Origin of the sequence: Undibacterium sp. JH2W, assembly GCF_049340425.1 — a bacterium.
In the GTDB taxonomy this organism is placed as follows: domain Bacteria; phylum Pseudomonadota; class Gammaproteobacteria; order Burkholderiales; family Burkholderiaceae_D; genus Undibacterium.
In genome coordinates this window covers 1-112,450 of record NZ_JBMPOT010000008.1, presented here as the reverse complement: position 1 = coordinate 112,450, position 112,450 = coordinate 1, and the positions used below count along the sequence as shown (strand labels likewise).

The 112,450-nt window shown below is 49.1% G+C and carries 117 protein-coding genes and 3 tRNA genes (1 of these 120 cut by a window edge); 70 read left to right on the top strand and 50 right to left on the bottom strand.

Annotation, left to right across the window (positions count from 1 at the left end; all coding sequences use genetic code 11):
* Together ACO0LC_RS13465 and ACO0LC_RS13460 are read left to right on the top strand one after the other, a co-directional pair.
* Positions 1-399: the 3' portion of a hypothetical protein gene (locus ACO0LC_RS13465; RefSeq protein ID WP_423003834.1), read on the top strand. Its footprint begins 267 nt before the window's first position; the window shows 399 of its 666 coding nt (coding positions 268-666); the start codon falls outside the window, past its left edge; the stop codon is at positions 397-399.
* Between the two features lie 25 nt (positions 400-424).
* Positions 425-1,672 (top strand): CaiB/BaiF CoA transferase family protein, encoded by a 1,248-nt coding sequence (locus ACO0LC_RS13460; RefSeq protein WP_423003832.1) that lies wholly within the window; start codon positions 425-427, stop codon positions 1,670-1,672.
* Between the two features lie 151 nt (positions 1,673-1,823).
* On the opposite strand, the gene ACO0LC_RS13455 is transcribed toward ACO0LC_RS13460, so the two are convergent.
* Positions 1,824-2,426 carry a MarC family protein gene (locus tag ACO0LC_RS13455; RefSeq protein ID WP_422951297.1) on the bottom strand — a complete coding sequence of 201 codons (603 nt, stop codon included), beginning with the start codon at positions 2,424-2,426 and terminating at the stop codon, positions 1,824-1,826.
* Positions 2,427-2,467: 41 nt separating this feature from the next.
* Positions 2,468-3,118, bottom strand: coding sequence for an isoprenoid biosynthesis glyoxalase ElbB (elbB, locus tag ACO0LC_RS13450; RefSeq protein WP_423003830.1), 651 nt, complete (start codon positions 3,116-3,118; stop codon positions 2,468-2,470).
* Between the two features lie 222 nt (positions 3,119-3,340).
* Between elbB and ACO0LC_RS13445 the strand changes: the two genes are divergently transcribed.
* The 16 genes from ACO0LC_RS13445 to ACO0LC_RS13370 all read left to right on the top strand — a co-directional run bounded on the left by ACO0LC_RS13445 (position 3,341) and on the right by ACO0LC_RS13370 (position 19,253).
* The gene (locus ACO0LC_RS13445) at positions 3,341-3,541 is read left to right on the top strand and encodes a DUF1289 domain-containing protein (protein ID WP_162058702.1); all 201 of its coding nucleotides are present in this window, start codon (positions 3,341-3,343) and stop codon (positions 3,539-3,541) included.
* Between the two features lie 56 nt (positions 3,542-3,597).
* Positions 3,598-5,856 (top strand): molybdopterin cofactor-binding domain-containing protein, encoded by a 2,259-nt coding sequence (locus tag ACO0LC_RS13440; protein WP_423003828.1) that lies wholly within the window; start codon positions 3,598-3,600, stop codon positions 5,854-5,856.
* A gap of 215 nt (positions 5,857-6,071) precedes the next feature.
* Entirely contained in the window at positions 6,072-6,533 is a 462-nt protein-coding gene (gene gspG / locus ACO0LC_RS13435) for a type II secretion system major pseudopilin GspG (protein ID WP_423003826.1), read from the top strand.
* A gap of 9 nt (positions 6,534-6,542) precedes the next feature.
* Positions 6,543-7,007, top strand: coding sequence for a type II secretion system minor pseudopilin GspH (gspH, locus tag ACO0LC_RS13430; RefSeq protein ID WP_423003824.1), 465 nt, complete (start codon positions 6,543-6,545; stop codon positions 7,005-7,007).
* Position 7,008: 1 nt separating this feature from the next.
* Positions 7,009-7,386: a type II secretion system minor pseudopilin GspI gene (gspI, locus tag ACO0LC_RS13425; protein WP_423003822.1), complete on the top strand. Its 378-nt coding sequence runs from the start codon at positions 7,009-7,011 to the stop codon at positions 7,384-7,386.
* Positions 7,376-8,074 carry a PulJ/GspJ family protein gene (locus ACO0LC_RS13420; RefSeq protein ID WP_423003820.1) on the top strand — a complete coding sequence of 233 codons (699 nt, stop codon included), beginning with the start codon at positions 7,376-7,378 and terminating at the stop codon, positions 8,072-8,074. The genes gspI and ACO0LC_RS13420 overlap by 11 nt, the downstream gene beginning before the upstream one ends.
* Positions 8,071-9,078, top strand: a complete 1,008-nt coding sequence (gspK, locus tag ACO0LC_RS13415) for a type II secretion system minor pseudopilin GspK (RefSeq protein ID WP_423003818.1) — start codon at positions 8,071-8,073, stop codon at positions 9,076-9,078. Before ACO0LC_RS13420 ends, gspK begins: the two co-directional genes overlap by 4 nt.
* A 7-nt stretch (positions 9,079-9,085) precedes the next feature.
* Positions 9,086-10,336: a type II secretion system protein GspL gene (gene gspL / locus ACO0LC_RS13410; RefSeq protein WP_423003816.1), complete on the top strand. Its 1,251-nt coding sequence runs from the start codon at positions 9,086-9,088 to the stop codon at positions 10,334-10,336.
* Entirely contained in the window at positions 10,336-10,836 is a 501-nt protein-coding gene (gene gspM, locus ACO0LC_RS13405) for a type II secretion system protein GspM (protein WP_423003814.1), read from the top strand. Before gspL ends, gspM begins: the two co-directional genes overlap by 1 nt.
* Before the next feature lie 15 nt (positions 10,837-10,851).
* A complete protein-coding gene (gene gspN, locus ACO0LC_RS13400; RefSeq protein ID WP_423003812.1) occupies positions 10,852-11,631 on the top strand; it encodes a type II secretion system protein N in 780 nt (259 codons plus the stop codon).
* Positions 11,628-13,799 carry a type II secretion system secretin GspD gene (gene gspD / locus ACO0LC_RS13395; protein WP_423003810.1) on the top strand — a complete coding sequence of 724 codons (2,172 nt, stop codon included), beginning with the start codon at positions 11,628-11,630 and terminating at the stop codon, positions 13,797-13,799. The genes gspN and gspD overlap by 4 nt, the downstream gene beginning before the upstream one ends.
* Before the next feature lie 3 nt (positions 13,800-13,802).
* A complete protein-coding gene (gene gspE / locus ACO0LC_RS13390; RefSeq protein ID WP_423003808.1) occupies positions 13,803-15,233 on the top strand; it encodes a type II secretion system ATPase GspE in 1,431 nt (476 codons plus the stop codon).
* A 4-nt stretch (positions 15,234-15,237) separates the two neighbouring features.
* A complete protein-coding gene (gspF, locus tag ACO0LC_RS13385; RefSeq protein ID WP_423003806.1) occupies positions 15,238-16,458 on the top strand; it encodes a type II secretion system inner membrane protein GspF in 1,221 nt (406 codons plus the stop codon).
* Between the two features lie 11 nt (positions 16,459-16,469).
* Positions 16,470-17,069 (top strand): type II secretion system protein N, encoded by a 600-nt coding sequence (locus ACO0LC_RS13380; protein ID WP_423003804.1) that lies wholly within the window; start codon positions 16,470-16,472, stop codon positions 17,067-17,069.
* On the top strand, positions 17,066-17,902 hold the full coding sequence (locus ACO0LC_RS13375; RefSeq protein ID WP_423003802.1) for a uracil-DNA glycosylase: 837 nt from the start codon (positions 17,066-17,068) through the stop codon (positions 17,900-17,902). Before ACO0LC_RS13380 ends, ACO0LC_RS13375 begins: the two co-directional genes overlap by 4 nt.
* A 97-nt stretch (positions 17,903-17,999) precedes the next feature.
* Positions 18,000-19,253, top strand: a complete 1,254-nt coding sequence (locus ACO0LC_RS13370; protein ID WP_423003800.1) for an HD-GYP domain-containing protein — start codon at positions 18,000-18,002, stop codon at positions 19,251-19,253.
* Between the two features lie 69 nt (positions 19,254-19,322).
* Here ACO0LC_RS13370 and ACO0LC_RS13365 read toward each other — a convergent pair whose 3' ends face one another.
* Positions 19,323-20,303 (bottom strand): NADPH:quinone oxidoreductase family protein, encoded by a 981-nt coding sequence (locus ACO0LC_RS13365; protein WP_423003798.1) that lies wholly within the window; start codon positions 20,301-20,303, stop codon positions 19,323-19,325.
* 105 nt (positions 20,304-20,408) lie between these two features.
* Between ACO0LC_RS13365 and surE the strand changes: the two genes are divergently transcribed.
* From surE to ACO0LC_RS13260, 21 genes are all read left to right on the top strand, one after another.
* Positions 20,409-21,146 carry a 5'/3'-nucleotidase SurE gene (surE, locus tag ACO0LC_RS13360; RefSeq protein WP_423003796.1) on the top strand — a complete coding sequence of 246 codons (738 nt, stop codon included), beginning with the start codon at positions 20,409-20,411 and terminating at the stop codon, positions 21,144-21,146.
* Positions 21,143-22,012 (top strand): protein-L-isoaspartate(D-aspartate) O-methyltransferase, encoded by an 870-nt coding sequence (locus tag ACO0LC_RS13355; RefSeq protein WP_423003794.1) that lies wholly within the window; start codon positions 21,143-21,145, stop codon positions 22,010-22,012. The genes surE and ACO0LC_RS13355 overlap by 4 nt, the downstream gene beginning before the upstream one ends.
* Before the next feature lie 44 nt (positions 22,013-22,056).
* Positions 22,057-22,995, top strand: a complete 939-nt coding sequence (locus tag ACO0LC_RS13350) for a peptidoglycan DD-metalloendopeptidase family protein (protein WP_423003792.1) — start codon at positions 22,057-22,059, stop codon at positions 22,993-22,995.
* A 177-nt stretch (positions 22,996-23,172) separates the two neighbouring features.
* A complete protein-coding gene (gene rpoS / locus ACO0LC_RS13345) occupies positions 23,173-24,246 on the top strand; it encodes an RNA polymerase sigma factor RpoS (RefSeq protein ID WP_423003790.1) in 1,074 nt (357 codons plus the stop codon).
* Positions 24,247-24,365: 119 nt separating this feature from the next.
* Complete coding sequence (gene rlmD / locus ACO0LC_RS13340) at positions 24,366-25,700, top strand: 23S rRNA (uracil(1939)-C(5))-methyltransferase RlmD (protein WP_423003788.1); 1,335 nt, start codon at positions 24,366-24,368, stop codon at positions 25,698-25,700.
* Positions 25,701-25,925: 225 nt separating this feature from the next.
* A complete protein-coding gene (gene ndk, locus ACO0LC_RS13335; RefSeq protein WP_110253161.1) occupies positions 25,926-26,351 on the top strand; it encodes a nucleoside-diphosphate kinase in 426 nt (141 codons plus the stop codon).
* 86 nt (positions 26,352-26,437) lie between these two features.
* Positions 26,438-27,598 (top strand): 23S rRNA (adenine(2503)-C(2))-methyltransferase RlmN, encoded by a 1,161-nt coding sequence (gene rlmN, locus ACO0LC_RS13330; RefSeq protein WP_423004220.1) that lies wholly within the window; start codon positions 26,438-26,440, stop codon positions 27,596-27,598.
* Positions 27,595-28,401 (top strand): type IV pilus biogenesis/stability protein PilW, encoded by an 807-nt coding sequence (gene pilW, locus ACO0LC_RS13325; RefSeq protein WP_423003785.1) that lies wholly within the window; start codon positions 27,595-27,597, stop codon positions 28,399-28,401. Before rlmN ends, pilW begins: the two co-directional genes overlap by 4 nt.
* The gene (locus tag ACO0LC_RS13320) at positions 28,394-29,449 is read left to right on the top strand and encodes a helix-turn-helix domain-containing protein (RefSeq protein ID WP_423003783.1); all 1,056 of its coding nucleotides are present in this window, start codon (positions 28,394-28,396) and stop codon (positions 29,447-29,449) included. Before pilW ends, ACO0LC_RS13320 begins: the two co-directional genes overlap by 8 nt.
* 2 nt (positions 29,450-29,451) lie before the next feature.
* Positions 29,452-30,717: a flavodoxin-dependent (E)-4-hydroxy-3-methylbut-2-enyl-diphosphate synthase gene (gene ispG, locus ACO0LC_RS13315; protein ID WP_423003781.1), complete on the top strand. Its 1,266-nt coding sequence runs from the start codon at positions 29,452-29,454 to the stop codon at positions 30,715-30,717.
* A gap of 25 nt (positions 30,718-30,742) precedes the next feature.
* Entirely contained in the window at positions 30,743-32,101 is a 1,359-nt protein-coding gene (hisS, locus tag ACO0LC_RS13310) for a histidine--tRNA ligase (protein WP_423003779.1), read from the top strand.
* 51 nt (positions 32,102-32,152) lie between these two features.
* Complete coding sequence (locus ACO0LC_RS13305) at positions 32,153-32,809, top strand: YfgM family protein (protein ID WP_423003777.1); 657 nt, start codon at positions 32,153-32,155, stop codon at positions 32,807-32,809.
* Positions 32,810-32,821: 12 nt separating this feature from the next.
* Entirely contained in the window at positions 32,822-33,982 is a 1,161-nt protein-coding gene (gene bamB, locus ACO0LC_RS13300) for an outer membrane protein assembly factor BamB (RefSeq protein ID WP_423003775.1), read from the top strand.
* Between the two features lie 5 nt (positions 33,983-33,987).
* A complete protein-coding gene (gene der / locus ACO0LC_RS13295; protein ID WP_423003773.1) occupies positions 33,988-35,331 on the top strand; it encodes a ribosome biogenesis GTPase Der in 1,344 nt (447 codons plus the stop codon).
* 185 nt (positions 35,332-35,516) lie between these two features.
* A complete protein-coding gene (gene hfq, locus ACO0LC_RS13290; RefSeq protein ID WP_110253169.1) occupies positions 35,517-35,753 on the top strand; it encodes an RNA chaperone Hfq in 237 nt (78 codons plus the stop codon).
* Positions 35,754-35,783: 30 nt separating this feature from the next.
* A complete protein-coding gene (gene hflX / locus ACO0LC_RS13285) occupies positions 35,784-36,911 on the top strand; it encodes a GTPase HflX (RefSeq protein ID WP_423003771.1) in 1,128 nt (375 codons plus the stop codon).
* A 31-nt stretch (positions 36,912-36,942) separates the two neighbouring features.
* On the top strand, positions 36,943-38,214 hold the full coding sequence (gene hflK / locus ACO0LC_RS13280; protein WP_423003769.1) for an FtsH protease activity modulator HflK: 1,272 nt from the start codon (positions 36,943-36,945) through the stop codon (positions 38,212-38,214).
* On the top strand, positions 38,214-39,116 hold the full coding sequence (gene hflC, locus ACO0LC_RS13275) for a protease modulator HflC (protein WP_423003767.1): 903 nt from the start codon (positions 38,214-38,216) through the stop codon (positions 39,114-39,116). Before hflK ends, hflC begins: the two co-directional genes overlap by 1 nt.
* A gap of 120 nt (positions 39,117-39,236) precedes the next feature.
* Entirely contained in the window at positions 39,237-40,388 is a 1,152-nt protein-coding gene (locus ACO0LC_RS13270; protein WP_423003765.1) for an ATP phosphoribosyltransferase regulatory subunit, read from the top strand.
* 3 nt (positions 40,389-40,391) lie between these two features.
* Entirely contained in the window at positions 40,392-41,705 is a 1,314-nt protein-coding gene (locus tag ACO0LC_RS13265) for an adenylosuccinate synthase (protein WP_423003763.1), read from the top strand.
* 23 nt (positions 41,706-41,728) lie between these two features.
* On the top strand, positions 41,729-42,262 hold the full coding sequence (locus ACO0LC_RS13260) for a phosphoribosyltransferase (protein WP_423003761.1): 534 nt from the start codon (positions 41,729-41,731) through the stop codon (positions 42,260-42,262).
* Between the two features lie 238 nt (positions 42,263-42,500).
* On the opposite strand, the gene ACO0LC_RS13255 is transcribed toward ACO0LC_RS13260, so the two are convergent.
* Together ACO0LC_RS13255 and ACO0LC_RS13250 are read right to left on the bottom strand one after the other, a co-directional pair.
* Positions 42,501-42,585 (bottom strand) — tRNA-Leu (locus tag ACO0LC_RS13255).
* A gap of 223 nt (positions 42,586-42,808) precedes the next feature.
* Positions 42,809-42,893 (bottom strand) — tRNA-Leu (locus ACO0LC_RS13250).
* A gap of 159 nt (positions 42,894-43,052) precedes the next feature.
* On the opposite strand from ACO0LC_RS13250, the gene rnr reads away from it, so the two are divergent.
* The 3 genes from rnr (at position 43,053) to cysE (ending at position 47,163) form a co-directional block, all read left to right on the top strand.
* Positions 43,053-45,548, top strand: a complete 2,496-nt coding sequence (rnr, locus tag ACO0LC_RS13245; RefSeq protein WP_423003759.1) for a ribonuclease R — start codon at positions 43,053-43,055, stop codon at positions 45,546-45,548.
* 36 nt (positions 45,549-45,584) lie between these two features.
* Positions 45,585-46,316, top strand: a complete 732-nt coding sequence (gene rlmB, locus ACO0LC_RS13240; protein ID WP_423003757.1) for a 23S rRNA (guanosine(2251)-2'-O)-methyltransferase RlmB — start codon at positions 45,585-45,587, stop codon at positions 46,314-46,316.
* A 100-nt stretch (positions 46,317-46,416) separates the two neighbouring features.
* A complete protein-coding gene (gene cysE / locus ACO0LC_RS13235; RefSeq protein ID WP_423003755.1) occupies positions 46,417-47,163 on the top strand; it encodes a serine O-acetyltransferase in 747 nt (248 codons plus the stop codon).
* Between the two features lie 9 nt (positions 47,164-47,172).
* On the opposite strand, the gene ACO0LC_RS13230 is transcribed toward cysE, so the two are convergent.
* The 14 genes from ACO0LC_RS13230 to fliF all read right to left on the bottom strand — a co-directional run bounded on the left by ACO0LC_RS13230 (position 47,173) and on the right by fliF (position 60,219).
* Entirely contained in the window at positions 47,173-48,708 is a 1,536-nt protein-coding gene (locus ACO0LC_RS13230) for an NAD(P)H-hydrate dehydratase (protein WP_423003753.1), read from the bottom strand.
* A gap of 3 nt (positions 48,709-48,711) precedes the next feature.
* Positions 48,712-49,515 carry a flagellar biosynthetic protein FliR gene (gene fliR / locus ACO0LC_RS13225; RefSeq protein ID WP_423003751.1) on the bottom strand — a complete coding sequence of 268 codons (804 nt, stop codon included), beginning with the start codon at positions 49,513-49,515 and terminating at the stop codon, positions 48,712-48,714.
* Positions 49,516-49,536: 21 nt separating this feature from the next.
* A complete protein-coding gene (fliQ, locus tag ACO0LC_RS13220; RefSeq protein ID WP_423003749.1) occupies positions 49,537-49,806 on the bottom strand; it encodes a flagellar biosynthesis protein FliQ in 270 nt (89 codons plus the stop codon).
* Positions 49,807-49,814: 8 nt separating this feature from the next.
* The gene (gene fliP / locus ACO0LC_RS13215; protein ID WP_423004218.1) at positions 49,815-50,573 is read right to left on the bottom strand and encodes a flagellar type III secretion system pore protein FliP; all 759 of its coding nucleotides are present in this window, start codon (positions 50,571-50,573) and stop codon (positions 49,815-49,817) included.
* Between the two features lie 33 nt (positions 50,574-50,606).
* Positions 50,607-51,011, bottom strand: coding sequence for a flagellar biosynthetic protein FliO (fliO, locus tag ACO0LC_RS13210; RefSeq protein WP_423003747.1), 405 nt, complete (start codon positions 51,009-51,011; stop codon positions 50,607-50,609).
* A gap of 32 nt (positions 51,012-51,043) precedes the next feature.
* The gene (gene fliN, locus ACO0LC_RS13205) at positions 51,044-51,472 is read right to left on the bottom strand and encodes a flagellar motor switch protein FliN (RefSeq protein WP_423003745.1); all 429 of its coding nucleotides are present in this window, start codon (positions 51,470-51,472) and stop codon (positions 51,044-51,046) included.
* On the bottom strand, positions 51,465-52,466 hold the full coding sequence (fliM, locus tag ACO0LC_RS13200; protein WP_110253184.1) for a flagellar motor switch protein FliM: 1,002 nt from the start codon (positions 52,464-52,466) through the stop codon (positions 51,465-51,467). The genes fliN and fliM overlap by 8 nt, the downstream gene beginning before the upstream one ends.
* Before the next feature lie 4 nt (positions 52,467-52,470).
* Positions 52,471-52,977 carry a flagellar basal body-associated protein FliL gene (gene fliL, locus ACO0LC_RS13195; protein WP_423003743.1) on the bottom strand — a complete coding sequence of 169 codons (507 nt, stop codon included), beginning with the start codon at positions 52,975-52,977 and terminating at the stop codon, positions 52,471-52,473.
* 350 nt (positions 52,978-53,327) lie between these two features.
* The gene (locus ACO0LC_RS13190; RefSeq protein ID WP_423003741.1) at positions 53,328-54,947 is read right to left on the bottom strand and encodes a flagellar hook-length control protein FliK; all 1,620 of its coding nucleotides are present in this window, start codon (positions 54,945-54,947) and stop codon (positions 53,328-53,330) included.
* 20 nt (positions 54,948-54,967) lie between these two features.
* Positions 54,968-55,408, bottom strand: a complete 441-nt coding sequence (gene fliJ, locus ACO0LC_RS13185) for a flagellar export protein FliJ (RefSeq protein WP_423003739.1) — start codon at positions 55,406-55,408, stop codon at positions 54,968-54,970.
* A 32-nt stretch (positions 55,409-55,440) separates the two neighbouring features.
* Positions 55,441-56,829 (bottom strand): flagellar protein export ATPase FliI, encoded by a 1,389-nt coding sequence (fliI, locus tag ACO0LC_RS13180; RefSeq protein ID WP_423003737.1) that lies wholly within the window; start codon positions 56,827-56,829, stop codon positions 55,441-55,443.
* Positions 56,830-56,869: 40 nt separating this feature from the next.
* Positions 56,870-57,544: a flagellar assembly protein FliH gene (locus ACO0LC_RS13175; protein WP_423003735.1), complete on the bottom strand. Its 675-nt coding sequence runs from the start codon at positions 57,542-57,544 to the stop codon at positions 56,870-56,872.
* Positions 57,537-58,532, bottom strand: a complete 996-nt coding sequence (gene fliG, locus ACO0LC_RS13170) for a flagellar motor switch protein FliG (protein ID WP_423003733.1) — start codon at positions 58,530-58,532, stop codon at positions 57,537-57,539. The genes ACO0LC_RS13175 and fliG overlap by 8 nt, the downstream gene beginning before the upstream one ends.
* Positions 58,525-60,219 carry a flagellar basal-body MS-ring/collar protein FliF gene (gene fliF / locus ACO0LC_RS13165; RefSeq protein WP_423003731.1) on the bottom strand — a complete coding sequence of 565 codons (1,695 nt, stop codon included), beginning with the start codon at positions 60,217-60,219 and terminating at the stop codon, positions 58,525-58,527. The genes fliG and fliF overlap by 8 nt, the downstream gene beginning before the upstream one ends.
* Before the next feature lie 202 nt (positions 60,220-60,421).
* Between fliF and fliE the strand changes: the two genes are divergently transcribed.
* Positions 60,422-60,778 carry a flagellar hook-basal body complex protein FliE gene (fliE, locus tag ACO0LC_RS13160; RefSeq protein WP_423003729.1) on the top strand — a complete coding sequence of 119 codons (357 nt, stop codon included), beginning with the start codon at positions 60,422-60,424 and terminating at the stop codon, positions 60,776-60,778.
* A 99-nt stretch (positions 60,779-60,877) separates the two neighbouring features.
* On the opposite strand, the gene ACO0LC_RS13155 is transcribed toward fliE, so the two are convergent.
* The 8 genes from ACO0LC_RS13155 to ACO0LC_RS13120 form a co-directional block, all read right to left on the bottom strand.
* Complete coding sequence (locus tag ACO0LC_RS13155; protein ID WP_423003727.1) at positions 60,878-61,639, bottom strand: flagellar brake protein; 762 nt, start codon at positions 61,637-61,639, stop codon at positions 60,878-60,880.
* Between the two features lie 32 nt (positions 61,640-61,671).
* Positions 61,672-61,989: an EscU/YscU/HrcU family type III secretion system export apparatus switch protein gene (locus ACO0LC_RS13150; RefSeq protein WP_423003725.1), complete on the bottom strand. Its 318-nt coding sequence runs from the start codon at positions 61,987-61,989 to the stop codon at positions 61,672-61,674.
* Positions 61,976-63,346 (bottom strand): flagellar hook-length control protein FliK, encoded by a 1,371-nt coding sequence (locus tag ACO0LC_RS13145; RefSeq protein ID WP_423003723.1) that lies wholly within the window; start codon positions 63,344-63,346, stop codon positions 61,976-61,978. Before ACO0LC_RS13145 ends, ACO0LC_RS13150 begins: the two co-directional genes overlap by 14 nt.
* Positions 63,347-63,351: 5 nt before the next feature.
* A complete protein-coding gene (locus ACO0LC_RS13140; protein ID WP_423003721.1) occupies positions 63,352-63,630 on the bottom strand; it encodes a flagellar protein FliT in 279 nt (92 codons plus the stop codon).
* Between the two features lie 63 nt (positions 63,631-63,693).
* Positions 63,694-64,164, bottom strand: coding sequence for a flagellar export chaperone FliS (gene fliS, locus ACO0LC_RS13135; RefSeq protein ID WP_423003719.1), 471 nt, complete (start codon positions 64,162-64,164; stop codon positions 63,694-63,696).
* Positions 64,165-64,219: 55 nt separating this feature from the next.
* Complete coding sequence (gene fliD / locus ACO0LC_RS13130; protein WP_423003717.1) at positions 64,220-66,229, bottom strand: flagellar filament capping protein FliD; 2,010 nt, start codon at positions 66,227-66,229, stop codon at positions 64,220-64,222.
* A 107-nt stretch (positions 66,230-66,336) separates the two neighbouring features.
* Positions 66,337-66,714 (bottom strand): flagellar protein FlaG, encoded by a 378-nt coding sequence (locus ACO0LC_RS13125; protein ID WP_423003715.1) that lies wholly within the window; start codon positions 66,712-66,714, stop codon positions 66,337-66,339.
* Between the two features lie 88 nt (positions 66,715-66,802).
* On the bottom strand, positions 66,803-68,623 hold the full coding sequence (locus ACO0LC_RS13120) for a flagellin (RefSeq protein ID WP_423003713.1): 1,821 nt from the start codon (positions 68,621-68,623) through the stop codon (positions 66,803-66,805).
* A gap of 335 nt (positions 68,624-68,958) precedes the next feature.
* On the opposite strand from ACO0LC_RS13120, the gene ACO0LC_RS13115 reads away from it, so the two are divergent.
* The 4 genes from ACO0LC_RS13115 to ACO0LC_RS13100 all read left to right on the top strand — a co-directional run bounded on the left by ACO0LC_RS13115 (position 68,959) and on the right by ACO0LC_RS13100 (position 74,520).
* Complete coding sequence (locus ACO0LC_RS13115; protein WP_423003711.1) at positions 68,959-71,553, top strand: tetratricopeptide repeat protein; 2,595 nt, start codon at positions 68,959-68,961, stop codon at positions 71,551-71,553.
* Between the two features lie 49 nt (positions 71,554-71,602).
* Positions 71,603-72,721, top strand: coding sequence for a DegT/DnrJ/EryC1/StrS family aminotransferase (locus tag ACO0LC_RS13110; protein WP_423003709.1), 1,119 nt, complete (start codon positions 71,603-71,605; stop codon positions 72,719-72,721).
* A 139-nt stretch (positions 72,722-72,860) separates the two neighbouring features.
* Positions 72,861-73,544 carry a WbqC family protein gene (locus ACO0LC_RS13105; protein ID WP_423003707.1) on the top strand — a complete coding sequence of 228 codons (684 nt, stop codon included), beginning with the start codon at positions 72,861-72,863 and terminating at the stop codon, positions 73,542-73,544.
* A 13-nt stretch (positions 73,545-73,557) separates the two neighbouring features.
* Positions 73,558-74,520 (top strand): hypothetical protein, encoded by a 963-nt coding sequence (locus tag ACO0LC_RS13100; protein ID WP_423003705.1) that lies wholly within the window; start codon positions 73,558-73,560, stop codon positions 74,518-74,520.
* Here ACO0LC_RS13100 and ACO0LC_RS13095 read toward each other — a convergent pair.
* The 3 genes from ACO0LC_RS13095 to ACO0LC_RS13085 are packed head-to-tail and all read right to left on the bottom strand — an operon-like array spanning position 74,509 to position 77,292.
* Positions 74,509-75,618, bottom strand: coding sequence for an FkbM family methyltransferase (locus ACO0LC_RS13095; protein WP_423003703.1), 1,110 nt, complete (start codon positions 75,616-75,618; stop codon positions 74,509-74,511). The genes ACO0LC_RS13100 and ACO0LC_RS13095 overlap by 12 nt on opposite strands.
* Positions 75,615-76,571, bottom strand: coding sequence for a hypothetical protein (locus tag ACO0LC_RS13090; protein ID WP_423003701.1), 957 nt, complete (start codon positions 76,569-76,571; stop codon positions 75,615-75,617). Before ACO0LC_RS13090 ends, ACO0LC_RS13095 begins: the two co-directional genes overlap by 4 nt.
* A gap of 4 nt (positions 76,572-76,575) precedes the next feature.
* Positions 76,576-77,292, bottom strand: coding sequence for a transferase (locus ACO0LC_RS13085; protein ID WP_423003699.1), 717 nt, complete (start codon positions 77,290-77,292; stop codon positions 76,576-76,578).
* Positions 77,293-77,586: 294 nt separating this feature from the next.
* On the opposite strand from ACO0LC_RS13085, the gene ACO0LC_RS13080 reads away from it, so the two are divergent.
* The 9 genes from ACO0LC_RS13080 (at position 77,587) to ACO0LC_RS13040 (ending at position 85,997) form a co-directional block, all read left to right on the top strand.
* Positions 77,587-78,603: a class I SAM-dependent methyltransferase gene (locus tag ACO0LC_RS13080; RefSeq protein WP_423003697.1), complete on the top strand. Its 1,017-nt coding sequence runs from the start codon at positions 77,587-77,589 to the stop codon at positions 78,601-78,603.
* 13 nt (positions 78,604-78,616) lie between these two features.
* The gene (locus ACO0LC_RS13075; protein WP_423003695.1) at positions 78,617-79,702 is read left to right on the top strand and encodes a class I SAM-dependent methyltransferase; all 1,086 of its coding nucleotides are present in this window, start codon (positions 78,617-78,619) and stop codon (positions 79,700-79,702) included.
* Between the two features lie 44 nt (positions 79,703-79,746).
* Positions 79,747-79,974: an acyl carrier protein gene (locus ACO0LC_RS13070; RefSeq protein WP_423003693.1), complete on the top strand. Its 228-nt coding sequence runs from the start codon at positions 79,747-79,749 to the stop codon at positions 79,972-79,974.
* A complete protein-coding gene (locus tag ACO0LC_RS13065; RefSeq protein WP_423003691.1) occupies positions 79,971-80,723 on the top strand; it encodes an SDR family NAD(P)-dependent oxidoreductase in 753 nt (250 codons plus the stop codon). Before ACO0LC_RS13070 ends, ACO0LC_RS13065 begins: the two co-directional genes overlap by 4 nt.
* An 18-nt stretch (positions 80,724-80,741) precedes the next feature.
* Complete coding sequence (locus ACO0LC_RS13060; RefSeq protein WP_423003689.1) at positions 80,742-82,283, top strand: amino acid adenylation domain-containing protein; 1,542 nt, start codon at positions 80,742-80,744, stop codon at positions 82,281-82,283.
* Between the two features lie 75 nt (positions 82,284-82,358).
* Positions 82,359-83,129, top strand: coding sequence for a glucose-1-phosphate cytidylyltransferase (rfbF, locus tag ACO0LC_RS13055; protein ID WP_423003687.1), 771 nt, complete (start codon positions 82,359-82,361; stop codon positions 83,127-83,129).
* Entirely contained in the window at positions 83,123-84,178 is a 1,056-nt protein-coding gene (rfbG, locus tag ACO0LC_RS13050) for a CDP-glucose 4,6-dehydratase (RefSeq protein ID WP_423004216.1), read from the top strand. The genes rfbF and rfbG overlap by 7 nt, the downstream gene beginning before the upstream one ends.
* Positions 84,179-84,210: 32 nt before the next feature.
* Positions 84,211-84,774 carry a dTDP-4-dehydrorhamnose 3,5-epimerase family protein gene (locus ACO0LC_RS13045; RefSeq protein ID WP_423003685.1) on the top strand — a complete coding sequence of 188 codons (564 nt, stop codon included), beginning with the start codon at positions 84,211-84,213 and terminating at the stop codon, positions 84,772-84,774.
* Positions 84,771-85,997 (top strand): methyltransferase domain-containing protein, encoded by a 1,227-nt coding sequence (locus ACO0LC_RS13040; RefSeq protein WP_423003683.1) that lies wholly within the window; start codon positions 84,771-84,773, stop codon positions 85,995-85,997. The genes ACO0LC_RS13045 and ACO0LC_RS13040 overlap by 4 nt, the downstream gene beginning before the upstream one ends.
* Before the next feature lie 12 nt (positions 85,998-86,009).
* Here the strand turns inward: ACO0LC_RS13040 and ACO0LC_RS13035 are convergent, their stop codons facing one another.
* A complete protein-coding gene (locus ACO0LC_RS13035) occupies positions 86,010-87,671 on the bottom strand; it encodes a GGDEF domain-containing protein (RefSeq protein ID WP_423003681.1) in 1,662 nt (553 codons plus the stop codon).
* 58 nt (positions 87,672-87,729) lie between these two features.
* A complete protein-coding gene (locus ACO0LC_RS13030) occupies positions 87,730-88,377 on the bottom strand; it encodes a response regulator (protein WP_423003679.1) in 648 nt (215 codons plus the stop codon).
* A gap of 156 nt (positions 88,378-88,533) precedes the next feature.
* On the opposite strand from ACO0LC_RS13030, the gene greB reads away from it, so the two are divergent.
* Complete coding sequence (greB, locus tag ACO0LC_RS13025; protein WP_423003677.1) at positions 88,534-89,082, top strand: transcription elongation factor GreB; 549 nt, start codon at positions 88,534-88,536, stop codon at positions 89,080-89,082.
* Between the two features lie 26 nt (positions 89,083-89,108).
* The gene (locus ACO0LC_RS13020) at positions 89,109-90,461 is read left to right on the top strand and encodes a DUF3422 family protein (protein WP_423003675.1); all 1,353 of its coding nucleotides are present in this window, start codon (positions 89,109-89,111) and stop codon (positions 90,459-90,461) included.
* Between the two features lie 49 nt (positions 90,462-90,510).
* Here ACO0LC_RS13020 and ACO0LC_RS13015 read toward each other — a convergent pair whose 3' ends face one another.
* The 4 genes from ACO0LC_RS13015 to ACO0LC_RS13000 form a co-directional block, all read right to left on the bottom strand.
* Positions 90,511-92,814: a RelA/SpoT family protein gene (locus ACO0LC_RS13015; protein ID WP_423003673.1), complete on the bottom strand. Its 2,304-nt coding sequence runs from the start codon at positions 92,812-92,814 to the stop codon at positions 90,511-90,513.
* 63 nt (positions 92,815-92,877) lie between these two features.
* On the bottom strand, positions 92,878-93,081 hold the full coding sequence (gene rpoZ / locus ACO0LC_RS13010; RefSeq protein WP_110253221.1) for a DNA-directed RNA polymerase subunit omega: 204 nt from the start codon (positions 93,079-93,081) through the stop codon (positions 92,878-92,880).
* Between the two features lie 45 nt (positions 93,082-93,126).
* Complete coding sequence (gene gmk / locus ACO0LC_RS13005) at positions 93,127-93,771, bottom strand: guanylate kinase (RefSeq protein ID WP_423003671.1); 645 nt, start codon at positions 93,769-93,771, stop codon at positions 93,127-93,129.
* Positions 93,772-93,910: 139 nt separating this feature from the next.
* Positions 93,911-94,828 carry a YicC/YloC family endoribonuclease gene (locus ACO0LC_RS13000; protein WP_423003669.1) on the bottom strand — a complete coding sequence of 306 codons (918 nt, stop codon included), beginning with the start codon at positions 94,826-94,828 and terminating at the stop codon, positions 93,911-93,913.
* Between the two features lie 127 nt (positions 94,829-94,955).
* On the opposite strand from ACO0LC_RS13000, the gene ACO0LC_RS12995 reads away from it, so the two are divergent.
* The 8 genes from ACO0LC_RS12995 (at position 94,956) to ACO0LC_RS12960 (ending at position 103,246) form a co-directional block, all read left to right on the top strand.
* Positions 94,956-95,969, top strand: coding sequence for a serine/threonine protein kinase (locus ACO0LC_RS12995; RefSeq protein ID WP_423003667.1), 1,014 nt, complete (start codon positions 94,956-94,958; stop codon positions 95,967-95,969).
* Between the two features lie 91 nt (positions 95,970-96,060).
* Positions 96,061-96,996, top strand: coding sequence for a PP2C family protein-serine/threonine phosphatase (locus tag ACO0LC_RS12990; protein WP_110253225.1), 936 nt, complete (start codon positions 96,061-96,063; stop codon positions 96,994-96,996).
* 5 nt (positions 96,997-97,001) lie between these two features.
* On the top strand, positions 97,002-97,739 hold the full coding sequence (gene rph / locus ACO0LC_RS12985; protein WP_423003664.1) for a ribonuclease PH: 738 nt from the start codon (positions 97,002-97,004) through the stop codon (positions 97,737-97,739).
* Between the two features lie 26 nt (positions 97,740-97,765).
* A complete protein-coding gene (rdgB, locus tag ACO0LC_RS12980) occupies positions 97,766-98,356 on the top strand; it encodes an RdgB/HAM1 family non-canonical purine NTP pyrophosphatase (protein ID WP_423003662.1) in 591 nt (196 codons plus the stop codon).
* Complete coding sequence (gene hemW / locus ACO0LC_RS12975; RefSeq protein ID WP_423003660.1) at positions 98,353-99,612, top strand: radical SAM family heme chaperone HemW; 1,260 nt, start codon at positions 98,353-98,355, stop codon at positions 99,610-99,612. Before rdgB ends, hemW begins: the two co-directional genes overlap by 4 nt.
* A gap of 330 nt (positions 99,613-99,942) precedes the next feature.
* The gene (locus ACO0LC_RS12970; protein WP_423003658.1) at positions 99,943-101,094 is read left to right on the top strand and encodes an HDOD domain-containing protein; all 1,152 of its coding nucleotides are present in this window, start codon (positions 99,943-99,945) and stop codon (positions 101,092-101,094) included.
* Between the two features lie 2 nt (positions 101,095-101,096).
* The gene (locus ACO0LC_RS12965) at positions 101,097-103,115 is read left to right on the top strand and encodes a putative bifunctional diguanylate cyclase/phosphodiesterase (protein WP_423003656.1); all 2,019 of its coding nucleotides are present in this window, start codon (positions 101,097-101,099) and stop codon (positions 103,113-103,115) included.
* Positions 103,116-103,156: 41 nt separating this feature from the next.
* Positions 103,157-103,246, top strand: a tRNA-Ser gene (locus ACO0LC_RS12960).
* 130 nt (positions 103,247-103,376) lie between these two features.
* Here ACO0LC_RS12960 and ACO0LC_RS12955 read toward each other — a convergent pair.
* The 14 genes from ACO0LC_RS12955 to ACO0LC_RS12890 form a co-directional block, all read right to left on the bottom strand.
* Positions 103,377-104,438 carry a phage integrase gene (locus ACO0LC_RS12955; protein WP_423003654.1) on the bottom strand — a complete coding sequence of 354 codons (1,062 nt, stop codon included), beginning with the start codon at positions 104,436-104,438 and terminating at the stop codon, positions 103,377-103,379.
* Positions 104,439-104,446: 8 nt separating this feature from the next.
* Positions 104,447-104,698 (bottom strand): DUF4224 domain-containing protein, encoded by a 252-nt coding sequence (locus ACO0LC_RS12950; RefSeq protein ID WP_423003652.1) that lies wholly within the window; start codon positions 104,696-104,698, stop codon positions 104,447-104,449.
* Between the two features lie 9 nt (positions 104,699-104,707).
* Positions 104,708-104,920: a DUF7706 family protein gene (locus ACO0LC_RS12945; RefSeq protein WP_423003650.1), complete on the bottom strand. Its 213-nt coding sequence runs from the start codon at positions 104,918-104,920 to the stop codon at positions 104,708-104,710.
* Positions 104,898-105,053, bottom strand: coding sequence for a hypothetical protein (locus ACO0LC_RS12940; protein WP_423003648.1), 156 nt, complete (start codon positions 105,051-105,053; stop codon positions 104,898-104,900). Before ACO0LC_RS12940 ends, ACO0LC_RS12945 begins: the two co-directional genes overlap by 23 nt.
* A complete protein-coding gene (locus ACO0LC_RS12935) occupies positions 105,050-105,196 on the bottom strand; it encodes a hypothetical protein (protein WP_423003646.1) in 147 nt (48 codons plus the stop codon). Before ACO0LC_RS12935 ends, ACO0LC_RS12940 begins: the two co-directional genes overlap by 4 nt.
* A gap of 19 nt (positions 105,197-105,215) precedes the next feature.
* Positions 105,216-107,894, bottom strand: coding sequence for a toprim domain-containing protein (locus ACO0LC_RS12930; protein ID WP_423003644.1), 2,679 nt, complete (start codon positions 107,892-107,894; stop codon positions 105,216-105,218).
* 5 nt (positions 107,895-107,899) lie between these two features.
* Positions 107,900-108,139 (bottom strand): hypothetical protein, encoded by a 240-nt coding sequence (locus tag ACO0LC_RS12925; protein ID WP_423003642.1) that lies wholly within the window; start codon positions 108,137-108,139, stop codon positions 107,900-107,902.
* Between the two features lie 16 nt (positions 108,140-108,155).
* On the bottom strand, positions 108,156-108,347 hold the full coding sequence (locus tag ACO0LC_RS12920) for a hypothetical protein (RefSeq protein WP_423003640.1): 192 nt from the start codon (positions 108,345-108,347) through the stop codon (positions 108,156-108,158).
* Positions 108,334-108,504, bottom strand: a complete 171-nt coding sequence (locus ACO0LC_RS12915) for a hypothetical protein (protein ID WP_423003638.1) — start codon at positions 108,502-108,504, stop codon at positions 108,334-108,336. The genes ACO0LC_RS12920 and ACO0LC_RS12915 overlap by 14 nt, the downstream gene beginning before the upstream one ends.
* A 2-nt stretch (positions 108,505-108,506) precedes the next feature.
* A complete protein-coding gene (locus ACO0LC_RS12910; protein WP_423003636.1) occupies positions 108,507-108,662 on the bottom strand; it encodes a hypothetical protein in 156 nt (51 codons plus the stop codon).
* Between the two features lie 101 nt (positions 108,663-108,763).
* On the bottom strand, positions 108,764-109,009 hold the full coding sequence (locus ACO0LC_RS12905) for an ogr/Delta-like zinc finger family protein (protein ID WP_423003634.1): 246 nt from the start codon (positions 109,007-109,009) through the stop codon (positions 108,764-108,766).
* 11 nt (positions 109,010-109,020) lie between these two features.
* Positions 109,021-109,224 (bottom strand): hypothetical protein, encoded by a 204-nt coding sequence (locus ACO0LC_RS12900; RefSeq protein ID WP_423003632.1) that lies wholly within the window; start codon positions 109,222-109,224, stop codon positions 109,021-109,023.
* Between the two features lie 61 nt (positions 109,225-109,285).
* Entirely contained in the window at positions 109,286-109,474 is a 189-nt protein-coding gene (locus tag ACO0LC_RS12895) for a hypothetical protein (RefSeq protein ID WP_423003630.1), read from the bottom strand.
* A gap of 22 nt (positions 109,475-109,496) precedes the next feature.
* Positions 109,497-109,697, bottom strand: coding sequence for a hypothetical protein (locus ACO0LC_RS12890; protein WP_423003628.1), 201 nt, complete (start codon positions 109,695-109,697; stop codon positions 109,497-109,499).
* 78 nt (positions 109,698-109,775) lie between these two features.
* On the opposite strand from ACO0LC_RS12890, the gene ACO0LC_RS12885 reads away from it, so the two are divergent.
* The 4 genes from ACO0LC_RS12885 (at position 109,776) to ACO0LC_RS12870 (ending at position 112,383) form a co-directional block, all read left to right on the top strand.
* On the top strand, positions 109,776-110,198 hold the full coding sequence (locus ACO0LC_RS12885; protein WP_186957112.1) for a helix-turn-helix domain-containing protein: 423 nt from the start codon (positions 109,776-109,778) through the stop codon (positions 110,196-110,198).
* A gap of 92 nt (positions 110,199-110,290) precedes the next feature.
* The gene (locus ACO0LC_RS12880; RefSeq protein WP_423003626.1) at positions 110,291-110,920 is read left to right on the top strand and encodes a hypothetical protein; all 630 of its coding nucleotides are present in this window, start codon (positions 110,291-110,293) and stop codon (positions 110,918-110,920) included.
* Positions 110,921-111,054: 134 nt separating this feature from the next.
* Entirely contained in the window at positions 111,055-111,708 is a 654-nt protein-coding gene (locus ACO0LC_RS12875) for a hypothetical protein (RefSeq protein WP_423003624.1), read from the top strand.
* A 237-nt stretch (positions 111,709-111,945) separates the two neighbouring features.
* On the top strand, positions 111,946-112,383 hold the full coding sequence (locus ACO0LC_RS12870) for a hypothetical protein (RefSeq protein WP_423003622.1): 438 nt from the start codon (positions 111,946-111,948) through the stop codon (positions 112,381-112,383).
* Positions 112,384-112,450 lie beyond the last annotated feature (67 nt).

The window sequence follows — 112,450 nt, the reverse complement described above, 5'->3', positions numbered from 1 at the left end:
AACAATAATGAATTGAAAAGTGCAGAACTGGCGGGGGAATTGATGATGCGTATGGAAATTAATCCCACCATCATCATGCATGTGCAGCAATGCATACTTGCCACGGCCAGACATGAAGTGGCGGATTTTAAAAATCGCTCTGTCGATATCCCCTTATTTCTTGATATCGCCCTGACTATATTGGGGGCACCTCAGGATATTTATCAGCACTATAGCCGGGCCATACGCAATGAATTCCGCTGGCTGGAAGCGCCTGCTTACAGGGCAGGGCGCTTAAAAGTACTCAAGCGCTTTGCCGGGCGTGAGCAACTCTATTTTCATCCCACAATGGCTGCGCAATTCGATGCCCAGGCACGTACCAATATTGCCTGGGAAATCAAGAAACTGACTTTTTTCTAAAACAATTTCAGAGACACTCTTACTCATGCAGTCACAAGCTAAAGCACACGGCCCTTTGGCGGGCATCAAAGTCCTGGAATTGGGTACGTTGATCGCAGGTCCATTTTGCTCTCGCATGCTGGCTGAGTTCGGTGCCGAAGTGATCAAGGTAGAGTCACCTGACGGTGGTGATCCTTTGCGTCAGTGGCGTGTGCTGAAAGATGGCACTTCGCTGTGGTGGAGTGTGCAGGCACGCAATAAGAAAAGTATTACCCTGAATATGAAGCAGGAGCAGGCGCGTGAAATTGCCAAGCGCCTGGCCCTGGATGCCGACATCATTATAGAAAATTATCGTCCCGGAGTACTGGAAAAATGGGCGCTGGGGTTTGAAGATTTAAAAACGATCAACCCTGCCACCATCATGGTGCGCCTGTCTGGTTACGGCCAGACCGGTCCCTTGAAAGACTTGCCTGGCTTTGGTGCCATCGGTGAATCCATGGGAGGTTTGCGTTATGTCTCTGGCCATGCTGACCGGCCACCTGTGCGTGTAGGCATATCGATAGGCGATTCTGTCGCCGCCTTGCATGGCGTTATCGGTGCCATGATGGCTTTGCGCCACCGTGATGTCACTGGCGGGCGCTGGAATGGCAAGCAAGGTGAGGCTTGTGTTGCTGGTCAGGGGCAAATGGTGGATGTGGCATTGTATGAGTCGGTATTCAACTTGATGGAATCACTGGTGCCAGAATTTGATCATGCCGGTGTCGTGCGTGAACGTACTGGCGGTGCCTTGCCTGGCATAGTGCCATCGAATACCTACACTACGGCTGAAGGTGAAAATATTGTCATTGCAGGTAATGGCGATGCAATCTTCCACAGGCTCATGAGAGCCATAGAGCGGGATGATCTGGCACAAGACCCTGGCCTGGTACGTAATGATGGCCGCGTTCCACGTACGGCAGAAATTGACGCGGCGATCCAGACATGGTGTTCGGGCCGAGATATAGAAACTGCCTTGCAAATACTCAAGGCAGCCGATGTTCCAGTGGGCAAAATCTATTCGGTGCGCGATATGATGAGCGACCCACAATTTCTGGCGCGCCAGATGTTTGAGCAGCATGCATTTGAAGATGGCACGCCAGTCAAGCTGCCTGCCATTGCACCCAAGATGTCAGAAACTCCCGGCCAGACCCAGTGGCTGGGCCCGCGTCTGGGGCAACATAATCAGGAAGTGTTGAGTGCGCTGGGTTATAGTGATGCCGAGATTGCGCAAATGCTTGCGGATAAGATAATTTAAGTGGAATAAGGTAAAGGTCAGCTATGAATCGTCAAATGATTAAACAATTTCTGATCGCTTTAGTCCTGTTCTTGCTAGGCTACTTCACTTTCAATCGCTGATATTCTGGATATGGCTGACCTGATATTTATCCACGGTCAGCCATGCATGATCAGTTCAGGGTTTTCAGATAATCCCTGATCCCCGCCAGCAACATTTCAACTGACATGGCTGTCAGTATCAAACCCATCAGGCGCTCGAATGCAGTCATGGCGCGCACCCCCAGGACCTTTTGCATGCGTTCTGCACTCAATAACACCACCAGCCAGACCACGGCAACAGCAGTCAGCGCTGCCAGATGCACCATCATGTCCTGACGGCTGTCGGATGAAAACAGCAAGACTGTCGCCAGCGCAGACGGACCAGCCAGTGCCGGTATCGCCAGCGGCACGATGAAGGGTTCGTGACCATCTTCCACATCCCCGAAAATGCCGCCTTCCTGAGGGAATACCATGCGCAAGGCAATCAGAAACAGGATCACGCCACCGCCTATGCGCAAAGATACCTCGGTTAATTGCAATGCCGTCAGGAAGTGTTTGCCAAAGAACATGAACAGTAAAAGCAGGCCAAAGGCAATCGCGCACTCGCGGACCACCACACGCCAGCGCCGTTCGGGTGCGACATGGGACAGGGCGCTGACAAAGATGGGGACGTTGCCGAACGGGTCGGTCACCAATATCAGCAACATCAGGGATTGAAAAAAATCTTGAGTCATGAAGACCTTGTTTTAAAAATGATACCTGGAGCTTTGGTGTTTTAGATTAGTGCAAGCGTTGCTTTGACGGCAGCTTCGATTCCAGTCGCTGCTTCAACAATATTTTCCGCCAGCATATAGGCAGGGGTGCTGACAACTTTTCTCTCTTTGTCGACGACAAATTCTTTTACCGGGCAATTGATATGTTGCCCACCCATGGCGGTGACGGCAGTAGCGGTGTCTTCATCCGTTCCTATGGTGACAGCGACGCCAGAGCCATAGATATGTGGCATCATGGCTGGGGCTATGCAGATATAGCAGGCAGGTTTGCCAGCGTCTGCTATGGCTTTGGCAAAGCGCAAGACATCTGCTTGTATCTGGCAGTGAGCCCCTTTGTTGGCAAAGTCAGACAGATTTTTGGCAGCTCCAAAACCACCGGGGAAAAATACGGCGGCATAGTCATTGGCATTTGCTAGCGCGATATCCTTGATTTTGCCACGGGCGATACGGGCGGATTCTACCAGCACATTGCGGCTTTCACCTTCCGCGACCAGACCAGTAAGGTGATTGACAACATGGGCTTGCGGGATATTGGGTGCCAGGAATTCAGGTTCTGCACCGGCTTTGACCAGGGCCAGCATGGTTAGTACACTCTCGTGAATTTCAGCGCCATCAAAGACGCCACAACCGGAAAGAACGACGGCTACTTTCATGATGTACCTTTATATTTGTGGGAGAAGGACAGAAAGTAGCTAATTTTCCCGCCGAAGACTGTAGGCTGTCAACAAAGTCCGCCAGTTTCTGGAAAAATAGAGTCTTGCTACCAGCGCACTAAGCAAAAAAACATTTATTATTAGCCAGAAAAAGGCGAACGCCCGTTTTATTATCTTGGGCCTCGCCCATTCAGGCACAATCCTGAAAACCAAAGTAAGACTATGTCAGTAATAAAGATGGAAGGCAAAGAACGTCCGGACACCCCTTGTGTTGCCGTTTGCTCAACAACATTTGATGATGTTTGTCGTGGCTGTGGCCGCACCGTGGCCGAGGTGGCAGAGTGGGTATTCATGACAGCAGAACAAAAAGAAATCGTCTGGACCAGGATATTGGCAGAAGGTTATCCAAGACGAAACACATAAGCACGCCAAATATATAAGAAATAATATAAAGGCGGCAAAAATATCGGAGACCGTGCATGTCAGAGCAAAAAAAATCAGGACGCCGCCGCTTCATCCTGGGTGGCTTGGGCTTGACGGGGGCGTTGCTGGTGGGGTGGGGTGTCTTGCCGCCGCGCCAGCGCCTGAATACTAGCTTACCCTTACCTGTGTCAAATGGCGAAGTCGCCATGAATGGCTGGATCAAGATTGCGCAAGATGGCACGGTCAGTGTCGCCATGCACAGGAGCGAGATGGGACAAGGCATACATACTGCATTGCAAATGCTGGTGGCCGAAGAGCTGGATGTCCCTATGAGTATGGTCAAACCCATGTATGTGCCCACCGATAAAATCTATGGAAACATGGCGGCCTTGGCTGACGGCCTGCCTTTTCACCCGGATGACCACGGTAGCCTGAAGCGCACTGCCCAATGGGTGACACTCAAATTTGCCCGCGAGCTGGGTTTGCAGATGACAGGAGGCTCTTCCAGCGTCAAGGATGCCTGGCAACCCATGCGTGAAGCCGGGGCCACGGCGCGCGCCATGCTGGTCGCTGCAGCAGCAAAGAAATGGAAGGTGGCTGCGACAGCATGTATGACCAAAGATGGCGTAGTCAGTCATTCATCCGGCAAGCATGCCAGCTATGCTGAGCTGGCTGCCGATGCTGTCAACAGTCAGCCTGGCGAGATACAACTCAAACGTCCGCAAGATTTCAAAATCATAGGCCAGCCGCAGCCACGTACCGATGCTGCGCCCAAGGGCGATGGCAGTGCCCAGTTTGGTATTGATGCACGGCCAGAAGGCATGTTGTATGCCGCGATCAGGCAAAGCCCCACCATAGGCGGGCGTGTTAAATCCTTTGATGCTGCTGTAGTTAAGTCCATGCCGGGTGTCATGCAAGTCATCGATTTTTCCATGGAAGGTGCGGTTGCGGGTATTGCCGTGGTCGCACAATCGTATTGGCAAGCCAGGCAGGCTTTGGACAAATTACCCGTCACCTGGGATGCGGGCGAATATGCGCAACTTTCTACTGAAAGTATTTTCAAGGATTTTGCCAGCAAGCTGGCTACAGAATCAGGTTTTGCTTATTACAAGAATGGTGATGTAGAAAACAAGCTCGCCGCCAAGGAGATAACCAACTCCGTAGAAGCAGAATATCGCGCCCCATTTTTGGCGCATGCGGCAATGGAACCCATCAATTGCACGGCGCAACTCAAGGATGGTAAGCTGCAAATCTGGACCTCTACCCAGGTGCCCGGGGTGGCGGCAGATGTCGCTGCTAAAGTCAGCAAGCTGAAATCAGAAGATGTGATTGTGCACATGGCTTATCTGGGTGGTGGCTTTGGCCGCAGGCTGGAAGTGGACATGGTCGCGCAAGCGGCGCGTATTGCCATGGACACCAAAGGTGCGCCAGTCAAGGTGATCTGGAGTCGCGAAGAAGATACTACCCATGACATGTATCGGCCCGCTGCTCTGGCACGTTTCAAGGCTGGGCTTGATAGTGCCGGTAATTTACTGGCTTACGATAACAAGTCTGTCTCAGGTTCAATTACCCATCAGGTACTCAAACGCACTTTTGGCCTGGCGGGCGCAGGCCCGGATAAAACCACGGCAGAAGGCGAATTTGACATGCCTTATGAAATCCCGCATCAGCGTATTGCGCATGTCATTGTCCCCAGCCCTGTGGCATTGGGTTTTTGGCGCTCGGTCGGTCATTCACATAATGCTTTTTTCAAAGAGAGTTTTATCGATGAAATTGCCCATGCGGCGAAACAGGATGGTGTGAGTTTTCGCCGTAATTTGTTGAAAGCGCATCCACGTCATCTGGCCGTGCTCGATGCGGTCGTGCAAAAGGCGGGCAAGCCTGCGGACGGACGGGCGCATGGCCTGGCCTTGCATGAATCTTTTGGCAGTATCGTCGCCCAGATTGCCGAGGTATCCGTGAACGAAGGGCAGATTCGTGTCCATAAAGTGGTTTGCGCTGTGGATTGTGGCATAGCCGTCAACCCCAATATCATTGCCCAGCAAATGGAGTCTGCCGTGGTTTTTGGTTTAAGCGCTGCCTTGTATGGTGAAATTACCATCAGGGATGGCAAAGTCGTGCAGACTAACTTTCATGACTACCAGGTTTTGCGCATCAATGAGGCACCTGAGGTGGAAACCATCATTATCCCGAGTGCAGAACCGCCCCAGGGCATAGGTGAGCCAGGGGTGCCACCCATTGCGCCAGCAGTGGCAAATGCCGTATTTGCCTTGACTGGCAAGCGTTTGCGCAGTTTGCCCTTGAAATTGAGTTGAAATATACTGGTGGTAGTATGTGAGCATCACGACAGAATTCATACATATTAAATACTTTTTTGTGTAAATATATTGTCTTGATGGCATTTTTTGTTACTATTCGATACAGAATGCAGCCCAAGTGGCATTTGCAGGATTTATACTGCGTCAGCGCGACCTGTCAGTTCGTGTCGCGCTTTTTGCTTTTTAAGTTTTTCATTTTTTAGAGTTTCATTATGTCCAATTTTTCAGTTCCTGTACGTGCGGGCAGGTCTCCAGGATCCGAGCGCGGTTTTACCCTGATAGAAATCATGGTGGTTGTGACTATCATCGCGATTCTGGGCGCTTTTATGGTTCCTAAGCTGACCGGGTTTACCCATGAAGCCAGGGTGGCTGCTGCCAAGCAGGATATCTCTACCATCATGACTTCACTGAAGTTATATCGCTTGCACAACCAGCGTTACCCGACTACGGAGCAGGGTTTGCAGGCACTGGTGGAAAAACCGACATCAGGGCCAGCGGCGAATGCCTGGCAAACCGGTGGCTATCTGGAAAAATTGCGCAATGACCCCTGGGGTAAGCCATATCAATACCTTTCTCCAGGCATCAGGGGTGATGTCGACGTGTTTTCGCTGGGTGCCGACGGACAACCAGGCGGCAGTGGCGAAGATGCCGACATAGGTTCCTGGGATCTATAAGAAGCAACAATGAAGATTATGCGCGTGCAGCGGGGGTTTACCTTGCTGGAGTTGTTGGTAGTGTTGGTGATTTTCGGTCTCATACTTGGGGCTGTCAGCATTAACGCCATGCCGGGCGAGCAACAGCGCCTGGAAAATGACGCCAGGAGGATTTCTCTGCTTTTGCAACTGGCACGAGATGAAGCCATCGTCCGTAATCTGCCCGTGGCTTTTGAAGTGGATCAACATGGTTACCGCTTCCTGGTCCGGGAAGAAAGAATCTGGTCGCCAGTCAAGGATGAGATGCTGCGTGAAAGAAGTTTCCAGATCGCTCCCGTGGAATTGTCCTTGCAGCCGCAAGTGGCGGATACTTCCAATATACGTATCATATTTGGCCGTGAGCCAGTAGATAAACCCTTTGTACTCACCATCAAATCTGCTGACAAACATGTCAGTGTGCGGGCTGATGGCATAGGCCATTTTTCAGTCGAATAAGATGCGACATTTGCGTTCACAATCCGGGTTTACCCTGCTGGAAGTCCTGGTGGCCCTGGTCATCGTTGGTACTGCCCTCGGTGCCAGTCTGCGCGCTATTGGTAGCCTGACGCAAAACAGCAATAGCTTGCGCGCCTCCATGATGGCCACCTGGTCTGCTGAAAACCGTCTGGCACAAATACGCCTGGCGCACGAATGGCCTGCTTTTGGTGAGCGCACCTTTGCCTGTCCCCAGGGGGACTTGCACCTGATGTGTGAAGAGCATGTGATTGCCACTCCAAACCCCTCTTTCCGCAGAGTCGAAGTATATGTGTATGAGGCCGACAGCCCGGAGCGTCGTATCATCAAGCTGACCCAGGTGGTGCCAAATGCGCTCTAATATTTTGCTGGCGCGTGGCCGGCGTAAAAACGGCCCATCTCAGGCCGGTTTTACGCTGATAGAGTTATTGGTAGCGATTACCATACTGGCCATTATTTCTGTACTTGGTTGGCGTGGGCTAGACAGTATTGTCCGTGCCCGTGTGGTGCTGACCAAAGAAATGGAACAGACGCGCGGTATACAACTGGCTTTTGCGCAAATAGAAAATGATTGTGCCCATTTGGTCGATGCCACTAATTTGCCTGGGCGTGAAGTATTGAGTGCGGTAGGGCCCAGGCTGGTGCTGGTACGTAATGTGTTTGAAGAAAATCAACCGACTCGCTTGCAAGTCGTCGTATATCGGGTACGGGACGGTGTGCTTAACCGTCGTGAAATGCAGCCTACCCGTGAATTGGCACTGCTAGACCAGGATTGGCAAAGTGCATTGGCTGATGCTGAAGTCAGTCCGGCCATTGCCTTGCAAAGCCAGGTGACTGGTTTCGATATGCGCACCTGGAAAGAAGGTGAAAATGGTTGGCGTTTGGGCGGTAGTGAAGTTGCTGGTGCACCCAATTCCAATCCCACCCCCCCAAGTCCAACACCTGGGCTTCCTGCAAGGGAGGGTAAATTGACTGGCCTGGAAATCGCCATACAATTGTCGGGGCGAGAATTGCCTGCCACTAAAGTATTCTTGCTGGGAGCGGTATGAGCTTGAGAATGCTTCCGCGACGCCAGCATGGCGTGGCCGTCATTACAGCCTTGCTCCTGACTACCCTGGCGATCACTATCGTTGCCAGCCTGTTCTGGCAACAGCAGGTACAGGTCAGGTCGATAGAAAACCAGCGCATGCAATTGCAAAAGAAATGGATATTGCGTGGTGCCATAGACTGGGCCAGGTTGATTTTGCGTGAAGATGCCAAACAGTCTGCCAGCGTTGATCATCTTGGCGAGCCGTGGGCAGTCAAACTAGCCGATACCCGGCTGGATCAATATGTCGAAAATGCACGTACCGACAATGATGATAGCGATGCCACCTTGTCCGGCCAGGTGATTGATGCACAAGCCATGTTCAATCTGAATAATCTGGCGGCAGATGGCAATATCGATCCGCGTGAAGTGGATACCTTTAGCCGTCTGTTGGTCAATCTGCGCTTTGATGGGCAGTTGGCGCAACCGGTCGCTGACATGGTCGCCAGGACGCAAAACAGGGTGGTGGCTGCCCCGGGCTCGTCTACAGCAGAAACCGGCCCTGGAAAAAGTGGCTCAGATTTATCGCTTCCTGAAGTACAATTCCTGCGCTTTACGCAAGTTGATGATTTGCTGGCAATTAATGGCTTTACCCCAGACATGGTTGAGCGTTTGAAAGGTTTTGTGACGGTCTTGCCACGTAAAACAGCGATCAATGTGAATACTACTTTTGCCGAAGTGCTGGCGGCCAGGATAAATGGCTTGAGTATGGGAGATGCCGCGGCCATGATAGCCAGTCGTGATCGCGCTTATTTTCGTACTGTGGATGAGTTTAAATCGCGGTTTGAGGATAAGTTGAAAACTGTCGCTGCGAAGGATGTGGCAGTTTCAACCAATTTTTTCATCATCAATGGTAAAGTCAAAATGAATCGTTCTGCACTGGATGTCAGTGCATTGATAGAGCGGGCTGATAATGTGGCATCCACCACGATGACGACAACAGTGCTTTGGGTACGGGAAAACTAAATAAAAAATGGCAAGCACACTGTATATTTCTTTGCCCTCCAGAGTGGCGGCACAACATCTCACTGATTGGGCGTCGCAGGCGCTGGCTTTCGCTTTGATTTCGGCGGAAGGGCGTTTACAACAGCAAGGCCAGTCCACCCTGGCTGAACTGAAGTCTCTTGCTGCAGGTGCCAGACAAGTGGCCTTCATCTTGGCTGCCAGCGACACCAGTTTGCTGAATGTCAAAGTACCGCCTATGTCGGCGGCAAAAATCAAGCAGGCACTGCCTAATTTGCTGGAAGATCAATTGATTTCCGATCCGGCTGATCTGGTGCTGGTCAGCGGCGATGCGGCAAATGGCGAAATTACGGTGGCCGTCACTGACAAGCATTGGTTGGAAGGCTTGGCGAAAAGAGTCAAAGACTGGCCGCTGAAAAAGTTTTCCGCCTATCCGGCGCAGCTGGCGCTGGCTTTTGACGTAGCAAGCCAGACTGCTTCAGCTTTAATCGACGAAAAAGAAGAAGGCCTGGAACTGGGTTTGCGTGATGGTGTCAATCATGGCCTGGGACTGAGTCTGGAAAATACCGGCGTGGCACAGGCCTTGCCTATGTTGGCGCAACTCAGTGCCAGCCCCAAAGTGACAGCTTATGTTCCCGCCGCGACAGTGGAAGCTTGTCAGCTCGTGATCAAAACCGAAGGATTGGAAGAAAAACTGACAGTCATGCCTGTCAGTTGGGTCAACAGGGTGGCTGGTATAAACAGCAGTACACCAGATTTGATGACGGGTGTAGCGGCTGAGCATATGGCCAGTTTTGACTGGAGCAAGTGGCGCTGGCCTTTGCGTTTGGCTATTGCTTTGGCGATTGTTAATTTACTCGCCTTGAACCTGGAATGGTTCAATATGAAGCGGGAAGAAAAAGACCAAAAGAATGCATTGCTTCAAGTATTCAGGAATGCCTATCCAAAAGAAACGGTTATTTCTGACAGCCCCTTGAAACAGATGCAGCAAAAAATCAATATAGCCAAGCGTGCAGCTGGGCAATTTGCGGCCAATGACTTTGCTGTGATGGCAGCACAATTTTCACTGGTGTGGGACAGGGTGGGTGTGCCTGGCGGCGTGGCGTCGATAGAGTACAAGGACCGATCCCTGTTTGTCAGAGTCAAACCAAATGTGCAACTGCCTATGGACGCCTTGCGCTCAGCACTGGCTGAACAATCCATGACAATTACTACCTCTACAGATGGGGCTTTGCGTATTACGACCGGAGGTAAAAGCTAATGTTCAGCGCAATCAGAGAACAATTTAATTTATTTTGGCAGGGTCGCATTGAGCGTGAACGCAAGATGCTGCTCATTTGCGCCACATTCATTCTTGTTGCAATCATTTATGGTTTTTTCCTTGCCCCTGCATTGAGCGGCCGCAAGCAACTCAATGCAGCACTGCCCGTCCTGAATCAGCAATTGGCAGAAATTACTGAGTTGAGTAAGCAGCAAGCAGGTTTGGCTGCCAATTTATCCGAGTTTATTGCACCAGTAAGTCGTGAACAACTGGAAACAGTGTTGAGCAGGCGTGGCATCAAGGCCCAGACCATTGCTGTCAGTGATGACGTAGTGCGTTTGCAAATCCCCACGGCCGCCTATGCCAGTCTGATGGAATGCCTGGTCGAGCTGCAAAAGGCGTCCAGATTGACAGTGGAAGAAGCAAAACTGGTGGCTTTGCTGGAAAACGGTCAGGTGAGTGCGACCCTGACCTTGAGACAACAAAAAAGCTCATCCTGAAACCCGGATAAAACGATGTTATTTTCTAAGCGTTTGACCTGGATTTTCGCGGCAATTGCCAGTGTCATGTTAACGGTAGTGATGTTTTTACCCGCCAGCTGGCTGGGTTTTGTCGTAGAGCGGCAAAGCCAGGGCCGCTTGAGCCTGGGTGATGTGCAGGGTAGTTTTTGGCAGGGTTCGGCATTTATAGGAGTAGCTGCAGGCAAGACTGGCCCGGTGACCCCTTTGTTCCCGGGGCGGTTTCAGTGGCGTATTTCACCCTGGCTGATAGTGGGGCAAATCAAGGTTGAGCTGGAAAATCCAGCAGCATTGTCTGCGCCTGTCAAAGTTGCCGGTAGCTTTAGTCAATGGCAAGTCAGCCCATCGGTACTGTTATTGCCGCCAGAGCGACTAGAGGGCCTGGGAGCGCCATTGAACACCATAGGGCCTACGGGTTTATTGCATTTGTCCTGGAATGAATTGCTGTTTTCACGTAAGGATGGGCAATTGAGTATGACGGGACATATGCAGTTGGAACTGGCGGAAATGGCTTCACGTTTGTCACCCATAAAACCATTGGGTAGTTACCAGATGGCTTTTGACTTGCGTGGGACTGAGGCTGACATGCAATTATCATCTATCAAAGGCCCCATGATGCTGGCTGGGACAGGGAAAATGACGAATGGTCGTTTCCAGTTTTCCGGCAAGGCATGGGCTGAGGCAGGACAGGAAGCAAGGCTGGCAAATTTATTGAATTTGCTGGGACAGCGTCGTAATGACGGTGAAAAAGAAGTAATTGGGTTAGAGTTCAAATGAAAACATTACCATTAAAGCACAGGGTCGCCATGACAAGAAATTCGCTACGCCAACCTATCCAGCAATTGTCTGCATTGACTGGTGCTGCAGTATTGACTGCGGGCTTTTTACTGGCACCCATGGCCATGGCTCAGGACCCATCGAAAAATACAGTAGAAATCAACCTGGTTGGGGCTGACATAGAATCAGCCATCAAGGCCATAGGTCATTATACTGGCGTGACTTTCATTATTGACCCCAGGGTCAAGGGGCAGATCAATCTGGTATCAGAGACTCCACTGACCAAGGATCAGGCCTATAAATTGCTGACTTCCACTTTGCGCCTGCAAGGGTTCGCCGTGGTGGCAGCTGATGGCTATTCCAAGGTGGTGCCGGAGACGGATGCTAAAGTGCAACCTGGCCCTACACACAATCTCAGTGCAGAAAAAGCAGAAACTGCCAAGGGTGACCAGGTGGTCACGCAGATTTATAAATTGAATTATGAGTCTTCCGCCAATGTCGTTACGATATTGCGCCCGCTGATTTCACCGAATAATATAATCAATGGCAATCCCACCAATAACACCGTGGTCATCACCGATTATGCGGACAACATCAAGCGTTTGAACAAGATTATCGCTGCCCTGGATGTGCCGGCAACGACGGATATGGATGTCATTCTGATCAAGCATGGGATCGCTTCCGATGTGGCGGCCATGGTCAGTAAAGTGATAGACGCTGGCGGTGGCAGTGCAGATCCGACCAAGCCAGTATTACTGGCAGACCCACGTTCCAACTCCATACTGGTGCGTGCTTCTTCTGTGGCCAAGGCGAACCAGATCAAGTCATTGATCACCAAACTGGATCAACCTACTGCACAACCTGGCAATGTGCATGTGGTTTATTTGAAAAATGCTGAGGCTGAAAAACTGGCGCAAACCTTGCGCTCCATCGTCACCGGCGATACCTCATCCGGGCGTAGCAGCACCAGTAGCTTGTCCAATGTAGGCAGCTCAGCCAATGGCACGAATAGCCCAGTGGCGTCGAATGGTGCAACCAGTACACAAACCAGCATGCCATCATTCTCCAATAGCAGTACCGGCAATGCTTCTGGTGGCGGTGGTGGTGCAGCAGGTTATATTCAAGCCGATGCATCCACCAATACCCTGATCATTACCGCCAGCGAACCGGTGTATCGTAATTTGCGCACAGTCATAGAACAGCTCGATGCGCGCCGTGCCCAAGTGTATGTTGAAGCCTTGATTGTCGAAATCAGTGCGGACAAGGCAAATGAGCTGGGTGTGCAATGGATGGGCTTGTCGGGTAATAGTAATAGTAATTACCGGGTCGGCGGTGGTACTTCTTTCTCTACCAAGGGCAATAATCTGATCAGCCTGGCTGCGGGTAATGCTGCGTCCTCAGGCTCAGTATTGCCGGGTAACGGTTTGTCACTGGGCATATTCAAACAAATTAATGGTCAGTTGGGCTTGGGTGCATTGGCGCATGTCTTGCAAACAGATGGCAATGCCAATGTCTTGTCGATACCGAATATAGTCACGCTGGATAATGAAGAAGCAAATATCGTAGTCGGTAAAAACGTGCCTTTGATCACGGGGCAATTTACTACTGCTGCCAGTGGTACAGCTGGCGTCAATCCTTTCCAGACTATAGATCGCAAGCAAGTCGGTTTGAAGTTGAAGGTCAAGCCACAGATTTCTGAAGGTGGCACGGTCAAGCTGTCTATCTACCAGGAGGTCTCCAGTGTCGATGATACGACCAATGCCTCAGGCATCATCACCAAAGAACGTTCGATTACGACCAATGTCCTGGTCGATGATGGTCAAATCATTGCTCTGGGTGGTTTGATAGAAGATAGCACCACCGATGGCGTAGAAAAAGTGACAGGCCTGGGTGATCTGCCCATCATAGGCAATTTGTTCAAATACCAGTCCAGCAAACGCACCAAGACCAATCTCATGGTGTTCTTGCGCCCTACGGTGATACGTAATGCCGAGCAGAGTAATAATGTGTCCGTAGACCGTTACGACTATATGCGCACCCAGATCACACCATCCAAGGATATCGCCAATGATGGTTTGCTGCCTACAGCAGAAAAAGGGAAATTGTTGACAACGCCCATGATGATTTCTCCAGCAAGCACGCCAGCAGCAGGTAAGGAAGGCAAATAAACCATGCTTGATCATCGTTTATTGCCCTATGGTTTTGCCAGGGACTTTTCTGTGCTGGCTGTCAGAGATACTGCAGTTGTCAACGGCGTAGTGGAAATCCAGATTTCCAAACTGACGCCAGCTGCGGCAATATCAGAAGTTGGACGCAAGTTTGGTAAAGTCAAACTATCGATGTTGCCTCACACCGAATTGGCCGAAGCCATCGCCAAAGCCTATGCGGGCTCTGGCGGTGATGCCGCCGATGTGGTTGGTGAGGTGGAATCCGATCTAGATTTGGCCAAGCTCATGCTGGATATGCCGGCAGTCGAAGACTTGCTGGAATCGGCTGATGATGCTCCCGTCATACGCATGATTAATGCCTTGCTGACCCAAGCCTTGCGTGATGGCGCATCAGATATTCACATAGAACCATTCGAACAAATCTCTGTCGTGCGCTTCCGTGTTGATGGTGCCTTGCGTGATGTGGTGCGTCCCAAAAAAGCGATCCATGCTTCCTTGATCTCACGTATCAAGATCATGGCACAACTCGATATTGCCGAGAAACGATTGCCACAAGATGGTCGTATTACCTTGCGCATAGGTGGCAAGCCAGTTGACGTGCGTGTCTCCACTTTGCCAACTGGCCATGGCGAACGCGCAGTATTGCGTTTGCTGGACAAAGAGGCTGGGCGCCTGGATTTGGGACATCTGGGCATGAGTGCTGATGTGTTGACGCAATTCGATAAACTGATCGCCCAACCCCATGGCATCGTGCTGGTTACCGGGCCGACAGGCTCAGGCAAGACCACGACCTTGTATGCAGCTCTGTCAAGGGTGAATGCTGGTACGACGAATATTTTGACGGTAGAAGATCCTATCGAGTATGAATTGGCTGGCGTAGGCCAGACCCAGGTCAATGCCAAGATAGAGATGACTTTTGCCAAGGCATTGCGGGCGATTTTGCGGCAAGATCCTGACGTCATCATGATAGGTGAGATCCGTGATCTGGAAACCGCGCAAATCGCAGTACAGGCTTCACTGACGGGTCACCTGGTGCTGGCAACCCTGCATACCAATGACTCTGCTGCGGCAGTTACACGCTTGCTGGACATGGGTATAGAACCCTTCCTGCTATCTTCCTCCTTGTTGGGTGTGGTCGCGCAACGGCTGGTGCGCAAGCTATGCACCCATTGTCGAGTTGAAAAAGAGGGCACATGGCATGCAGTTGGTTGTGAGCATTGCGGTCATACTGGTTACCAGGGACGTGTTGGCGTCTATGAGTTATTGCAAACCACCGATGCTATCCGTGCCCAGATTCATCATGAAGCCGCCGAAGCAGAAATACGCACAGCGGCCCAGGCCGATGGCATGAAAACCATGCGTGAAGATGGTCAGCGCTGGCTGAAAACTGGCGTGACTACGCCAGAAGAGTTATTGCGCGTGACGAAGGAATAAGGGCATGCCAGCATTTCGATATGAGGCGGTTGATACTGCAGGTCATACCAGTAAAGGTGTGCTCAATGCGGATAGTGCCAGGGCCGCGCGCAGTGATTTGCGCGCTCAGGGCTTGGTGCCTGTCAGTGTGGAATCCATCGCCAACCAGATGGACGCAGGCGGCAAACGCAAGACAGCCTTTTTTGGCGACCGTCTGTCGACGGTGGAAATTGCCTTGTTTACACGGCAATTATCCAGCTTGCTGGAAGCTGGCCTACCTTTGGAGCAATCTCTGTCTGCCTTGTTGGAACAAGCAGAACGCACTTATGTGCGCGACCTGGTGGGCTCTATACGTTCAGAGGTAATGGCAGGTAATTCTCTGTCTGATGCCTTAAAGCAGCATCCCAATGATTTTGCGGATATCTATTGTGCCCTGGTGGCCTCAGGGGAACAAATCGGTCATTTGTCACGCGTCTTGTCACGGTTGGCGGACTATATAGAAAGACGTAATGCGCTGGTGCAAAAAGTCAGGTTGGCTTTTACCTATCCGGCCATCGTGACCGTAGTCGCTTTTGCCATCGTGATTTTCTTGTTGACGTATGTGGTGCCGCAAATCGTATCTGTATTTGCCAATACCAAGCAAAAATTGCCTTTCCTGACCTTGGTCATGCTGGCAATTTCTGATTTTGTGCGTGACTATGGCTGGATCGTGGCAATACTTGCGGTCGCAGCATTCTCTTTGTGGCGTCTCGCTTTACGCAATCCCGACTTCAAGATGCGCTGGCATCGCTGGCTATTGCATGCGCCCTTGTATGGCAAGTTTGAACGCAGTTTGAACACGGCCAGGTTTGCCAGCACTTTAGCGATTACCACGGGTTCCGGTGTGCCAATTTTGCGTGCCCTGCAAACCAGTCGCGAGACTTTATCGAATGTGGCCATGCGTGCTCAAGTGGAAGAGGCGACAGCCAGCGTGCGGGAAGGCGTCAGCCTGGCCCGTGCCTTGTCTGCGCACAAGCATTTCCCACCCATGCTGGTACATATGATACGTGCTGGCGAGGTGACGGGCGAGTTGCCAGCCATGCTGGAACGGGCTTCCAATACCCAGGAGCAGGATCTGGAACGCCGGGCCCTGACCATGGCAGGCTTGCTGGAACCTATCTTGATTTTGACCATGGGTATCGTGGTCTTGCTCATCGTTCTCGCAGTATTGATGCCTATCATAGAAATAAATCAGTTGGTACGCTAAAAAGGATAAAAATGAAACGCTTACCTGTCCTTGTGACTTTTCTTATGTTTGTCGTGCTTTGTGCCTCCATTAGCTATTGGGGGCTGCGTTTGTTCAAGCCTCAGGCCCGGGCAGTTGCTGCTGGTTTTCAGCAAAACAGCTATGAACCAGGCACTGGCCAATGGGGCGGTATTTTTGGCGCCGGCCAAGCGGCCCAGACGACTACCAGTAACTATCAGTTAAAAGGCATTGTCCTGGCAAAGCGGGTTGGTGAAAGCCTGGCTATCATCAGTGCCAATGGCAAACCAGCCGTGGCGGTGGCAATGGAAAAGGAAGTTGCTCCGGGTGTGCTGCTGAAAGAAGTTCATGAGCAATATGTCATGGTGTCCGAATCCGGTATCATGCGCCGCGTTGATTTGCCACAATTACCAGAGATGAGTCGCGGGTCTGTACAGATACCTTCGTTGAACCCTGGCAGTACCGTACCACCACAAGTAGCGCCGGTGGCATTCCCACCCCCCAAGCATAATGATGCGCCGCCAGGTGGGCCGATTAGCCCTGCTGCACCCATGGTGACGCCAGGTTTGCCTACGGCCTCATTGCCAACAGCCATGCCAGGTGGTCAGCAATGAGTTCCTGGCAAGACAATTGCCCTGAAGATGTATTGCTTGATATACGTCTCGCCATTGAACAGGTGCATCCATCCTGGCGGCCTGTCGTAGAACAGGGTTTGCAACAGGTACATATTGCCAACCCCAATTACTTCTCTGGATTACAAGCTTCTACGTATTTGCCAAATCAGGCGCGCTTATTTGCCGCCTTTTCCATGCCCATGAATGCGGTGCGATATGTCTTGATGGGGGAAGGGCCTTATCCACGCGTAGAGAGTGCTACTGGCTATTGTTTCATGGATGGTGCCGTCAAGAGCTTGTGGTCGGATGAGGAGGGCGGCGGCTTGTCCAAGAAAGTCAATCGCGCTACCTCTTTGCGCAATTTCATGAAAATGCTTTTGGTAGCGTTCGGTCATCTACAACAGGATGCAACTACAGGTGCCGCCGTCGCCGATATTGTTGCCAAGCTGCGTCAGGCTGATAGTGGCTATATACAAAGCCTGGAGGATTTGCAGGATAACTTGATTGCGCAAGGTTTTTTATTGTTGAATGCCAGTCTGGTTTTTCGAGCAGATACCGCTCCCGTAAAAGATGCCAAAGCCTGGCAGCCTTTCCTGCAAACTGTCTTGTCGGCACTATCCCAATATCAGCAGGCGGCTGCGATGCGAGCGCCAGTGTTGGTCTTATGGGGTAAGATAGCTGAACAACTGCGCCCCATGCCGGAAGCATCGGTATACGAGCAAATTTGTGCAGAGCATCCCTATAATTTAAGTTTCATTGGCAATCAAACCATGCAGGATTTCTTTAGGCCCATGGATTTACTGAAAAAATTGCCAGAAGGAAAAATTTTGTAATATGCTGTCTTAACTTCTGGCTTGCTGACAGGCTTTGTAGAATAATTGGCTGGCAGATCTTTAAGATTTGCGTATCTAATTAATAAATTCCTTGCCTATGTTGAAGAAAATTGAAATTACTCAGCTGAGAATCGGCATGTATGTACAGGAATTATGTAGTTCCTGGATAGACACGCCATTCTGGCAAAAGTCTTTCATGTTATCGGATAGGGAAGAGTTAAAGAAGATACAAGCAACTAAAATTCGCCACGCTTGGATAGATGTCAGCAAGGGTTTGGATGTCTTGAAGGATGTGGAAATAAAGCCACAGGCTGAACCCACATCCGAGTCCAAGGCGGAGCCTGAACCAGAACCCCTTCCTCCCCCGGCGGTGCCACGGCAGATCACTGCAGTTTCCATGGATGATGAGCTTGGACGTGCCTCGGCCATCGTCAGTAAGTCCAAGCAGGCAGTGTTTTCCATGTTTAACGAAGCACGCATGGGTAAGGCAGTTGACGTTGGTAATGCGCAATCCATGGTGGAGGAAATTGCCGAATCGGTGATGCGTAATCCAGGTGCTCTCATCGGCCTCGCACGATTGAAGACCAAAGATGATTACACCTACATGCATTCAATTGCGGTTTGCGCACTGATGGTGGCATTGGCAAAACAACTGGGTTTGTCTGAAGAAGAGACCAGGGAAGCAGGTCTGGCTGGTTTGCTGCATGACATAGGCAAGATGATGGTAGATGCCGATATCTTGAACAAGCCTGGCAAGCTGACTGATGCTGAATTTGTCTCCGTCAAAGAACATCCTGTGGCTGGTTATAAAATGCTGAAGGGGGCCAGTGGCGTCAGTAAAGTGGCACTCGACGTTTGCTTACACCATCACGAAAAAATAGATGGCTCCGGTTATCCCAGACGCCTAAAAGGGGATGAAATCAGTGTATTTGCCCGTATGGGGGCAGTCTGTGATGTGTATGATGCCATCACTTCTGATCGTCCTTACAAACAAGGCTGGTGTCCGGCAGAATCCTTGCGCAAGATGGCAGAGTGGAGTAGTGGTCATTTTGATGAAAAAATATTTCAAGCCTTCGTAAAAAGCATAGGCATTTTTCCTGTCGGTACTTTGGTCAAGCTGGAGTCTGGCCGACTGGCTGTCGTAGTAGAGCAACAGGTAGGCAAATCTTTGTTGTTGCCCAAGGTCAGGGTATTTTTTTCCGTCAAGGCCATGGCTTACATAACCCCAGAGCTGATCGATTTGTCGAGAATGGGCATGAACGACAAGATAGCCTCGCGTGAAGATGCTGCCAAATGGGGAATAAAGGATATCAATCGGTATTGGCTGGGTGAAGCTGCGAATAACCGCTAACTGCCTCATCCTCTTTTTTGTCAAAACTGAGACCTCAAATTGCTTTGAGGTACTCAGCTTTCTATAAAATCAATTCTCAGGTTGTATGACAATTTTGCCTGTGACTTTGCGCGCTGCCAGATCATTCAAGGCGGCAGGTGTATCAGCCAGTGCATAGCGGCCAGAAATATGTGGCTTGATTTTTCCTTCATGCAGCCAACCCATCAACTCTCTCATGGCGGCCAGATTGGCCTTGGGTTCACGCTTGGCGAATTCACCCCAGAATACGCCAACCAGCGAAGCGCCTTTCAGCAGCGTCAGATTCAAAGGCAGTTTCGGGATTTCACCATTGGCAAAACCCACTACCAGATAACGGCCGCGCCAGCCTATCGAGCGGAAGGCGGGTTCTGCATAAATCCCACCCACTGGGTCGTAGATAACGTCAGGGCCTTTGCCCTCGGTGGCGGCCTTGATAGCCTCGCGTAAATCTTGAGTGCTGTAATTGATGGTGGCATCGGCACCATGTTGCTTGCAAATCTCCAGCTTCTCATCTGTAGACGCTGCGGCGATCACACGTGCCCCCAGGGCTTTGCCAATTTCTATGGCTGCCAGGCCAACCCCGCCTGCCGCACCCAGCACCAGCATGGTTTCACCGGCTTTCAATTGAGCGCGGTCAACAACCGCATGATGGGACGTGCCATAGGTGAGCGTAATCGCTGCTGCTGTATCAAAGTCCATGCCAGGCGGCATGGGTATGACCGCATTGGCTGGCGCAACTGCCTGTTGCGCAAATGCGCCATTGCCTATGAAGGCGATGACTTTGTCGCCGACCTTGACATGGTTGACGCCTTCACCAACGGCATACACAATGCCAGACAATTCACTGCCTGGAGTAAATGGCAGTTCAGGTTTGAACTGGTATTTGTTTTGTATGATCAATACGTCTGGAAAGTTGACGCCCGCTGCTTTGACATTGATGGCGACCTGGCCAGGTGCCGGTATCAAATCTGCTAAGTCTACTATCGCCAAAGTGTCTGGCAATCCCCACTCCTTGCAAACAACAGCTTTCATTTTGATGTCTCCATAAAATAGTACGACCGTTTGATTTTATGATTATGCCGTAAAAATCTGTTCTCTGTAGAAATTTATATTTCAGCATCGGGTAGAATACAAAGCATGAAAATTTTGATCAGTAATGATGATGGTTATCTTGCTCCTGGCATCGTGGCGCTGGCGCAAGCCATGGCGTCGATCGCTGAGGTGACGGTAGTTGCTCCTGACAGCAATCGTTCAGGGGCATCGAATGCATTGACGCTGGACCGGCCTTTGAGTGTGCAACGTGCCAGCAACGGTTTTTACTTTGTGAATGGTACACCTTCTGATTGTGTGCACATTGCCCTGACGGCCATTATGAAAGATAAGCCTGATCTGATCGTGTCGGGCATCAATCAAGGGCAAAACATGGGGGACGATACCCTGTACTCGGGCACAGTTGCTGCTGCTACTGAGGGATACTTGTTTGGCGTGCCAGCCATTGCTTTTTCTCAAACTGAAAAGGGCTGGGCGCATCTGGATGCTGCTGCTCGCGTTGCGCTGGAAATGGCGCAACGTGGTTTTCCTGAGCTTGCACAGCCATTTTTACTGAACGTGAATATACCAAATTTGCCGTTCGAAAAAATCCAGGGGGTGCGCAAATCACGCCTGGGTAAGCGCCATAGCTCTGAACCGGTGATTCATATGACAGACCCGCATGGTCGGGATATTTACTGGATAGGCCCGCCAGGAGCGGCAAAAGACGCCAGTGCAGGTACGGATTTTGATACGACAAACAGGCATTTTGTATCTGTAACACCTTTGCAGATAGATTTGACCAATACCCGGCAACTGGCAGATTTGGATATGGATTTTGCATGACGCTCAAAGACAAGCGCTTTCCCTTAACTTTGTCTTCCGTGGTAAATCAAAAAGACAAAACAAGTAGTGGGGCGGTCAGGCATACCGCGATGCCGCAGACGGCCATGCGTAATGCCGCACATCATTTGAGCGGAATTACTGCGGCTAAATTGGCAAAGTCGCATAACTCGCATCTGGCTCAAGCCGGTTCAAGCGCGCCAGCAGGCTTGTCACCGTCCTTGCTGTCCGGCCCACTGGTTTCTGAGGGAGTGCGGCGTGCCATGGTGGCAAGAGTGGCGCAGCAGGGAGTCAAGGACGCAACCGTACTGGCTGCCTTGCAAGCTGTGCCACGCCATCTTTTTCTTGAATCTGGCATGGCTAGTCAAGCCTATGTTGATGCTTCACTCCCTATAGGGCATCATCAGACTATTTCACAGCCTTATATAGTTGCCCGCATGCTGGAAATATTGCGCAATGGCGGCAAACTGGAACGCGTGTTGGAAATTGGGACTGGCTGTGGGTATCAGGCGGCAGTGCTTTCCGTACTGGTCAAGGAAGTGTATTCAATAGAGCGCATCAAGGCTTTGCATGAACTGGCCAAAAGTAATTTGCGGCCTATGCGTATCGCCAACATTCGACTGCATTATGGTGATGGCATGCTGGGTTTGCCTGGTGAAGCACCATTTGACGGTATCATATTGGCTGCGGCAGGAATGGAAGTTCCTCAGACTTTGCTTAAACAATTGCGGGTGGGGGGCAGGCTGGTGGCGCCAGTTGGCGGGCGCAACCAGGTTTTGCAACTGATAGAACGTATATCGACCTATGAATGGCAAAGTTCTGTGCTTGAATCCTGTCACTTTGTCCCTTTGCATTCAGGTGTAATTTAAGTTTGTTCTCGATGACAATGAACTTGATAGATTAAAAAAGAGAAATGAAGAAAATACAGCAAATATTACAAACCGGGTTGGCAGTGAGTGTACTGGCAGGCTTGGCGGCATGTACCACCAATTTGCCAAATAAGGCACCGGTGGTTGAGCGGGGTGTGGATCCTCGTCCGGCGGAAGTTGTCGCTCCAGAAGTCATTAAGCCTGTGGTCAAGGCACCAGACAATACCCGGGGAACTTATGTCGTCAAGCGTGGTGATGGTTTGTACCGGATCGCACTTGATCATGGGCAGAGTTACAGTGACCTGGTAGCCTGGAATGATTTGAAAAACCCGAATGATATCAAGGTCGGGCAGGTTTTACGTGTGGCACCACCGGATGGCAGTCAAACTACCCAAACATCTGGTGTTGTCGCCAATGCCGGCCTGGAGGTCAGGCCACTGCCTGTCAATCCCGCAACCAATAAGACAGCGCCGCGTGGCGACAAGCGCCCTTACTCTGAAGCCAATTTGGCTGAGCTGCAGAAGGCTGATACTGTGGTTGCGGCTGTTGCGCCTGTGACTAAAACGGAAACTATCACCCCCGTTAAAGTGACGGAATCGGCACCTGCAGAATCCGAGTCGGTTGAGTGGATGTGGCCAGTTGACGGTAAAGTTTTAACGACATTTGACGATGTCAAGAATAAAGGTTTCGACATTGGCGGCAAGTTGGGGCAGGATGTACTGGCTGCAGGAGCTGGCAAAGTCATGTATGCGGGCAGTGGTATCCGTGGTTATGGTAATCTGGTGATCATCAAACATACCAGTAACTTATTGTCAGCCTATGCGCATAATAAAGCCATCCTTGTTAAGGAAGGGCAAGCCATCAACAAAGGGCAAAAAATTGCAGAAATGGGCAATTCGGATAGTGATACTGTGAAGCTGCATTTTGAAATCAGGGTGCAGGGTAAGCCCGTTGATCCTGGCAGATATTTGCCGGCACGCTAGATGTAATGACTGGATTATTGTGTGCTGTTGTAATTTGTAGAAATTTTGCAAAGTAATAGCTAGGTTTTACTGGTGTTTGAAAGAGAAAAGCAGTATTGGTAGATGAATATTGATATTTCCAATAATAATTTGTTCAGGCAGAAATAACTTACCGGACTCGTAAATCAAGCTCAGATCATGCACAACAATTTAAGCACCTACAAGCTCGAAAATTCTGCCGCCAGTGATGAGTCGGATACGTCTGCCGATGGATCTGAAGGAGATGCTCGTTTGTCTTCTGAGCATGAGGAAGTTGCAGATGCGGCAGATGATGTTGGTGATTTGGCGCAAGAGGGGCAGGACGAGCAGGGCGAGGATCCTGCTGCTCTCATTGTTGCGCCGATCGACGAGCTGAAAAATGTATTGGCTGCTGAACTGTCCACCGATACAACCCAGTATTATTTGAATCAGATAGGGACGCGTCCCCTGTTCGCTTCTTCAGAAGAATTGCATTACGCCACACTGGCCAAGCAAGGTGATTTTGCAGCCCGGCAAAAAATGATAGAGCACAATCTGCGTTTGGTTGTGTCGATTGCCAAGCACTATATCAATCGTGGCGTTGCATTGCTGGATATGATAGAGGAGGGTAATCTGGGCTTGATGCACGCGATAGATAAATTTGAGCCTGAACGCGGTTTTCGTTTTTCTACCTATGCGACCTGGTGGATACGCCAAAGCATAGAGCGCGCCATTATGAACCAGGCCAGGACCATACGCTTGCCTGTGCATATGGTGCGTGAATTGAATCAGATCTTGCGTGCCAAGTATCACCTGGAATCGCAAAGGCGTGACGGCAGGGACGCAGCGCTGGAAGATATTGCACTACTCGTGGACAGACCAGTGGATGAAGTTCAGGATATTCTGACCTTGTCTGAGCATGCCACTTCTCTGGATACTCCACTCGACAATGATCCGCAATCCAGTCTTATGGATATGTTGCCTGGTGATAGTGATGATGCACCAGATATACGCGCCGAACAGCATGAGATGACCATATTGGTCAGGGATTGGTTGTCAAAATTGCCGGACAAGCAACGTATCGTTATCGTACGACGCTTTGGCCTGGATAATGACGATCCTGCAACCCTGGAGACTTTGGCGGATGAGATGGGTATTACGCGTGAGCGTGTCCGACAGATACAACAAGAGGCATTGATCAAGCTCAAACGCTCCTTTGCCTCTCGTGGTGTAGGCCGTGATTCTGTGCTTTAAATAACTGATAGTCACTGATTTCGCATATTTCTTGAGGTGCGCGCTCGCGCATCTCTTATAATTCCGTCTTTTAAATCTCACTTCCTTCTGGCGCGGCATGTATCGCGCCGCTAATTTCCATGAATACAATAGAAATCCGCTCTTTAGATATGGACGCACGTGGCGTCGGCAATTTGCAAAATGAAGATGGTTCCACCGGTAAGGTGGTCTTTGTTGATGGCGCGCTGCCGGGTGAATTGGTGGGATTTAGTACCTATAAAAAGAAGGCGAGCTGGGAAGCGGCAACTATGATGAGTCTGGTGCGCGAATCTTCGCAAAGGGTGGAGCCTAAGTGTGAATTTTTTGGCACTTGTGGCGGCTGCTCCATGCAGCATCTGGATGCCAGCGCTCAGGTGGCGATCAAGCAACGCGTGCTGGAGGATAATCTTTGGCATATCAGCAAGATTAAGCCTGAAATCATGCTGCGTCCCATCATAGGCCCAACCTGGGGATATCGCTATCGCGCTCGTTTGTCCGTGCGCCATGTGATAAAAAAAGGCACGGTGTTGGTCGGTTTTCATGAAAAAAAATCACGTTATGTCGCCAATATGGAAACCTGCGATATCTTGCCTGCGCATGTCTCTGCCATGCTCATGCCTTTGCGTGGGCTGGTAGCCTCTTTGTCTATTGTTGAAGCTTTGCCGCAAATCGAATTGGCGATAGGCGAGGGTGTAACTGCCATGGTCTTGCGTATCATGGCGCCTTTGACCAAAGATGACGAAGTCAAGTTAAAGGCATTTGCTGATCAATATCAGGTGCAATGGTGGTTGCAGACCAAGGGCCCGGAAACCGCAACGCCGTATTATCCGGCGAACAGCGAATTGCATTATCTGTTGCCAGAATTTGGCGTAAAAATGCCTTTCAAGCCCACTGATTTCACGCAAGTGAATCATCATATTAATCGTGTCCTGGTGGCGCGTGCCTTGCGCATGCTGGATGTACAAAAAGATGAACGTATTGCTGACCTGTTCTGTGGCTTGGGTAATTTCACCTTGCCTATTGCCACTCTGGCAAAAGAGGTGGTGGGTATAGAGGGGAGTGATACTTTGACTGAGCGTGCTTTGGAAAATGCCAAACACAATGGCTTGGCTGATAAAACATCATTCAGTACACGCAATCTGTTCGAGGTAACTGCGCAAGACTTCGTAAAGCTGGGTAAGTTTGACCGCTTTTTGATTGATCCGCCGCGTGATGGTGCCATGGCTGTCTGTCAGGCTTTGATCGATCTGGGTGATATTGCACCAGAATTGAAGCCCAAGCGCCTGGTCTATGTATCGTGCAGCCCATCCACTTTGGCCCGCGATGCTGGCATGTTAGTCAATCAGGCAGGTTACCGTCTCAGTAGTGCGGGTGTCATTAATATGTTTCCTCATACCTCACACGTGGAATCCATGGCAGTCTTTGATTTGATCTAGATTTTTCGGCAAAAGAGGGCATGGGCATTGTGAGTGCTGCATGAGTCATGTTTCCCTTGGTGCAATGAAAGCCATATCTCAGATGTTAAAATTCAAATTGATCCAGTCTGCGACCAATTGTATTTCTTGAAAGATATATCTGAGGCAGTGGTTTCATGTTAAAATCTAAGGTTAGATGAATTCTCGAATTTTTTCTTAACCCTTTCTTTTTATTGGAGTTTTTAGATGGCTATCGAACGTACATTGTCTATTATTAAGCCTGATGCAGTTGCAAAAAACGTCATCGGTCAAATTTACAGTCGCTTTGAAGGTGCTGGCCTGAAAGTAGTTGCTGCCCGTATGGCGCAATTGTCCCGCGCTGAAGCTGAGGGTTTCTACGCTGTTCACAGCGCACGTCCTTTCTTCAAGGATCTGGTTGATTTCATGATCTCCGGTCCAGTGATGATCCAGGTTCTGGAAGGCGAAGGCGCAATTTTGAAAAACCGTGACCTGATGGGCGCGACAGATCCTAAGAAAGCAGATGCCGGTACTATCCGCGCTGATTTCGCTGACTCTATCGATGCAAACGCTGTTCACGGTTCTGATGCTCCAGAAACAGCTGCTGTGGAAATCGCTTACTACTTCCCAGCGTTGAACGTTTATTCCCGTTAATTCAGACTTTGTCTGCATGTAACAGAATAAAGAATTAAGATATACACCTCATGCAGTCTGGTGCTGTATGAGGTGCGAAAGAGAAGATCATGACGGTACTCACAAATTTATTGGATCTGGATCCAGCACAGCTCGTTGCGTATTGCGGCGACTTGGGTGAGAAGCCGTTTCGTGCCAAACAATTGCAACGCTGGATACACCAGTTTGGTGCGAGTTCATTTGATGAAATGACAGACCTCGCGAAATCCCTGCGCGAGAAGCTCGCAACGCGAGCCATGATTGCCGCTCCCGCCGTGATCAGTGACCATACCTCCACAGATGGCACCAGAAAATGGCTGGTCGATGTCGGCCAGGGTAATGCCGTGGAAACTGTTTTTATCCCTGAAGAAAACCGCGGAACCCTGTGTATCTCTACCCAGGCAGGCTGTGCAGTGAATTGCCGTTTCTGTTCTACTGGCAAGCAGGGTTTTAACCGCAACCTGAGCGTAGGCGAAATCATAGGCCAGCTCTGGATGGCAGAATTTGAATTGCGCAAGACCAAAGGTATTGCCCCTGGCCCTAAAGGCGAGCGTCAGATCACCAATGTGGTTATGATGGGTATGGGTGAGCCTTTGTTGAATTTTGAACCAACGGTGACTGCCTTGCGCCTCATGCTCGATGATAATGCTTATGGCTTATCGCGTCGCCGTGTGACGCTGTCTACCAGTGGTGTTGTCCCCATGATAGACAAGCTTTCGCAGGAGTGTCCGGTGGCACTGGCGGTGTCCTTGCATGCATCGAATGATGCTTTGCGTGACAGCCTGATACCATTGAACAAGAAGCATCCCTTGAAAGAGTTGATGGCAGCTTGCCAGCGCTATCTGGAGTTTGCGCCGCGCGACTTTGTGACATTTGAATATTGCATGCTCGATGGCGTCAATGACACTGATGCGCATGCACGGGAATTGATAGAGCTGGTGCGTGATGTGCCGTGCAAGTTTAATCTGATTCCTTTTAATCCTTTCCCGGAGTCAGGTCTGAAGCGATCGGCCAATCCACGTATCAAAGCCTTTGCTCAGATTTTGCTGGATGCAGGTTTGGTGACAACCACGCGGAAAACTCGTGGTGATGATATAGATGCAGCTTGCGGTCAATTGGCTGGTGAAGTGCAAGACAGAACACGTGTGCAAGAGCGCATGCAAAAAATGGCGGAATATCAAAAGAAGTTTGGCGAAAATTTTGGCAAGATCGTGGAGATCACTCAGTGAAAATTTCTCAAATGCGGCAATATTTTTTGCAAGGCATACTGCTGATGCTGGCATTGACCTTGTCTGCATGTGCATCCAGGCGCTTGGAGGGCGACAGGCCAGAGGAAAACGTTTCTGCTGAAAAGCAGGATACGCAAAAGCGCGCAGGCATACGCATGCAACTGGCAGTTGGCTATTATCAGCAGGGGCAGCAAAAGGTTGCTCTGGAAGAAATTCGCAATGCTTTGTTGATTGCGCCGGATTTGGTCGATGCCTATAGTTTGCGTGCACTGATTTTCATGGATATGGGTGAAAAGCAGTTGGCTGAAGATAATTTCTTGCATGCATTGAAATTAGCGCCTGGTAATAATGAAATAGGAAACAACTACGGCTGGTTTTTATGCTTGAATGGTCGCGAAAAACAGGGGCTGGTTTATCTGGATAAGGCCATCAAAGATCCCAATTATGCTTCGCTGGACAAAGCGCTGAATGCAGCAGGTTTGTGTAGTTTGCGCATGAAGGATGCGGTTGCTGCTGAGAATTATTTCATGCAAGGCTTGCGTTCGAATCCTGGTAATCCATCGGTAAATGCCAATCTTGCAAAAGTACTTTATGATCGCCGTGAATATAGTCAGGCAAAATTCTATATTGGCCGTGTTCTGAAGTTTGATGTTCTGGCTGCGGATGTATTATGGCTGGCCATAAAGATAGAAAAAAAGCTTGGCGATGAGGCTGCGGTGAATAGTCTTGGTACTCAGTTGCGCCGTCGCCATCCAAATTCTAAGGAATTTTCTCAGTATCAACGTGGAGTGTTTGATGAGTGAAGCGGGAGCGAATTTACCTGTTGAACCCTTGTCCTCGGAGGTGCCTGAGAACAAAACTGTGTTGTCTGTAGTGCAGACGGCAGGTTCACAATTATCTGCTGCCCGTATTCAAATGGGGCTGAGTTTGCAACAGGTTGCTGATCAACTCAAATTATCTCAACGGCAAATTGTCGCACTTGAAAATAATCAGTTCGAAGATTTGCCAAAAATGGTGATCGTGCGCGGTTTTGTGCGCTCCTATGCGAAATTGCTCAAGCTTGATCCTGCCCCCGTGATTAAATGCCTGCCCGCAGAATTTGGGTTGGCAGGGCTGGATGCTGATTTGCGCCCAACCCTGGCGACGCCATTCATGGAGTCGCGTACACCCTTCTTGGGACGACAAGATAATAACAACAAGAAATACCTGATCGGTGCCGGTTTGCTGGCGGTGTTTGCGCTGATTTTCGTTGGCGTGCAAAAGTTGGAGCATAACGACTATTTCAAGAATTTGTTTTCTTCGCAGCCTTCCAGAAAGGTAGTGGAGACTGTGCCAGAGAAAGTGCAGGAAAATATAGATCCAGCACCAAGTTCTGCTGCTGAAAAATCGCTGGTGCCTGCATTGCCAACGGTATTGGCAACCGTCAATGCCAGTAAGCCAGAGGCTCAAGAACCGATTGTCAACCCGCCTAAGTTGAATGAGGAAGAGTCGGTGACATCCAGCGCTGCTGTTGCATTACCAAACACAATAAATGCGACGACTAATACAACAGCAAATGCCACGCCTAATTCGACACCATTGGTGACTGTTGCACCAGCTGTTGTTGATGCGGGCAATAATCAATTGAAATTGAAATTCAGGCAAGATTCCTGGATACAGGTCAAGCGCGAAAATGGCGGTGTTGTGACATCCCATCTCGCCAAGGCAGGTACGGAAGAAGTATTTGATATGAAAGATGCATTGCAACTCAGAATTGGCAATGCCGCTGGTGTGGATGGCTGGTTGCGTGGCAAATCCCTGGGGATCGCGCCAGGCAAGGATAGTAATGTCATTAATTTGAATGTGAAGTAAAGATGACAGATTTTTTATCAGAAATTGGTTCTGGTCCCCAGCTTAGACGTGCATCCCGTTCTGCCAAGGTGGTTTATCGTAATCGTGAAGTCATCGTCGGTGGCGGTGCGCCTGTCGTCGTGCAATCCATGACGAACACCGATACTGCTGATGTCATAGGTACGGCTATACAGATCAAGGAATTGGCCAGGGCAGGTTCTGAGCTGGTGCGTATTACGGTCAATAATGCCGAGGCAGCAGCGGCAGTGCCAGCGATACGTGAGCAGCTCGATCGCATGGATATTGATGTGCCGCTGGTAGGTGATTTTCATTATAACGGCCATACCTTGTTAAATGATTTTCCTGAGTGCGCCAAAGCTTTATCCAAGTACAGAATCAACCCTGGTAATGTAGGGCAGGGTGCCAAGCGCGATACCCAGTTCGCCCAGATGATAGAAATGGCGTGCCGCTACGATAAGCCGGTGCGCATAGGTGTTAACTGGGGCAGTCTGGATCAGGCTTTGCTGGCACGTATCATGGATGATAATGCCAAGCGCGCAACACCCTGGAGTGTGCAGGCGGTCATGTACCAGGCTCTGATCACCTCTGCCATAGAAAGTGCGCAAAAGGCTGAAGAGTTGGGTCTTGCGGGCGACAAGATCATCCTGTCCTGTAAGGTATCAGGTGTGCAGGATTTGATCTCGGTGTATCGTGAGTTGGCAGCACGTTGCGATTATCCCTTGCATTTGGGTCTGACCGAGGCTGGCATGGGTAGTAAAGGCATCGTCGCTTCAACGGCGGCATTGTCCGTGCTGATGCAAGAAGGCATAGGCGACACCATACGCATTTCCCTGACGCCAGAACCCGGCGGCGATCGCTGCCGGGAAGTCATTGTTGGGCAAGAAATTTTGCAAACCATGGGCTTGCGGAAATTTACACCCATGGTCATTGCTTGCCCAGGTTGCGGCAGAACTACTTCTACTGTATTCCAGGAATTGGCTGACGACATACAAAGTTTCCTGCGCAATCAGATGCCGATATGGAAAACCGAATATCCAGGTGTCGAAAATATGAATGTCGCCGTCATGGGCTGTATCGTGAATGGCCCCGGTGAATCCAAGCATGCCAATATTGGTATCAGTTTGCCTGGCACGGGTGAGTCGCCATCAGCACCTGTTTTTATTGATGGTGCCAAGGCCGTCACCTTGCGTGGTGATCGTATTGCAGAAGAGTTTCAGGATATCGTGCTGGAATATGTCAAGAGTCACTATGCCCCAGTGCATGGGTAATAAATAATTAAATCAGATCGCAAGTATGTCGGAAATTAAAAAAGCAGAAAAAATCGCCGGTGTGAAAGGGATGAATGACCTATTACCGGATGACGCCCCACTCTGGGAGTTGTTTGAAAATACGGTGCAGTCCGTATTGAAGAGTTATGGTTTTCAGCAAGTTCGCACACCTATCGTCGAGCCTACCAATCTGTTTGCGCGTGGCTTGGGCGAGGTGACGGATGTCGTCGAAAAGGAAATGTATTCTTTCGAAGACTCCATGAATGGCGATAAGCTGACCCTGCGCCCTGAAGGTACTGCGGGTGTGGTGCGTTCGGCAATTGAACATAATCTTGTTTATGATGGTCCAAGGCGTTTGTGGTACACCGGCCCCATGTTCCGTCATGAAAAACCACAGCGTGGTCGCTATCGCCAATTCCATCAGGTTGGGGCTGAAGCGCTGGGCTTTACTGGTCCTGATATTGATGCGGAACTGATCATGATGTGCCAGCGTTTCTGGGATGATCTGGGTCTCCAGAATGTGCGCCTGGAATTGAATTCCATAGGCGATGCAGAAGAAAGAAATCAACATAAGGCTGCGTTGATCGCTTATTTCGAGCAGCATCACGACATTCTTGATGCCGAGGCGAAAAGACGTCTGTTGACCAATCCTCTGCGTATTCTGGATACCAAAAATCCAGCCATGCAAGAAATGGTCAATGCTGCGCCTAAATTGCTGGATTACCTGGGAGCGGAATCTCTGGCTCACTTTGAAGGCGTGCAAAAGATTTTGCGTCACAATAGCATCCCATTCACCATTAACTCACGTCTGGTGCGTGGACTTGATTACTATAATCGCACCGTGTTCGAATGGGTGACTGATGACTTGGGTTCACAGGGCACAGTATGTGCTGGTGGTCGTTATGATGCCTTGTTTGGTATTTTTGGCGGTAAGCCAACGCCAGCTTGTGGTTTTGCCATGGGTATAGAGCGTTTGCTGGAATTAATGAAAGCCAATGGCGATGTACACCAGCCTGCGATGTGTGATGTCTATCTCGTCCATCAAGGGGCTGAGGGACAAATGCAAGCCATGGTATTAAGTGAGCGTTTGCGTGATGCTGGCCTGGATGTTGTGTTACATTGCGCAACTGCTAATGGTGTGGGTAGCTTCAAATCACAAATGAAAAAAGCTGATGGCAGTGGTGCCGCCTATGCAGTCATCATAGGCGAAGATGAGGCAAATAATAATACGGTCAGTATCAAAGAGTTGCGTGCAGGTGATGCTGAAAACAATCAGGTCAATGTGCCTTTTGATACGGCAGTGGATTATCTGGTTGATCAAATCGCCGGTAGTGCAGATGCAGATTGCTGTGATGACCCCAATCATCATCATGTACACCATTAATCCAAATTGATCCTATTAGTAATATTAATAACATAGATAAACGAAGACGCTATGGCATACGATTTAGAAGAACAAGAGCAGTTAGATAACCTCAAGGCTATCTGGAAGAAATATGGCAATCTGGCAACCTGGGGTTTGATTATCATCCTTGCCGCTTATGCTGGCTGGACGGTTTGGACAGCACGTCAAACAACGCAATCGGTGCAGGCTTCGCAATTGTATGAAGAAGCCAATAAATTTGTTGCGACCAAAGACAATGCCAAGGTGCAGGCCAAGGCTGATGAATTGAAAAGCAAGTTTGCTGGTACTTCATATGCGCCCATGGTTGCCTTGCTGGCCGCCAAAAGTGCATTTGATGCTAATGATCTCAAGGCAGCTAAAGCCCAGTTGCAATGGGTAGTCGATACTACCAAGGCAGAAGAATATACCGCGCTGGCAAAAATACGTCTGGCCAGCATAGCGCTGGATGAAAAAGCCTACGAAGATGGCCTGAAGCAATTGACTGGCACTTTCCCTGCGCAATTTGAAGCAGATGTGCTTGATGCCAAGGGTGATATTTATGTTGCCCAGAACAAGATCGAAGATGCACGTACAGCTTATAAGGCAGCTTTGGAAAAGATGCTGGAAAAAAGTCCAGGTCGCCAGGCTTTGCAAATGAAGCTGGATGTGATCGGTGGTACGGCAGATACTAAAGTTGTCAGTAAATAAGGGGAATCATCTATGCAATTTTCTGCCAAGCTGCTCGTTGTGTCATCTGCTTTTCTGGCTTTGACTGCTTGTTCTTCATTGTCGTCACTGAACCCTTTTTCTTCAAAAGCGGATGCAAAAAACCAGCCTGCGGTATTGACTGAAGTCAAGGCAACAATGGCGATCAAGGCCAGCTGGACTGTGGCAATAGGTACTGCTGGTAATTATGCATTTTCACCTGCTGCCTATGCTCAAAATGTGTATGTGGCTGCTGCCGATGGCACGCTGGCACGTATAGAAGTGGCAACTGGCCGTGTAGTCTGGCGTATCAATGCTGGCTCGCGTCTGACTGCAGGTGTTGGCGTGGATGCTACATCGGTTGTCGTTGCAGGTGAAAAAGGGCAGGTTCTGGCTTTTGATCTGGATGGCAAGCTGCGCTGGAAAGCGCAAAGCACAAATGAAATTTTGTCTGCGCCCGCAGTAGGGCATGGCCTGGTCGTTGTACGCAGTATAGACAACAAGGTCAGTGCCTACGATTTGACGACTGGCGAACGCAAATGGTCGGTGGAACGCCCATTGCCACCTTTGACTTTGCGTTTGGCTCCAGGCATTGTGCTCAATGAGCAACAAGCGATTGTGGCTTTGCCTGGCGGTCGCATGTCTGCCCTGGCATTAAATAATGGTGGATTGCGTTGGGAAGCAACGGTTGGTGAACCTAAGGGTGCGACTGAATTGGAGCGTGTTGCTGATGTATCTGGTGCTCCAGTCATCTTTGGTGGCGACATTTGCGCCAGTTCCTATCAGGGCAGGGTAGCTTGCTTTGATGCCAGCACAGGTGCTTTGCGCTGGGCCAAGGCTTTGTCCAGTGAAGTAGGTGTCAGCGTGGATGAACGTTTTGTCTTTGCTGCAGATGTGGCAGGTGCAGTCAATGCTTATGCACGTAATGGCGGTGCCAGTGCCTGGCGCAATGATAAACTCAGTTATCGTCGTCTTTCCGCACCAGTTTCATACGATCGCGCGGTAGCGGTTGGTGATTTCGCAGGTTATGTCCACTTCCTTTCCCGGGAAGATGGTTCTTTAATAGGACGTATTACTACCGATGGTAGTCAGATTTTAGCAGCGCCTTTAGTGGTCGATGCTAAACTGATCGTTCAAACAAAATCAGGATCAGTGGTTGCTCTTGCAACCGAGTAATAATAATGAAGCCGGTTATCGCACTTATAGGCCGACCTAACGTCGGCAAATCCACGCTGTTCAATCGGCTCACCCGTTCACGCGACGCTTTGGTCGCAGATTTACCTGGCTTGACCAGGGACAGGCATTACGGCGAAGGCCGTGTTGGTGAACGTCCTTTTCTGGTGATTGATACGGGCGGTTTTGAGCCCGTCGCCAAAGAAGGCATCATGCATGAAATGGCCAAACAGACCAAGCAGGCTGTGGCTGAGGCAGATGTTGTTGTATTTATCGTCGATGGTCGTCAAGGCCTGACTCCCCATGACAAGACCATTACAGACTTCCTGCGTAAATCAGGTCGTTCCGTCATGCTGGTCGTCAACAAGGCTGAGGGTATGAAGTACACCTCAGTCACCGCAGATTTTTACGAGCTGGGTCTGGGTGATCCTTATGTGATCTCTGCGGCTCACGGTGATGGTGTGGCTGATCTGGTCGAGGAAATGGTCGACATTGCCTTCGCCCAACGTCCACCAGAAGCCGAAGAGCCAGAGTCGAATGTTCGTGGCATCAAGATTGCGATTGTTGGCCGTCCTAACGTCGGCAAGTCGACTTTAGTGAATACCTTGCTGGGTGAAGAAAGGGTGATTGCCTTTGATATGCCCGGTACTACCCGCGATTCCATAGAAATACCATTTGAGCGTGACGGGGTTCATTATTCCCTGATCGATACTGCCGGTATTCGCCGTCGTGGCAAGGTATTTGAGGCAATTGAAAAATTTTCCGTAGTTAAAACCTTGCAGTCAGTCTCTGAGGCAAACGTCGTGTTGCTGTTGCTGGATGCCCAGCAAGATATTTCTGAGCAAGATGCGCATATCGCTGGCTTTATTCTGGAGTCAGGCCGTGCCCTTGTGGTCGGTGTGAATAAATGGGATGGCTTGCAAAGCGACAGGCGTGATGAAATCAAGCTGGATATAGAGCGCAAGTTGAATTTCCTGACTTTCGCCAAATTCCATTTCATCTCGGCACTGAAATCAACAGGTATTGCTCCTTTGATGAAATCCATCGATGCGGCTTATGCTGCAGCCATGGTGAATTTATCGACGCCAAAACTGACACGTGCTTTGATTGAGGCTGTGGAACATCAGCAACCCAAGCGCAAGGGCTCAATACGTCCCAAGCTGCGTTATGCCCACCAAGGTGGACAAAATCCACCTATTATTGTTATCCACGGTAATGCGCTGGAAGCCGTGGGGGATGTCTACAAGCGGTATCTGGAGAAGCATTTCCGTGAGACTTTCTCGCTAACAGGAACTCCTCTCAGAATAGAGATGCGTTCCGGCAAGAATCCTTTCGACAAGTCTTCCAAGTAAGTGCGCAAGCAAGTATCAAATTGTAAAAAAATAAATAATTCATTTCCTTTTGCGGTGAAATTTAAGCAAGAGATATGCAATTAAAGTGAAAATAGATTACATTACTTCGTAATCAACTTCTGGGAATACTTGTATTTTGATAAGTAGTCCCCAACTCCTAATCACAACAACACAATGGAGCTGTTATGAGCAATAAAGGGCAATTATTACAAGACCCATTTCTGAACGCATTGCGTAAGGAACATATTCCTGTATCGATTTATCTGGTTAACGGCATCAAGTTACAAGGACATATTGAATCTTTTGATCAATATGTGGTTTTGCTGCGCAATACCGTGACACAAATGGTATATAAGCATGCAATTTCCACTGTCGTTCCAGCACGTGCAGTAAGCATCAACACTGAGACTGAGGCTGAGTAATTTTTGAGTGCTGAATTAAAGAAGTCGTCTATGCGCGCCGCTTTGGTCGGTGTTGATTTCGGCAAGGACGACTTTGCCGCTAGTCTGGAAGAATTATCTTTGCTCTCGCAATCTGCGGGAGCAGAGCCTGTTACAACCATCACCTGCAAGCGATCCAGTCCTGATGCTGCCTTTTTTGTTGGTAGTGGCAAGGCGGATGAGATTGCACATGCGGTAACAGATGATGCGCTGGAAATCGTCATATTTAATCATGCACTTTCTCCGGCGCAGCAAAGAAATCTTGAGCGCCACTTAAAAGTCAGGGTGGTCGATAGAACCAGTCTGATATTGGATATTTTTGCCCAGCGAGCACACAGTCATGAGGGTAAGGTGCAAGTTGAATTGGCGCAATTGCAGCATTTGGCTACGCGCTTGATACGTGGCTGGACTCACCTGGAGCGTCAAAAGGGCGGTATAGGTTTGCGTGGTCCGGGCGAGACGCAGCTGGAAACTGATCGTCGCTTGCTGGGTGAGCGCGTAAAAATGCTCAAACAAAAGCTGGAGAAATTGCACAAGCAACGGGAGACTCAAAGGCGTTCTCGGGGGCGCAGCAATACTTTGTCGGTTTCTCTGGTTGGTTACACCAATGCTGGCAAATCCAGTTTATTTAATACTTTGACCAAAGCGGGTGCATATGCCGCAGATCAATTGTTTGCCACGCTTGATACGACCTCGCGTCGCCTGTATCTGGGCGATGCGGGTAATGTGGTGATCTCGGATACTGTAGGTTTTATTCGTGAATTGCCGCATCAACTGGTTGCTGCGTTCAGGGCAACCCTGGAAGAAACCATACATGCAGATTTGTTGTTGCATGTGGTGGATGCCAATAGTCCGGTGCGTTTTGATCAGATACAGCAAGTCAATCATGTACTAAAGGAAATCGGAGCAGATCATATTCCACAGTTATTGGTATGGAATAAGATAGACCTGGCAGGCTTGGAACCTTCAGTCGAGGTGGATGAGTGTGATAAAATCCAAAGGGTTTTTTTGAGTGCTCGTACCGGAGCAGGTATAGGTTTGTTACGCGATTCCGTAGCAGAATTCGCATTGGCAAAAACGGCTGGCATTGCGCAAGCGGCAATTCCGGAAGCGATTGATGCCCGCTTTGATCTTCAGTAGTCCAACCCACTATTCATTGGATAGCGACAGAATGCTTGTTTCACTTCTCAAAAAAATTGGTTTGGCCATGTCCATAAATGACCCGCAATGGGGACGTGGTTCGCAAAATAATAACCAAAATAATAATAAGCCTGATAATAAAAAACCCCCTGAGGGCCCGCCTGATCTTGATCAGTTGTGGAAAGATTTTGTTCAGAAACTTGGTCGCTTACTGGGCCAAAACGGCAACGGTGACAATGGAGGCGGTTTTTCACCAGACTCTTCCAGTGCCAGGATAGGTGCATCGCTGATTATTGCCATCATAACCCTGATCTGGTTGTCGTCTGGTTTCTTCATAGTGCAAGAAGGTCAAACCGCGGTTATTACTACGTTTGGCAAATTCAGTCACCAGACCTCGGCAGGTTTGAACTGGCGTTGGCCATACCCAGTGCAAGGACATGAGATAGTGAATTTGTCTCAAGTCCGGACAGTAGAGATAGGCTACAAAAAAGGCTCCAAGGAACGGGATTCCCTGATGTTGACAGATGATGAAAATATCGTCGACATTCAGTTTGCTGTTCAATATAAATTAAATAATGCTGCTGACTGGTTGTATAACAATCGCGATCAGGAAGAAATGATACGCCAGGTCGCTGAAACAGTTGTGCGTGAGATCGTCGGCAAAAGCACTATGGATTTTGTGTTGTATGAGGGGCGCGAAAAGATAGCGCTGGATGTGAATGCTGGCATGCAAAAAATCCTGGATGCCTACAGTTCAGGTGTGCAGATTGCGCAAGTGACCATGCAAAATGTTCAAGCCCCGGAGCAAGTACAGGCGGTTTTTGAAGAGGCGCAAAAGGCCAAACAGGATAAAGAGCGGCTCAAGAATGAGGGTATAGCCTATGCCAACGATGTAATACCCAGGGCACGTGGCGAAGCTTCGGTCATGATCAAGGAAGCAGAGGGCTATAAAGCCAGTGTGGTCGCTACTGCGCAGGGTAATGCCTCTCGTTTTCAGCAAGTCCTCGCTGAGTACCAAAAAGCACCAGCAATTACCCGCGACAGGTTGTATATGGAAGCTATGCAACAGATATTCTCCAGCACCACCAAAGTGATGGTAGACAACAAGTCTGGTAACAATATGATTTATTTGCCCTTGGATAAGTTGATTAATCAGGCTGATCAAAGTGCAGGCAAGCCAGTCACCGCGGTAGCCCCTACTGTTGTGGCAGCACCGGATCAGATTCCAACTGTGGAAATGCGTTATGGTAAGGATGGAAGATCGAAAGATAATCGTGATGTGCGTGAAAGGGAGGGTCGATAATGAATAAGATAGGCACTTTCATCATCGCCGTATGTGCAGCAATTTTGCTGGCTTACTCGACTATTTTTGTAGTTGACCAGCGTTCCCATGCCATCGTGTTTGCATTGGGCGAAGTCAAATCTGTGATTAGTGAGCCTGGCTTGCATTTCAAATTGCCACCACCATTTCAAAATGTCTTGTTTTTAGATAAACGTATTTTGACCATAGATACCAATTCGGCGGACCGTTTTGTCACTTCTGAAAAGAAGAACATCCTGGTTGATTCTTACGTGAAATGGCGCATCAGGGATCCGCGTTTGTACTTTGTCAGTTTTAATGGCGAAGAGCGCAGGGCGCAGGATAGAATGTCACAAATCATCAAATCTGCCTTGAATGATGAAATCACCAAGCGCAAAGTAGGTGAAGTGATTTCTACACAGCGCGGCAAGGTCATGGACGCGATCAAGAAGAAGGTATCGGACGAAACCAAGCATATAGGCGTGGAAATTGTTGATGTCCGCCTCAAACGTGTTGATTATGCTGAACAAACCAATAATTCGGTTTATGAGCGTATGAAGGCGGAGCGTAATCGCGAAGCAAATGGTTTGCGCTCTACAGGCACTGCAGAAAAGGTGGAGATCAGTGCAGATGCTGACAAGCAAAGATTGGTGATTATGGCTGAAGCTAATCGTGAAGCACAAAAATTACGTGGGGCAGGTGATGCTGAGGCATCGCAAATCTACGCGCAGGCTTTTAGCCAAAATCCTGAATTTTATAAGTTCTATCGTAGCCTGGAAGCGTATACTGCTTCCTTCAAGACGAAAAATGATGTTTTAGTGGTAGACCCTAATTCTGAATTCTTTAAATATTTTAAGGGCCCGTCTTCAGTAGGGGGTAATACTCCTGCAGTAAAGACCAAATAATAGTAATACTCCACGATATCTAGTGATAGTAGTGACAAACAGCGATCTGCACAATTTTTGTGCAGATCGCTGTTTGTCGGATAGACTAAACCAATTTCTTGTTTTTTTTGATTGTTCTTCATGCCAAATTGGCTTTTACCTGAAAATATTGCCGACATCCTGCCATCTGAGGCGCGCAAGATAGAAGAGTTGCGCCGTGTACTGCTGGACAATTTCAGATTGTACGGCTATGAGCTGGTCATGCCTCCTATGCTGGAATACATAGAGTCCCTGTTGTCCGGCGCCGGGCAAGACATGGATTTGCGTACTTTCAAACTGGTGGATCAGATCTCAGGTCGTACCATGGGCTTGCGTGCTGATATGACTACGCAGGTTGCACGTATTGATGCGCATTTGCTCAATCGGCATACAGTGACCCGTCTTTGCTATGCCGGCAGTGTTTTGCACACCAAACCATCCGGTTTGCATGCGACTCGTGAACCTTTGCAAATTGGGGCTGAGATCTATGGACATGCTGGTCTGGAAGCAGATGCAGAAATCCAGGAGCTGGTATTGGCCTGCATGGCCTTGGTGCATGTGGCAGATGTACGTCTGGATCTTAGTCACGTTGGCGTATTAAGGGCCTTGCTGGCTGCCGATCCATTGGCAAAAGCCCAGGAAAATACTCTGTATGCTTTGTTGGAGGCGAAAGATCTGCCCAGCATAGATAAGCTTAGCCAGGATTTCTCGCCTGAAGTGCGTGCTGCGCTCATGGTCTTGCCTGGTTTATACGGTGATATTTCTGTTATTCAAAAAGCACGTTCCGTCTTGCCTGCCTTTGCAGGTATAAAGACAGCGCTGGATGAACTTGAGCATCTGGTGAGTTTGACAGGTACGGCTCATGTCACGATAGACCTCGCAGATTTGCGCGGCTACCACTATCATAGTGGGGTAATGTTCAATGTATTTGTTCCTGGTTTGCCAAATGCGGTGGCGCGTGGCGGCCGCTATGATCATGTGGGTGAGGCTTTTGGACGTTCGCGCCCGGCGACAGGTTTTTCCCTGGATTTGCGCGAATTGGCACGTCTGCTGCCAATAGCAGAGAGAAAAGGGGCGATCCGTGCTCCCTGGGGTAGTGATCCGGTATTGCGCGAAAAAATCTCTGCATTGCGTGGCGAGGGCGAGATCGTGATTCAAAGCCTGCCAGGGCACGAGAACGAACAAGACGAATTTGACTGCAATCGCGCACTCATTTTCGATGCTGGTAAATGGATTCTTCAAAATGTAGGTTGAGTGATGACACAAACTAAAATTGCAAAAAACGTAGTCGTAATCGGCACCCAGTGGGGCGATGAGGGCAAAGGAAAAATTGTTGACTGGCTGACGGACCACGCCCAGGGCGTCGTGCGTTTTCAAGGTGGTCATAATGCCGGTCATACTCTGGTTATTGGCGGTCAAAAGACAGCCTTGCAACTGATTCCTTCAGGCATCATGCGTGCTGGTACGGCTTGCTATATCGGTAATGGTGTAGTCTTGTCCGTGCCGGATCTCTTGCGTGAAATCGACAAGCTGCAGGCAAATGGCGTTGAAGTCGCTTCCCGCCTCAAAATTTCAGAAGCTTGCCCGGTCATTCTGCCGTATCACACAGCACTCGACGCTGCCCGAGAAGTGGCTCGCGGTGCTGCCAAGATTGGTACTACCGGCAAAGGCATAGGCCCGGCCTATGAAGATAAAGTTGCGCGCCGTGCCATACGCGTAGCTGATTTGCTGAATGAAGAACGCTTCGCTGAAAAACTGCGTGATAATCTGGACTACCACAATTTTGTGCTGACCAATTACCTCAAGGCACCAGCAGTCGAATTCCAAAAAACACTGGATGACACGCTGGCCAATGTGCCGCGTATCCGCCCTATGGTGGCTGACGTTTCCAGTGCTTTGTATGCGGCACATAAAGCTGGTGCCAGCCTCTTGTTTGAAGGTGCACAGGGTAGTTTGCTGGACGTTGATCATGGTACTTATCCTTTTGTGACGTCGAGCAATTGTGTCGCCGGCAACGCTGCGGCAGGTTCTGGTGTTGGCCCTAATATGTTGCACTACATCCTCGGTATCACCAAGGCGTACACGACGCGCGTGGGCTCTGGTCCATTCCCGTCTGAACTGCCAACAGATGCTGGTGTGGGTAAGCACCTGGCCAGCGTTGGCCATGAGTTTGGTACGGTCACTGGTCGCGCCCGTCGTTGCGGCTGGTTTGATGCGGCCTTGTTGAAGCGTTCTGTGCAAATCAATGGCGTGTCAGGTATGTGTCTGACCAAGCTCGATGTGCTGGACGGTCTGGAAACGTTGAAGCTGTGTACCGGTTATAAGGTAGATGGCAAAGTCGTGGATATCTTCCCCGTTGGTGCTGAAGAAGCTGCACGCTGCGAAGCCATTTATGAAGAAATGCCAGGTTGGTCTGAGACTACCGTTGGTGCGCAAAGCATGGATGCTCTGCCAGTCAATGCCCGTAATTACATCATGCGTATTCAGGAACTGGTTGGTGTTCCTGTCGATATGGTCTCTACCGGACCAGATCGCGAAGAAACCATCGTGTTAAGGCACCCGTTTATCTAAGAAGGAAAAATAAAAATATGAATATGCCTGCATCTACAGACAAGGACTTATGGGTTTCCTGGGAAGCCTATCATCGTTCCATCGAGCAGCTTGCACTGAAGGTGCATGAGTCTGGCTGGAAGTTTGATCAAGTTTTGTGTCTTGCCCGTGGCGGCTTGCGTCCTGGTGATATTTTCTCCAGAATTTTTGATGTGCCGCTGGCGATTCTGTCGACCAGCTCATATCGTGAAGAGTCGGGCACGGTGCAGGGTTCGCTGGACATAGGAAAGTATATTTCCATGACCAAAGGCGCCTTGCAAGGCAAAGTGCTGGTAGTGGATGACTTGGTTGATTCTGGTGTGACACTGGAAAAAGTGTTGGTACATCTGCGCGAGAATTTTCCTGCGGTCACGGAAGTCAAATCAGCTGTAATCTGGCATAAAGCATGTTCTTCTATTGCGCCAGACTATTGCCTGGACTATCTGGCGAACAATCCCTGGATACATCAGCCTTTTGAAGAGTACGATAGCATCAGGCCGCATCAACTGAATGCCTGGTTGAAAAAGGGCGCTGTATAAATTGGTATAAAAAACGGAAGCGATTTGCTTCCGTTTTTTTTTGCGTACAACGTAAGTGTTATCTGTGCTGCCGGTTTGGATTGTCGAGGTATTCTTGGAGCTCCCTGGCATGATCAGTGCAAACCTGGCTTGAATGCTGATAGTAATGTGGGGAGATGTTATGAAGAGCCGTATTTGTATAGATTGGAGCGGGAATTGAAAAAGCCCGCTGATTTTCATCAGCGGGCTCTCAAATTTGTGGTGCCCACGGAGGGACTCGAACCCCCACACCCGAAGGCACATGGACCTGAACCATGCGCGTCTACCAATTCCGCCACGTGGGCAACGGAAGGCGTAATTATAGGGTATTTGACTGGCTTTGGGGAAATATTTTGGAGAAAATTTTACGTGAAGGTGTTGGCCGCAGAAAAGTTAGCGACATCATGGTTGGGGAATGCAGGGGGAGGGGGTTTCTTGCTTATACTTGCACAGCTGAATGCGCCGAATGTGGAATTCGAAGTGAAATTGAAAAAGCCCGCTGATTTTCATCAGCGGGCTCTCAAATTTTGGTGCCCACGGAGGGACTCGAACCCCCACACCCGAAGGCACATGGACCTGAACCATGCGCGTCTACCAATTCCGCCACGTGGGCAACGGAGAACAACATTATAAATTATTCCAGGCATTTGTCAAGATGAGCTACTTGAGCAATACAAGAATTGTTAGGCGAAAGAGGTTTGCTACAGTAAACTATGGCCTGATGAGATTTTGGCGTGAGCCAAATTAACTTTTTTAAGAAAAAATACAAAATTTGAACAAGCATTTATACCCCATCCCCAGTCGCGAAGAGATACTGGGTGTTCTACGTACTAACACGGCAAAAATGACAGCTACTGCGATTGCAGAGGCACTGTCAGTGAAACCTGAGGAGTTAGATGGCATGACACGACGTTTAAGCGCGATGGAAAGAGATGGCCAAGTCAAAGTAGATAAAGGTGGAAGTTATTCCATCGCCAATCACGATAATTTCATCAGCGGTAAAGTCAGCAGTCATCGCGAAGGCTATGGTTTCCTGATACCTGATGATGGCAGTGAAGATCTGTTCTTGCCTGAACGCGAAATGCAAAAGGTCTTACATGGTGACCGTGTCATGGCACGTGTCGTCGGTACTGACAGGCGTGGTCGCCTTGAAGGTGGCATACTTGAAATACTTGATAGAGCCAATACCCATGTGCTAGGCCGCCTGTTAAATGAAAACGGCGTCTGGATAGTTGCGCCTGAAGACAAACGATTCAGCCAGGATATCTTGCTGACGGGCGCACCAGGCAAAGCCAAGGCTGGGCAGGTGGTAAGTGTGGAGCTGACTGAGCAGCCTACCCGCTATGCGCAACCGGTAGGCAAGATCGTTGAAATACTGGGTGATGTTGATGACCCAGGTATGGAAATCGAAATCGCTGTCAGAAAATTTGGCGTGCCACATGAATTTTCTGAAGCTGTCAAAAAAGCGGCAGCCAAATTGCCGTCAGAAGTCAGGGAGAGTGATCTGGCTGACCGCGTCGATCTGCGCGATATTCCACTGGTGACTATCGATGGCGAAGATGCCCGTGATTTTGATGATGCGGTTTACTGTGAGCCAGTCAAGATAGGCCGCAGCAAGGGCCACAGGCTCATCGTCGCGATTGCCGATGTCAGTCACTACGTTAGCCCCAACGACGTGTTGGATGAAGAAGCCTTGTTGCGCAGCACCTCGGTATACTTTCCGCGCCGGGTCATACCGATGCTGCCAGAGCGTTTGTCGAATGGTCTGTGCTCATTGAATCCTGATGTTGATCGCCTGACCCTGGTCTGCGATATGGTGATTACCCAGGATGGTGAGGTCACGGCTTATCAGTTCTATCCTGCAGTCATCCACTCTGCTGCACGCTTCACGTATACCGAAGTGGCAGCCATACTAGGTAATACCAAGGGGCCTGAGGCTGCCAAGCGCCTGACCCTGGTGCCGCATCTTTTACATCTGTATGAAGTCTTCCAGTCTTTGTTGAAAGCCCGCCATGCACGCGGTGCCATCGATTTTGAAACGACTGAAACCTATATTGTTTGCAATCCATCAGGCAAGATAGAAAAAATCCTGCCACGCACGCGCAATGATGCGCACAAGCTGATAGAAGAATGCATGCTGGCAGCCAATGTCTGTGCTGCGAATTTGCTGGAAACCTATAAGCATCCTGGCACTTATCGTATTCATGCTGGCCCGACCAAGGAGAAGCTGACGCAGGTCAGAAATTTCCTGAAGCAGGTAGGCCTGTTCCTCAGCGGTGGCGATAAGCCTTCGGCATCGGATTATGCCGAGCTGATGAATAAAATCAAAGGTCGGCCAGATGCGCCCTTGTTGCAAACCATGTTGCTGCGCTCCATGCAACAGGCTGTGTATAGCCCAGACAATATCGGCCACTTCGGCCTGTCTTATGATGCCTATGCCCACTTCACCAGCCCGATACGCCGCTACCCTGATTTGCTGACGCACAGAGCTATCAAGGCGATTTTGCTGGGACGTAAATACGAACCTAAAGGTATTGATCTTAGTCAGCTCAATACCTCCGTATCAAACGCCGCCAGGAAACAGCAGATCGCTGACAAGGCAGCAGGCAAGCAGAAAGAAGAGAGAGAGCAAACCATCTGGGATGCGCTGGGTGTTCACTGTTCTGCCAATGAGCGCCGTGCTGACGAAGCTTCGCGCGATGTTGAAGCCTGGCTCAAGTGCTACTTTATCCGTAACAAGATAGGTGAAGAATTCACTGGCATGATTACTGGCGTCACCCAGTTTGGTATCTTTGTCCAGCTTGATGAGATTTTCATTGAAGGCCTGGTGCATGTGACCGAGTTGGGTGCTGATTACTTCCAGTATGACGAGGCGCGTCATGAGCTGCGCGGTGAACGTACTGGCAAACGGTATCAGTTAACAGACAAAGTCACGGTGCAAGTCAGCCGCGTAGACCTAGACGCTCGAAAGATAGATCTGGCGATAGTCCATCCTGCATCAGCACGTTCTGCCGGAGTTAATGATAGCCGTGTAACAGCTTCGAATGAGAAAAATCGCAAGGGTGCAGCAACTGCAAAAAAAGCAGCGCTTGTGCCCGAAGACAAAGTCGTTGCGAGCCGTACCAGGTCTGGCAAGATAACATCGGCTAAAAAAGTAAAAGAAGAAGGTTTTTCTGGTGGGCGTCGTCAGAAATCTGCTCCCGCAGCTGCTAGTGGAAAGAAGAAGACGGCTACTGTTAGCGGTAAGTCAGCAAAGAAAAGACGTTAGTATCTCAAAGAAAAAGCATGTAAAGAAAAGAATGAAATGAAAAGTAAAATGATTTTTGGTTTCCATGCGGTGACCTCGCGGATCCGTCATGAGGCTTCCTCTGTAGAGGAAATCTATGTGGATTCTTCCCGCGTTGATGGTCGCATGAAAGACTTGCTGCAAGCAGCAAAAGCTGCCGGTGTGCGCATCATTCCGGCAGATGACCAGCGCCTGAGCAATATCGTCGGTACTCGCCGTCACCAGGGCGTCGTTGCCAAGGCGAGTGAGTTGTCATTGGCACGCAATCTCGATGAATTGCTGGATGCGATCGATGGCCCACCTTTGTTGCTGGTGCTCGATGGTATTACCGACCCGCATAATCTGGGTGCCTGCCTGCGTGTGGCTGACGGGGCTGGAGCGCATGCGGTAATCGCGCCTAAAGACAGGGCTGTAGGTTTGAATGCTACTGCCGCCAAGGTAGCCAGCGGTGCTGCTGAAACTGTGCCTTATATCACCGTGACTAACCTGGCGCGTACTCTGCGTGAATTGAAAGATCGTGATATCTGGTTGGTTGGCACTACAGATGAAGTCGAAAAAAATATCTATGATGTTGATTTCAAAGTTGGTTGCGCCATCGTCATGGGTTCGGAAGGTGAGGGCATGCGTCGCCTGACGCGTGAAACCTGCGATATGCTGGTCAGTGTCCCCATGTTCGGTTCTGTAGAAAGCCTGAATGTCTCCGTGGCCTCAGGTGTCTGTCTGTACGAAGCCCGTCGCCAGCGTCTGTAAGCCTGTAGCGTCTGCTGCCCGGTGATTTTGGACAGCGGACGCAGCTTTTTCAGAAATACGCTACTATCTTATTCCCTCCCGTTATAACACTATAAATTTCATGTTTGACCGCCTGAGAGAAGATATCGCCAGTATTATCAAGAAAGACCCTGCCGCCCGCAATGCCTGGGAGGTGGTCACTTGTTATCCTGGCTTTCAGGCTATCCTCATGCATGCCTGGGCACAATGGTGCTGGGAGCGTGGTTTGAAATGGCTGGGCCGCTTCATCTCCCATATAGCCCGTGTACTGACCGGTATAGAAATCCACCCTGGTGCAACCATAGGTCGCAGAGTATTTATAGACCACGGTTTTGGTGTGGTTATTGGTGAAACAGCAGAAATCGGTGACGACTGCACGATCTACCAGGGCGTGACCTTGGGTGGGACATCCTTGTCGCGCGGTGCAAAACGCCATCCTACTCTTGAAGCCGGTGTTATCGTTGGTGCAGGTGCCAAGGTGTTGGGTGGTTTTACCATAGGCGCTGGTGCCAAGATAGGGTCTAACTCTGTAGTGCTCAAGCCTGTTCCTGCTGGCGGCACAGCAGTTGGTAATCCTGCCCACGTCATCAAAAAAGAAGTTGCATCGGCAGATTCAGAAACTGCGCATTTGTTTACGGCTTATGGCGTGACGCAAAACAGTGATGATCCGATTTCCAAAGTTTTGCATAAGTTGATAGACCATGCTGCTGCACAGCAAGAGCAGATAGAGAAGTTATCAATCGCCCTGGCACATGCTGGTATTGTTTGTGATGCTGCGTCGCAGGCAGAAAAACTGAACACTGAGCAAATCAATAGCCTGGTTGATTGAGCCTTACACTCAAGACAAATAGGCAAATCTATTGATATTGGCCCTGATCACGGGTAGAAGTTCACTGGCCGTCAATCCTATTGGTCCTGTCCCACTGGCTACCAGTTCATCAGCAGCCTGACCATGTACCCAGGCTGCAATCCGGGCCGCATCCATGGCTGTGCAGGCTTGTGCCAATAAAGCGCCTGCGACGCCTGCCAGTACGTCCCCAGTACCTCCGCTGGCCAAGGCAGGGTTGCCTGTCGTATTGATGAGTAAATTCCCATCGGGGTCACATATCACACTGCCTGAGCCCTTGAGTATGACAAGAGCATGATATTGCTGTGCCAGTTCGTGAGCGGCCTGCAGGCGATTATTTTGAATATCGCTGACTTTTTTATTGAGTAAGCGGGCGGCTTCCAATGGGTGCGGAGTGATGATACATGGACCACTTCTGGCGTTCAATAATTTCTGCAGTGCTTTATCCGCTGCCATCAGGTTCAGGGCATCTGCATCAATGACCAGTGCCCTGGCAGTTTGCAGTGCTGTGCTCAGTAATGCATGCGCCCTGGCTGACGTACCCAGTCCTGGGCCTATGATTACGCAGGCATCTACCATATTGATGTCCTCAGCCAGACGAAACATGATTTCAGGGTGCAGGCTATCATAGACAGGTGCTTCTGCCAGCATGCTGCAATACACTCTTCCAGCCCCTGAAAACTGGGCGGCCCTTGCGGCGAGTATGGCCGCCCCAGCCATGCTCCTGGCACCGCCAAGTACAATGACATCGCCAAAGCTGCCCTTGTGACTATTTTGCTTGCGCGGCGCTAGCGCTGATAGCAGGGAAGCACGTTCGTTCAGATGGCTATGGCATGCGGGGAAAAAATCTTCAGGAATATCCAGCTTGTTGACGCTGACCTTGCCAGCAAAATCCTTGCCGGATGCAGTATGCAAGCCGGGTTTGTTCGCAATAAAGGTGATGGTATGGCTCGCTTGAATGATGGCAGCATCAGGACTGACAGGCTGCCCCGTATCTGCATGCAGACCACTGGGAAGATCTATCGCCAACACCGGTATGTTTTTTTCATGCGTGAACTGGTTGATGAACTCTATCAAGCTGGCGATCTCACCTTCAGGAGCGCGCTTCAATCCTATGCCAAATAGGCCATCAATGACCAGTCCCCAATTTTGCACGGGTTCCGCAAAGAGCGTGTCAATATCCAGAAATAACAGGTTCGCAGTCTTTGCTTTTGCCAGGGCTGCTTGTGCATCTTCAGGATAGCCTTCAGTTTGACCACATTGGATGCAAGTGACTGTATATCCCTGCTTTGATAGTTGATAGCCAGCCTGGTAAGCATCGCCACCATTATTGCCCGGGCCTGCCAGCACCAGTATGGGTGTCTGCTGATCCCCGGCTATTATCTGGATCGCCAGTTGTACTACTGCCAATCCAGCTTTTTGCATCAGGCTGATATCGCTTTGATGGGCTAGCGCCTGGTCTTCTATAGCGCGTATCTGTTCCACGCTATATAGCCTTGCATCAAAAGTGTAGGACTGTTTTCGCATGACTCACTTGTGAGGTGGCGTAAGCAAGGGGGCGGTTTGGCCTAGCGACTGTATCATCTCTATGCCACTCTGGAACAGGTTTTGCAGGGGCAGCAACAGGTAAGGCATGATCAGCGCCAGCATTAAAAAACCTGTACCTATGGTAATGGGAAAGCCTATGCCAAACAAATTCAATTGCGGCGCGGCGCGTGTCAATATACCCAATGCAACGTTGGTGACCAGCAGAGCGGCGACGATGGGCAAGGATAAATGCATGCCTACGCTGAAAATTTGCTCTCCCCAGATCGCCAGTTTTTGGTAATTCAGACCGGTTTGGAATGAGGTGGAAATCGGTATGGTCTGGAAACTCTCTACCAAAGCAGCCAGCATGGTCAGATGTACATTCAGCGTCAACATCAGCAAGGTCGAGGTCAGCACCAGAAATTGTGCAATGGCTGAAGATCGCCCCTGCGTCTGGGGATCAAAAAAGGTGGCAAAGCCCAGGCCCATGGTGAGGCCGGAAACCTCGCCAGCCATTTCTATGGCAGAAAAGACCACGCGCATGACGAAACCCATTCCTAATCCAATGATGAGTTGTTGGCCTAGTACCAGAATGCCATTCAGCGACACGGGATCAAGGTCGGATACGGCTGGCAAGTTGGGTGTGACGATGAGGGATAATACGATGCCCAATGCAATTTTGATTTGTACAGGAACGGTATTATTACCAAACGGCGGGGCGACAGCGATCAGGCCCAGTATCCTGGTCAAGGGCCAGATAAAGGAATTGATCAGCGCAATCAGCTCATTGCTGGAAAAGGAAATCATGAGTCAGCAATGGCTGGTAAATCAGGCTGCCATGGTGGCAATGCTGGAAAACATCTGGCGCATATAATCCATCAAGATAGAAAGCATCCACGGTCCGGCAATGATGAGGGTGACAAAAATACCTATCAGCTTGGGAATAAAGGACAAGGTGGTTTCATTGATCTGTGTAGCTGCCTGAAAGATACTGACAACCAGCCCTATGCCCAATGCTACTAATAATAAGGGGGCGGATACCAGCAAAGTGACTTCCATGGCCTGGCGGCCTAATGTCATTACGCTATCGGGTGTCATGGTGAACCTCAGTAAAAACTTTGTGCAAGTGAGCCTATCAATAATTGCCAGCCATCCACCAGCACAAATAACATGAGCTTGAAGGGCAGTGACACAATCGCAGGTGAAACCATCATCATACCCATGGACATCAGCACACTGGCTACCACCATATCGATGATGAGGAAGGGGATGAAAATGGCAAAACTGATTTGAAACGCTGTTTTCAGCTCACTGGTAATAAAGGCAGGTATCAAAATTCGCAAGGACACATCTTCTGGCCCCTGTAATTGAGGCGAATTGGATAATTTGACATACAGCGCCAGATCAGTCTGCCTGGTTTGCTTCATCATGAATTGCTTCAGGGGGGCTGCGCCTTTATCCAAAGCGTCCTGCATGGTGATTTTGTTTTCAGTAAAGGGCTGATAGGCTTCGGCATAAATTTTGTCGAACACCGGGCCCATGACAAATAAAGTCAGGAACAGGGATAAGCCCACCATCACTTGATTGGGTGGCGCTGATTGTGTACCAAGCGCCTGCCTGAGCAAGGACAAGACGATGATGATGCGGGTAAAACTGGTCATCATCAACAGTGCTGCCGGCAAAAAACTCAGTGCGGTCAGGAACAGCAGGGTTTGTATGCTGAGTGAGTAATTCTGCCCTCCGCCAGCTGCAGGGGTGCTGGTAATAGCTTGCAGGCCACCATTGGCCTGGGCAAAAGCCATTTCTGGCAGCAGCAATCCACACAGTGATAAAGCCAGCCAGACTAGCGGCAAATAAGAGCGCATAGTTTTCATGCAATGTGTTACCCGGTTACCTGGTTACTTGTTGTCAGATCGCTCTGCTGATCGCTTATCCAGCGTGCGCTTGAGCCAGGCAGAAAATGGATCATTGGCGGCTGCTTGCGCAGACTGGTTCAGCAATTCTTCTTGTTTGGGCATGCTGCCCAGGCTATTGATATTGTTTGCCGTCACACCCAGGATCAACCACTGATCGCCGACCTCCACCACCATCACCCGTTCGCGATTGCCTACATTGATGCCGCCTATGATCTTGACCGGGATTTTGTTGCCCACATTCATGGGGCCCAGACGTCGCATTAGCCAGGCTGCCATGACGACCAGCCCCAGTACCAAAAGCAGGGCAGACGCAATTTGCAATAAACCGGCACTAGGTGAGACAGGGGCAGTTTCTGCCGCAAACGAGCAATTGCTGATTGCGGCCATCGTCACCAATAAAAAATAGCGCAATGCCCTCCTCATTTGTTGAGCTTGCGTATGCGTTCGGCAGGCGTGACGATGTCCGTCAGGCGGATACCAAACTTATCATTCACCACGACCACCTCACCCTGAGCAATCAGGCAGCCATTGACCAGTACATCCATAGGCTCACCCGCCAGGCCATCAAGTTCGACGACAGAGCCTTGCGCCAGTTGCAGCAGGTTTTTGATGGCGATTTTGGTACGGCCCAGTTCTACCGTCAGTTGTACCGGGATATCCAGGATAAAGTCGATGTCATTATGGGTTTCAGGCGCAGTACTGCTCTTGCCGCTGAATTCTTTAAAAATAGCAGCACTGGCTGGTGGTGCTTCGGCTTTTTCAGCTGCAGCAGCTTCTGCTCTTTCCTGCTCTGCAATCGCAGCACCCCAATCATCTTCACTGATGGGTGTTTCGCCGTTGTCATCCATGGTTTTCTCCTTGTGCTACTTCCTGTACGCTGGAACTGATCAACTTTTCCACGCGCAAGGCATACTGTCCGTTAAATACACCATATTTGCACTCCATGACTGGAGTACCATCTACTTTTGCCGAAATGATCTCTGGTATCGAAAGAGGAATGATATCGCCTTCTTTCATATTCAGTATATCGCCCAGAGTGACACGCGTGGTGCCCAAATCAGCAACTATCTCGACTTCTGCTATCTGTATCTGTTGCGTCATCAGACGCACCCAACGTTTATCCACCTCCAGGGTTTCACCTTGCAGGCTACTGGTCAGGATGTCGCGTATGGGTTCTATAGTGGAATAGGGCATGCACAGATGCATTTCGCCACTGACTGGCCCCAGTTCTATCGTGAAGGTCGTGGATACCACGACTTCATTTGGTGTCGCAATATTGGCGAACTGGGTATTCATCTCGGAACGGATATATTCAAATTCTATGGGATAAACCGGCTCCCAGGATTTGGAATACGTCTCGAAAATGATTTCCAGGATGCGGTGGATGATACGTTGCTCAGTCTGGGTAAAATCACGACCCTCAACACGGGTGTGAAAACGGCCATCACCACCAAACAGATTATCCACCAGCAGGAATACTAGGCCAGGATCAAGCACGATCAAGGAGGTGCCACGCAAGGGCTTCATGTGCACCAGATTCAGATTGGTCGGCACCACCAGGTTACGGATGAATTCGCTGTACTTTGAGACTCTTACGGTGCCAACCGAAACCTCGGCACTGCGGCGCAGGAAGTTGAACAGGCCTATCCGCAATAAACGGGCAAAACGCTCATTGATAATTTCCAGTGTCGGCATGCGACCGCGGACGATACGCTCTTGGGTCGCAAGATTGTAGGGCCTGACACCAGAGGTATCCTCCAGCGATTGCGAATCGTCCTGATCTCCCGTGACGCCCTTCAAAAGGGCATCAACTTCTTCCTGGGAGAGAAAATTATCTGACATGGCTTTATTGAACTACAAAAGACGTGAAGAAAACACCACTGACTTTTTGTGGCTCACCTTTAGCGGTAAATGGCTGGGCAACTTTTTCTATAATGTCATTGACCAGTTTTTCTTTGCCTTCAGACGACAAAATCTCAGTCGAATCCTTGCTCGACAATAGCAATAATAAGCGGCTGCGTACTTGTGGCATGTTGGCCTTGATTAAATTGACTTGTTCTTCATCCTGTACTTGCAGTGTCATGCTGATTTGCAGGTATTTGTCACCGCCATCAGATTGCAGGTTGACGGTAAACGGTTCCAGCGCCAGAAATACCGGTGCCTTTGCTGGCTCAGTTTTATGCTCTTTCTCTTTTCCGGCTGAATTCTTTTTAGATAAAAACAGGGCAGCACCACCGCCTGCAGCGACCAATAAAAAGACAACAGCAGCAATGATGATCAGGAGCTTCTTTTTTGATTTTCCTGCTGCAGGTACATCCCCTGCCTCTGCTGCTTTGGCTGGTGCTTTCGCCATGGTTTTCCTCTCTGTAGGCATTGAATGCCATGATTTTTAAGTATTATCCCTGATCGCAGGCAGCTAATATCCAAGAAAAAGAGGGCGTATTTCAGCTTAGCTCTGTAGTTTGCAAGGCGGCCTCAAACACTGTGCTGCGAAAATCAGGCTTTTCACGATCATTCTACATGTATGTGCAGGCTTTTTTCCAGAGTGCAGAGAGCTATCGTACCGAGGACGAGCGAATGTTGTGTGCCAGATGGTGAAATCTGCACTTGTTGCAATAGCGATTGGGCTAACAAGTGCAGGTTCCGGGATGAGATACGGCTAAGATGCAGCTAAATAAGCGAGGTCGGCAATTGTCTGGGCGTTCAGGCGAAAGTATCTACCAGGCCATTATTGGTTTGTATCCTGGCTGGCGTGGCGTTGCCAACGGTGTTGATAGTGCTGTTGTCAGCAGTATTGTTGCCAGCCCTTGGTGTTGCGATCGTCCTTGCCTGTTGCTGAGCGAAATTTTGTCCCTGACCAGCAGCCTGGGAATTAACAGAAAAGCCTGTTAATTGCACACCGGCATCGCTGAGCATTTGTTTCAGGCGAGGCAGGGCAGCTTCCAGTGCTTCCCTGACTTCTGGTTGTGCAGAAGTGAAGCTGGCATTGGCCTGGTCATTGCTGACCTTCAGGACGACCTGTAATGGCCCAAGGTCTGGCGGGTTCAGGGTTAATTCTGCTGACTGCAAGCCTTCTCCCACCATCCAGACCACTTTCTGGCCTACCGCCTTGTCCCAGCCATTGCTGCCTACACGTGGCGCGATTTGTTCTGCGGCTAGTGCTGCTGCATTGAGCTGTGTGCTGCTGACAGCATTGGCGGCTATGGCGGGTGGAGCGATGACTTGCTGGCTATCTTTGCTTGCAGGATTTACCTTTAGCTCAGAAATACGCTCTGCAAGGATATCCTTGGCTTGCGCAATGTCATTGGCAAAGGTTTTTGGAGCGTCGCTGGTGCTTGCTGTGGGTCGGGTATCTGTGAGCTTATCACTCACTTTTTGGCTCAGGTCGAGCTCATTAAGTTTAACTTCGCTGGTTTTTTCTGCCCCAGTATCGACTTTGTCTGTTGCTGCTCGGGTGCTTGCGGCCATGGGCTGGGTTACACGAATATCTTGTGTGGCAGGCGTTAATGTAGCGACGCTGTCAGCAGTAATATCGCCGGATTTGTTTTTTTCTGTACTGGCCGCAGATGCTACTGTTTTCAAGCTAAATTCAGGCAATTTATCCGTGCTTTGAGTTCCAGCCGTATTGCTTATGATTTGCGCGGCAATAGTCGCCACCACTTCAGGTTTTGCAGTAGTGTCAACCTGGTCTTGTGGCAAGCTTGCTGAAACGGTAGGTTTTGCCTGCGCGCTAGATTTATCGAGTGCGTCTACAGCAGATTGGACTAATGTAGCAACCGCACTGCCATCGGGCATATCGCTTATGGTCGTTGCATCGATATTGGTAATTGCTGGCAGGCTGTCGTTTTTACCCGCATCCACTATTGCGGTAGCCTTGCTCTTGCTGGCATCGACAGGAATTGGTACAGCATTAAGATTACCTACCAGTGCCAATATCTGGCTGCTCAGGTCACTCTCTTTTTTTGTACCGTCTTCTTCTTTGACTGAAGTGCCATCTGCATCAGTGTCGTCAGTTTTTTCTGTTTTTCCAGATACGGGTGCGGTACTGGCATTGTCATTATTGGCCAGTTTGTTGCCAGTGTTGGCATCGTTATTATTGGCATTGACGTTAGTATTGTTGCTGTAGTTATTATTGTTATTGACCGGTGGCGGGGCTTTGGCGACGGGGCGCGCTACTTCAACTTCCGGTTTTCTTGCACTGGAAATTTCTTTATTGAGCATTTGATTGAAGCTGACTTCAGAACTGCTCGAAGAATTGCTTTTACCTGACTTGACAGTTGTACCTGGTTTGTCTATTGCCGTCAGTATGTTATTTGCTTGCATTTGAGGTACCTGTCAATAAATTAGCGCTTGTAGAAGAGGGCGCGGGCAGCCATTTCGTCGGTTTGCTTCTGATCCCGTTTTGCTTCTTTTTTTTGCTGTACCGTTTGCGCACGGTTTTGCAAAGTGTCGTAAGACAAGCGTTTTTTTTCGCTCGCCTGCCATTCTCTTTTTGCCATCACAATACGATGTTCCGCATCCTTGACGACCTGTTTTTGTCCATCAATGGCAGAGTCCAGTTTGGCCAGAAACGACAAAAAATTAGTATATTGTGAAACACTCAATCCTTTTGCCGCACCGTCCTGCAGTCTTTGTGCATAATCATCGCGATATTGTTGCAATAACTGCAGTTTTTTCTCGGTATCTTCATGCGCACGGATGGTCTTGCCCAGAAGTTTGGCGGCATCGTCAACTTCTCTCTCAGTAATTTCTATCAGTGTAGTAATTGGTGATTTCAACGCCATGATGAATTAAGTATAGTCGCTGCGAGAAATTTCTATCCGTTGAATAGAGCCTGAAGTTGCCCCAAGCTTTCGGGAATGCTGCATTTTTCAGTGATATCTTGCTGCAAAAAAGAAACTATTCTGCCGTTGAGGCGAATTGCTTCATCAAGCAAGGGATCAGACCCAGGCGAATAAGCGCCTACACTGATCAAATCACGGCTACGCTCATAGCGGGAATACAATTGTTTCAGTCTTCTGGCCAGGGCTTGATGTTCTGGTGTGGTAATGCTGTGCATGGCGCGGCTGATCGATTGTTCAATATCAATGGCGGGGTAATGCCCACTCTCTGCCAAAGTCCGGTTCAAGACGATATGGCCATCCAGAATGGCCCTGGCAGCATCGGCGATCGGATCTTGCTGGTCATCACCTTCAGTCAATACGGTGTAGAAGGCTGTAATTGAGCCACCGCCCGATTTGCCATTCCCAGCCCTTTCTACTAATACCGGTAGTTTGGCGAAAACAGAGGGGGGGTAGCCCTTGGTTGCCGGTGGCTCGCCAATTGCCAGGGCAATTTCCCTTTGTGCCATCGCATAGCGGGTGAGCGAGTCCATGATCAGCAAGACGCTACGGCCCTGGTCACGAAAATACTCGGCTATCGTTGTTGCATATGCGGCCCCTTGCAAGCGCATCAGGGGGGGGGCATCTGCCGGTGCTGCCACCACGACGGAGCGCGCCAGGCCTTCAGCACCAAGAATTTGTTCTATGAATTCCTTGACCTCACGACCCCGTTCACCGATGAGGCCGACGACAATAATATCTGCGGCGGTATACCGTGCCATCATGCCTAGCAAGACGCTCTTACCTACACCTGAACCAGCAAACAAGCCCAGGCGCTGGCCACGGCCTACGCTGAGCATGCTATTGATGGCGCGCACCCCTACGTCCAGGGTATCGACGATAGGAGCACGCTCCAGCGGGTTATAGATGCGTGCACCCAAAGGCGCAGACTCATGTGTTCCTAATGGACCCAGTGTATCGAGAGGGCGGCCATTGCCATCCAGTACGCGGCCCAGTAATTCATACCCTACTGGTAAATGGCGGCTTCTGTCACTGGGTCGACGGCGCGGGTGATTGACGATTTCATGGGCTTCGGGTTCAGCAGGGAAGACGGGCGCACCCGGAGTGACGCCATCAAGATCGCTATGTGGCATCAGAAACAGCCGGTCGCCATCAAAGCCGACAACTTCAGCATCAATTTTTGCGCCACTTTGCAAATGAATGGAGCAGGCACTACCGACTGGCAATCGTAAACCGACTGCCTCCATGACCAGGCCAGTGACTCTGGTAACGCGGCCCGACATGGTGGTGGTCTGGACATGCGAAATTTGCTCGCGACTGAGATTAAGTTTGGATTTCCAGTCCTTGATAAAGCTGTCTTGCATGGTTGCTTGCCTATTCCGGCCTGTGGGTGCCTACTGTGGCCTATTTTCGGGGGCTGATTTGCATGCTGTCGAGCAGCTTGTGCCAGCGCGTGGAGTAACTGGCATCCACCAGATTATGCAAGGTTTCAAGCTTGCAGCCACCACGCTCCATATGGGCATCCGCAACGATGCGCCAACCATCTTCGCTGAGGGTTTCACCCAACTGGTCTTTGACTATCGTTGCGTCCTCAGGGTTGAGGTGTATCTGGGCAGGTTGTTGCACGCTGGCCAATTGTGCTATGGCATCTTGCACGATAGGCAATATGACATTGGGGTCTGCATCAAGTTTGGCTTTTAACATGGTTTGCGCCAAGTCCAGAGCCAGTTGCATTAATTCATTGCCCATGTGCTGGGATGCAGAATGCAATTGTCCGGAAAAGGTCTGTGCCAGTTGTTGCAATGACTGGATTTCGGCGTGTACTTGCTCCATGGTTTCTGCGTAGGCAGTTTCCTGGCCATCTTTCAGTCCGCGTTCATAAGCCTCTTTGTAGCCTGCAGCAAAGCCCTCCTGCTTGGCCGTCTCCCTGGCTTTTTCTGCTTCCATGCGTTGCTGGCTCGCGAGCTGGGCAGTGATAGCCCTGACTTCTTCCACTTGCGCTGGGCGATTGTCGCCAAAAGAAGCCATTTCCCATCTTTGAAACGCTGTCATGTCACCAGAACGCACGGGGTTAGACATAGGCGTCCTCGCCTTTGGCACCTAGCATGATCTGACCTTCGTCGGCGAGACGCCTGACGATGAGCAAGATTTGTTTTTGCTGTGCTTCAACTTCAGAAAGGCGTACCGGACCTTTGGATTCCAGGTCTTCGCGCATCATTTCTGCTGCACGCTGCGACATATTCTTGAAGATTTTTTCACGCATATCCTGGTTCGCACCTTTCAGGGCGACGATCAGGGAATCGGACTGCACTTCCCTGAGCAATAGTTGTATGCCCTTGTCATCAATTTCCAGGATGTTATCAAAGACAAACATTTCATCCATGATTTTCTCGGCCATATCGCCATCGTACTTGCGCAAGTTATCCATGACCGACGCTTCATTTTCACCGCTCATGAAGTTCAATATCTCTGCTGCTGCGCGCACGCCGCCTATGGATTTTTTCTTCAGGCTTTCATTGCCGGTCAGCAGCTTGGTCAGCACGTCGTTCAATTCACGCAAGGCAGTAGGCTGGATACCATCCAAAGTGGCAATGCGCAAGACGATGTCATTGCGCAGGCGCTCGGTAAATTGATTCAGAATTTCGCAAGCCTGATCACTTTCCAGGTGAACCAGGATGGTGGCAATAATTTGTGGATGCTCGTTCTTGATCAGTTCAGCTACCGAGGGAGAATCCATCCACTTCAGGCTTTCTATGCCGCTAGCGTCCTTGCCGCCCAGAATCCGGTTTAACAGCGAAGCAGCCTTGTCGTCACCCAAGGCCTTCGTCAGTACATTACGGATGTACTCGTCTGAATCCAGCCCAACGGAGGAGCTGAGATCTGCCGCTGACTTGAATTCATCCAGGACTTTGGCGATAGCCTCATGCGGAATGGCACCGATCGCTGCCATGGCAGCACCAATCTTTTGCACTTCGCGTGGGCCAAGATATTTCATGACCTCGGCGGCTGCATCTTCACCCATTGCCAACATCAGGGTGGCGGCTTTTTGAACTCCATCTTCACTCATTGCTGACCCATGCCTTTACGACGTTAGCTACAATACGGGGATCGTCTTTTGCCAATTGTTTTGCCATTTCCAAGTTCATTTCATAGGTGGAACCATGTCTGGTGTTTTGCAATTCTGCTTCTTTCGACAAGTTCACAATGGCAGCTTCTTCTTCCTCTTTTTCTGCTTCTTCCTGGGCGCGTTTTTCAGCTTCGATTGCTTCCAGGGTCTCTTTGTCCTTGCCCATCATCTTAAGTAACATGGGTTTCAGGAAGCCAAAAAACAAGTAGGCAATGACAATGGCAACACCGATGTATTTGGCGATTTCCTTAGCCATTTGCAATATATCGGGCTGTTTCCACAGTGGTAAATCTACTATAGGCTCTTTTTCAGGGCTGGCAAAGGGGCTGTTGACCACGTTCAAGGTGTCGCCACGGTCTTTGTTGAAGCCCATGGCCTCCCTGGTCAGATCGGTGATCTGGGTTTTTTCTATATCTGTCAGGGGGCGTGTTGAGGTTTTGCCATTTTTATCTGTTTCCGTCTTGTAATTGATGACGACAGCGACTGAAAGACGTTTCACGCCACCCATGGGTTGCTGGGTATAACGTATGGTTTTGTCGACTTCAAAATTCATGGTCGAGTCTTTTTGCATCAGCCCTGAATTCGATGCTGTCGCACTTTGGGTATTGGCAGCACCACTCGCTACGATGGGTGCAGTGGCTGGCACTGGCGGTTGATTGCTTAGCGCGCCAGGGATGCCGGATGGGTTGCCAGCTTTATTGTAGGATTCGCTGGTTTGCTGACTGCGTATGGCGGATGCTTCAGGAGGAGAGTTAGGTTTATAGCTTTCTGCCGCTTGCTCGGTACGGGAAAAATCAATATCGGCAGTTGCCTCGGCCCTGACATTATTGGGGCCTACGATAGGGGAGATAATCGACTCTATGCGCTTGATGATGTTTTGCTGGTATTCCTGTACATACTTGAGCTGGGACGGGTCCAGGCTATTGTTTGCCATCTGCTTGGTGGGATCAGAGAGTAAGTTGCCATTCTGATCAACAAGGGTGACATTTTTTGCTGACAATTCAGGAACACTGCTGGCCACCAGGTGAATGATGGCGCTGACTTGCTGTTGATCCAATATGCGACTAGGGTAAAGATTCAATAAGACCGAGGCCGTCGGTTTTTGCTGGTCACGGATAAACACTTGCGATTTTGGAATGGCCAGATGGACACGGGCGGTTTGAACCGCAGACACGGCTTGAATTGAGCGTGCCAGCTCACCTTCCAGGGCGCGTTGAAAATTGACTTGTTCCAGAAATTGGGAAATTCCCAATTTTTGATTTTCCATGAGTTCAAAGCCTACATTACCGCCTTTAGGCAAGCCTTGTGCTGCCAATTTAAGGCGTACATCATGTACTTGATTGGCGGGCACCAGGATGGCATTGCCACCATCTGAATATTTGTAAGGAATGTTTAATTGTTGCAGCGAGGCAACGATAGCGCCGCCATCCCTGTCATTGAAATTGGAAAACAAGACTTTGTAATCTGGTTGCTGGCTCCATAGCCATACGCCTATCATAATGGCAACTGTGATGGCAGCACCGACGGACAACATGATGTTGCGTGTCACTGGCGTTTGCGGCAATCCAAATAAGCCCGGAAGTGCAGGGCCAGGTGGGGCAATTGCTGTATTTTCTGCGGTTGCCATGGTTCACCTTGTGCGAAGTAATGTGTCAGTGGATTGCATGCTTGCTATTCCAGATATGGTTTTTTCCTTGATATCGATTGTCCACCGAATTGCTTAAATCAAACCTGGGAAAAACGAGGCCTTTACTGCTCTTTTCCAAGCTCACGTTTGCTTTTCAACTGTTAATGTAGCAATGGTAAAAGTCCACTATAGAGGTGATGTAATGAAAATGGGAGGCATAGACACAAGTCGCATTGAGGCCATGGTTGCGCAACTAAAGGCTACCGCTACCAAGATGGAAGCGAGTACTGGCCTGGGTCTGGGTGTGAATCAAACAGACAGTCCGGCACCGGGCAGGCTGGACTTTTCAGAAGCCTTGAAGGCTTCTTTGGAAAGTGTGAATCAGTCACAAGTCAGTTCGCAACAGCTGGGACAAAAATTCGCCATGGGGGATGACAAAGTCAGCTTGTCTGATGTCATGATCTCCATGCAGAAGGCCAATATCTCTTTCCAGACGACTGTGCAAGTCAGAAACAAACTGGTATCAGCCTATCATGACATCATGAACATGCAGATATGAAAGCATCTCAGTTTGCAGTCAGGCCATTTTGGGGGATGCACTGCATTGATTGCAACTAATAGCCCGGCTATTCACTGCCGGGCTTATTCTCTCTTCTGCTTAGCGTATGCCAGTCAGCTTGGCATTGCGTTCACGCTCCAGCTTCATGATATAGCGCTGTATGCTGGCCAGCACGCCGTTGGACATATTGATGAACTGGCAGCCAAGGCGGCGATTTGACTTGCCGTTCAATAAAATTAAGTCCTGGGAATTCCTGACCTGCAACACGAGATCCACCAGACCTATTGTGGGTAATTCCAGTTTGCAATGCTCATAGATGATGCCTATGGTGCTATCCAACACTTTTCTTTCATCCAGAATGGCGATACCGCCGCAACTGATATCGACCAATGCCAGTTTTAATGTCTCCTGCCTATCGTTTACTTGCACAGGAATCAGCGCGCGTATGGGGTTGGATAGCGGGGTATTGATGCGGTAATATTCGCGTCTTTGCAGGCGTATCATATTCGTTGGTATCGCGAGCTGCAGGGCAGGGCGGTCTTCAAAGATGATACGTTCCAGGTTTGATGCAGAAAACTGTATGCTGATCTTATCCAGCAAGCCTTCAAAAGAGACACGCGGTGCCTCGACGATGCGCTGATTTGCCAATTGGCCAGGAGCACTATCGATGATCACCAGATTGCTGCTGTCATCGACATCAAGTATGGACGTGATGAAGACTTCCGAGCCATTATTGATCAGCATGCTGATGAGTTGCTTGCTATCTTTCAGACCACGCAATAAACCGATGATCTCCCGGCGGGAGTCAACTTGAAAAGGGCTCTGGTTTTCTGTCCCCAGACTCGGAGGTGTGGATGGCATATTTTTATAGTCGCATTCAAAAAGTGGGGCTGTTAAACTTGTTTTTGCCCTGAATTCTCCGAAATCGTCTCAGACTTTTCCGTATCAATATGGTAAAGCCAAGCGAGTAGTTCTGCAACTGCGCGATACAAAGCCGGAGGAATATCCCGGTCAAGATCCACCTTCATGAGTAAAGATACCAATTCTTTCGATTGATGTACATGCACTCCATGTTCTTTGGCTCGGGCAATGATTTCTTCTGCAATCAAGCCTTTGCCTTTGGCAACTACTTTAGGTGCGGCATCGCCAGTCTGATACGCCAGTGCGACGGCATTTTGTACTGGTTTAACCGGTGGGTCAGTTGCGTTCATTTTTATTCACCACAAAAGACATCAGCGGTGAGCCGGCCATTTGCATGGCAGCAGCTAATTCACTTGCATGGTCCTTCAGGGCTGAGACAGTTGTACTTTGCTCAGCTCGCAAGGACAGGCCTAAATTTGTTGCTTGTAAATTGATAGTCGCCGTCACTTGTCCCAAATTTGGCAGATCAAAGCGCACTACCGATTGCCAGGTCGTGTCTTCTATTGATTCTTGCTGAGCATGCTTGTCTGGCATTTCTTTTTTTATCTCCCATTCGATTTTTTGTCCAGGGTAAAGCTCTCCTTGCCATCGTACAATATTTTGTTCCAGAACATTTAACTGCTGATGAATTATTTGCCCCATTTCCTTGCTGACAGCGGTCAGTGTGCCACCCGTTCCACTATTAGCTACGCTGGTCGTGTCAATTTGGGATTGTGGTTCGGCTTGAATATCGGTAATCGGGCGTTTGCCTTGTGCCCATTCTGCAACATGCGACTCATAAAACAAGCCACTGGTGCTGATTTGGTGCTGCAATTTGGATGCAGTTGCAGGGGCATCCTTTAATTCTGCGGCTGTGGCCAATATTGGGGCAGAACTGGCAAGTCTGGAGTTTTCAGATGGATTTGGGCTGGCTTGCAAGATTTGTGTGATGAACTTCCCGGTGCTGCTTAAAGAGGTGGGTGTGCTACTTAGGTGGGAGGGCAGGGTATCGGCGGCATCGTGAGCCAGTGTTGAAATGGCAGGTGCATTTACGCTGATAATATTGGGTTTTGCATTAATCTCGACTGATTTTGGCGCGATTGCTTGCTGCGGCCCTTTGCTTGGCGAGCTGGCAATTGCTTGGTCGGCGATCTTTGCATCAGACTCATGTATTGATAGTTTAACTATACTTGCCGTGTCAGCTCTGGCGCTTGGCTCGGGCGTAGTATTCCTAGCGACACTTGGTGTTGCTTGACCAGGAGTTTCAATTTCTTCCGATGAAGCACCGAGGTAATTGTTTACATTGGGTGTTGTGCGCTTATCCGGGCCGGACGCATAATTTTGTGGCAGGGGAGTCGGAAAGTGAACATCTCCATCATGCTCCAGCAAAAAGGTCGGACGGGGTTCTGTGGCAATCAGGCGAAGTGGAATCTGATCGCCAGTTTTGCTACCTTCAGGCAGCATCATTTTAGCCGTAATGCCCGCTACCCTGACAGTAAAGCTACCATCCATCAGTTTGGAAAGAATTTCTCCCTTTAATAATTGCCCAGTGACTAACTGGGCCAGTTTTGGGGTGATATCCTGCTTGGTTTCGCTAATACCAATGGCAGCAGCTGGAGCCTCGATATTGGCAACTGGCTTACTCAGAATATCGAGCCTGGTAGCCATAAGAGTCAGGCTGGGTTACCTGCACCATAAGCATTGGATAATTTTCTATTGGTGCTGGAATTTTTCATCAAATCAGACAGTTGCGCCATCCATGGCTCAGTGATGTCGCGGATTTGTTTGTCATCAGCAAGGATTTTTTTGATGATGCGAATTTTTTTATCGCGCATATCAGCAGGCAGATCAAAGGGAATTTCACTTTCACGTATGGTTTGTACGCGACTTGAGCAATCATTCTCTAATCGCTCCAATAATTCCCAGTCACCTGAGCGTGCGGCTTCCAGCATGTTGTTTGTGATAATAGCAACATTTTCGTACAATGAGATTAGTTCCAGACTATTCATCTTGATTCAAGCCTCAACAAAGTTGGCGGGACGAGGTGACAAAGGATCGACATTCATTTTTGGGGCTTCATTGACGATTTCTTTGTTAGGAGCAATAGCTTCCCAGGATGTTTTCAAATCTCGCAATAAATTCTGGACCTCTGTCAGCATGACATCACTGTTTTCCAGATTGGCCTGGAGTAATCTGGCAGTCATATATTCATAGAGAGAATCCAGGCTGAGGGCAATTTCGCCACCCGCTTTTTTATCCAGACTAGCTCTTAAGCCATTTTCTATGATGGCAATGGCTTTTGATATGGCTTGCCCTTTGGACGCGATTTCCCCTGCACTCAAGTGATGCACGGCATTTGAAATAGCGACAATTGCCCCGTCAAACAGCATGACAATTAACTTGTGTGGACTGGCGGCGACAACACCAGTCTCAATGCCAACTTTTGCATAGGCATTTGCGCCGCGTGCTTGTGGAGAGCCAAACATAATCTCGTTTCCTTATATTCTTTTGCGTGCTGAACAAATTACTCAATTACTTGAATTACCTGCTACCAGTCAATGCTGACAATTGCTGACTCAAAAAGGTGCTGGTATTGTTGAGGCTGCTGACGATACTGTCCAAGGCAGTAAACTGCGCTCTGTAACGTGCTTCTACGTCAAATAAGCGGCTGTTCAAGGTATCTCGCTGCTTGCCTATGTCTTTGATGCTGGCAGTGACGCCAGAGCTGGTACTGGTTATAGTTCCTGAGCTTCCGGTGAAACCACTCAACAGACTGCTTAGTTGGGTTGCATAGCCAACAGAAAAATTGACTTTGCCTCGTGCACCGGTAGAGCCACCGGCGATGAGTAATTTAAGTCCTTCCGCGGTGCTGCCTGCTGCGCCAGTCAGCGTCTGTCCATTGCCACTTCCTGCAATGCCATTCAAGGTGCCGGCCACATCTTTGCCTGCACTTCCAGTGGTTACTGTACCGGTCAGCGAAGCAACGCCAGTGCCGGATTTGTCAGCGATATTGATGGCGGAAGTGGAGCCATATTTATTGGATTCCAAAACCAGAACGCCACCGACTATGCTTGCTTTTGCCGTTGCACCTACTGCCGTAAAGGCTGATGTGCTATTGATAGACGATTGAATCAGTGTTGCCAGGTCTGCGGAGCTATAGCTGCCAGCCGCGAGACTGACATCTGCAACCACACCATCGAGAGTGACGCTAATTTTGGTGCTGGGGTCGATGGTGGTGGAGACGGGCAGGGTCAGGTCGCCAGTCAGGCTGGATTTGGTGGCGATTTGGGTAATGGCCAGATCATAGCTGCCAGCTTTGGTGGCCGAAGATGAACCGGTAATGCTGGCTAGACTGTCGGTAGCGGAGCCTATTGAGGCAAACAAGCCGCCGACATCACTAAACTTGGTCGCCAGGGCAGTGGATAACTTGGAAGCATCTAGTGAAATGGAACCATCTTTTTGAAAACTGACCCCTATCTGTGACAAAGTCGTCAAGCCGCCACCCAAACCATTGACGGACGAGGACAAAGTTTTCCTGATCTGGTTTTGCACGCTTTGTGTCGTTGAGTCACCTAATAATAAGCCTGCTTTATTGGTATTGGGATCATAGGCAGTCAGGCTTTTTATCGTTGTGTTGAGGTCATTGTAAGCTTTGACAAAGCTATTCACACCTGCCGTGATACCTGTAGTGTTTGGTGAAACAGAAATAGAGGTAGTACCTATTTTGGATACCGTCAGAGAAACACCCTGGATGGCCCCAACGACTGTGTTAGAAGCACTGGAAATCGCAATGCCATTCACCGTCAGGCTGGCGTTTTGTGCGGTGCTGACTTCAGTAAAATTTTGTGTGCCGGTTGGATCGTAAGCCAACAAGGAAGTCACTGCGGCATCTTCACCAGATGAAGTAATTTTCAGGCTGGATGCAGCCCCGGTTTTACTTGAGTTTAATACCAGATGATAAGGAGTGGCACTGCCATCGCCGACGATGGAGGCGGAAACGCCGACATTGGCGGCATTGATAGCGTCGCGTATCCCTTGCAGTGAATTATTGCTGCTATTGATCTTTACTGTGCCTACGGTTTGATTGGCATCTTGCTGGAATGTGGTTCCGCCCGGATAGGTGCCAGCAACGGCAGTTCCGGTAATTGTTCCAAAAGCAAAACTAATTGTGGTTTCAGTTCCTGCACCGATGGCATTTGTGGAACTGACTTGCCCCACACTTGATATCCCTTGCGCTTGCGCCAATTTGCTGACAGCAACACTATAGCTACCTGCGCTCGCGGCGCTATTAGCCGTCGCAAATGCAATGGTTGAGTCACCGGCACTGGCATTCAGTGATTGAAAGGTAGTTGGGTTGTTAAGCGATGTCAGGGCATTTTGGAATGCACTAACTGCACCACTCAGTGTTCCGTAAGCGGATAGTTTGGCCTGGTAGCTGGCTTCTTTTTTCGCCAATGTTGTTAACGGCTGGCTCTCCACCTGCATCAGCTTGGAGACGATGTCGTTCACATTGAGATTTGAACCAATGCCTGTTGATTGAATTCCTGCCACGTGATTCCCCTTTTGTTGGAAGTACTTTACTTTATTAACGGCAAGGGTAAATCAGACTTTAGAAGGGAATTTACCTGCTTGTTTTCAATATAGACATAAATTTCATCTTAGGCGGTCTGTTTTATCAATAAACCTTGCAATTTATCCAGAGACTTCGCAATCTCTAATGCTTCTTCTGTCGGAATTTGCCTGATGACTTGTTTGGTTTGCTGGTCAACGATCTTGACCACGACTTCTTTAGCATCATTATCTACACTAAATTCCAGATTTTGTGAGCTGAGCTGAAGCGACTTGTTGATTTCCGCAACAGCCTTGTTGACGTCGTCTGCCGAGGCTGCCTTTGGACTCTGACCAGTAGCGGTTACGGGGTTGCTGGTCTGTAGCGGTGCTGCGCTTTGCGCAATCTGCGGGGTAGGTGCTGTACCACTCACTCTATCTGAAACAGGTGCTCCTGACGATGAACTGGTAATCGATAGGACGTCCATGATGTTTCCTTAAAGTAAAATTCCCCTGATCATAAATTTGACCAGGGGACCACTCATTTTCAATGAAAGACTAATCTAGTCTCATTGATTAGCCACGCAGCAGAGCCAATACACCTTGTGGCAACGCGTTCGCCTGAGCCAAAATTGCAGTACCAGCTTGTTGCAATACCTGGCCACGTGTCAACGATGCAGTTTCTTGGGCAAAGTCAGCATCACGGATGCGGCTACGGGAAGCTGTCAAGTTTTCAGAAGTCGTATTCAAGCTGTTGACGGCTGAAGAGAAACGGTTTTGATAAGCACCCAGAGAAGCACGTGAACTATTGACAGAAGCCAAAGCTGCGTCAATCGTTGTCAGCGCTGAGGTTGCGCTAGATGCTGTGGTCAGATCGAGTGACGATAAGCCAGCACCAACTGTTGCCGTGGCGGCAGTCGCACCAGCTGTCAAGCCTGCAGCAGTTGCACCAGCACCAGCGACAGTCGTTGTACCTACTGCCAAGCCGGAATTTGCCAGAGTTGCAGTACCTTTGACGGTAAATGTGTACCCTGCATTGCTTGAGCTAGTCAATGTCAGCACACCAGCAGCATTGGAAGCAGTAATGCCAGTGTCTTTGGTTTTCAGGTTGATCGCATCGCGAATTGCATCGCCTTGCAATGTGGCGGTAGCACCACCTGCGATAGCGCCGATATCTACACCATTGATCTGGATGTCGCCAGCTGAGATAGCAGAGTTGGTACCAGTAATGGTTGTACCTGTTGTTGCTGCACCTGCGCCGCCATTTGCCAACACGATACCGGCAGAGCTGGTCGATGTCAGTTTTACAGTACCAGCTGTTGTGGTTGTTGCAGCAGCAGTACCGACGGCTGTTGCAGCACCTGTAGTCGCGCTACCCAAGCCAGTAACAGTTGCAGCCAAACCAGAAGATGCATTGGTTTTGGATACAGTGATGTTTCTGCCGTCAGCAGCTGTCAGTGCAACTGCACCAGTAGTAGAGTCAAATGCTGCAGTAACACCAGTTTGTGAAGATTTTGCGTTGATCGCAGCAGTAACTTGCGCACCACGTTCAGCAGCGGAGCCAGCGGCAGCCAATGCACCGATATCCACACCATTGATCAAAACGTCGCCAGAAGCAATTGCCGTAGCAAAGCCCGTTGCAGCTGTGCCGCTGGTTGTTGTTGCCTGGGCAGTTGCTGTTACACCAGTAGTGCCGTTAGCAGCATTGATTGCAGCAGCTTTGGCAATGGCGCTACCTTTGCTATCTGCATAAGACACACCGTCGCTGGTAGTTGCGCCGATGTTGAAACCATTAATAACCAGATCGCCGGACTGGAAGCCGCCTACACCATTGACACCACCAGAGATATTGGTAGCGTAGCTGGAGCTGGCACCAACACCAAGGCTGGAAGACTTGGCACTGGCGATGGAGGAAATGGAAATCTGATCGTTCGATGTTGCATTTGCGCCAACTTGGAAAGTTTGTGCTGTGAAGCTACCATCCAGCAGATTAACGCCGTTAAAGTTGGAAGAGCTGGCAACGCGGTTGATCTCAGAGATCAATTGTGAAGCTTCGTTATTCAGAGCTGCGCGGTCACTGGCACTATTGGAGCCGTTAGCTGCTTGAACTGCCAGATCACGGATACGTTGCAAGTTGGAGCCGATTTGCGTCAAATCACCCTCAGCAGTTTGCGCCAGAGAGATACCGTCATTCGCATTACGAACAGCTTGATTCAAGCCGCCGATCTGAGAAGTCAGACGTTCAGAAATCGCCAAGCCCGCAGCATCGTCTTTTGCACTATTGATGCGCAGACCAGAAGACAGGCGTTGCAAGGAAGTGTTCAGGGATGACTGTGAAGTAGTCAGATTGCGTTGTGCATTCAAAGACGCAATATTGGTATTAATAAATGAAGCCATGTTAGTTCTCCTTACCCAAGTTATGTAAATATGGCCGGTGGCCTTAAACTTTGGTCTGTTTTACCAGGATATTGGACCGCCGTTGCAATCAGGTATCGGACGCTTATTTCAAAAGTTTAATGGGTTGCTCAAAGTAAATATTTTATTTTCGGGGTAAAGTTGCTCTTAATGTTCCGCTAAACGACAGCATTTCAAAATACTTGAGGCCATTTATAGGTTTATTTTCAGCTTTGAGTTAACATTTTTTTGCTATTGTTGGCTATGAAAAGCATCATTTTTTTATACGTCCTGAGGAGCCAGGTCTTGCCCACGCTTCTTTATATTAAGGTTTTGTTATGAGTCCAGATGCTACTCCGGCTGCGTTCAGCGAAAAAATTGCTCAAATGACAGCTGAGGATGTGCTTGAGCTGGCAATTCAGCAGTTGTTGCAATTAGCACAAGCAGCGATCGCCGCAGGAGATGTGTCACGTGCAATAGCGCATTACAAATTAATTCTGGAAAATGTCCCGGACCGACACGATGCAAATTTTGCGTTGGGCGAGTTGTTGCTTGCATCTGGTTCACCTGATGAAGCGCTAGCCTGTCTTGAAACCGCAATTCAAGGCAATCCGCAAAGTGAAGCATATTGGGAAACCTATATAAGAGTATTGAATTTATTTGGTGATGCCGACATCGTGCGGCAGGCGATAGCATTGCGTGACTCTGTTTTTCAAGATACTTCAGTTATTACGCGGAATGATCTTCCACTGGAGCAAGCAGCGCCAGAGCTGCAAGTTGGCTCCGTAACTCAGCCGAAACAGAAATCACAGATTAAATCCCTTGCGCTGCCAAATGAGACGGAACTCAACAAATTGTCTTTGCTGTATGAGCAAGCTAACTTCAAGGAAGTCGAACGTCTGGCCTGCAAGCTGATCCATAAAAATACAAAAAATGGCATTGCCTGGCGTTTTTTGGGTCTGGTCTTATTGAATTCGGCGCATTTTGACGACGCAGAACTAGCCATGCGGCGGTCGCTGGACTTATTGCCCGACGACGCCATTGCTCACTTTAATTTTGCGCTGGCATCTGTCAAGACTAAGAAACTGGATACGGCAGAAGAGCATTACCGGAAAGCACTTAGTATTGATGACACGCTGCTTGCGGCTTACAATAATCTGGCAAATCTCTTACGCGCTACTGGCAAGCTGGAGGAGGCGGAGAAATGCCTGCGTAAATTGCTGGTACTTGCGCCAGATTTTGCTTTTGCCAGTATCAATCTGGTGGGCGTTTTGCGTGAACGGAAAATGTTTTCCCTAGCGCTGGAGATAGCGCAGCAGGCTGCGATTAAATTCCCTGGCATAGCAGAAGCGCATCATGCATTGGGATCTGTCCTGTCTTTAATGGACAAGGATGACGAAGCCTTACCTCATTTATTACGCGCCATAGAGCTAAATCCCAAACTGGCCGATGCCTACAATAATGTGGGCAGTATTTATCTGGATAAAAAAGAGTTTGTGGTCGCCAAGTCGTATTTTGAGAAAGCGCTACAGAACGATCCCAAATTAAGCAATGCTCATCGTTGCCTGGGGCAAATCAGCATTTCTCTGGATTCTGACATCGACATGGCAGAGCAGCATTTTCGCCGTGCCATTCAGTATGGAAAAGACCAGAGTGAAGCCAATACTTGTTTATTATTTTGTTTGAGTGAAACTGGTCAGTTAAATTCTCAGGAGCTATTTCAAGAACATCTGAATTATAGTACAAGATATGAAGCGCCCCTGATGCCTGCTTGGCCCATACATACAAATGTTAAGCAAAAAGAACGCGTGTTGAGAGTCGGCTTTGTTTCTGGTGATTTTCATAATCACGCAGTGGCCACTTTTGCTATACCCGTCCTTGATTATTTGTCCCGCATTGCTACGCTGGAATTATATGCGTACGATAACAATGAGGTGGAAGACGAGGTAAGCAAAGAGCTGCGTACTTATTTTAAGTGTTGGCGAAAAATACACAAAAGTGATGACGGTAGCGTGGTAGAACAAATCCTGGCCGACCAGATTGATATTTTGTGTGATTTGTCAGGGCATACCGCAAAAAACAGGCTAATGGTGTTTGCACACAAACCAGCGCCTTTGCAATTTAGCTGGATAGGCTATCCGGGCACGACGGGTTTGCAAGCCATGGATTATTTTATAGGCGATCCGTTTTATCTGCCAGAAGGGCAGTTTGATCATCTATTTACTGAGAAAATTGCGAATTTGCCCTGCGCAGCACCTTTCTTACCCAGTCCATTAGCACCGGCAGTACAAGAACTGCCCGCGCTGAGTAATGACTACATCAGTTTTGGCAGTTTTAATCGCATAAGTAAAATCAACGCACAGACCATACAGGCATGGTGTCGATTATTGTCGGCACAAGAGAATTCCAGAATTTTGATTGGGGCCATGCCTACCGGTTTTGACACTACGGTGATTACCTCAGCTTTCATGGCGCATGGAATAGCTTCTGAAAGAATTAGTTTTTACGGACGGACTAGCATAGAAGATTACCTGAACTTGTATAACAAGATTGATATCTGCCTGGATTCATTCCCATTCAATGGTGGAACAACCACACATCATGGCCTGTGGATGGGGGTGCCGACTTTATCTATAGATGGAAATTTGCTAGCATCCAGAAGTGCCGCAGCAATCTTGGGACAGGTCGGTATGCAGGGTTTCCTGGCAAATGATATGGAAGATTTTGTGGCGAGAGGCAAATACTGGTGTGACAATCTGGATAAATTATCCGAAGTCAGAATGTCACTGAGGTCAATTTGTCAGGATTCCATCAAATGCAAGCCAGAATTAATTGCCACCGCCTTGCATCAGGCGATGCGAAAAATGTGGGCCAACTGGTGCGATGGCAAGGGGCCTGAAGCTTTTTCCATAGGCAAGTCTGATCTACATTAATGAAGTAATAAGTTACAGCAGTTGTGGTGCATCCTTCCTGGAAAAAAATATGAAAAAAACGGATGGTACTTCGTCGATTTATGTCACTCAGCCTGTGCTGCCGGCTTTGGAAGAGTTCATGCCCTATCTGGAAAAGATCTGGGCGAATAAAATCTTGACGAATAGCGGTCCATTCCATCATGAGCTGGAGCAGGCACTGTGTGAATACCTGGGGGTAAAGCATCTCTGCTTGTTTGCCAATGCCACCATCGCCTTGATCACAGCTCTGCAATCCCTGCGTATCAATGGTGAGGTGATCACCACCCCATATTCTTTTGTCGCGACTGCGCATTCGCTCTTATGGAATGGCATCAAACCAGTGTTTGTTGATATTGATCCCGTCACATTCAATCTGGACGCAGATAAAATCGAAGCCGCCATTACACCACAAACATCAGCCATCATGCCCGTGCATTGCTATGGCCGGCCTTGCGATGTCGACCGCATACAAAAAATTGCGGACAACTATGGATTAAAGCTCATTTATGACGCTGCCCATGCCTTTGGCGTGCAATATCATGGCAATAGCCTGCTCAATTTCGGCGACTTGTCCATATTAAGTTTTCATGCGACCAAGGTCTTTAATACCTTTGAGGGGGGGGCAATTGTCTGCCCTGATGCTAAAACCAAGCAGCATATAGATCACCTCAAGAACTTTGGATTTGTTGATGAAGTGACCGTAGTTGCGCCTGGCATCAATGGCAAAATGAGTGAATTTAATGCTGCCCTGGGTTTGCTGCAATTGAAGGGCATAGATGCTGTCCTGGATGCACGCCAAAAAATCGCTACGCAGTATCGTTCCAGGCTGGAAAATGTCACTGGCATCACTTGCGTCGGCGATATTGCCGACAGCAAGCCCAATCACTCCTATTTCCCTATCCTGGTGGAAGCTGACTATGTCATGTCGCGTGACGCATTGTTCCAGAAACTGCGTGAACATGAAATTTATGCCCGCCGTTATTTCTACCCACTGATCAGTGATTTCCCCATGTATCGCGGTCTGCCTTCAGCTTCACATCAGAATCTGCCCGTCGCCAGAGAAATTGCCAGCAAGGTGATTTGCCTGCCTATCTATCCAGATTTGAGTGAGGCAGATGTGGACAGAATTGCTGATCTGATCGCTCATTGAGACTGGTTTGAAGCGATAGCATACAGGTGGCCGACGCGAAGAAAATATTCTGGAAAAAGAAATGCTGGCGACAAGTTTATCAAGTTTCAATGGCAATACTGAGCACCTGCCTGGACCAGTTCAGAAGAAGGTTGCAATTATGCAGCCCTATTTTTTCCCTTATATCGCTTACTTTCAACTGATCTCGGCAGTTGATGTATTTGTTATTTACGATAACATCAAGTACACAAAAAAAGGCTGGATCAACCGGAATCGTATTTTGCAGGAGGGCAGGGATCAATTAATTTCTTTGCCGCTGAAGAATGCGTCTGATTCTTTGGATGTCGTCGAGCGTGCGCTGGCGGATAATTTCGACGCAAAGAAAATGCTGAATCAAATCAGGGCTGCTTATTTGCATGCGCCTTGCTTTGCCCAGGTTTATCCTTTGCTGAAATTAATATTGAGCAATCCAGATCGTAATTTATTTAGCTTTTTACATCATTCAGTGGTGAAAATTTGTGCTTACCTGAATATCTCCACAAAAATCATCATTTCCTCCAGTCTGGCTATCGACCATGCACTAAAGGGGCGGGACAAAGTGCTGGCGATATGCCAGTCGCTTGGCGCAAGCGACTATATCAATGCGATTGGTGGCCAGGATTTGTATTCCAGGGATGATTTTTCAACGCGCAATATTGACTTGCATTTTATTCAGTCAGAATTACGCGTGTACCAACAATTTGGTGCAGAATTCGTGCCCTGGTTGTCTATCATAGATCTCATGATGTTCAATTCTGTCGATGACATCAGTGATTACCTGAAAAACGGCTACACCTTGCTATGAAAGCTGTCATTGCATGATGAAATGGGAAAAGCTGGGACAAATTTTTGATCCCACAGAGCACCAGCTTCCAAATAACTGCCTGTCATTTGCACAAGCACCACAAGTGCTATTGTTCGAGGATTTTGCCCGTATTTATTTTTCTACTCGCAGCCTCGATACCAGCAATGGCAAATACCTGAGCCATATCGCCTACGTGGATATGGCCTTGAATTTCAAGGATATCCTTGCTGTTTCAGGGCATGAGGTGATTTCACTGGGAAAACCGGGGTGCTTTGACGAGCATGGCATTTTCCCTTTGAATGTCATGCGTCATGCAGGCCAGATCTATGGCTACATAGGTGGCGTCAACAGGCGCAGCTCAGTACCGGTAGATAGCGCCATAGGCATAGCACTCAGCCATGATGAGGGTAAGACCTTCCAGCGACTGGGTGATGGCCCGGTATTATCAGCTTCTTTGCATGAACCCTGCCTGATTGCCGACCCCTTCGTGCAAGTGTATGACGGGCATTTTCATATGTGGTATATCTTTGGCAAAGGCTGGCAGCATTTTGATGCGCAAGCCGAGCATGACAGGGTGTACAAGATAGGTCATGCAATTTCTGCAGATGGCATAGACTGGAAAAAGAATGATGGGCAAGAGATCATCGCATCCAGGCTAGGTCCAGATGAATGCCAGGCACTGCCAACGGTCATTAATATAGCTGGCGTATACCATATGTTTTTTTGTTATCGCGAGGCCAGTGATTTTCGTCATAATCGCGAACGCTCTTATCGTATAGGCCATGCCAGTTCTACAGATTTGCAGAACTGGCAGCGTGATGAGGGTGAACTGAGCCTGGGCTTATCGGATGCTGGCTGGGATTCGGGTATGACTTGCTACCCGCATGTGTTTGCCTGTCAGGGCCAGATTTACATGCTCTATAACGGCAATGAATTTGGCCGTCATGGTTTTGGATTGGCAAGATTACTGATGTAGATCAAAAATCCCATACATGATCAACATCATGGACATGTAATTGCGCTGCCTCAGATATAGTTTCATATCAGGCGCAATCTCCTTGAGCAAGATGGGCAGGCGGTAAAAGTCTTCTTTCTTGTGTAGCCGGACAACGACATTTGGCCGGTACTTGTTAATGCTCAGGCGTGCGCCGCTCAAGGCATTGTATTCTGCACCATTAATGTCAAGTTTGATGAGGCTGACTGCGCTGCCCAATTGCTGCAATATTGCATCTATTGTGTCTACCTGGATTTCGCTAGCTCCAGACTCACTGATTTCGTTGTCAATGTGCATGGCTTTGGTCGTGAAGCGCAATACGGCTTTTTCATGCCAGGCACCGACCTTGATAGCCGTGACTCTGGGGATATGCAGGTTTGCTACAGTCTGTTGTAATTCCTGGAAATTCTTGTCACCCGGTTCCAGCGAGATGATTTTGTCGTAAGCGCCATGTTTGATGTGGTGAAATTCCTTGATGGTGTCACCGGTGAATCCACCTACATCGAGGAAGCTTTCATGATCGCCAGGTGAAAATTCCGAGCTGGGGAAATAAAGATTATCCAGCCTGACACAGGGAGCAATATGGGCCAGATTTTCACTGATCTTGGTGTTGATCGCTGCGACATAGGTTTGCCGGGATAATTCATCTTCGAATAAACCATATGCCTGGTCAAAATTACCGCTATTTTGTATGACAAATTGCCTGTCCATGAAAGCGTGAGGCATGTTCAAATAGTCAGGGATATCAATGACATGGACATCACTGGCACCGAGTCGCCTGAGTTTTTCTAGCATGGGTGGGTAATTGGTAATGCCGATGATGACGTGGCAATTTCCGAATTGCTCTGTGTAATCCTCAGTGCTGACAACGGGCAGATCGGTAAAAGCCTGTTGCGTCAGATATTCGGCATCCACCATTGCTGCCTGGATTTTGATGTCATTCAGTTCAAGAAAACGTTTCAATACATAGGCGTAGACACCTGCACCATAGATGATGATGGGTTTGCTGCTGGCTTTTAACCGGGCCAGTAATATTCTTTGCTGATTGGTTTCATCCAGTAATTGCTCAACGATAGTCATTGTTCATCTTCCGAAATCAGTTCTGCAATACCAAAGCCTTCCTTGCCAAAGGAATTGCCGCAATAGAACATGAAAATGCGACCATCAATTTCCTTGATGTTCGGGTAGCAAATCATTTGTGCATCCCAGCCGCTCTCCGAGGTAGATATGCCAGCTTGTGCATCGTCTCTTACCCAGGTTTTCAGATCGCTCGATGAGGCATAACCCATGCGGTAAGCGCCGCCCGAAGTGGAGGGGTGACGCCAGGCGAAAACGGCATGCCATTTACCATTCAAAAAAAAGGGCGAAAAAATATCCTGGCATTCATCTTCACTCAGGCGGGGCACCACGGGCTGGCCATCATGCTGCCAGTTGATGCCATCTGAGGAAGTTGCCAGGGCTACCTGGTAGACAGGTTCGTGCTTTCCTTCGGCAAACAACCATTTTTTACCGCTTAGATACCACATATACCATTCATCACCGACTTTCAAGACACTGGGGCCGGTGACAAAATAAGCTTCCTTCAGGCTCAAGCCCAGGACCGGGCCCTGGCCCAGTTTGGCAAAGCTGCTGCCACCATCTTTGCTGGTCGCCAGTCCGATAGCCAGGGTGTAAGGCACAGAAGACATACGAGTCCAGCCCGTGTAATAGGCGTGAATGCCATCACCCATCTCAATAAAACTGCTGAGCATGATACCAAATTCGTCGAATGCGCCGGAGGCTCCCAGGGGGAGCAAAGGGGATTCTGCAATTGCCACGACTTTTGACAAGTCATGGCGGTCGAGATCGACATAGCCCGGATAAGACACATATTTCAGCTCAGAATCTGGTTTGGGTCGGGATGCGATGAATACCCTTACGGTGCTTTCATTCAAAATAAATGCGGTCGGGCATTGTGCATATTCCTGCATCCATGGGCGGGGCTGGCTGGCGTAGGGGTTAAATATCTGCCCCAGTTTTTTCCACTTCAGCATACCATTAGTCCTTTTTTTGCCCACTGCCCATGGCCGGCAAAGAAGTCATCCTGAGGAAAGTAGGGCTGTCCAGCCTGAATTTTTCTGTCCCTGCGGCGATGAATACACTTTTGTCTGCGGTGTTTTTTAATATCAGGCTTGCTCCACCCAGCAGGTTATCGGTACCAACCGTGATTTCACCTCCCAAAGTTGCATTCAGGCCGACGAAGCTGCGCTCTCCCAGTGTTGTGCTGCCACCTATGGTGACACCGGCGGCAATCCAGCAATCGTCCTTGATGGTGGAGTGATGACCGATGAGCGAATTGTTCCAGATAAAGACATTATTGCCTATGCTGGCACCAGGCTGTATGCCTACACCGTCAAGGATGACGCAATTTTCACCTATATCCAGCCAGTGTCCATGGTCTGCTTTTGGGCTGACGTAACTGACCAGTTGATAACCACGAGCCTTGGCTTCATTGCATTTTTTCAGACGGCTAGCATTCAGATTTTGATAGCCCATGGCGATAATCAAGTCTACCGATTCAGGTGGATATGTTTGTTCCAGGTCTTCAAATGCGATGACAGGCAAGCCTTGATGTGTGCCCTCGTCTATAGTCGCCTGGTCCAGCCACTGCCTGTCGCAAGTAAATGCCAGGACCTGGAAGCTCTGATCACGCACTATATGTTGATAGACAACATCAGAAATTTTGCCTAAACCAAAAATTACTATGGGTTTCATGTTTTTCATGTGAGGGCCTGCTTGTCTTCAGGTCGATTTCGAGAGATTTTCTCACTATACTGTATAAGCTTTTTATTATCTTTTGATTGCATACAAGAATGATTTGAAAACGCGCTATTTTCTGCTCAGGTTGGCTATTTCCCTCAAAATCGTTGTTATAAAACATCTGGAGGGGCTTGCAGTGCTTCATTATGAGAAATAAGTGGCTCTTCCCCTTGAATTCGGGGCTAAGAAATTGCTTAAATGCACATACACTATGGCATAAGCCTATTTAACACTACACCTGGAGCGAACATGCGTTTTGGCGAAGAGAATTTCTATGTAGATCCCATCACACTGGAACCCCTGGTTTTGTCAAATGAAGTTAAGGACGAGGCTGGAATAGTGTCGGGCACACTGAGCAGCGCTTCAGGCAATCGCTTTGATATCGTCAATGGTGTTCCCAATTTTGTTTACCCCTTTGAATTGCCTGTGGCAGATCAAAAAGCCTTGCAGCAATATGAAGACAGGGCAGATGCTTACGACCGCTTTTTGCCTTTGACTTTCAGTACCTATGGTGAGGACGAACAAGTTGTACGTAATGCCATGGTCGACAAGCTCAATCTCACTCCTGGCAGCATCGTGCTGGAAACCGGCGCAGGTACGGGGCGTGATTCTGAGATCATCGCCAAAAGGCTGGGGCCAGATGGTAAATTGTATATCCAGGACTTGTCACCCTCATTCTTGAACAAAAACCTGGAGCGCATGCATGGCGTGGATAGCCATGTCGAACCTGCGCTCGCCAATGGTTATTATCTGCCGTTTGCCGATAACAGCTTTGATGCCTGTTTCCATTTTGGCGGCATCAATGCATTTGGTGACATTAAGCGGGCTTTTTCTGAAATGGCAAGGGTCACCAAACCGGGTGGCAAGGTGGTGGTGGGTGATGAGAGCATGCCCCCATGGCTTAGGGAAACCGAGTTTGGCAAGATATTGATGAACTCAAACCCCGAATTTGTCTACACACTACCGTTGGACAAGTTACCGGTCGAAGCGCGCAAAACCCGCTTGGAATGGATCATAGGCGGGGTATTTTATTTGATCGACTTTGTCGTGGGAGAAGGCGAGCCAGGTGCTGACCTTGATTTCGACATCCCCGGCGCACGTGGCGGCACCCACAGGACCCGTCTCTATGGACAGCTAGAAGGTGTCAGTCCCGAAGCAAAGCGTATGGCCTACGAGGCGCGCGCAAAAACCGGCAAAAGCATGCATCAATGGCTGGACGAGGTGGTACGCGAAGCAGCCAGGCGTGACATCGGCCAGAAAGACTGAACGGACTCCGGCCATGGACAATGCTAAACAAGGCGATGTGACCCTTATATTCCCGGCAGTAGACCAGTCGGCACTGGATTATCTGACAGCAGCGCAGCACCGTGCAGAAAGCACCCTATGCGCAGCATCAGTAAAAAGTGATCTGCTGGCCAGCAATGGTGCCGAGGTATTACATTTGCCCTCGATTTACGCTGAGGACTTTAGTCATCACTTCCTGAATTTGCTGCAAGCTTATCCCGTGCGGCGATTGTACAGCCCGGTGTCCAGTGTCTATGACTTCATGCAGCGGTTTATCAATACGCATCAACTGCAAATAGAAATGGTAGGGCAGTCACCAATACGGCAGCAAGTGCAGCAGCACCGGCAGTTGATGGCACGCGCCACGCGCTTATTGGCCTTTATCGAATTGTGTGCAGCTGGAAACCAGGCTTTATCTTTAATTGAAGTGGCTGGCGTATTGCGACAGGTGAGCTTGATTTATGGCGAATCCAATGACGACAAGCTCGCTGCACTGATGGGGATAGCCTCTACCGTTGTGCCAGGAGACGTTATAGAGATAGGTTCCTTGATAGGCCGTTCTGCTTTTGTCTTGTCTTATTTGGCAATGAAATACAATATAGGCCCACTCTTGACTGTGGACCCCTGGGGGCGGGAGCAGGCTATACAAACCGACTCGACTACCTCATTCCAGGCACTGGTAGATGACTGGGATTTCAAGGTCTTGAGTGAGGGCTTCTATGTCAATATGGTGCCATTCAACCGAGGGCAGCATGCGCATTTGCAATTGCCATCGGTCGCCGCGTTTACAGAATATACAAACAAAAGAGTTTTTTCATCGCCATCGAGTGAGACTGTTAATTTTTCAGGAGAAATTTCACTGATACATATAGACGGTAACCATGATTTTGCGAGAGTAAAAGAAGATTGTACACACTGGCTTACTTTACTAAAACCTGGTGCGTGGCTGATACTTGATGATTACATCTGGTCACATGGTGATGGTCCGTATCGTATTGGCAACCAGTTATTGCTGGATAGGGCAAAGGACATTGCTTTGTCTTTCGTTTGTGGCAAGGCCTTATTTGTACAATTTAATTAATACCTTCCGTGGTATTAAATTTCGTAGCAAAAGTAAAAATAGATATGACGATAGAAAAAATATTCTCTGAAGTTTTCGGCTTGCCAGAATCCAGCATTATCGATACCTTGATCTTGACAGAGATAGGCAGTTGGGACTCTCTGGCGCACATGATTTTGATCACTCGCCTTGAAGACACTTACCAGATCCAGTTTAGCGGTGATCAGATCGCCGATATGAAGTCAGTTGGTGATGCACGTAAAGCCCTGCTGGTGCAAGGTGCCAGCATATGAAGATCAACGGCATCAATGTCCTGATCACCGGCGGCGGACGCGGCATAGGCCGGCATCTGGTAGAACAGCTTGATGATGCAGGCGCCAGTTTGTTTGTGCTTGAATATGATGAGCATTTTTGTCAGGAATTGAATCAGCTTGCATCTGGCCGTGTGCGCGCCGTGCAATGTGATGTGGCAAATCCCGATGCCGTGGATATCGCCATACAGACAGTGGCAGATGCGGGCTTTGATATTGATGTACTCATCAATAACGCTGGCATTATTCATAACGAGCCTCTGGTCAATATGTTGTCCAGGACCGAACGGGCGCATTCACGTGATAATTGGCGTAAAGTCATGGCGACAGATCTTGATTCTGTATTTTTTGTGACGAGTCGTGTCGTCGATCACATGCTGGCCAAGCGGAAAAAAGGCGTGGTGATTTCTATCAGCTCTATTGCCGCCAATGGTAACGCCGGTCAATCCGCCTACTCTGCCGCCAAAGCAGGGGTCAATGCGTTGACGCATACCTGGGCCAAGGAGTTGGGGCCGCTGGGTTTGCGTTTTGTCGCCATTGCTCCCGGATTTATCGATACACCTTCAACCCGCGCCGCATTAAGCGAGGCCATGCTGACGAAACTGCAACAACAAGTACCTTTGCGACGCCTTGGGGGTATGCAAGCTGTTTCTCAAGCGGTCCACTATGCAATAGAAAACGATTACCTGACAGGCAGCATACTTGAAGTAGATGGCGGCCTGGTGCTTTAATTTGTCCTTGCTTGGCATATGACTTATATCTCGAATCTGGCTCTGGCTTTTAATGAAATAGCCTGTCGTTTTGCGGACAGGCGCGCCTTGTATTATCCCGCCACGAACGATTCCATCACTTATCGCAGTTTGAGCGACAAGGTGGAGCGGTTGGCGCGCGCACTTCATGCACAAGGCTTGCGGCAAGGGCAGGTAGTAGCCTTGTTCAATGACAAGTCAGCAGATGCATTTGCCTGCATGCTTGCTTGCTTGCGCCTGGGTTTGATCTATACCAATCTTGATCCCACCAGCCCCTGGGAACGTTTGCGCAAGATACTGCATACCTGTCAGCCAGCATTGCTGGTCAATAGCTTTCCGGATTTAGCTTTCAATGATCAGCAATTTGAAGAAGCAAAAGTCCGGTGTTTGAGGCTTGATGAATTGCTTATTCCTGTCGAGGATATTGAGCTGCCGGACTGCAGGGCGGTGTCTGGCAGCTCACCTGCCTACATCATGTTCACCTCAGGTTCTACCGGCTCACCCAAGGGTGCGGTGATGTCTCATGCCAATCTGCTGTGGTTCATACAGTGGGCGCGGGACAGGTTTAGTGTGACTGAGCACGATGTGTTGACCAATGTGAATCCCAGCTATTTTGATAATTCTGTTTTCGATTTTTATACAGCATTGTTTTCTGGCGCAACTTTGCTGCCATTTACGGTGAAGCAAGTGCATGATACCCGTGCACTGGTAGGTTTGCTCAATCAGTCTGCTTGTACTATCTGGTTTTCCGTGCCATCCATGCTGGTGTATTTGCTGACGACGCGTGCTTTAAGTAAAACTGATTTGCCCAATATACGAAAAATCATTTTCGGTGGAGAGGGTTTCCCTAAACCCAAGCTGAAGCAATTGTTTGATCTGTTTGCAGACCGGGCTGATCTGGAAAATGTGTATGGCCCGACTGAATGTACCTGCATCTGTTCTGCTTATCATGTTCAGGCTCAAGATTTCGATGATATGAGTAGTCTCGCCCCGCTCGGCAAGCTGGCACAAAATTTTAATTATGAGATCCTGGCACTGGATGAGATAAATCCAGATAAAGGCGAATTGTTCTTGCGCGGGCCTCAGGTCGGCTTGGCTTATTACAATGATGTCCAGCGCAGCGCGCTGGCCTTCGTGCAAAATCCTTTGCATACACGCTATACAGATGTGGGCTACCGTACCGGTGACATTGTTATGCGCGATGCAGAAGCTAATTTGCATTTCCAGGGCAGGGCAGATTTCCAGATCAAGCATATGGGATATCGCATAGAGCTCGAAGAGATCGAAGCTGCAATCAATACTCTGGGAGAAGTGACTGAGTGTGCAGTGATTTACAAAAAATTTGATAACGGCCTGGGGCAGATCATTGCCTATGCTGCTACCAATGTAGTGAGCCAGTCAGCGGACCTGCTTTCCAGAGTTGCCGCTATTGTGCCTGCCTACATGGTGCCCAGGCATTTGTTTTTTCTGGATGTATTGCCCAAAAATGCGAATGGCAAAATTGACAGGGTAAAGTTGACTGAAATTGACCTCAAAAATTGAGATTCTTGCGTCCTTACGGGGTCTGGAGCAGACCTGTCGTAAAATGTCGGAAATTTATAGTAAGGAGCAATACGCATGAAAGCGGTAATTCTGGCTGGTGGACTGGGAACGCGGATTTCTGAAGAAACCCATCTCAAGCCCAAGCCCATGATAGAAATAGGCGGGCGTCCCATACTCTGGCATATCATGAAGTCATATTCAGCTCACGGCGTGAATGATTTCGTGATTTGTTGTGGTTATAAGGGATATCTGATTAAAGAGTATTTCGCCAACTATTTTCTGCACATGTCAGATGTGACCATAGACATGCAAAAGAACCACATGGAAGTCCATGAGCGCCATGCTGAGCCATGGAAAGTCACTCTGGTTGATACAGGTGAAGAGACCATGACGGGCGGACGACTCAAAAGAGTGGCACCTTACATACAGGACGAGGAGGCCTTTTGTTTCACCTATGGCGATGGCGTGTCAGACCTCGATATTACGGCATCGATCAATTTTCACCGCAGCCATGGCAAGCTTGCTACGGTGACGGCAGTTTTGCCGCCAGCGCGCTATGGCGTATTGCAGCGCAATGGCGACGAAGTCCTGGGTTTCATAGAAAAACCCAGGGGTGATGGCGGCTGGATCAATGGTGGATTCTTTGTTTTGTCGCCCAAGGTGCTGGATCTTATTGAACACGATGGCATCAGTTGGGAACAAGGGCCCTTGGCTGGATTGGCAAGCGGCCAGCAATTAATGGCATTTGAACATGCCGGATTCTGGCAGCCCATGGATACTTTGCGTGAGAAAAACCTGCTCGAAGAATTGTGGCAGTCAGGAAGTGCACCTTGGCGAAAATGGTAAGCCGTATGCAACTGGATACAGAATTTTGGCGCGGACGCAGAGTATTGCTGACAGGGCATACTGGTTTTAAAGGCGCGTGGTTAGCCTACTTGCTCAACAATCTTGGCGCGGAGCTAACAGGCTTATCCCTGGCACCAAATACTGCCCCCAGCTTGTTTACAGCTTTAAAGCTGGAGCAGGGCATGCGCAGCCACATTGGCGACATCAGGGATGCTGCATTGGTCAAACAGGTCGTGCAAGATTGTCAGCCTGAGGTGGTTTTGCATCTTGCTGCTCAAGCCCTGGTCAGACCCAGTTATCGCGAGCCACTGGCAACTTTCGCGACCAATATCATGGGTAGCGCTCATGTACTGGAAGCCTTGCGCGGTCAGACTAGTGCCAAGGTTGCAGTGATGGTGACGACGGATAAGGTTTACCGCAATCTTGAGCAAATACATCCCTATCCTGAAACTGCAGAATTGGGTGGACATGACCCCTATAGCGCCAGCAAGGCTGCTTCGGAATTATTGATTGCCAGCTATCGTGATTCATTTTTGGCAGAGCAGGGATTGACGGTGGCTGTTGCCCGCGCAGGTAACGTGATTGGCGGTGGTGACTGGTCTGAAGACAGGTTGCTGCCAGACGCAATACGCGCGTGGGAAAACGGCCAGCCTTTACAGGTACGCCGACCACAATCGGTACGTCCCTGGCAGCATGTGCTGGAGCCCCTGGCTGCTTACTTGTCATTGGCTCAGGCTGGGTATCAAAATTCCAGCCTGGCACAGGCCTGGAATTTTGGCCCTGATGGGGCAGCAACAGTGCGTGAAGTGGTGGAGTTAGCCAGGCATGAGTTTGGCTGTGGAGATGTCGATTTCGCAGTCAATGTAACAGGCGTGCACGAGGCTGGCTTATTGTCACTTGATGCCAGCAAGGCAAGAGAGCAATTATCCATAGCGCCACGCTGGGATTTATCTGTAGCGGTATCGCGCAGTGTGCGCTGGTATGCAGATTTTCTGGCGGGTGTCCCGGCACAAGAACTGTGTCAGCGTGATATTGATGCTTACTTTTGACGCTGCCATGAAGAAAATTTCTATGGAGTGCCATGTCTGAACGCTTTGAATTAATAGTTACGCCACTCGCAGGTTTGCACATCTTGAAACGCAAACCTCTGGGTGATGAGCGCGGCTATCTGGAACGCATGTTTTGCGCTGATGAGCTGGCGCAATTCGGATGGCAGCGGCCTGTCAGCCAAATCAATCATACCTTGACAGTTAAAAAGGGCACAGTGCGTGGTTTGCATATGCAGCGCCCGCCGTATGCCGAGATGAAGTTGATTACTTGCCTCAAAGGTGAGGTCTGGGATGTGGCTGTCGATGTCAGAAAAGACTCACCGACTTTCCTGCAATGGCATGCCGTCATCTTGTCGGCAGAAAATAAATGTAGTTACTTGCTGCCTGAAGGTTTTGCACATGGATTTCAAACCCTCAGCGATGAGGTGGAAATGATGTATTGCCACAGCCAGCGCTATATGCCAGCACATGAGCTGGGCTTGAATATATTGGATGAAAAATTGAGAATCAATCTGCCTTTGGCAATATCTGAAATATCCGGGAAAGATCGTGCCTTCCCCATGCTTGACAACGAATTTAGTGGAGTAAGCGTATGAAATGCCGGCATTGTGAACATGAGCTGACAAAACCATTTCTCGATCTGGGTAGCGCTCCGCCCTCAAATGCATATTTGCGCGCTGACACCCTGGAAAACCCGGAAGTCTGGCTACCTTTGAAGCTGATGGTTTGTGATACATGCTGGCTGGCCCAGACTCTGGATTTTACTGGTCGGGAAAATCTGTTTGACGCAGACTATGCTTACTTCAGTTCTTGTTCCGCGAGCTGGTTGAAGCATGCAGAACAGTTCGTTACGACGATGCGACAAGAATTGGCTTTGAACGAAAATAGTCTAGTGATAGAGATTGCTGCCAATGATGGATATCTATTGCAGTACGTGAAGACTGCAGGCATTCCTTGTCTGGGGATAGAGCCGACTACCAGTACCGCCAATGCTGCACGTGACAAGGGTATTCCTGTTATAGAAAAGTTTTTTGGTACTGAACTTGCTCAAGAGTTAAGGGCAAATCAGCAGTCTGCAGACCTCACGGTAGCCAATAATGTGCTGGCGCATGTACCAGACATCAATGACTTCGTTGCTGGCTTTGCTGCCTTGCTTAAACCCCAGGGGGTGGCGAGTTTTGAATTTCCGCATTTGCTGAACATGGTGCAGGAAAATCAGTTCGATACGGCCTATCACGAGCATTATTCTTACCTGTCTTTGCATGCAGTGCAGGCAATTTTCGAAAAAAATGGTTTACAGGTTTTTGATGTACAGGAATGGCCTACCCATGGTGGTAGCTTGCGTGTACTTGCGCAGCGTAGCGATACAGGACAGCGCAAGCAAGGCGATAGCGTTGCAACCATGCTGGAGAAGGAACGCGCTGCAGGAATCGTAGATGTGACTTTTTATCAAAAAGCGCAAAAACAGGCGGAAAAAGCCAAGTTTGAACTGCTGGAGTTCTTATTGAACTGCAAGAAAGAGGGCAAGAAGGTAGCGGCCTATGGTGCTGCTGCAAAGGGTAATACTTTGCTCAATTTTTCTGGTGTCAGGCCTGACCTCTTATCCTATGTTGTCGATATCAATGTGCATAAACAGGGCAAATACTTGCCAGGCAGCCGCATACCGATTTTGACTGAAGTGGAACTGACTGCTGACAAGCCGGATTATGTCCTGATCTTGCCGTGGAATTTACGCCAGGAAATCGAGGGTCAGTTAAGCTATATCCGTGCATGGGGCGGCAAGTTTGTCACTGCCATTCCCACGCTGAGCATTTTCTAGGCAGTATTTGATTTAACTGGCCTTGATAACCCGGTTTTTTCCTGATTGCTTGGCTTCATACATGGCTTTATCCGCGCGTTTGATGGTGGCATCCTGAGGTTCGCGCGGATTGCGCAAGGCAACACCGGCACTGAAGGTGATAAACAGCCTTTGCTCGTTTGCAGTAAAGAAATGCTTGGTTAATTCTCTCTGCACCCGCATCATGGCCTGGGCCGCTTCATCAAGTTGCGTCTCTGGCATGATGATGACAAATTCTTCACCGCCATAGCGGGCTACAACGTCGATGGACCTCAGGGTTTGCTTGACGATGCGCACCAGATGCACCAGGGCTTCATCACCCGCTGCATGACCATGAGTGTCATTGAGTTTCTTGAAATTATCCAGATCCAGCAGGGCGACACACAGCGGGGTGTTGCGGCGGTCGGCACGGTCGGCTTCGCGCTCGAATACATCGTCCATGCCGCGGCGGTTCAGGCTGCCGGTAAGCTGGTCTTCCCTGACCAGTTCGCTCATATGGGCGAGTTTGTTTTCCAGTTCCTTGATGCGTGCTTCTGCTTCGCTGACTTCTTTTTGTGCGGCGACTATCATGTCGCGTGAACGCAAGGTTTCGGACTGTACTTCCTTGGTTTCGCTGAGGATGCTGGCGATCAGTGCACTGACTTCAGATACATTCTTGGCAGAACTCAGTTGCTGAGAGTAAGCCCCCATCTTGTTCTGATAAGCACCCGTGCTATCGGCCATGGCATTCAGCCTGTCGATAAACGCTGTCATCATGTTTTTGACAGAAGTTTTCGACTCGGCAATGCTGTTTTTTAGCACGCCTTGCTTGTAGATGACATCCTTCAGGCTGCGCGTAGCTTCTTGCAATGCGCGGTGATCGATAGGGCCTGCGATCAGATTTTGTACGACTTCGATTTGACCACGAAGCCAGTTATCATTGTCCAGCAAGTCATGGATATTGGTCAGCAGCAGATCAAACAAGCGCAATAACAATTCCTGTTGCTCTGCACTATCACCGCTTTGCAATTCAATTTGAAAGCATAATTGCTTGAGACGACCAGCAATTTGATTGAGTTCACCTTCATTGACTGCGGTTTTCACAGACATGCCCAGACTCTCGGATTCACCCGCAAGCTGCGGCGTTGGCTTCAGTAAAGAGGTGAGGGCGAGTGTCAGGGTACGATAGAGCAAATCCTTGAGTATGCGCAGGCGCGGGTCTTCAACCGGACCATCGTCTACCAGGGAGATATTCTTGCTGGGGGCAGGCGCAGGGAGCGGGTCATCCACCAGACTGATATTGTTGCTGGATGTGCTTGGTGGCGCTGTAATGCGCTCGGCTAATTGCACCAGGCCCCGACCATAATCCTGCCAGTTACTTGTCTTGATCGCCCGGCTGAAGCGCTGGCCATATGTTGCCATTTCACCCGTCGAGATTTGCAGGCTGTTGGCAAAATTGGCCAGCAAAATTTCTGCTTCCGAGATTTCAGGAGCTGCTTCTGCTTGAGGTTCTGGCGGAGTGTCTGGTGGCGTATCTGGTACGCCAGCAATGTCGTTGTAAAGTTTGCGATAAGCTTCTGGCGTTGGCGCAATTCTCTGTATCGCCAATTGTCTGAATGTCTCACGCGCAATGTCGGTAGGGCTTTTGAATTGCGTATTATTTGGAGTTTTTGACATTTTTCTTTGCCAATGATCTTGCTAACAAGAGTGTTGCTGGCGACATTGAAGTTATCGTTTAATCTACAAGCTGATTTTTGATAGCGTAATGCGTTAATTCAGCATTGTGCCGCAATTTCATCTTCAATAGAATTCTGGAGCGGTATTCGCTGATGGTTTTTACAGAAAGTGACAATTCTTTGGCAATATCACTGACAGACTTACCAGATGCAATCAGGGTCATGGTTTGGAACTCGCGATCGGACAAGGTTTTGTGCAGTGCATCTTCATGTTCCTGATTCAGGTTATTGGCCAATTCTTGCGCCAATTGCGTGCTGATGTATTTCAAGCCGCGCGCAACCTGGCGGATGGCGTCCAGTATTTGTGTGCTGTTGCATTGCTTGTTCAAAAAACCGGATGCGCCTGCCTTCAGGGCTCTCACTGCATATTGGTCTTCCCTGTGTATGGAAAACATCAGTACAGCAATGGCGGGTTTCTCAGACTTGATTTGTTTTAGTACTTCAATGCCATTTTTGTCAGGTAGGGCAATATCCAATAATATGACTTGAAAATCGAGTTGACGGCTGACGCGTATTGCTTCCAGACCCGATTCTGCCTCTGCAATAACGGCGATATCTGTTGTGGTTGAGATAATACTTTTTATCCCCTCCCTCACCACGGCATGATCATCGACGATAAGTACATTGATTGCTGCTTTTTCTGTCATGCAAAATCCATTTCTAGTTCGGGCAACTTATCAATACCATCCAGAGATAGATCGAATGGTAATGACAAGTAAGGTATTCGTCTATTTTATAAGCTAAGTGTAGACTTTCGGTGCCACAAAGAAAATTATTTTGATCAAGTCCGCTACAATGCTTATATGAGCAAAGCATTTATCAAAGAAGCAGATCCTGACGACGACGAAGAGTTCGGGGCGCCAGCTATTCCTGCAGGTGTAAAAAACTACATGACGCCAGAAGGGCATATGCGCATGAAGGATGAGTTTTTACATCTCATGGATGTTGAGCGGCCTGAAGTTGTCAATATCGTGCACTGGGCTGCATCCAATGGTGACCGTTCAGAGAATGGCGACTATATCTACGGCAAGCGCCGTTTGCGTGAGATAGACAGGCGCATACGCTTTTTGACCAAGCGCCTGGATATTGCTGAGGTATTTGACCCGCGCATACACCATGGGTCGGACCAGATTTATTTTGGTGCAACCGTCACCTATGAAAACCAACATGGCGAAATGCATACGGTGACTATCGTTGGTGTTGATGAATTTGATCCCCTGCAAGGCAAGATCAGCTGGATTTCCCCGGTGGCCAGAGCACTTATCAAGGCCAGGGTTGACGATACAGTGACATTGCGTACACCTGGCGGGATAGAGGAGTTGACCGTACTTGAGGTTGACTATCCTGCATAAGATTTCTAATGCTCCTGTGATGCCCCATGTCTATTGCTTACTCCAAACTCAATCACCCCTTACGCATACCACTCGCTGCTGAAGTTCATTCCCGGCCTTCATTGCGGTTGCATGCCCCGGAAACACTGACCCATCTGGCGATTTTTGCCAGAAATGATGCTCACCTGGGGGGCGATAACTTGTTTACCCAGCAAGTGATACTTGGTGATTTTTGCCGTCATTTCGCGGTAGCCAGCCCGTCCGGCGATGCCAAGTATTTTTTCCACGATTTTGGGCGTTTTCGCCTTAAATGGGAATGCCATACAGAGTTTGCCACTTATACTTTCGTCGAGAATGCGGCAGAGCAAACAGAAACTGCTCCGCAAGAGCTGGAGTTGGCGCAAGTATTTGCGCACGCGCCTTTGCGACATTTACCTCAACAATGGTTGTTTGAGTTGCAAGAAAAAGTCATGGTGGCGACTCATGTGGCGCTGATTCCTGCCAGCCAGGAATTTAACCCTCCTTCATCTATAAAACAGATATTTGATGGTGGGGTGGTGGTGGGCAGCGAGGTCCTCAGCCGTGGCGAAGTATGGACAGATTTTTTGATACAGGCGGATGGCTTCAGCCGTTTTGTCGTCAAGGATAATGGTTTCCTGGATCAACAGGCAGGCCGGACGGTACAGCGTCTGCTGGAAATTGAAACCTACAGGATGATGGCCTTGCTGGGTCTGCCGCATGCACAAGGTGCTTCTTCGGTCTTGAATGACATAGAAAGTGAGTTGGTAACACTGACAGCGGCCATGACCGTGTCAGGGAATGTGCAAGCTGAAACTAGTTCTGCTGATGCTGAGCAAAGTGTGTTGCACCAGATTATTGATCTGGCTGCCCGTACAGAAAAACTGGCTCTGGAAAACAGCTATCGTTTTGCTGCTTCCAAGGCGTATTTCAAATTGGTGCAGTCACGCATTGCAGAATTGCGTGAATTCAGAGTAGAGGGCGTACCCACCATAGGTGAGTTTATGGACAGGCGCCTGGCACCTGCAATGAACACTTGTGAAGCTATCGTGCGTCGCCAGGAAACGCTGGCTGAACGTATTGCCCACACCAATGATTTGCTGCGCACCAGGGTGGGAATAGTCCAGGAGCAGCAAAATCGCAAGATACTGCACAGCATGAACGCTCGTGCTGCCCAGCAGCTACGCTTGCAGCAGGCAGTAGAGGGCTTGTCTGTCGTGGCGATCAGTTATTACATGACAGGTCTGGTCTATTATGCGGGCAAGGGGCTTAAGGCTGCAGGCTTGCCGGTCAATCCAGATTTGTTGGCTGGCTTATTGTTGCCAGTGATTGCCGGTGTAGTGTGGTGGGGTTTGCGTAAATTGCACAAGACCATGCATTAGCTGTACAAGAAGAACGCGGTTGGACAGACCTTATTTTTTGACTGGTCTTTTAACCGTGTTCCCTGACTATGCGCGTAACACCCGTCAAGTGCTTAATGTTGCGCATGATTTTCGCAAGGTGGGTGCGGTCTTCTATCTGTATGGTGAAGTGTATATTGGTCATGTCATTCGCATCGCCATCTTCCATATTGACATGGCTGATGTTTGCATCTGACTCACCAATTTCGGCAGCAATGCGGGCTAGGGCGCCACGTTCATTGGTGACAGTGACGGCAATACGGCAATCGAAGCGGCGGTTCAGGTCTTCACCCCAATTCACATCAATCCAGCGGTCAGGTTCCTTGATGTGCAGGCGCTTGGCGTGCTCGCAATCGTCAGTATGTACCACCAGGCCCTGGTCGCGCTTGAGTTGACCGACAATGCCATCACCAGGGATGGGCAGGCAGCAGGGAGCCAGTTGCACCGACAAGCCTTCGCTGCCATAAATGATGACAGGATCTCGCTTGTTATTGATTTTGTCGCCGAATTGCTGGAAAGGGATGGATGGCGAATCATCTTCTACCAGATCCAGGATATGCCTTGCCACCAGTGCCGCCATGCGTTTGCCTATGCCGATGTCGGTATGAATTTCATCGAGGGACTTGGCGCTGGATTCATTGAGCAACTTATCGATCAGGCTATCTGGCAAATCTGGATTCAAATTCACGGACACCAAAGCCTGGGCCAGCAATTGTTTGCCCAGTTCTGTCGACTCATTCAGATTGATGGTACGCAGGTAGTGGCGTATGGCGGATCTGGCTTTGCCGGTACGTACGTAGGTCAGCCAGTTTGGAGTAGGGCGCGAATTGGGCGAGGTGATGATCTCGACGATATCACCATTCTTCAGTTCGGAGCGTAATGGTACCGGTTCATGATTGATGCGGGTGGCAATTGCCTGGTCGCCAATATCAGTATGGATGGTGTAAGCAAAGTCCAAAGCTGTTGCTCCGCGTGGCAGGGCAATAATTTTGGATTTTGGTGTGAAGACATAGACAGAGTCAGGGAATAGGTCAATTTTGACATGTTCCAGGAATTCGGCAGAATCGCCAGTCTGCTTCTGTATGTCCAATAAAGACTGTAGCCAGGCATGCGTGCGCTGTTGCAAGTCAGTCAGACTGCCTTCTTCATTTTTGTACAGCCAATGTGCAGCCACGCCCGATTCTGCCACATGATGCATGTCGCGCGTGCGTATCTGGAATTCTACCGGAGTACCGTAAGGACCTATCAGTGTGGTATGCAGGGATTGATAGCCATTGGTCTTGGGTATGGCAATATAGTCCTTGAACTTGCCTGGCATGGGCTTGTACAAGGCATGTAGGCTACCCAGAGCATAGTAACTGTCACGAAAATCACTGACCACGATACGGAAACCATACACATCCAGTACCTGGGAAAAACTCAGGTTCTTGTCATGCATTTTGCGGTAAATGCCGTACAGGGTTTTTTCACGGCCATATACTTCGGCCTTCAGGCCTGCTTCGATCAGCGCAGTTTTAACCGCATCCATGATCTTGTTGACGACTTCGCGTCGATTGCCACGTGCTGCCTTGACTGCTTTTGACAGTGTGCGGTAACGCATGGGGTAAAGATGCGAAAATGCCAGATCCTGCAATTCACGATAGATATTATTCAAACCCAGTCTATGCGCGATAGGCACATACACATCCATGGTTTCACGTGAGATGCGGCGTTTTTTTTCCGCGGACATGAAGCCCAGGGTGCGCATATTGTGCAAACGATCTGCCAGCTTGACCAGGATGACGCGCACATCTCTCGCCATGGCGAGCAGCATCTTGCGGAAGTTTTCTGCCTGCGCTTCTATCTGACTCTGGAATTCTATCTTTTCCAGCTTGGATAAACCATCTACCAGGGTGGCGACAGGTGCCCCAAAACGTTCTATCAACTCATCTTTTTTGACATCCTGATCTTCCATGACGTCATGCAAAAGGGCAGCCATGATGGCCTGCACATCGAGTTTCCATTCTGCGCAGATTTCTGCCACCGCAATGGGATGAGATATATAGGGTTCGCCAGATTTTCGTACCTGGCCCAGATGCATTTCATCCGAGAAGCGATAGGCTTCCTTGACCAGTTTCAATTCACTGGCTGACATATAGTCGCTAATGCGATTGGTTAAGTCAGTAATGGAAGCAACGCCAGTATTCGTCGAAGATGCACGAATGCTGTCTATTTCATCCAGCGGGGAAGAGTGTTTATTGATGGTGTTGGCTGGGCTGCGCATGACAGCCAGCGCGACTGAAGCTGAATCGGCCGGTTTGCTTTCCAGGGATGAATGACTATCATTGAGGTTCATTCTGTGATTCCCGGCCGGATAAAGGCTTTGTGAAGGAGCGGCTAAGAATGCAGGTGCTGCGGTTTACACCGGCACTTTTTTCAGCATTTCTATGCCAACTTTGCCTTCAGCAATTTCACGCAGCGCGATGACTGTAGGCTTGTCCTTGGAGTCAACCTTGGGTGTGTGGCCTTGCAACAATTGACGTGCACGATAAGTGGCACACAATGTCAGCTGAAAGCGGTTAGGGATTTGTTTCAATGCATCTTCAATGGTAATACGTGCCATGTTTTTTCCTCAATACGAACTAGATAACTAAATTGGGTTTGCGAATTAATTCGCGTTGGCGTGAATGCCAAGCTGGGTAAACAGCTCGTAGTGGCGTGTTGCCTGTTGTGCAAATCGGCAGCGTGTTGCCCTCACGATTGCATTCAATTCTGACAAGGCTGTCGCAAAGTCTTGATTAATAATAACATATTCGAACTCTGGGGAGTGCGCCATTTCACCACCAGCAGCCAAAATGCGCTTGGTGATAACATGCGGTTCATCCTGGCCACGCTTCTTCAGACGCTCTTCAAGTGCCGGAATGGAGGGGGGCAAGATGAATATGCCAACCGCGCCAGGGAACTGTTTCCTGACTTGTTGCGCGCCTTGCCAATCTATCTCCAGCAAGACATCGGTGCCTGAGCGCATCTGATCTTCAATAATGATGCGTGAAGTACCATAGTAATTACCATGTACTTCTGCCGACTCCAGGAATTCACCCTGAGCCTTGCGTGCCAAAAAATCTTCCGGTGTCGTGAAATGATATTCACGACCATTTAACTCACCCGGGCGTGGTGGGCGAGTGGTGTACGAAATTGACAATTTTATGGCAGGTTCTTGCGCCAGCAAGGCGTTGACCAGTGTGGACTTGCCAGCACCAGAGGGGGCGGCCACCACAAACAGACTACCTGCAGTCGAATTATTGGTTTGCATAAGTATCCTCCGGTGTGGTTATTGAGTTCAACTACAAGACTGCATGGGCGGCTTTGATTTTTGATTATCTATAGCGCGCACCTGCTCTTGTTATCTTTCCCAAGAAAAAGAGTGCGCGAGTATAAGCAAATGCGCCTGTTTATTCAAGGTTTTGTACTTGTTCGCGCATTTGTTCTATAAAAAGTTTCAATTCCATGGATGCATCAGACAATTCTTTAGAGGCGGCTTTAGATCCCAAAGTATTTGCTTCACGATTTAATTCTTGCATCATGAAGTCCAACCTCTTGCCTACCTGGCCACCTTTTTTCAGTATATGCCTGGTTTCTGTCAGATGTGCCGACAGGCGTGCCAGTTCTTCAGCCACGTCCACGCGTATGCCGTACATGGTCACTTCCTGGCGTATGCGGTCTAGGGCTTCTTCGCGGGTGATGGTTTGACCAGCATTGCTACCGCTGGATTGCAAAGCTAGTCCCAGTGCCTCTTCCAGTCTGGTCGTAGCCTTTTGCTGGAATTGCTGGACGATTTGCGGCATCAGTGGGGTAATGCGGGTGACGATTTCCTCCATGGCAGCGATGCGGCTCAGCAGCACTTGTTCCAGCGCGGCACCTTCACGTTCACGGCTGACAACAAATGCTTCCAGCGTCTTATTGATGGTGTCATTGATAGCGGTTTGCAAGAATTCTGCATTGATTTCGCTTTCTTCTATGACGCCTGGCCAACGCAGGATTTCACTTGTGCTCAAAGCTGCTGCATCAGGGAATTGCTGTTTGATGTTTGCCTGGAAGCTGGAAAGCTGCTCAAGTAAGCTGACATTGAGACTCTTGTTGTGTGTTTCTGTCAGTTTTTTACCAAAACTAAAGCGGCACTCCACTTTGCCACGTGCCAGCTTGCGTGTGATGGCTTCGCGAAATTGCGACTCAACCGAACGAAACTCGTCATTAATGCGAAATTGCAGGTCCAAAAAGCGAGAATTGACGCTTTTGATCTCAATAGTGATGGTGCCAGCATCGGTTTCATTGGTGCTGGTGGCATAACCTGTCATGCTAAAAATGCTCAAGGTATTTCCTTAAAAAGGCGTGAACTGTGGATTAGATTGGCAAAATTGCGCATTGGACACTAGGATATTCTTTACAAATACCGCAATAATCAACACAATCCGTTTTGTATAGTGAATTGGACGATTGATGGCCGCACAAAATAACGCACCTCTGCCAGATGGACTGGAAATTGCCGGATACCGCATTGTAAAGAAAATTGCGTCCGGTGGCTTTAGTATTGTATATCTGGCTTCTGATGAAGATGGCAACGCAGTTGCAATTAAAGAATATTTACCCAGTTCCCTGGCTTTGCGCCAACAGGGTGAGCTGGTTCCGGCTATTTCCAATGAAAATCTGCCGATTTACCGCATAGGTTTGAAATGTTTCTTTGAAGAGGGACGGGCACTGGCACGTATCTCTCACCCCAATGTGGTCAGTGTTATCAATTTCTTCAGAGCCAACGAGACTGTCTACATGGTCATGGCCTACGAATCTGGCCGCTCACTGCAAGAACACATACTGCGCCGCCGCGACAAAGGTGAGAAACCATTAGTGTCTGAGCGCTTCATACGCCGCATGTTTAACCAGGTCATGAATGGTTTGCGTGAGGTACATACCAATAAGCTGCTGCATTTGGACTTAAAGCCTGCCAATATCTACCTGCGGTTGGACGGCACACCTATTTTGCTGGACTTTGGTGCTGCCCGCCAAACCCTGAAAACCGACATCCCCAAGCTCTACCCAATGTATACTCCGGGTTTTGCCGCGCCAGAGTTGTACCAAAAGAATGGTAATCTGGGGCCTTGGACGGATATTTATAGTATTGGTGCTTCTATCTTCGCCTGTATGGTGGGTGCGCCGCCGCAGCCATCCGATCAACGTAAGACCAGTGACAAGATGGAAGGCCATTATCGCAAGCTGGAAGGTTTGTACTCATCTGAACTGATAGAAGTGGTGCGCTGGTGCCTGCAACTTGACCCGCTGGAGCGGCCACAAAGTGTATTTGCCCTGCAAAAAGCCCTGGCTATTCAGGCGCAACCGCAGCGCGAATTGACTTTCATGGAAAAAATGACCTTGAAGTTCAAGACTTTCATTGGTAGTGGCAAGAGAAAGAAAGTTGAAAGCGATCATACGACGATACAGGAAAGTACCCTGAATTGAATGCCGCTTCTGGCCAAAACCCGGGATAAGTGACTATGCTTTATCATTGGTTTTGTTTCTATTAATAGTTATTATAAGTTTTTAAAATCTCATGCGTTTTTCCGTTTATCAAGAAAGTCATATTGGTGGCCGCAAGGTTAACCAGGATCGAATGGGGTATAGCTTTACCCGCGATTCGATTTTGCTTTTGCTGGCGGACGGCATGGGTGGTCATATCATGGGCGAGATGGCCGCGGCCATTGCCATGCAAACCATAGGTAACCTGTTCCAGCAGCAAGCTCACCCCATGATAGGGCGGCCTGAGCGCTTTATGGAAGACAGCTTCCTGGCTGCTCACCAAGAGATACATCGTTACCGCGCCATCAATAATTTGCCAGAAACCCCGCGCACCACCATCGTCGCCTGTCTGATACAAAATGGCTATGCCTATTGGGCACACTGTGGTGATTCACGTTTGTACTGGATGCGCCAAGGGCAGATTTTGCTGCGCACCAAGGATCACTCCCGTCTCGAAACATTGATTGCTCAAGGCAAGGTTGATCCGGCAGAAAGACATACCCATCCTGACCGCAATAAACTGTTTAATTGCCTGGGTGCACCCAATGCGCCTATCGTTGAATTGTCGCGCCGTGCCGTTTTGCAGCCAGGTGATTTGCTGTTGCTGTGTTCAGATGGTTTATGGTCAGTCTTGCCCGATCATATGCTGGCCCAGCGCCTGCACGACCATACCATCGTCCGCGCTGTACCTGAGTTGATACGCTCGGCAGTCGATATCGCCGGCAAACAAAGCGATAATGTCACTGCCCTGGCCATGATGTGGGAAGGTGATGATCGCATGGACAACTCCACCATCATCTCTACCAATACTTTGCCCATAGGCTCGGTCACCACCACCATACAGGCACCTGTCGATGCTGAAATGGAAGTGACTGATGGCGATGTCTTCAACGACGCAGAAATTGAAAAAGCCATAGCAGAAATTCGCAACGCGATCCACAAATCATCACGCATCACCTCCAAGAACTAAATATCATGTCAAACTCTTTTCGCCCTAGCGGGCGTGCACCGGATGCATTGCGTCCGGTGGTTATCAGCCGTCATTTCACCAAACATGCAGAAGGTTCGGTCCTCATTGAATTTGGCGACACCCGTGTTATCTGTACTGCCAGCATAGAAGACAAAGTCCCCGGCTTTTTAAAGGGTAAAGGGCAGGGCTGGATGACAGCTGAATATGGCATGCTGCCACGCTCCACCCACAGCCGCATGGACAGGGAAGCAGCCAAGGGCAAGCAATCTGGCCGTACCCAGGAAATCCAGCGCCTGATAGGCCGTTCCCTGCGTTCTGCCTTTGACCTCGACGCTTTTGGCGAGCGTACCCTGCATATTGATTGCGACGTCATTCAGGCTGATGGCGGCACACGTACTGCATCCATCACTGGTGCCATGGTTGCGGCTTATGATGCGTTTTCCAAACTGGTAGAACGTGAACTCATCCCTCGTGTACCACTGAAGCATTTTGTGGCGGCAATCTCGGTTGGTGTGTATCAATCCCATCCTGTGCTGGATCTTGATTATCCTGAAGATTCGCAATGCGATACAGACATGAATGTTGTCATGACAGAGCACGGTCATTTTGTGGAAGTACAAGGCACTGCTGAAGGTGAGGCATTTGATCGCATGACCATGAACACATTGCTGAATCTGGCACATGACGGCATCGCGGATTTGATCGCCTTGCAAAAAGAAGTCTTGGGTTTGCAAGTAGGCTGATTGGAAGCATGAATATAAGTACAAGCATGAGCACAAACCAGAAAATCGTCCTTGCCTCGAATAACCAGGGTAAACTCAAGGAGTTTTATCAGATATTGTCGCCTCTGGGCATAGACCTCAGGGCGCAATCTGAATTTGAGGTGCCTGAAGCCGAAGAGCCTTATCCCAGCTTTGTCGAAAACGCCCTGACCAAGGCCAGACACGCATCCCGCCTGACAGGTTTGTCGGCCCTGGCGGATGACTCCGGCATTTGCGTCAATGCCCTGCAGGGCGCGCCAGGTGTACTGTCTGCCCGCTTTGCCGGTGAGCCCAAGTCTGATGCGCGCAATAACCAAAAGCTCATCGCAGATTTGGCTGGTGTATCAGACAAGTCGGCCTATTATTATTGTGTGCTGGTGTTTGTGCGCTCAGAATTTGACCCGCAGCCTGTAATTGCTGACGGTGTCTGGGCGGGCGAAATCATTGCAGATGCCCGTGGTGAAAATGGCTTTGGCTATGACCCACATTTTTTCATCCCCGGTTTGAACAAGACTGTGGCTGAACTCGCAGCAGCAGAAAAAAATCAATTGTCGCACCGTGGGCAAGCCTTGCGCGCCCTTGTTGAAAAACTGAAATGATACCCATCAAGCCCATAGCGGCAAGCCAGCCTGTACTAAAAAAATCACCGGATTTATCGACTATACCCGGTGACGTGGCCAGCCAGTACCTTGTATCAGGTAGCCTCAACCTGACGCAGTTGCCACCGCTATCGTTGTACATCCATTTCCCTTGGTGCGTACGCAAGTGCCCTTATTGCGATTTCAATTCGCATGAAGTCAAAGGTAGCTTTGACGAGTCAGCCTACCTGGATGCCATGCGCGCTGATCTGGAAGCTGCCTTACCATTGATCTGGGGTCGCAAGATATACACCATCTTCATAGGTGGTGGCACGCCCAGCCTGATGTCAGCAGTAGGCCTGGACAGATTGCTTTCTGATGTACGTACGCTGTTGCCACTTGATGGCAATGCAGAAATCACAATGGAAGCCAATCCCGGCACCTTTGAAGCAGAGAAATTTCGCTCTTATCGCCAAAGCGGCATCAATCGCTTATCAATAGGTATACAAAGCTTCAACTCCAAACACCTGGCAGCTCTGGGCCGTATCCATGATGGTAATGAGGCGCGCCGCGCCATAGAAATTGCACAGGAGAATTTTGATAACTTCAATCTTGACCTGATGTTTGCGCTGCCAGGCCAGACTCTGGATGAAGTCAGAGAGGATGTGGAAACCGCCATTTCTTTTGCGCCACCGCATCTGTCGCTATACCACCTGACGCTGGAACCAAATACTTACTTCGCCAAGTTCCCGCCTGCCATACCCGATGATGATCTAAGCGCAGAAATGCAGGACATCATCCATGGTCGCATGGCTGCTGCAGGCTATGGCAATTATGAAGTCTCTGCTTATGCGCAAGCGGGCAGGGCATCAAAACACAATCTGAACTACTGGAATTTTGGCGATTACCTAGGCATAGGTGCGGGCGCACATTCAAAAATATCCTTCCCGCACCGCATAATACGTCAGGCGCGTTACAAGCAACCCAGGGCTTATATGGATGCCATGGCTGCTGGTAATTGCGTGCAAGAGTCGCTTGAAATCCCCATGGATGAAATGGGTTTTGAATTCATGTTGAATGCGCTGCGCTTGCAGCAGGGCTTCAAGGTCAACCTGTTTCAGGAGCGCACCGGCATGTTACTTAATAGCATAGAAAAAGAATTGCTGATCGCCGAAAAGAAGGGTTTGCTTTATCGCGATCATGAAATCATTTGCCCGACACCATTAGGCAAACAATTTTTGAATGATCTGCAGCAAATCTTCCTCGGCAGCGACTAATTTATTCACATAATTTAAGCAATAAGGCATGGCATATTTGCTACATGCTTTATTGGTGAAATCTAAAATATCCTCTATCCTGATAGCTATGTAGTAGTAATTGCAATACCTGCTGCTAAATCAACAGTTCTGCAGCAGTTCGGCGATTTTGTGCCAAGTTTCTGATAATTGTGTCGGCTCCATCCAAAAAGCATCAAAAAACCTCATCCGTCGCTTTAAATTGTGTTGCAATTGGTTAATTCCCAAACTAATATCTCTACCAATTTTTGTAACATTTGAAGTACGCCCTCTATGACACTGGCCCGTGGAATTGGCACTTTTTTGCCTGTAATGAATAGCAAGCAACAATTGCTTGCCTTGCAAGCTGATTTTGGCGCCTTGCCTGTCAGTGAAGTCATCGCTTTGCTCCAGTTTTTGCAAGAAAAAGAGATTTTCTCCAAACTCACTGGCATCTCAGTTTTGATCCGGGTTACAGATCCTGTTCTCGTTCCGTCAGATATTGATACGCGCCTACCACTGGCACGCCTGCTGTTATCTGTACCCGCCAAATCAACAGAAGATAAAGAAGCGCAAACCTGGCTCAAGTATTTCAGCTCTCATGGCGCACGCATCGTTATTGATGAAATTGAGGCATATGACAATGCCATTTGGGAAGGTGCAAAAAAAATCAGTGCTGACTGCAGCAAGGATATCCCGGCACAAGTCAAACCCTTGGTGATACGTCTACATGGTGGCAATCATATAGCCCAAAACCTGCCAAATGCCGCTTTGCAGGAACAAGCCAATGAAGCCGGTTTCAAATGGTTCTCAGGTGATTATGCATTTCATCCGCCTGTCAATAACAAGGCTGCGGATGCAACAGCCAGAACGCGCCTGCTCAAACTGCTAGGCCTGGTTGCACGCGATGCTGAATCGCGAGAGCTGGAAGAGCTATTCAAGCAGGATGCGACGCTCTCCTTCATGCTCTTCAAGCTCGTTAGTTCCGCTGCCTTTGCGCAAACGGTGCGTGTATCCAGCTTTGGTCAGGCCATTAATTTATTGGGGCGCAGGCAGTTGCAAAGATGGCTGCAGTTATTGCTGTACGCCCGTCAGCAAGATCATCATGGTGGCTTGAATCCCTTGATGCCACGTGCTGCTTTTCGTGCCAGCTTGATGGAAGCAATTTGCCTTAAACGCGGCGGCAATAAAGACGAACTGGATTGTGCCTTCATGGTCGGCATGTTCTCTTTGCTGGATAAATTGTTTGGTAATCCCTTGATTGAAGTCTTGCAGCCTTTGAACCTGAATTCTGAAGTGCTGAGTGCCTTACTGCAAAAGGTCGGTGCTCTGGGTAAAAGCCTGGATTTGGTAGAGAGGGCAGACCGGCCATTCAAGGATTTTAATTCTGGCTTGATAGAAGAGCTTGGCCTGAGTGCCGATGATTATTATGAATGCGTGATCACCGCTTATGCGTGGGTCAATCAGGTTTGTCAGGACATGTAGAGATGAACAGACTGCCTGCGATAGATGAACTTGAAGTCGGTGCCAGTCTGGGTGAGGCAGTCTTGTGCCTGCACGGCGTAGAGTTGGACGCTGCCTTAAATCGTATAGTCAAAGAAGTTTTTCATAATGCCAATGCCGCGTTTAAGCGTGGCAAGATTGATACCCAAAAAGCACACGCCGATGTGCTGTGCATGGCATCGCCGGAAACCTACTACATCTTATCTGGCAAAAAAGGGCAAATCAATGAAGCCGACCTGGCAAAATTAAATACGCTTGCAGGCCTGACAGCCAAACTGTTTTCCAGGCGCGCCAAACTTGACGAGGAAATGCAGGCGTCGACGCAGGCACAATGGCAGCAGAACCAGATCATTGATCAGATTCATGAATCTGTCGTTACCATGGACCTGGCAGGTTTCATCCTGAGTTGGAACCGTGGTGCAGAAAAACTGTTTGGCTACGCTGCACCAGAAGTCATAGGCAAGAACATCCTGTTTCTGTACGACGGTGAAGATGAAGCCAGCATGCAAATGTACGACAGTTTTCTGGAGCAAGGCGGTCGTGAAATGGAAGTGCGCCGCAAGAAAAAGTCCGGCGAAATCTTTTGGGCCAGCCTCAATCTTTCTCCTTTGTGCGATGCACAGGGCTTGCCTATAGGCATCATAGGCTATCTCAGCGACATCACCGCCCGCAAAGAAGCAGAACAAAAGATTAATCACCTGGCTTATTACGACGGCCTGACCAACTTGCCCAACCGCAGCCTGTTCCGCCAGCTGGTTGATAATGCGCTGCTGCATTCGCAAAGAAATAACACCAGTGCCGCCATCATCTTTCTTGACCTGAATCGTTTCAAGCTCATCAACGACACCCTGGGTCACGACATAGGTAATGAATTGTTGCGTCAGGTCGCCGCCAGGTTTTTACTGACCTTGCGTGAAAACGATATCGTTGCCCGTCTAGGTAGCGATGAATTTGCCATCGCCGTGCTCGATATCAACCAGCATTTCCATGCCAGCCTGGTGGTACAAAAACTCCTGCATGCCTTGAATGATGCCTTCATCGTCTCTGGCCATGAATTGCGCGTTGGTGCCAGCATAGGTATCAGCGTTTTCCCGCAAGATGGTAATGACGCCAATGCCTTGCTGCAAAAGGCCGATATCGCCATGTACAAGGCCAAACGCAGTGCAGGTAATGTATCCGGCAGCTTTGTTTTTTACAGCGACAGCATGAACCAAAGTATTGCTGGCAGGTTGTATCTGGAATCGAGCATGCGCAAGGCCCTGGAGAACCAGGAATTCTATTTACAGTACCAACCCAAGGTCGATATAAAAAGCGGCAAAATCATCGGTGCAGAAGCCTTGCTGCGCTGGCAACATCCAGAAAAAGGCTTGATCTCGCCAGTAGAATTCATTCACGTCGCAGAAGAAACCGGCTTGATACTGCAAATCGACGCCTGGGTACTCGAAACCGCCTGTGCTCAGGCCAAGGAATGGCAAGACAGCGGCATAGCGCCATTTCGCATCGCAGTCAATGTCACAGCAAGAGAATTCACCAACAACCTGCCACTGCGCGTTAAAGAGGCCTTGCAACGCTACCAGATATCACCGCTATGGCTGGAGCTGGAAATCACCGAGAGCATGCTCATGCACAGCACCGAGAGCGTCATCGCCATCATGGAGCAAATCACTGCCCAGGACGTCATCCTGGCGCTGGATGATTTTGGTACAGGTTATTCCAGCCTGTCCTACCTCAAGCGTTTCCCTATAGATACGCTCAAGATAGACCGCTCTTTCATCCTCAACATCCCTGCAGACCAGAACGACTGCGCCATCGCCAGCGCCATCATCATGATGGCCAAGCAACTCAACCACAAAGTCATTGCCGAAGGTGTAGAAACACCCGAACAACTGGCTTTCCTCATTAATGCCGGTTGCGACGAAGTGCAGGGTTACCTCTATTCCAGGCCCGTCAGCCCCCAACAATTGCTTGTTTTGCTAGATAAAAACTTCCATTTCGAGATTTGATCCTTGCTCAAGCCGCATACTCAGGTTATACTGCTGGGCTCGGAAGCTTGGCAGAGCGGTTGAATGCACCAGTCTTGAAAACTGGCGAGGTGTTATAGCCTTCGTGAGTTCGAATCTCACAGCTTCCGCCAACGAATACGAAAAAGCCCTTGATAATCAAGGGCTTTTTTATTTGTCTGGTAGTTTTGATCTTGTATAAGAAACTACAAGAAACGGCAAAAAAGGGCTTAGTTGCGGAAGCTACTTCCGCAACCCCCATATTTAACGGGTGGGTTTTACCTCTTCACCAAGCCTGCGATAGACCTTTTTAGTGATTTCTTGCTCAGTGTGACCAAGTAATTTACTTGCATCGCTGATATCTGCGATTTCCGTTGCCGCTTTGGCACGTATATCCCTGAATTGAAAATTTGATATCCGCGTCGACAATGGGGCATCACCATCCGCTGCAGCCTTTTGTACTGCGTTTGACCTGGCGGCCTCAAATCTAAGCCTTAAAGTGCCTTTATTCAAGGGTTGGCCATTTGGCAGTGTTACCAAGGCGGCCACACGCATTTTCTGTGCGTTGAATAATAGGCGCTCAAGTATCGCACCTAATTGTGACTGCTTTTCATCAGCGCCAAGCACTATGCGCAAATATTTCTTTGTTTTCCCCTGGCGAATTTCAAGAGCGCCGTTCCTGACATCAGATGTTTTCATCTTCAGCACGTCTGCAGGTCGCTGGCCCGTTAAATATGCCAGATCCATCAAATCCCTAAGCTCTGGCACTGCTTGCGCGCATACGGCCGCCCAGACATCCTCATCAGCATAATAGTCCCTGGGCGATTCTTTGTTTTTCCTCACACCCCGGCAAGGGTTTTCTTTTTGAGTAAATCCCCATTCCCGCGCCATGTTGAAAATATGCGAGAGCAGGGCGATCTCACGATTAGCGCGTACCTTTGCAGAACGAGTATCCCTATAGCGCGCAATGATATGCGGCGTTACAGCATCAATCGGCGCATCGTTAAACACCTTGCGTAATTGCCGTATTGAATCCAGATTGTCTTTCTGCGTGCTGTATGCCTTTCCTGGCAAGATATCTTTCTCATATTGATCGAATATGTGCTTCATCAAGCTTGTATCAGGCGGCGGTTCCACACATTCCAGCTCTGCCCACTTTCGTTTTGCAGCATTCAAGTCAGTACCCAAGGGTATCTCTCTGCGCGCACCAAGCTCGTCATAGCCGTTGTAAAAATAAGACGTCCATTGTTTGTCTGATGTCTTTGATTTCCTGATGCGCCTAATCATCTTTGGCGGTAAATCGCGTGACGTGGTTTTTGGTCTCATAGTTTAAATCAAGATAATTTAGAAAAATCCGGCGTCCATGGTGCCGCCGGTGCGAAATCTTTAGGGTTGACGCCAGCTAGTTTCAGCCTTGCATACAACCTACCGATGACTGGCTCCCCGTTGCGCTTGAGGTGATATACCCAGCCATTACTTTTAAGCCATACGATCTGGTCAAGCCTGCGCGGGCAGCCTGTAATACTGGTCAGCTCGTCACTGGTCAGTGTTTCAGTCTCCACTTTTGTTTCAAAAATCGAACTCATATAAATCAATCAGCGTGGTGCAAAGCCATTATCAGCAAGGCCATCAGCAACTTTTAACGCACCTTCCTGCATCAAATAGGCCTCATCGATACTGGCAGCAAGCTGTTTAAATTCTGAAAATCCGACACGTTTAAAAAATTGCGCCAAAGCCTGGGCCTGATCGGCACTCATGTACGAAGTAATTTTTACTATTCTCATTTCACTGTTCTCCCACGGTCTCATTCACGATTTGCGCCACTGTTTCAGCATCAATACCCAGCTTTTCAGCCACTTCCCTGCAGCGGGCCGCGTTAGCCTTGCCAGGCGCGTAAGTGACGGCATACGCCTGCAAAATCCGATGTTTGGCAACGATCATTTGCCACCTCTTACCGGGTTCACAGTGACGCCACAAGCGCCAAAAAAATCATAGGCAGCATCGAAAACTGCACCGGCCTCCTGGGCGATGGCGAAGTATTCAAACTTGCCCAGGTCAGTTTTTACTTTGACTTGAAAGCTCATTATTTCAGTCCTTTCATGGTTATTTTTCACGCTGGAAAACCCAGCACTTGACAGAAGAAGAGGGCGTGGCGACCGGCGATTGTGAACAGCGCAGCACGCTGTTAACCACCTTGTTAGCCTCGATAAACTTGCGGCGGCTGCTGGTTTTCAGCACCTTTTTAAGGTCGCGCAAGGACGGCACTTGCTGGCGGCGCTCTGTGGCCACCTGCAGGAAATGATTTAAATTGACGGCGATCTGGTTAGAGTCGCGTGAATGATTCAGGATCGACATATCACCGGCGTCCAGGTAGTCAAAGGCCTCCCAGAATTCCTGCACCAGTACATGATCGTTATTGATTACCTGCTGACGTTCCTCGGCCATCGTCACGATTTGGGCTTTTAAGGCGGCCTGCTGTGATTCAGACAGCTTTACCACCAGCGCCAGGGCATCCGCCAGAGCCAACATCTGAGCGTGTGTTTCTACCAGGCGCGGCATCTTGATATTCTTGTTTTGGCGCAGCTCTTTGAGGTAGACGGGCGTATTGGTGCCCACCAGTTCCATGATGGCTTTCTCGCGCTTGGTTGCGGCCAGAATGAAGCCTGAAACCTGCTCCACAGACATATACTTCAGCTTGTCCGCCGCTTCTCCGGACGCGGCCGTTTGCGTAGAGCGGTCAAAATACAAATGCACGATTCGCGACAAAATTGCCTCAGACGCGTTCACCGGGTTGTTTTGAGATATCACGATAGAACCCCGAAAAGGCGGCTCGTAAGTCTCGTTTCCACCCGTCGCCATGCCCCTGGCGCGTGTGCTGCGGCCGTTGTAGGCGGTTTTCAGCTCGTCCCAATCAAATGACTTCACATGGCTTTTCTCGTCGCCCATGCGTTCGCGGTCAGATTCAATCAGCACCACCGGCAATCCAGATACCTGGCTAAAGTTACGTGCACGGGCGGCCAGGCTCGATTTGCTAGGGTCAAAACCTTCATAGGCGTTGCGGCCAAACAGTTTCCAAAGGAATTCAATCAGCGTCGATTTACCCGCCCCAGCTTCGCCCACCACCTCTAGGAATGGGTAGGACGATTGCTTAGACCTGATTTGCTCTGCAAACAGCGATCCAAACCAAAAGGTGAGGGCCACCAGACCCTTGGCACCAAAAGCCGTCCAAATCAATTCTAGCCAGTCCGTGCGGTAGTCATTGCGGTCGCGGTTAATGGTCAGGTGCACGGATTTATTCAAAGACTTGATCGACAACTTGCCGATATCAAAAAAATCCTCGCCGTTCACCTCATTCAATACACCGTCTTTCATCGCCACATCACCCAGCACATAGCAGCCATGCTCAAGGCTGTAGCCAATGTAATCGATGGTGTCCACGCGCTTGATGTTGTAAAGCTGGTCCGCCAGAATGCGGTCAAGCTGCTGGCTGCTGCCGCTAAACATCGCGCCTGCAGCCATACCCAGCAGACGCTTTTTAAATTCTGCTGAACTCGCTATCTGCGCGGCCGTGAACGTGTTCTTAACTGGCTTTCCGTCATGCGGGAAAGACACCCGGAAGTAGTACCAGCTCTCGTTAGTGATCAGATTTTCTTGAAAATACAGCGCTCTGGGCAAGCAATTGGCAATTTGCCGCACCATGCTCGATGTCACCAGCGCCTGGTCGCGTAACGCATATTCAGACAGGCTTTTTGCCTCTTCGCTATTGTCCTGCTGTTCTCTGGCCTTGTTATACCGCTCCAGATCGAGGCGGAACCAAAACAGCCGGTTACCAAAATCAAAATAGAATTCAGTCTGGTCGCCGTCATGCTTATAGATCAGCAAGGCTTTTTCTGTCGGCGTCCTGGCAAGCAGCAAATCGCCGTGATAGCGGTATTCGTCGATATCATCGTCAGTCAGCAAGCCGCGCTGGTGCGCGTCATTCCAGTCCAGCTTGCCTTTTCCTTTTTGCGGGATCTGGGCTGCCTGGCATGTCCAGCCTGACGCCTGCGCCTTTTCAACATGCTTCTTGCTGAAGCTGCGCCCGGCGTTGTCACCATCCAAAGCCCACACCAGCTTGCAATCCTGATTGCCGCGAGATACAGCCAAATTGCGTAAGGACTCGTCAGGGTAGTTATTGCAACTGCCCAGGGCAACGGCCGCTATGCCATGATGCATCAGCGCCAAGGCGTCAAAAACACCCTCTACGAGCCACAATTCATCTTTGCCCTCAAGCACCACATTGTCAGGCTTCCACCAAAGGCCGTAATACTTAGAACCAAACTTAAAATGCGCCTTCTTTTTGCCAAAGCGGTGCGGTTGATCGATGATCCTTTCCCAATAGCCATTCGCAAACGGAAAACGCACCGTCGCGCTGCCTATCTTCAATTCCTGGTCAAAGTAATACTCCTGCATGTACATTCCCTGAACTTTAGCCAGCTCAAAGCCACGGCCGTGTTGCATATATGCGTCGGCCGCAATGTTGGGGTTTTGATTCTGTGGCGTCGGCTTGTAACGGTCAGACCAGTTATCAAACAGATCCGCATACAACTCTTTGACGTGGAAGGTTTCGCCGCAATTGTTCAGGCGGCCGCAACGCAATACCCAGGGGTGGTCTGCATTCGTGTACAGCTCTTTTTTCTTGCATGCCGGGCATTCGCCGCCGCGTAGCATGCCGCTTGAACCAGGCTTAAATTTAAATTCAGCCAGGCGCAGCGTAATTTCATGATGAAGTGATGAATCCATACGATCTATTCAAAGTCGCCGGCAGCGCGGCGTTTAAAGTCGGGCACGTTGGCCCTAAGTGGTTTAGAGGTCGGCACAGCAACCGGCTTGCCGAATAGATGCGCCGGGATCTGTCCACTCCAGCAGTGCGCAACCATTTCTAGGTAGTGACGGATAAAAGGCGACATCTGCTCAAAAGGCACTGAAACATGCAAAGCGGTGTGCACCTGGCGTAACTCGTCATCTGTAGGCTTGGGTATAGTCATGATTTTTTGTGACGCGTCACGAAAATTTGTGCTGTTCTTCAATCAGCAACTGGCGGCCTTCTTGCAGCAGCCGCACATTGCGAGAATATTCCTGCTCGGCTTCCACATCCCCCAAGCGCTCTGCAATACCCTGCAGGCGTTCGTTTTCTGTGACACCCAGGCTGATTGCGCCCATCAGGGCCACGTACACTTGATTAGGCAATCTCATGACGCTGCCCCCTTAGAAAGTTGAATTTCTGTTCCCGCTGACGGTCGCGGTATTCCTTGGCGCGCTGAACTGCACTCTTGGCATTTGGTTTGCGCGGGCGGCCCCGGCCAGGTTTGTTAAAAATGTCGCGCGTAAAATCATCTCCAGGCTGTTGCATGCTCACCACTCCCCGGCGAGGCCGCCAAGATCGTGGATGACTTCCCCTATCAGGCTGCGGTTATACAAACGGCTCATAGTTGGGCCGTGACGTGAAGACGCCAGCAGCTTGTGAATTTCCCGCGCCAGGACAAAACGGGTTGCAAATGTCAAACGCATAGTTACCCCTCTAAAGTTTTAGATAAAAAAAGTCCCTCACGCCTGAAAACAGGCATGTTGGCTACTGCAATAGTTGTTAAATTGGTTCTGCTAGATCAGCGTCACCCGACTGATAAATTCAGCGATAGCTGATTCAAGGCCGACTGTCGGGCGTGCCTTGAAATTGGAATCCTGACCGTGTAGTCAGGCGTGGCAGATAAAGACAAGGTGCGTAATACCTCAAGGCCTGCGACAAACACATGGCCGCATTCCACGTTGTTACAGCGATAGGTGATTTCCTTCAGCATGGGCGACATAGTGCGGCTTTTAATGGCACGCACGCGCTGTGCGCAATGAGGGCAAGGCATACCAATTACTCTCATTCCATGGTCCTTTCTAATTCTTCAAGTGAAACTAAACTCATTGCACGACCACGTCCGGTCATTGCCTTCATGCTTTGGCGTATAAAGCGCTTTGCCAGAAATTGGGCTGTTTCCTCAAGACTACTAAGCCCCCACTGGACGCGCATTCCTTCGAGCATTTCTAATTCGTCGTCCGTGAAATCGGCATTTAATGAGGGCATGTTCTTGTTTTCGTCAACTTAAGAGTGCTTAAGAGTGGCTAATCAGTGTCTGTCAAAGTGTTCACTTTGCCGATAACATTTGCTTGCAATTTTGGTTAAGCAAAGCAGCTTCGCGTAGCACCAGCTCACGCAAAAAGACAGATGGCTGTTCGCCCTGATAAGCCGCCATGGCGTTAATCAGCTCGAACTCATAATCATCAAAACGAAGCATCAGCTTGTTTGCCTTGATGCGTTTTTTGTCTGCATACATGGTCGTATCCTGTCTGGGCTGGTTACTTGGATGAGAGCTGGCGTACATATTCCTTCAGGCCAAGCAGGTATGTAACGCGCAGGAAAGAAGCAAAGGAGCGTTGCTCGGCCAGGGCATAAGCTGCAGCCTGGTCGTATTCCTCTTTAGAGAGACTGATTGGGGTGCGGATTGCCCCTTTTATTTGGGCGGCGCGACGGAATGATGTGTGAGTGTCAAGAGACATGATGTATCATTGTGTTACGTTAGTGGTAACGTGATAATAGTACGATAAATCGTACTTGTCAATTTAATTTGATTGAATATGAGTACATTTGGGGCAAGGCTAAAAGAAGAGCGCAAACGGGTTGGAATGAATCAAACCGAATTTGCCGCGGTCGGCGGTGTGCTGAAGGGCGCGCAAGTAAATTACGAGCAAGATGACAGGCTGCCAAACGCAGAGTACCTCACCTTGATATCAGAACTTGGTGTGGACGTTATGTATTTACTGAAAGGATCAAGAGTTGCGGCCAGTTTAGACGCGATTGAAAGCGATCTTTTGTCAGGCTTTAGGAAACTAGATCAACGTGGGAAAGCAGGTGTGCTGGCACTGATTGCTGGAATGGCTCCGGCAGAACCCAAAGCAAAAAATATTATCCATGGCAGCATTGGCCAGGTGATTGAAGGAAACCTGACGCTGGAGTCACAATCTTTTTCGGTCGGAACCAAAAAAAATAAAGTCAAATAGATTGTTTTGCTGATGCAGTAGTGGTTACAGCAGGTGTATGAAAAAAATATGACAAAAAAAATGAAATTAAGGGTGATGTAGGTCAGATCGTCATGGGTGATTCAAATGTTGGTACATCACTCAACAATGTTGTGAATCTAAACATGGTCGGTGATGAAGAAAAAAATCTCACCTGGTTGCAGCGCAATGAAATCACTCAGAAAGTAAAAAAACTTTCTTTCGTATCCGGCCTGAGTGCATTAAAGATTTACCGGGAACTGCTCAATAAATTCGGTGCGGACAAAATGGATAATTTCCCGCGCAACAAATTCAATGAAGCCTGTGAGCATATAAATACGCGATTGGCAGAATTTGAAGACGATGATGTAGAGGCGGGCACTTCAGATGCTCAGCAGACAACGCTAATTCAAGAGGTCCCCTGCAATAATTGCCAGGCAAACAGCGTACTGATTAAAAAGACTAATTTCAAACTGCATGTACTGTTTGGCTTGATGGCGTTGATGATAATCACCGAAGGTGTGTTTCTTATACTTTCACCGGCAGTGAAAGCAAGCCCCGATAAGTCAAGCTTTGAAAGATTTGCGGATCAAAATTGCCATTTTGACGGCAAGATTCAATCTATTGGTAGCACAATAAAGATGGCGGACGGCATTATCAGACAATGTATGGATGCGCCCGGCGATGCATCATCATATTGGGAAATTCCGGTCAAAAAACACTAGCTAAGTAATAGAAAAATGAAAAAGCCAAGTCGAATGAAACAAATAGGGAATCATCCTTGTACGCAGATAACAGAAGTTTTGCTGGGCGCGATACATCCAGTGGTTGCCACTACATTCTCCAAGGAAAATAATAAGTGAAAAATGAATTCAACCTAATTAAGGAAGCCCGAATTCTTGCAACATTAATTCATCATTCAGATGAGAAAGGCAATGTTAAAGATGTCGATCTCTTTTTTAATGATGTATTTTCCTTTTTATCGAACGGCAATCAGGTAACCAGTTTTCTTTATTCTTTATCTGAAAATGGAGTCATCCACTACGACGAAATTGGCGAAGAAGGATTTAAACCAATTGTGATGCTCAGTTGCACCAGTCAAACCAACAAATACTTAGACCAAATTCTAGAAAAGATTGAAAATGATCAGGACGATTTGCGACAACGATTGAAAGAAATATTAACTTTTGACCCTGAAAATTTAAAAACTCAAATCGAACGCGTTGAATCACAATTAATGGTAGCCAAAAAATCTGCAGAAGAAAATGATTTACTAAAACCGCTATTGCAACAAATTTCAACTATTGATGCACATTTTCAAAGCGCAGCGAGAGTAGCCAAGCACTACGAGGATGTTTACAAAAACATTATTCGTCCGATGCAGATTGAAGGACAATCGGGAATTAAGGCTACAGTAAAATGGGCTATTATTGGGATCGTTGCTTCTACCGCAATTTCTATTGTTCTCGGGAACTTGAAAACGCTAGCAGAGTTATTTCACAAATTCATCTGATTAAAACAAGACGCGGAGTAAAAGGCAAGATATGGGTCAGGTCTGACATACATATATTTCCCAATCCGGCTGATGATTACGCGCTGCTTATCCTGGCTAAGCGCTCAGTTAATAGCACAGTATGAGTGGAAGATAGAGTCATTAAGCAATGCATGAATTCAGCATTGGATAGTTCTTCATTTTGGGAAATTCCGACTAGAGGTCTATATTGATAGATTTAGTAATATTTTAAAATTTATGGAAAAAATATATGTGCTACTTAAAATCTCTGGCATTCAATTTTTTTTCAGCGTTTTGTTATTACTTAATAGTACTGTTTGCTTTGCTGAAATTTACCAAGGTATATTACCTTCGGATACTTTAGCAAACGTGAAGCAAAAATTTCCAAATGCTGTTTTCAAGCAAATCCAAGCTGTTTGGTTAAAAGAAGACGAAGCATTAATCAGTATTTCAGGAATCAGTTTAAGCGGCTCTATATCCATTTTATTTAAAGATACACGAGACTTTTATAGGCAACTTGCTTCAAAAATGAAAGACACGGAGTCGATAAAATATTTTGAAAATAAGGCGAATATAAGTTTTGAAGACGCTACTTTTGTTGAGTGGGTAAGATGGGTGAGGTGTACTGTCAATAGCGGACACTCATGTTCTAAGCTGCCTGTGAGTGCCGATTAAAATTTTCAGCAAATAAGGCTGGCGATATATTGCCAAGACGCGAGTGACGTCGCTGGCGGTTATAAAA

Excerpts from the sequence above, each read along its gene's own strand:
- ACO0LC_RS13460 (WP_423003832.1), top strand. The coding sequence starts at position 425 with ATGCAGTCACAAGCTAAAGCACACGGCCCTTTGGCGGGCATCAAAGTC.
- ACO0LC_RS13455 (WP_422951297.1), bottom strand. The coding sequence starts at position 2,426 with ATGACTCAAGATTTTTTTCAATCCCTGATGTTGCTGATATTGGTGACC.
- elbB (WP_423003830.1), bottom strand. The coding sequence starts at position 3,118 with ATGAAAGTAGCCGTCGTTCTTTCCGGTTGTGGCGTCTTTGATGGCGCT.
- ACO0LC_RS13445 (WP_162058702.1), top strand. The coding sequence starts at position 3,341 with ATGTCAGTAATAAAGATGGAAGGCAAAGAACGTCCGGACACCCCTTGT.
- ACO0LC_RS13440 (WP_423003828.1), top strand. The coding sequence starts at position 3,598 with ATGTCAGAGCAAAAAAAATCAGGACGCCGCCGCTTCATCCTGGGTGGC.
- gspG (WP_423003826.1), top strand. The coding sequence starts at position 6,072 with ATGTCCAATTTTTCAGTTCCTGTACGTGCGGGCAGGTCTCCAGGATCC.
- gspH (WP_423003824.1), top strand. The coding sequence starts at position 6,543 with ATGAAGATTATGCGCGTGCAGCGGGGGTTTACCTTGCTGGAGTTGTTG.
- gspI (WP_423003822.1), top strand. The coding sequence starts at position 7,009 with ATGCGACATTTGCGTTCACAATCCGGGTTTACCCTGCTGGAAGTCCTG.
- ACO0LC_RS13420 (WP_423003820.1), top strand. The coding sequence starts at position 7,376 with ATGCGCTCTAATATTTTGCTGGCGCGTGGCCGGCGTAAAAACGGCCCA.
- gspK (WP_423003818.1), top strand. The coding sequence starts at position 8,071 with ATGAGCTTGAGAATGCTTCCGCGACGCCAGCATGGCGTGGCCGTCATT.
- gspL (WP_423003816.1), top strand. The coding sequence starts at position 9,086 with ATGGCAAGCACACTGTATATTTCTTTGCCCTCCAGAGTGGCGGCACAA.
- gspM (WP_423003814.1), top strand. The coding sequence starts at position 10,336 with ATGTTCAGCGCAATCAGAGAACAATTTAATTTATTTTGGCAGGGTCGC.
- gspN (WP_423003812.1), top strand. The coding sequence starts at position 10,852 with ATGTTATTTTCTAAGCGTTTGACCTGGATTTTCGCGGCAATTGCCAGT.
- gspD (WP_423003810.1), top strand. The coding sequence starts at position 11,628 with ATGAAAACATTACCATTAAAGCACAGGGTCGCCATGACAAGAAATTCG.
- gspE (WP_423003808.1), top strand. The coding sequence starts at position 13,803 with ATGCTTGATCATCGTTTATTGCCCTATGGTTTTGCCAGGGACTTTTCT.
- gspF (WP_423003806.1), top strand. The coding sequence starts at position 15,238 with ATGCCAGCATTTCGATATGAGGCGGTTGATACTGCAGGTCATACCAGT.
- ACO0LC_RS13380 (WP_423003804.1), top strand. The coding sequence starts at position 16,470 with ATGAAACGCTTACCTGTCCTTGTGACTTTTCTTATGTTTGTCGTGCTT.
- ACO0LC_RS13375 (WP_423003802.1), top strand. The coding sequence starts at position 17,066 with ATGAGTTCCTGGCAAGACAATTGCCCTGAAGATGTATTGCTTGATATA.
- ACO0LC_RS13370 (WP_423003800.1), top strand. The coding sequence starts at position 18,000 with ATGTTGAAGAAAATTGAAATTACTCAGCTGAGAATCGGCATGTATGTA.
- ACO0LC_RS13365 (WP_423003798.1), bottom strand. The coding sequence starts at position 20,303 with ATGAAAGCTGTTGTTTGCAAGGAGTGGGGATTGCCAGACACTTTGGCG.
- surE (WP_423003796.1), top strand. The coding sequence starts at position 20,409 with ATGAAAATTTTGATCAGTAATGATGATGGTTATCTTGCTCCTGGCATC.
- ACO0LC_RS13355 (WP_423003794.1), top strand. The coding sequence starts at position 21,143 with ATGACGCTCAAAGACAAGCGCTTTCCCTTAACTTTGTCTTCCGTGGTA.
- ACO0LC_RS13350 (WP_423003792.1), top strand. The coding sequence starts at position 22,057 with ATGAAGAAAATACAGCAAATATTACAAACCGGGTTGGCAGTGAGTGTA.
- rpoS (WP_423003790.1), top strand. The coding sequence starts at position 23,173 with ATGCACAACAATTTAAGCACCTACAAGCTCGAAAATTCTGCCGCCAGT.
- rlmD (WP_423003788.1), top strand. The coding sequence starts at position 24,366 with ATGAATACAATAGAAATCCGCTCTTTAGATATGGACGCACGTGGCGTC.
- ndk (WP_110253161.1), top strand. The coding sequence starts at position 25,926 with ATGGCTATCGAACGTACATTGTCTATTATTAAGCCTGATGCAGTTGCA.
- ACO0LC_RS13320 (WP_423003783.1), top strand. The coding sequence starts at position 28,394 with ATGAGTGAAGCGGGAGCGAATTTACCTGTTGAACCCTTGTCCTCGGAG.
- ispG (WP_423003781.1), top strand. The coding sequence starts at position 29,452 with ATGACAGATTTTTTATCAGAAATTGGTTCTGGTCCCCAGCTTAGACGT.
- hisS (WP_423003779.1), top strand. The coding sequence starts at position 30,743 with ATGTCGGAAATTAAAAAAGCAGAAAAAATCGCCGGTGTGAAAGGGATG.
- ACO0LC_RS13305 (WP_423003777.1), top strand. The coding sequence starts at position 32,153 with ATGGCATACGATTTAGAAGAACAAGAGCAGTTAGATAACCTCAAGGCT.
- bamB (WP_423003775.1), top strand. The coding sequence starts at position 32,822 with ATGCAATTTTCTGCCAAGCTGCTCGTTGTGTCATCTGCTTTTCTGGCT.
- der (WP_423003773.1), top strand. The coding sequence starts at position 33,988 with ATGAAGCCGGTTATCGCACTTATAGGCCGACCTAACGTCGGCAAATCC.
- hfq (WP_110253169.1), top strand. The coding sequence starts at position 35,517 with ATGAGCAATAAAGGGCAATTATTACAAGACCCATTTCTGAACGCATTG.
- hflX (WP_423003771.1), top strand. The coding sequence starts at position 35,784 with ATGCGCGCCGCTTTGGTCGGTGTTGATTTCGGCAAGGACGACTTTGCC.
- hflK (WP_423003769.1), top strand. The coding sequence starts at position 36,943 with ATGCTTGTTTCACTTCTCAAAAAAATTGGTTTGGCCATGTCCATAAAT.
- hflC (WP_423003767.1), top strand. The coding sequence starts at position 38,214 with ATGAATAAGATAGGCACTTTCATCATCGCCGTATGTGCAGCAATTTTG.
- ACO0LC_RS13270 (WP_423003765.1), top strand. The coding sequence starts at position 39,237 with ATGCCAAATTGGCTTTTACCTGAAAATATTGCCGACATCCTGCCATCT.
- ACO0LC_RS13265 (WP_423003763.1), top strand. The coding sequence starts at position 40,392 with ATGACACAAACTAAAATTGCAAAAAACGTAGTCGTAATCGGCACCCAG.
- ACO0LC_RS13260 (WP_423003761.1), top strand. The coding sequence starts at position 41,729 with ATGCCTGCATCTACAGACAAGGACTTATGGGTTTCCTGGGAAGCCTAT.
- rlmB (WP_423003757.1), top strand. The coding sequence starts at position 45,585 with ATGAAAAGTAAAATGATTTTTGGTTTCCATGCGGTGACCTCGCGGATC.
- cysE (WP_423003755.1), top strand. The coding sequence starts at position 46,417 with ATGTTTGACCGCCTGAGAGAAGATATCGCCAGTATTATCAAGAAAGAC.
- ACO0LC_RS13230 (WP_423003753.1), bottom strand. The coding sequence starts at position 48,708 with ATGCGAAAACAGTCCTACACTTTTGATGCAAGGCTATATAGCGTGGAA.
- fliR (WP_423003751.1), bottom strand. The coding sequence starts at position 49,515 with ATGATTTCCTTTTCCAGCAATGAGCTGATTGCGCTGATCAATTCCTTT.
- fliQ (WP_423003749.1), bottom strand. The coding sequence starts at position 49,806 with ATGACACCCGATAGCGTAATGACATTAGGCCGCCAGGCCATGGAAGTC.
- fliP (WP_423004218.1), bottom strand. The coding sequence starts at position 50,573 with ATGCGCTCTTATTTGCCGCTAGTCTGGCTGGCTTTATCACTGTGTGGA.
- fliO (WP_423003747.1), bottom strand. The coding sequence starts at position 51,011 with ATGGCCGCAATCAGCAATTGCTCGTTTGCGGCAGAAACTGCCCCTGTC.
- fliN (WP_423003745.1), bottom strand. The coding sequence starts at position 51,472 with ATGGATGACAACGGCGAAACACCCATCAGTGAAGATGATTGGGGTGCT.
- fliM (WP_110253184.1), bottom strand. The coding sequence starts at position 52,466 with ATGTCAGATAATTTTCTCTCCCAGGAAGAAGTTGATGCCCTTTTGAAG.
- fliL (WP_423003743.1), bottom strand. The coding sequence starts at position 52,977 with ATGGCGAAAGCACCAGCCAAAGCAGCAGAGGCAGGGGATGTACCTGCA.
- ACO0LC_RS13190 (WP_423003741.1), bottom strand. The coding sequence starts at position 54,947 with ATGCAAGCAAATAACATACTGACGGCAATAGACAAACCAGGTACAACT.
- fliJ (WP_423003739.1), bottom strand. The coding sequence starts at position 55,408 with ATGGCGTTGAAATCACCAATTACTACACTGATAGAAATTACTGAGAGA.
- fliI (WP_423003737.1), bottom strand. The coding sequence starts at position 56,829 with ATGCAAGACAGCTTTATCAAGGACTGGAAATCCAAACTTAATCTCAGT.
- ACO0LC_RS13175 (WP_423003735.1), bottom strand. The coding sequence starts at position 57,544 with ATGTCTAACCCCGTGCGTTCTGGTGACATGACAGCGTTTCAAAGATGG.
- fliG (WP_423003733.1), bottom strand. The coding sequence starts at position 58,532 with ATGAGTGAAGATGGAGTTCAAAAAGCCGCCACCCTGATGTTGGCAATG.
- fliF (WP_423003731.1), bottom strand. The coding sequence starts at position 60,219 with ATGGCAACCGCAGAAAATACAGCAATTGCCCCACCTGGCCCTGCACTT.
- fliE (WP_423003729.1), top strand. The coding sequence starts at position 60,422 with ATGAAAATGGGAGGCATAGACACAAGTCGCATTGAGGCCATGGTTGCG.
- ACO0LC_RS13155 (WP_423003727.1), bottom strand. The coding sequence starts at position 61,639 with ATGCCATCCACACCTCCGAGTCTGGGGACAGAAAACCAGAGCCCTTTT.
- ACO0LC_RS13150 (WP_423003725.1), bottom strand. The coding sequence starts at position 61,989 with ATGAACGCAACTGACCCACCGGTTAAACCAGTACAAAATGCCGTCGCA.
- ACO0LC_RS13145 (WP_423003723.1), bottom strand. The coding sequence starts at position 63,346 with ATGGCTACCAGGCTCGATATTCTGAGTAAGCCAGTTGCCAATATCGAG.
- ACO0LC_RS13140 (WP_423003721.1), bottom strand. The coding sequence starts at position 63,630 with ATGCTGGAAGCCGCACGCTCAGGTGACTGGGAATTATTGGAGCGATTA.
- fliS (WP_423003719.1), bottom strand. The coding sequence starts at position 64,164 with ATGTTTGGCTCTCCACAAGCACGCGGCGCAAATGCCTATGCAAAAGTT.
- ACO0LC_RS13125 (WP_423003715.1), bottom strand. The coding sequence starts at position 66,714 with ATGGACGTCCTATCGATTACCAGTTCATCGTCAGGAGCACCTGTTTCA.
- ACO0LC_RS13120 (WP_423003713.1), bottom strand. The coding sequence starts at position 68,623 with ATGGCTTCATTTATTAATACCAATATTGCGTCTTTGAATGCACAACGC.
- ACO0LC_RS13115 (WP_423003711.1), top strand. The coding sequence starts at position 68,959 with ATGAGTCCAGATGCTACTCCGGCTGCGTTCAGCGAAAAAATTGCTCAA.
- ACO0LC_RS13110 (WP_423003709.1), top strand. The coding sequence starts at position 71,603 with ATGAAAAAAACGGATGGTACTTCGTCGATTTATGTCACTCAGCCTGTG.
- ACO0LC_RS13105 (WP_423003707.1), top strand. The coding sequence starts at position 72,861 with ATGCAGCCCTATTTTTTCCCTTATATCGCTTACTTTCAACTGATCTCG.
- ACO0LC_RS13100 (WP_423003705.1), top strand. The coding sequence starts at position 73,558 with ATGATGAAATGGGAAAAGCTGGGACAAATTTTTGATCCCACAGAGCAC.
- ACO0LC_RS13095 (WP_423003703.1), bottom strand. The coding sequence starts at position 75,618 with ATGACTATCGTTGAGCAATTACTGGATGAAACCAATCAGCAAAGAATA.
- ACO0LC_RS13090 (WP_423003701.1), bottom strand. The coding sequence starts at position 76,571 with ATGCTGAAGTGGAAAAAACTGGGGCAGATATTTAACCCCTACGCCAGC.
- ACO0LC_RS13085 (WP_423003699.1), bottom strand. The coding sequence starts at position 77,292 with ATGAAACCCATAGTAATTTTTGGTTTAGGCAAAATTTCTGATGTTGTC.
- ACO0LC_RS13080 (WP_423003697.1), top strand. The coding sequence starts at position 77,587 with ATGCGTTTTGGCGAAGAGAATTTCTATGTAGATCCCATCACACTGGAA.
- ACO0LC_RS13075 (WP_423003695.1), top strand. The coding sequence starts at position 78,617 with ATGGACAATGCTAAACAAGGCGATGTGACCCTTATATTCCCGGCAGTA.
- ACO0LC_RS13070 (WP_423003693.1), top strand. The coding sequence starts at position 79,747 with ATGACGATAGAAAAAATATTCTCTGAAGTTTTCGGCTTGCCAGAATCC.
- ACO0LC_RS13065 (WP_423003691.1), top strand. The coding sequence starts at position 79,971 with ATGAAGATCAACGGCATCAATGTCCTGATCACCGGCGGCGGACGCGGC.
- ACO0LC_RS13060 (WP_423003689.1), top strand. The coding sequence starts at position 80,742 with ATGACTTATATCTCGAATCTGGCTCTGGCTTTTAATGAAATAGCCTGT.
- rfbF (WP_423003687.1), top strand. The coding sequence starts at position 82,359 with ATGAAAGCGGTAATTCTGGCTGGTGGACTGGGAACGCGGATTTCTGAA.
- rfbG (WP_423004216.1), top strand. The coding sequence starts at position 83,123 with ATGGTAAGCCGTATGCAACTGGATACAGAATTTTGGCGCGGACGCAGA.
- ACO0LC_RS13045 (WP_423003685.1), top strand. The coding sequence starts at position 84,211 with ATGTCTGAACGCTTTGAATTAATAGTTACGCCACTCGCAGGTTTGCAC.
- ACO0LC_RS13040 (WP_423003683.1), top strand. The coding sequence starts at position 84,771 with ATGAAATGCCGGCATTGTGAACATGAGCTGACAAAACCATTTCTCGAT.
- ACO0LC_RS13035 (WP_423003681.1), bottom strand. The coding sequence starts at position 87,671 with ATGTCAAAAACTCCAAATAATACGCAATTCAAAAGCCCTACCGACATT.
- ACO0LC_RS13030 (WP_423003679.1), bottom strand. The coding sequence starts at position 88,377 with ATGACAGAAAAAGCAGCAATCAATGTACTTATCGTCGATGATCATGCC.
- greB (WP_423003677.1), top strand. The coding sequence starts at position 88,534 with ATGAGCAAAGCATTTATCAAAGAAGCAGATCCTGACGACGACGAAGAG.
- ACO0LC_RS13020 (WP_423003675.1), top strand. The coding sequence starts at position 89,109 with ATGTCTATTGCTTACTCCAAACTCAATCACCCCTTACGCATACCACTC.
- ACO0LC_RS13015 (WP_423003673.1), bottom strand. The coding sequence starts at position 92,814 with ATGAACCTCAATGATAGTCATTCATCCCTGGAAAGCAAACCGGCCGAT.
- rpoZ (WP_110253221.1), bottom strand. The coding sequence starts at position 93,081 with ATGGCACGTATTACCATTGAAGATGCATTGAAACAAATCCCTAACCGC.
- gmk (WP_423003671.1), bottom strand. The coding sequence starts at position 93,771 with ATGCAAACCAATAATTCGACTGCAGGTAGTCTGTTTGTGGTGGCCGCC.
- ACO0LC_RS12995 (WP_423003667.1), top strand. The coding sequence starts at position 94,956 with ATGGCCGCACAAAATAACGCACCTCTGCCAGATGGACTGGAAATTGCC.
- ACO0LC_RS12990 (WP_110253225.1), top strand. The coding sequence starts at position 96,061 with ATGCGTTTTTCCGTTTATCAAGAAAGTCATATTGGTGGCCGCAAGGTT.
- rph (WP_423003664.1), top strand. The coding sequence starts at position 97,002 with ATGTCAAACTCTTTTCGCCCTAGCGGGCGTGCACCGGATGCATTGCGT.
- rdgB (WP_423003662.1), top strand. The coding sequence starts at position 97,766 with ATGAGCACAAACCAGAAAATCGTCCTTGCCTCGAATAACCAGGGTAAA.
- hemW (WP_423003660.1), top strand. The coding sequence starts at position 98,353 with ATGATACCCATCAAGCCCATAGCGGCAAGCCAGCCTGTACTAAAAAAA.
- ACO0LC_RS12970 (WP_423003658.1), top strand. The coding sequence starts at position 99,943 with ATGAATAGCAAGCAACAATTGCTTGCCTTGCAAGCTGATTTTGGCGCC.
- ACO0LC_RS12965 (WP_423003656.1), top strand. The coding sequence starts at position 101,097 with ATGAACAGACTGCCTGCGATAGATGAACTTGAAGTCGGTGCCAGTCTG.
- ACO0LC_RS12955 (WP_423003654.1), bottom strand. The coding sequence starts at position 104,438 with ATGAGACCAAAAACCACGTCACGCGATTTACCGCCAAAGATGATTAGG.
- ACO0LC_RS12950 (WP_423003652.1), bottom strand. The coding sequence starts at position 104,698 with ATGAGTTCGATTTTTGAAACAAAAGTGGAGACTGAAACACTGACCAGT.
- ACO0LC_RS12945 (WP_423003650.1), bottom strand. The coding sequence starts at position 104,920 with ATGAGACCGTGGGAGAACAGTGAAATGAGAATAGTAAAAATTACTTCG.
- ACO0LC_RS12940 (WP_423003648.1), bottom strand. The coding sequence starts at position 105,053 with ATGATCGTTGCCAAACATCGGATTTTGCAGGCGTATGCCGTCACTTAC.
- ACO0LC_RS12935 (WP_423003646.1), bottom strand. The coding sequence starts at position 105,196 with ATGAGCTTTCAAGTCAAAGTAAAAACTGACCTGGGCAAGTTTGAATAC.
- ACO0LC_RS12930 (WP_423003644.1), bottom strand. The coding sequence starts at position 107,894 with ATGGATTCATCACTTCATCATGAAATTACGCTGCGCCTGGCTGAATTT.
- ACO0LC_RS12925 (WP_423003642.1), bottom strand. The coding sequence starts at position 108,139 with ATGACTATACCCAAGCCTACAGATGACGAGTTACGCCAGGTGCACACC.
- ACO0LC_RS12920 (WP_423003640.1), bottom strand. The coding sequence starts at position 108,347 with ATGAGATTGCCTAATCAAGTGTACGTGGCCCTGATGGGCGCAATCAGC.
- ACO0LC_RS12915 (WP_423003638.1), bottom strand. The coding sequence starts at position 108,504 with ATGCAACAGCCTGGAGATGATTTTACGCGCGACATTTTTAACAAACCT.
- ACO0LC_RS12910 (WP_423003636.1), bottom strand. The coding sequence starts at position 108,662 with ATGCGTTTGACATTTGCAACCCGTTTTGTCCTGGCGCGGGAAATTCAC.
- ACO0LC_RS12905 (WP_423003634.1), bottom strand. The coding sequence starts at position 109,009 with ATGCCTTGCCCTCATTGCGCACAGCGCGTGCGTGCCATTAAAAGCCGC.
- ACO0LC_RS12900 (WP_423003632.1), bottom strand. The coding sequence starts at position 109,224 with ATGCCCTCATTAAATGCCGATTTCACGGACGACGAATTAGAAATGCTC.
- ACO0LC_RS12895 (WP_423003630.1), bottom strand. The coding sequence starts at position 109,474 with ATGTATGCAGACAAAAAACGCATCAAGGCAAACAAGCTGATGCTTCGT.
- ACO0LC_RS12890 (WP_423003628.1), bottom strand. The coding sequence starts at position 109,697 with ATGTCTCTTGACACTCACACATCATTCCGTCGCGCCGCCCAAATAAAA.
- ACO0LC_RS12885 (WP_186957112.1), top strand. The coding sequence starts at position 109,776 with ATGAGTACATTTGGGGCAAGGCTAAAAGAAGAGCGCAAACGGGTTGGA.
- ACO0LC_RS12880 (WP_423003626.1), top strand. The coding sequence starts at position 110,291 with ATGGGTGATTCAAATGTTGGTACATCACTCAACAATGTTGTGAATCTA.
- ACO0LC_RS12870 (WP_423003622.1), top strand. The coding sequence starts at position 111,946 with ATGGAAAAAATATATGTGCTACTTAAAATCTCTGGCATTCAATTTTTT.